This window comes from Salmonella sp. NW38 (genome assembly GCF_051807745.1).
In the GTDB taxonomy this organism is placed as follows: Bacteria; Pseudomonadota; Gammaproteobacteria; order Enterobacterales; family Enterobacteriaceae; genus Salmonella; species Salmonella enterica.
Map to the genome: position 1 here is coordinate 114,007 of NZ_JAMMTO010000002.1, position 115,343 is coordinate 229,349.

Here is a 115,343-nt window from a genome sequence, read left to right on the forward strand (position 1 = left end):
AAGGCCAAACCAAATGAGTACTTTATTATTTGTGGTTCGCCCGATTATATAAGTGCCATTGGGCCAGATGTGACCTCTGGTTTATCTTATCTGCATTCAGCAGAAAAACAGGTTTTGATAATATCTTCCTCTCGAGTTAAGTCGCCATTAAATCGTTATTTACTGGAAAGTAACAAGCGAATTGCTGAATGGCTAAATTGCAACATGCTGATGCTGAATATAAAAATCGCGCAGTATGTAATAGAGCAGTTTACTCGAGAAGAATATGAAAATTTGGGATTATTAGCCGATAGGTTGAATAAACAGTTTTCTACGTTGCCAGCGGCCTGCAAGAAACAAGGCGTGCGCAGGACTCCGGAAGAGGTCGAAGCCTGGGTATTACAACATCTCAAAGAGGTGCCTGATACCAGTGCATCACGTGCTCTGCGTGTCTTTCGTGATAGCGGCAACAGTTTTGAAGAGAAGCGATTTCGTGCCTTGTTCCACACTGTGCAGTTGCGCAATCAGTAATGTCCCAACAATGATAATGTGGTAAGATCCCGCGTTTTTTGAGACCAGACAGAGGCGTCACAGGAGAACAGGGTTGTCGAAGCTAAAATACTTTTTTCCCGATAGTCAGGATTTTATCGATCCCAGTTTCGACTTCGTTCGCGAAACGCGCAACGAGCATCGCGTTCGTCAGCGTGACGACCACTATCCACATGAGGTCTTCCCACATCCTTACGATGGTATGCTGGTATCAAAAGCAGTGGTTGACGGTCTGGGCGGTGGGGAAAGTAAATACACCCGAGCACAGCGTTTACGCTACTTCCGTAATGGAATGAAACATTTCTTTCGTCTGCCTGATAATATGCAGACGATGGGTGACTGTGGCGCGTTTACTTATGTAAATCAGGATGTCCCGCCGTATCGCGTTGAAGAAGTTATTGAGTTCTATGAAACATCCCGTTTCAACTATGGGGTTTCGCTCGACCATATTATTTTTGGCTACGAAAAACCGGGGGAATCGTTCTCTGGCGAGGTGCTGGCAGAGTGTCGCCGTCGTCAGGATATTACCCTAACTCTTGCGCAGGATTTTTTAGTGAAATCGCAAAAGAGTTGTTTCACGCCGTTTGGCGTAGCACATGGTTGGAACAAGAAGTCTTACCGACAGTCAGTAGAAGCACTGTTGGCGATGGGATATAAGAATATCACCATGGGGGGTATGGTACCGTTGAAAACGGCGCAGATCCTTGAAACTCTGGAAGAGATTAAACCGCTTCTCAAAAGCGACACCCAAGTTCATCTGCTCGGTATTGCACGTCCGGAGAGCTTTGCGGATTTTATTCGTCTTGGCGTTACCAGTATTGACTCTACCACACCGCTTCAGCAGGCGTTTAAAGATCGCAAAAACAATTACCACACGCCAGAAGGTCGCGCCTATACAGCTGTGCGCGTGCCACAGTTCGATGCTAACCCAAGCCTCAGCCGTAAGATAAAATCTGGAGTGATCGACCAGGATGTGGCTCGTCATCTTGAGAAAGATGCTATGCATGCGCTGTTTGAGTACGATAACAACGCTTTATCTCTGGAGAAAACACTGGAAGCCGTGTTGGCCTATGAGCGTCTGCACTCAGGAGAGAAAGAGGCAGAGAAAATCCGAGCCGATTACGAACGTACTTTGGGCGATCGGCCCTGGCGGAAGTGCGAGTGCAATATCTGCAGATCCATTGGTATTAACGTGATTATTTTCCGTGGCGCCGAGCGCAATCGCCGCCGTGGTTTCCACAATATTCAGGTACTGTACAATCGCTTGCAGTACACATTGTCATTACGCTCAGAGGATAAATCATGAGTGAGTTCCGTGTCCCCGCTTTGCGTATCCGGCAGGGTGAGAAGAGACAACTTTTTAGTCTGGCTATTGAAGGCAAACAAATTAATAAAATTGCCGCCATTTCACGTATTCGACGTGGAGATGAAAACCTGGTTGGGTATCAGCGTCCGGAAGTACGTAGCCATATTAAGGAAATCCAGCGCTACATTGAAAGCTCCAATCCAATGATTCCCAATCCAGTCATTATTGCTTTTGACCAGCGTGTTCGTTTTGAACCGTTGATGGAAAACAGTGATATGGGGCATCTCGTTATTCCGTATTCTGAAGACGCTAACTTCGAGAAACCGGGGTTTATTGTTGATGGTCAGCAACGTACCGCTGCGTTACGAGAAGCGGACATCAACTCTTTTATGATGCCGGTCTCTGCGTTTATCGCTAATGATGCAGAAGAGCAACGCGAACAGTTTATGCTGGTGAATTCCACCAAACCGCTGCCAAAAACGCTATTGTACGAACTGGCCCCGCATACGCATGGCCGCTTGCCTTCCGATCTGCAACTGCGAAAATTCCCTTCACTTCTGACACAACGTCTTAACTTTGGTGAGGGGCCATTGGCTGGGCGTATTAAAACGGCGACCAATCCGGATGGGGTGATTGCTGATAACTCGATGATAAAAATGATCGACTCGAGCTTACGTGAGGGGGCGTTGTATCGCTTCCGCGATCCGGCGACTGGTTTGGGCGACGAAGCGAAGATGGTGAAGTTGCTGAATAACTTCTGGTCAGCTGTGGAAACAGTGTTCACTGATGACTGGGATAAGAAGCCTCGCAACTCCCGATTGTTACATGGTGTTGGAATTCTTGCTCTCGGTAGTCTTATGGATGAAATTGACCAGGTGCATCAGGATTACAAAGGTGAGCCTGGCTGGACCGAGATCCCTTCCTATACCCGTTTTGTCGAAGAGTTACATCGTATCAAACCGCTTTGCGCATGGAGCAGTGGTGTGTGGAATTTAGGCACAGATATTGATGGTCAGCCTATCGTCCGTAAGTGGAATGAAGTTCAGAATTTATCGAAAGATATATCGTTGGTTACAGATTATTTGGTAACCAATTATATTAAAACAGCTAATGCTGATATTTAATTATTAAGTTAAATCTAAAGCCTCATATTGTTAAGTAGAGGCTTTATTTTTTTAATGAAATTATTTCATGATGGTACTAAGAGATAGGTAATTAAGGTTTGTTTGATTTGCTTTAATTTGATGGTATTAACAGATTGATTTAAATCTCTAAGTTATGTGATCAAGATCACCTACCAATTTACGTAGTGGCCCGACCTCTCCCTCCTGCAGATTTGCTTCATTGGTCTATACGCCGTATATTCATTCTAGATTGATTCATTTTTTGCGAATTACTTTCACTTCCTGATAGTTTAAAAATCATAATGACTACACATACTGGCGCGTTTTCCGAAGGTGACCTAGTAACATCGTCATTATTTGACGGTATTGCTAAAATTGTGAGCATTCTCTCTACTGAGCGTGCGGAGATAGCTTGGTTCTACTCTCCTTTAGAGGTGGAGGTTAACCGTCAGGAGGTGGACATTCACACACTGGCGGTTGCTCCTCTATATGAGGAGAGCACCATTTACTTCCGCTCACCAGATAGCGGTATCTGGTGCAGGGGCCGATATGGCGGGCCACGACCGGACAATAAGCATTTGCTGATTATCCGTTCGGGCGACCACGCGGTCGTTGATTTGGCGGAGATGTACTACCCCAACTATGGGCAAGGGCAGGCAATGAACCCCGCTCATTTTCTGGCGGCACGCTCAAATGATGCCCCCTATTTCTACCCCCTGCGGGAAAAATTTGTCAGTGCGTGGATCAAACAGCGTGCTGCCTGTCGGTCAATGTCGTCGTTAATCAGCAGTCGTGTAGAGATTGAACCTCATCAAATAGCGGTTGTTCGCCGCATTCTTCAGGACCAGAACCCTAAATATCTGCTGGCAGACGAAGTCGGATTGGGCAAAACCATCGAAGCGGGACTGGTCATCCGCGAGCATATTCTGGAATGTAAACGTGAAGCCCGCGTACTAGTGGTGGTGCCGCAGGTATTGCAAGGACAATGGACGCAGGAACTGGTCGATCGCTTTGCTCTACAGGAAGTAATGAGCGGAGGGCGAAACAACCAGATCCGCATGTGCTCTCCGGAAGAACTTTGCCAGCCAGAACTGATCGGCTGGAAGCCCACAATGATGGTAATCGACGAGGCCCATCAATTAGCCCGACAGGCATGGGTCAATGATGAAGACGAACAGGCACAGTATGCCGCAATGACTGCGTTGTGCCATCAGGCCCGCATTGTGTTGCTCCTATCTGGCACGCCGATGCACGGTAACGAACGTCACTTCCTGGCAATGCTGCACTGCATAAATCCACAGGCGTGGCAACTTAATGCTGTGGGAATCGAAAAATTTATGCGCCGCGTGGCAGAGCGCGAGCGTCTGGGGGGAATTTACAGTTCCTTGACCCCTGAAACGCCAAATGGGGTACTGGAAGAGGTTATCGAAGAGTTACGTCAGCTTTTTGCTGATGATGAGCAACTGCAGGCGCGGATTGATGTGCTGAGTCCTCTGGTCGACTTTTTTGCTCCTGATGAAAGCGAAGAGCGAACAGCGGCCATTCTGGTATTACGCCAGTGGATCGGCGAGCGCTACCGTCTTTTTCATCGCTTGCTACGTAACCGGCGTGAAGATCCCGCGTTGGAATATCTCTTTCCTGGGCTGGCCGGCCTGGAAAAATGTGTCTGGCCCGTCGCCTCGACCGAGCTCACGCTGGATGAAACCTTTGATGCCTGGCGTGCCGCAGCCTTACGCAATCCCGTGCAACACCAACATCTAGATGCCACGACGCTTGATAAATGGGTAGATGCGCTATTTCTCAACCCGCTGGTGATGTCCCGCCTGGCTAAAAATGCACTGGCAAACGGGACTGCCAGCGAAGAAGAGTCCAATTTTCTTGAGCAGATTATTGAAACGTCCCAGCAAGAGCAGAAAGCCAAAGATGCGGTGCTAATGAAGGCGCTGACCGGTTGGTTTGAAAAATGTCCTGATGGCAAAGCGGTCATCTTTTGCGGTGAAAGCTCTGAAGCCGCCTTCCTATCTACCAAACTGCAAATTCAGGCCCCCTGGGCGGTGGTTCGTCATTCGCCGGACTTGCGTAAGCAGAGCGAACTTCCGGATGACAGTTGGCAGGTACTGATCTGTGACAGGCGCGGTGAAGACGGACTGAATCTGCACGGAAAAAATCGTCTTGCGGTCCATTATAGTCTGAGCCGCGACTTTAACCGTTTTGAACAGCGATTGGGGCGCTTTAACCGCTATTCTGGAAATCTACGCGGCGTTAAGCCTGTGAAAAGCCTGATTTTACTGCCGGAGCGTGATGGGCTACGTGCTGACTGGGTGAAACTACTGGACGAAGGCACGGGATTGTTTCATCGAAGCGTCGCCAGCCTGCAATTTGTTCTGTCTGAACAATTAGAGATGGTATGGCGTGATTACGTCGGGCAGGGGCTTACCGTCTTCCATGAGGCGCAACAGCGCCTTTCGGGAGAAAACGGCTTCATCGCCCAGGAACGTAAGCGCGTTCTGGCTCAGGAAAACTTGTTATCCATGGAGCAGGAGGTCATCGCTGCACGCGAGTTTTCTGAGCAACTGGCCGAATCTGAAGATGAGGCTGAAGCGCAGGCAAAAGATATGCTGACCTGGATGCGCAAGGCATTAGGGTTTAAGCGAGAGCAATATTCTGAAGGAGGATTTCGTCTGCGCTTCGAGCGTGGCGAATATCAACGGCAAACGCTGGTGGACGTAGGAACGTTTATTGATAACTGCCTGCTTGGTCTGGATTTTTCAGAAGGATACCCCCCTTCCACAGCGTTGATGAGCTTGTCTCGAACGAAAGCCGGTAACCACAAACACGTTTACCCCTTGCGCTATGGACAGCCTTTTGCCGAAACCGTATGGCAACTGATGCAGAGCGATCCGCGAGGAGCAAGTATGGCGCTGCTTCGGGTTCTCTCCCCAGCGGTTGCGCTGAAGCAACCGCGCACCTGGTTCCATTTCCAGTGGCTGAGTGAAGCGCAGGTTGAAGGTGAAAACCAGCTAGCCGCGCAGCGTCGTGGTGATGAGTGCTTCAGCCCGGAGGTTCATAATTTCTGGCTGGATGACGGTGGAAAAGAGGCGGATCCGCAGGTCGTTGTTTCCCTGCTGGATAAACCTTACGATGAAGATGGTAATAGCTTGTTCCAGGATATTAATCTTCGGGAAGAGGCCTGGATGCGAATGCCAGATTGGTTTGAGCCGCATAACTGGAAAGAGACCGTACTTGCTGCCGCGGAGCAGGCCCGGAGAAACGTGGATGCTCACTATGGCGATCGTCCCGTCCGCCATCAATTGCTTGCAATGAAGGCGATTATTCTGTGTACCCGCGACATGCTGTAATCGGAAGCAACCATGGAAAATCAATGGCAACAACTTCGCGCGGTTCTGAATGGAGAACATAGCGAACGCGATGGGCTGAGTGGTCAGTTTTTTAACCGCCTGCTTTACTGTCTGGATGATGTACAGGCGGGAGAATGCGACCGCCTGCACGCATTTTATGATGCACTGCAATGCGCACGGGCATTTGGGCTGATGCCGTTAAGGCTGCCGTACCGACACCTTACCGAAGGCGTAATGCTCCAGCATTTTGGTTTGAGACGGGATCGTGACTACCCAGGTGAACTGTTTCTGACGTGCGAAGCGGAAGAGATTGATCCCTCCCTCTTACCGGTCTGGAAAGGCGAGCAGCGCCGTTTTCTGGAAACCCCACCGCTGGATGTCCTTTTGCCCTCTGTACTCAACGATCCGCGTTATACGCACTACACATCTGCAGGGCAACAGCAGGCGGTACGCACGGTGTTGACCAGCGACAGAGATAAAACGCTGCTGGTGAATCTGCCCACCGGAGCCGGCAAAACCTTTGTGATTCACTCCCAGATGCTGACTTCACCGCGCAGGCTCCTGACGCTGGTGATTGTGCCAACCGTAGCGCTGGCAATTGAACAGGCTCTGCGGGCGCAAGAGGTGATGCAACAGGCCGGGCAGGATCACGGTGGCAGCTACGTCTGGCATAGCGGCCAGTCGATTGAAGAACGGAATATGATGAAGTTGCGGCTGGCATCCGGCGAGCAGCGAGCGTTATTTTGCTCTCCGGAAGCAGCGACAGGCGGGCTCTTGTTACAGCTGTTCTCGCTTGCGGAGCGCGGACTACTGGGCGCCGTGATAGTAGATGAAGCTCACCTTATCGATCAATGGGGGGCGGAATTCCGTCCCGAGTTTCAGCTACTGGCACCCCTGGTGCGAACGTTGAAGGCTACCTCTTCAGACGGTGTCAAAGTCGTTCTGCTTTCTGCCACGTTTAGTCAAAGCACCCTGAATACGCTCAAAGCGCTCTTTGCCGGTAAACGACAGGCATCAGTGATTGAAGTGAACGGCAGTTTTCTGCGTCCGGAACCCGTGTGGTATGTCAGCGAAGCTGTCAGCCACGAGGATTACCTTACGCAGGTGGAAAACGCCATTGCTCGCTTGCCGGCGCCAATGATCCTCTACACTACCGAAGTGGAACAGGCCAAATTCTGGTACCAGTATCTACGTGAGCGTGGTTATCGGCGATGTGGATTATTCCATGGTGCAACGCCAATGCAGGAACGTGAAGGTCTTATCCACGCTTGGCGTAACGATGGGCTGGATATCATGGTGGCGACGTCGGCATTTGGCGTGGGGATGGATAAAAATAATGTCCGTTCCGTTCTGCATGTCGCAGTGCCTGAAAATTTTGATCGTCTTTACCAGGAGAGCGGTCGTGGCGGTCGTGATGGTAAAGCATCGGTCGCTCATATTATTTTCCATCACAAACAACTACAGATCGCACGCAACATTAACCGAACCAAACTGATCGGGGCCAGCAAAGGATATTTGCGCTGGGCCAAGATGCACCAGTTGCGCGAGCAGCATCAACCGGGTCAGTTCACCGTCCCGCTATGCGCGAAGCATGCCGACATTCGCATGGATTCGCAGAGCAATCTGGACTGGAATCTGCGTACCTTACTGTTAATGCAGCGCGCCGGTTTTATTGATATCACCTATCCACCGCCGGATCTTAGCGCAATCGCCCCGGACGAGCGTGATGAGTCCAGGGTCCATGCGTGGTTTGACCATTATTTCAACCATATTCAGATTTCTGTTCTCCGTGACGGCCATATGGATGAAGCGCAGTGGCAGAAGGAGATTCAGGCCCACCGTTCGCATGAACTGGCGATGCGAAAACAGGGATTTAGCGCGTTAGAAGGGTGGCTCAATGACCCCACAATATCGTTGTGCCAGACGTTAGCGCAATTTTATACCCTCGATGGCTTTGTGCCGGAAATATCCTGTGGCGGGTGTCCGGCCTGTCGGAGTAAAGGGTATCCTCCCTTTACTCCGACGCTCGGTCGTATAGCACACGTGACGGGCGAGACGATGCGGAACGTCATGGGAAATGAGCAACGCGTTTATTATTCTACTACGCTGACGAACCGATTACTGCTGCGTCAGTGGAGTGACTGGATTGCCCGACTGCTGGCCAATCGCCAGATTCAGGCTATCCGCGCCAGCCAGAGCGTGCTCGCCCGGCTTGGTGAGGTTCTGCCCGCAGGTTTGCCTTTCTGGTGTTCACTTGCCGTTGATGAAGAAAACACCTGCTGGGATGAACTGGTACTAGTGTTGCCCGGCGAAACGATGCCTGAACTGGATATCTTCGCCAGCATCAATCGCATTATTGTTGCACCGGAACGTTTACAAGAACCGGGCTACCGCGGGCGTCGCTGGTGGGATGTTGATACCGGTGCCGTGGCATTAGAACAATTTCAGAGGAATATCAGCTAGTGGCAATTACCAACAACGCTGCCGCAGGAAGCCAGATCCGTCTGCTCTGCATGATCGATCGGGTGCTGAATCGGCGACTCGGAGAGGCCATCCCGATGGCAGATTTGATTGAATTACTGCGCCCGGAGATGCTGCCCGTCAGCGATGGGGCGAGAAAACGCCTGCCTGCCGAAGTCTCTTTCTGGGCAAAAGAAGGGTTATGGAAAAATGAGAGCGCTGGCCTCAGTCAACAGTCGCCACTTTCCAGCGAACGTAATCTGCCCGCACGGGTTTTGCGTACGCTAATTGACAGTGAGAAAACGACGCCGCTGCTGACCGGAACGCGCGGCCAGCCCTTGCTGATGTGCGTTACCTCCATGCTGGCGCAGGACAAATATACGATCCGCGGAAGCACGCCGCTGACAAAAGAGGCGGTGCCGTTGGCCGTTGGCCCGATGATTAACAATAAATTAGCCGGTGAGGGGCGACGTAACCTCAACGTCTCTAACGAAGCAGAGCCATTCCTCGATTACTCATATTTCCTCGGTTTTACAGAACCTTATCTGGATGGCTGGGTGATGGACCCGACCCGCGCCATTGAAGGGGTTTTGGATAACCTGTCGCTTACCGCCGCGATGCCAATTCAGACATTCCTCAGCCAACTGGCAGAGCTTCTGCCAATGCTGGATGGAGGGGCCTACCGCCAGCAGGTTGAACCGATGATCTCCGCTGACAACTGGCAACCGCTGGAGAAACATATGATCAGCGCCGCGTTGAGCCAGGCGCTGCTCCGGCTTGAACTGACAATGCAGTTGGTTTTCACCACTCGTTCCGATGACCTTGACGCCATGGTCCTGCAAGCTCCGGATGGCAGTCTACGCCGTATCAGTACCGTGAGCCCAGGGGGGGCAAGAAAATGAGAATGATCGATTACTGGCCTTCCCTGCAAAATATCAATGAATGTATTCGCACCGAGGCGGAAGAGCTGGCGGAGTACACCTTACTGGCAGTGCATCAACCGGTGAATTTGCTGCGTCTCGATAAAGACGGCAACAACCTCGGACATGCGAAAGAAGAAGATTTGCTCAAGCACTTTCTGGAAACGCCGCGCCCAATTCCGATTGTGGGCAAAGCCGGAGTGGGTAAATCACACATCATCCGCTGGCTGGATGCGAAACTTCGACTGCGTAAGGAGTACAAAGACAAGAAGTGGCATATTGTCCGTATTCCAAAAAGTGCCAGCTTGCGTGAGGTTCTCACCTCTATGCTGGCGGGCTTGGAGGGCGAGATCTTTGACGAAGCGCGGGAAGACATCAATAAGGTGTCGGAAAAACGTACGCCTCGCGAGATCGCTGAATGGCTGCTGATGCTGATGGGGCAAGAGCTGCGTAACCTGCATGAACGTAACAAGCAGGATATGGAAGCGCTGAAAAAACAGATGGCGGGTAGTACGCCTGAGCAGTTAATAGCTATCAAACCACAGGCGACCCGGCTACAGAAAATCCACGTCCACGCTGAAGATAATGCATTGCCAACGCTGATTAACGATGCTTACTTCAAGCAGTTTTTGCTGAAAGAAGAGCATTGTCTCTATCGCCTTGCCAACCGTCTGACCAACGGTGCAACCAGCAGCGATCTTGACGAGGGGGAACAGCAACTCCAGGCCAAAGATCTTGATTTCAGCTTTAATATTAACGATCTCAGTCTGCCTGCGCGTCAGTATATTCAGAAAAGCCGCCTGAATACGCATGAGGACGGGCGCAAAGATGCTTCGGAGATTCTCAACCTGGTGCTGGTTAAAGCGACGCAGGCGCTGTTTAACCAGCTCTTCAACTTCCGTGGCCGCAGTTTCTCTGACCTGTTTACCCAGATCCGTCAGGCGCTACATGAAAAGCAGATGACGCTGATGGTGCTGGTAGAGGATATGTCGCTCATCACCGCGATCGAGGATGTACTGATCGACAGCCTTGAAAGGGAAGGGATCCGCGACGGGAAAGAAGTGCTATGCCCGGTGTGTTCAGCTATTGCTGTTACTGACGGTTATCAGGGGTATGCCCGCCGTCGTCAGGGGATGCTGGATCGCGCGAAGGGTGAATGGGTGATCGAAGAGGTAGGGAGCGGGCGCGAAGAGACGCGACTGCGTATTGTCGATTTTTGTGGTCGATACATCAACGCGGCCCGCTTTGGGGGGGAAGCCTTACGCCAGCGTTGGGAGCAATCTGCTGATAAATCACACTGGCCACCTGACTGGGAAGCCAGCGCAAACGGCGACGAAATGGCTGAAGTGTTTGGTCGCAGCGAGCAAGGCTTTTCGCTGTTTCCCTTCAACACAAATGCTATCCATGCGTTGGCAGAGACATTCTGCCGTGACGATCGCAACGAATTAAAATTCAACCCACGTCAGATCATCAACCAGATTCTGTTGCGTGTACTGCAGCACTGTCGCCGTGATGCCGATGAGGGACGTTTTCCGCCGCCGCATCTTGGCGATGTTGCGGCGCCAGCAGGGCTTCGAAGCTGGCTGTTCCGTCAGGGCTTCGCCGACACCGAGCGTGCTGAATCCGTGGTCGCGCTGTGGGGTTATCCCGCCGATTCCGATGGCACTCTGGCAAGCACTCTGCCGCCTGATGTTGCCCGCAGTTTCGGTCTGGACGATCTGGCGCAGGTGTTGGAAAACACAAAAAGTGCTCCGGTCCATATGCAGCCGGTGGTGCCTACGCGGGTGACCAAAGTTGAGCCGCAGGTTAAAAAAACTGTTAAGCCAGAACCCACAACAGTTAAACCGAAAGTGATAGAAGATAAAGATACTTTGGCTATCCGAGCGCTGGATGCGGCGGTGGGTGACTGGATGCTGAAAGGTGCGACGCTTGAGATCGATCCCGCGCGTTATATCAAAAGCTCCCTGGCCTTCTTCTTTGATAAGCGCGTCGTGGCGGAATGGGCTGGCAGTACCTATCGGCCAACACTTTGGTTAGGTAAATCCAACTTTGTCGCCGTTGAGTTACCTAACGCACAGGGCAACCGTGGCGTGCATGTGGTGAAATTTATTCCTCAGGCCGAATACGATAAGCGCTCGGTGCAACTAACGGATGCCGCGATGGCGTTAGCACGGTTTGGCTACTACAGAGAAAACTCCTTATCTAAAACCGAGGACTGGAGCTACGCAGATGGCAAAACGGATTACCTGATTATTCAGAGCTTCTGCGATCGCTGGGTTAACTATGCGCTGACGGAACTCGTTAAGCATAAGCGCAACGATCTGCCGCTGCTGCTCAGCGAGCAGATTGCGCTGGCCGACGCGCTGGGCGCCATTAAAACGGCGGATGGTTCGAAAGAGGTGCTTGCTCGACTGCTGCAAAACAGCAAAACGCTTTCTGTGCAGTTTCGTTCCGGGATCACGAAGGCAATCACTGAACTGCGGGCAGAGGCATTAGCGAAGTGGGATGATGCCCAAGACGCATGGCTCAGCCTTGTGGCGCTAAACGATCATGCGCTGGAAGGCGATCTCCTGCTAAGTGCGATACAAAAGGCATTGAAGAAACGCTCAAAAAATACACATGCCGCCGTGGTGAAAAAGTCGCTCAGTGAAATCCGCCCCATACTGGATACCGCTGCTCTGTTTGCCGATTGTGAAAATGCGGATGATTTTTCCGAACTCGTCACCGGTTTGGCTACGTTAGTTAAATCTCTTGGGGACAGCGGCGATTATCCTGCGGATATATCCCCGGACAGCAGCACGCTGACGGATTCACTGAATGCGCTAACGGAGGGGGGGATCTGGATGACGATCCTCAAATTGCGAGGCATTAATCAATCTGAAGATCCGCTGCGTCAATGGCAACTACTTTGCGAACTGGACGGTGTTTTAATTAACCGGCTCATGATGACAATGCAAAGCTGGCAGCAGGTACACAAACGTGTACTGGCGAATATTACCGCCTACAACCATTCACACGGTGGGCATCAGATCAGCGAATTTCGCACGCAGATTGAAAGCACGTTGCAGGAACTTCATCAGGTCCTCGACGCCATGCAGTCCGTTGCAGGGGAACAGTATGACAACGCTTAAGACCCAATTTACGCAACTGCGGGAGCAGTATCAGATAAAACAGCAGGTTCAGTCGCTGGAAGAGGTCTACGATCGGTACCGCACCATACGTGACGGCTTGCTGGATGTTGCCGAACCGCTGCAAAAAGCCCAAAAGAAATTTGAGGTGATCGGCATGCTACCGGAACCACATTCCACTATCGATTTTTCGCAAGAGGCGGCGCTTTTCGGCGGTGCCAAAACGCAGTTGGATGCGTTGACGGCACGCTTCAAAGAAAGTGGCGATAAAACCGAGCAGAGCGTTTTTTGGGAAACGGTGCGGGTTCTGAAGAGTGTACAGGAAAGTGTTGATGATAAGGTGGATGCAACCTGGAAAGCGTTTGTTGCCGATCTTGAAGCACGCGCAATGCTGGATTCCGTCTTTCTGGAACAACAGCGCACGCTGGGGAACGTGTTGGTGTATGACGATTATCGCAAAGCGCGCGATAACTTTAATCGGCAGAAGTTAAGCGGACCAGACAGCCTGTCGGTGGTAAAAAACCTGCAGAAGTATAGTGATGAGATGGTCGCGCTTAAACGTTCAATGGACCCGGATGCACCAGACGATGTTCTGCGCTTTTTTGAGGCGTTGGACAGACATAATCATGCCTCGCTTACGCTGCTGACGCCGTGCGTGATTGCCTGGCTGGAAGAAAAAGGTATGCTGCCAGCGTTTAACGTGACACGTAAGAGAATGATTTAATGAAGGGAATCGAGCTTTCGCTTTTGCAACGCGTGCTGGATGCGCTGGAAGAACAAGAAAATGCGCTCCTGGTATGGGGCGACACGGGCGGTTTTTTTAATCTGGATGAGCTGTTAAGCACTATCGGACGGGTGTTACCTGAAGAAGATGCTGAAAAGGTTCTGGATGAGATGCTAGACGCCGCCATGTTGATTCAGGTGCCGCACATCAGTGGCACGCCTGTCTGGCGAACCCGAATGGGGGAAACGGTCCATCTCATGCGCAACCTACGCCAGTGGATGCATGAGCAAAAGCTGGAACAGAGCAAAACGCTGGTATCGGACTATCGCTTTATTCGTCGACCGCGCAGCTATCCCGATCGCGTTTACGAACCGGCAACGCTGATTACCGGCTGGAAAAAACAGCTGAACTTAAGCGATCGCTCCTGTGACATTATGCGCCAGGCCCTGGCGTCAGATAAGCCCTTCTTGCTGGCGGGTTTTCAGGTTCGCGCGACCGAACGCATTATGCAGTGCTGGCTGGAACATCAGGTGAAAAGCAATACGGCCAGCGGGACAATCGTCTGTGCTGGCACCGGTAGCGGTAAAACGTTGTCGTTTTACCTGCCTGCGCTAACCCGCCTTGCCGAAGAGATTTGTAACAACCCTGAGCGCAAGGTGCGCATTCTCGCCATCTACCCGCGAAAAGAACTGCTCAAGGATCAGTTTGCCGAAACGTTTTCACAGTGCCGCAAGCTTGACGAATTTATGCTGATGGCCGCCGGACGCAAGATTCGTATCGGTGCCTTTTTTGGCGATACACCGGTGAAGGCGGAATGGTCGAAGAAAGACGTTAAGGGGAAGATTGGTCTACCGTTCGGCCTAATGAAATGCCAGCAGCCCCACCCGCAGTATCCTAAGCAGACTTGCGGAGGGGCGCTCATTTGGCGTCGTGAAGACATCTTTGACGAGCGTGAGGTGCTTACCTGTACGCAATGCCAGCATCAGCTGGATCAGAGTGAAATCATGATCACCCGTAATGCGCAGCAACATCGCGGCGACGCCCCGGACATTCTGTTTACTACGACGGAAATGCTGAACCTCCAGATGAACTCCACTTGGAGCAACCATCTGTTTGGTGTCGGTGAAGGCTATGGGCCAACGTTGGTTCTGCTCGACGAGGTCCATACATACAGCGGAACCACCGGCGCACAAACCGCGCTGCTGCTGCGGCGTTGGATGCAGCGTACCGATTGTTTGCCGCATTTTGTTGGACTATCGGCAACGCTTGCTGACGCGCAGCACTTCTTTGCCAGGCTGGTGGGTGCTCCTGAAGAGGAGGTAGCCCTGATCCAGCCCTACGCGGAAGAGATGATCGAAGAGGGGGCTGAATACCTGCTGGCACTGCGAGGCGATCCTGTCTCTGAAACGGCATTACTCTCCACCACCATCCAGGCTAGTATGCTAATGGCGCGCATGCTGGATAGCAAAGCGAACAAGTCACAAGGTACCTGGGGGAAGAAAACGTTCATCTTCACTGATACCCTCGACGGTAACAACCGATTGTACCACGACCTAAGCGATGCCGAAGGCTGGGAGACGGGGCCAGGACAGTCGCGCATTGATCATTCACCGTTGGCCGTGTTACGTAGTCCTTTTGATAAAATGGCATCTGAGCGGTCGAAAACTGAACTGGGGCAGAACTGGAAGGCGGCTATGGATATTGGCCACGACCTCGCGGAAAACAAAGTCATTTCCCGAACGTCGAGTCAGGATGCCGGTGTTGATGCATCAGCAGATGTCGTGGTCGCCACTTCTTCTCTCGAGGTGGGATATAACGATCCGTTGGTTGGTGCCGTTCTTCAGCATAAGGCGCCGAACGATGTCGCCTCCTATTTGCAGCGTAAAGGACGTGCCGGTCGTCCAAGAGGCATGCGCCCCTGGATGCTGGTGGTGCTCTCCGAGTTTGGCCGCGATCGTGTCGAGTTCCAGCGTTATGAAGGGCTGATGAGCCCGGAGATCAAACGTCAGGGCCTGCCGTTGGGTAACCAGCACGTGCAGAAAATGCAGGCCGCAATGGCGGCCCTCGACTGGATCAGCAAAGTTGGTAAATTCAAAGATCTGTGGGGCATGCTGAAAAAAGCTGAGCATAATCAGCTGAAATATGATCGAATGTATGCCCCGCTTATCCGACTGATTGAAGAGGTACTGAGCGGTGGAAGACGGCTAAACGAGTTGACGCGCTACCTTCAGGACGCTCTGCAATTATCTGACGGTGCGGTGCAAAATATCCTTTGGAGCTCGCCGCGCTCAATTATGTTTGAGTTTCTCCCCTCCCTACTGCGTAACCTCAGAACGCGCTGGTCGGTTAACGGCGTGGAGTGGGCCGGTCTGCGACCGAGTCAACCGAATGACGAGAGCGAACAACATCGGAGCAATTCACCCGCTCCGGAATATATCCCGCAAAATCTGTTCAGCGAGTTGAATTTGCCGGAACTGGACATTCGCCTGAAGCGTGGACGTGATGACGAAGAACAGTGGGAAACCCTCTCGTTCTGGCAGGGGATGCGTGAGTTTGCGCCAGGGCGTCTGTCTAAACGCTACGCCATTAAATCGAACAAAAGTACGGATTGGCTGGTTCCACAAACCTACGAGCCGGTGGCAGGAGAAGGGCGGCAATATGTTGATTTCCAGATAAGCGATGCGTTCGGCGATAGCTGGCAAAAAGAGTGTGAAGTCGAGTATCAGGGAAAAACGATCAAGGTTGTTAAACCGTCAAAGGTCATGACCACCCGGGCTGATATTCGTCGTATAAATGATAAAAGTAATGCGCAACTGCAGTGGGTACTCCACGTCATTAACCCTGCGGTTGCGACGCCCGACGAGGTGCCAAAGGGACCCTGGAAGCAAACTCTGCACGATATCACGTTTTACAACCACCAGCATATGACGCCGCTGGAACTGGTTCGCTTTTCTACCGGATCGCAGGCGTCGCTCCGGTTCAAAAATAAGGAACGGGCTCACGTTGATTTCACTTGGATGAATGGAGAGGAACAGGTTGGCGTAGGAAGTCGTCAATGGGTGGATGCAATGCGTTTGCGTTTTAACCTCTCGTGTGATGACGTGATGGGCCTGCTGCATCAGGCAGAAATCCAGCGAGGCATGCGCCCCGTTTATTTTCAACATCTTGTAAGGCAGTCATCTGAATTTGAATTTGATAGCTTTAACGCGGACTGGGCTATTGAATGTTTTATGGCTCAGCTTGCGGAGACGTTGGCAAGCGGCGCTCACACCTCGGTTGAGTCGGCGCTGCGAGAAATGGCTTCCGAAAAAGGGATGAAAAGGCTGGCTGATATCCCGGCCAGCCTGTTCCAGCCGGATACCGAAAATGAGGCTGGCACTGACCAAGCGCTACAGATCGGCCTCCATAAACTCCTTGAAAGACCGGATATACAGCAACTGCTGTTGAACTGCGCACAGGCACTCTGGAAACCCTTGGCTGAGATCGGCGGCTTTGTCGAATGGGCGCGGCAGGTATTAGCGGACACCTTGGCTGCGGGTGTGCAGCAAACGCTGAGTACGCTACTTCCGGATGTTGATGAGCGGGCGGTCGTGACAGACTCCTGCTGGATGAGCGATCTCCGCACGGGAGCAGAATGGCTGGAAATCTGGCTCTGCGAGATGGAGTCAGGCGGAAGCGGGATTTTGATCCGTTTACAGAAGAAGTGGGCTGAAGACCCTGTATCCTTCCTCAATGTGCTTGTGCGAAATCTTTCAGCCAGCGACTACGAGCAGATCGATTACGATCTGCGCACCGTGTTGCAGATGCTGCAAACAGATTACGCGCTTCGTATGGCGATCTCTGCCGTTCGTGAAGCCAGTAACATGGACGCCCGGCGGGAGGCGAACAAGAATCTTCATTTGCTGCTTTCACAGCGCGGTTTGCGCCTTTCCCACAGCTTTACAACGGTGCTGTACTCGCGGATCCTGCGGGCGGGTAGCGGCGATGACACAGACGCCCAGCTTTATCAGCTACTGTCGGACTGGTCGTCTCTTGAAACAAGAATGGGTATTGAGTTCAGTATGAATACCATGGCGCACGCACTGGCGGTGAATGCGCTTGGCGTCAAAACCGATGCATCCTTAGTGTTTAACGCGCAGTGCCGGAACCAAAACCTGCTCTGGCCGCGTGGTTACACGGTCCGGCAGGCAGAACTCGGTTTTTACAATATATTTTGCTCGCGTAAAATTACGACTGAGCGCCTGCTTGCCGGCGCGCTATTTAGTGAGCAGATCGAAAAGATCTCCCTTGATGAGGCTGACTGGCTTGGGCAACTGCATATGGCGTTGTGTAAAGCCGGTCGAGCTGAGCTACAACTCACGCGCGCGCAGCGAAATCAATTACATCAGGTCATTAACACCGTGCAAATTGAACCCGTCGATCATTTAGGACTGCTGCTATATCCACGTCTTGGTGAAGTTCGTCGCGAACAGGATGTACTCATTTTACGTATTGAGCTGCCGGAGGCGATGCAATGATCGGACGTGCAAAACAGCGCCAGATTTTTTTACACGGTGCCTCAGGGCAACGGCAATTGCGGGAAGTACTCAGCGCCCAACTTATCGCACTGATTATGCAGCCAGAGCCAATCTGGCTAGTGTCGCCGTGGGTGAGTAACTTCTCACTGTTGGACAATCGTTCAGGCAACTGGGACAGCATTGATCCCGCGTGGGGAGGCAGGGAGGTAGATTTTATTGAGCTGTTGGCCTGTGCGGTGAATAACGGTGCGCCGCTTTCGCTGGTGACCCGCGACGAACCGATGAACCGTATTTTTGTAAAAGCGCTGGAAAAACGTCTGAGCAACTTTGCAAACTTTCGTCTGGAATGGCGTAATCATCTGCATATAAAAGGTTTTCTGACGCAAAATGTGTTCCTCAAGGGCTCAATGAATTTTACCCGCAGCGGCGTTAATCGAAATGAAGAGTTTGTCGAACTGAACTGCGATTCGCATATGATCGGTGAAGCGATAACCGAATTTGAACGTCAGTATCTTTTTATTGGATCACAGGAAGCGTTCTGATGTGTGCAGACTGGCTGAAAAATTATTACGCTAAAGATAAATATCTGGATTATGACAAGGCGATGGTGGGGGGATACGGCATCCCACAAATGAACACGCTGATTCAACAGGCCGCAGCGTTACGGATGCCCTGCATCGTTCCTTCAACGCGAAAGAGAAAAACGGTGTTTTATGCCCTGGCAGAGAATGCAAAAAGCCTTGAAGAATTACGACGTATTCTAACCGCGGCGCTGGGTTCCGCTGACACTACTCCCGACATTAAATCGATCTTTCAATCTGACGATGACGGGGAACAGTTGCTGCTGGAGAAATCCCCGGACGGAATACTGGCCTTCGATTTCTTACCGGTGCCGTACGGCTCACCTCAGCAGGTAAAAGAGTGGCAGATAGCGCGAATGAAGCGGGTATACGCCATGCTGCAATTGGTGATGGATCTTTATCGTCAGCGACCCATTTTACATTCGCTAGTAAGCCGGCAAACCGGACGGATTCTCAGGGATTTCTACACGGCATGCCACGCGCGCGACGGCAAGATTGCAGAACAGTATCTGGAAGAGTTACGCGGTAATCAGGCACTGTCTTCTCTTAATCTCCTGTTTCTTGAACTACAGGGGATGGCGGCTTCGGCAAGATGGGGCGAGATTCTCAACCATCCTCGGCTGGAAGTATTGTTGCGCGGTCGTGTGCCGGAGCGTATCCAGCGCCTGTTGTTGCGATCCTCTGGCCATTTAATGCTTAACGCCATCCGCGATGCGCATTTCCCACTGGACAGGCGTGATGACGCCAGGCGACTGGTACTGGGCTTATTGCCACTGTACAAGCATAAGCCCCGCTTTGCTCATCAGGCGAGTTTCCGGCCTGACTGGCAATTGTGGACCATGGGGGCCGCGCTGCTGGGGATCGACGAATGGCAAACGGCGACGCCTCTGTTAGAAACTGACTGGATACAGCAGGTCGAGGGGTGGGCGACAGGTGCAAGTTCGCTGCCAGCATCGGTAGAAGCGGAAGAACAGGTGCTGATCCAGGCTCCTGTTATCATGCTGATAAACCTTGAAAATGCTACCGATTTATTACTCGAAGCCCTACTGGCGGACGCTGAGCGCGAAAGTGAGATATACGCGCAACTGGCGGCGATGCCTGAAGCAACACGACAGGCATTGGAAAAAATACCCAAACTATGGGAGACGTGGCAGGCGCTGAAAAATCGCTGCGAACCGCAGGACTATGGCTGGAGTCGTTGGCTTGAAGATTTACAACAGGCTACGGAATCTGAACGGTTTGAATCACTGCGCCAGCAGGCGACTGTTCACTACATGGACTGGACACCATCAACCTTCAGCGAAACGCAGTGGCAGGCGCTGCTAGAGCAGCAGTCCAACGCCCAGTTGAGTAAAGTTTTACGAGACGTACTGCCAACCTTTCTGAACTGGCTGGAAGAATATGACGTTCAGGTATCTGCCTCCTTGTGGCCGGACTGGCTTATGCTGCTGGCTGTTGAGGATATTCGCTCAGAAGAAGATGTGCGTCTCGGTGGGATGATTCTGGATAAATTCCTTTCTGGTACCTTCACCCGCGAGGAATATGCGTCCGCAATTGAATCGGTAGCAATGCTGTGCTCTGAAAACCTGTCGGTAAGAACCTTAGACTACTCGCTTGATATTGCTGAACTTCTTTATGATAAAATCTCCGCTGACGACGCCGCCAGATTAGGTTTCTGGGTCACGTTGCAGGAGTTGCTCAAGCAGCGCTGGGAGCGTCTGGATGTCAGTATGCAACTTTCCGCGCGCATGGTGGAAAGACTCTATCTCGGTGAACATGCCGGACACGTTTTCCCGAAAGAGGACAATACGCCGGGCGTAACGTCTTCGCTTCATCGCGATCTCGACGGTAAAACGTTGGCAATTTACAGCCTGATGGAAGGTGCGGCGAGACGCGGAAAAGAGGCTCTACTTAAGTTATATCCTGGGTTGAATGTGGAACTCAATCACGATCACGTAGCTACTCCGGCGCTGATAAATCTGGCGGAAAAAGCTGACTACTTTATCTTTGCCAGCGGTAGCTCAAAGCATCAGGCGTTCTATACCGTGACTGATTATCGCAAAGAGATAATCTATCCCTCCGGTAAAGGGGCATCGAGTATGATCGCAGCCTTCGTCAGTGCGCTGGATTGAGTAAAAAAGGAATAGCTTCTGCTATTCCTTTTTGTTTATTCACCACGGTAGATGCAGCCTGCAGAGCATGTCTCTTTCACGATGACTGCGCTCAGGATCGGGAGTTGTGGTTTAACCTGATTCCAGATCCATTGAGCCAGAACTTCGCTTGTTGGGTTCTCAAGGCCAGGAATATCATTGAGATAATAGTGGTCCAGCCTATCCAGCGTAGGTTTGAAGATCGCTTTTAATTCTGCGAAATCGATAATCCACCCCGCGTGCTTATCCATCTCTCCGGTGATCTCAAGGCGAACAACGAACGAGTGCCCGTGTAAACGTCCGCACTTATGCCCATCAGGTACATTGGGTAGTCGGTGTGCGGCTTCAAATGTGAAATCTTTATACAAAGTCGTTTTCATGAGTACCTCAATTTTTGTTATAATGTAACAAATCAAATCTGAAATAGGAAGTACGTAACTTGAGTATGTTAAATAAAAATCTGGATAGTTTGGCCAAGGCGCATTAACTCATTCATTCGTAAAACAAGTAAGATTGATTGGTTAGTTAGATGTATTGTCCTTACCGGCACCTTTCTTACGACGTATCCCGTAACTACGTGGCCCCGCAGGAATGTGACTATACCCACTACGCATTCAGCATTGCGCCAGAAGATTTTGAGCCGTTCTCGTATAAGCTGAAACAGGCGGGAGTGACGGTCTGGAAAGACAATAAAAGCGAAGGGCAATCCCTCTATTTTCTTGACCCGGATGGTCACAAGCTGGAGTTGCATGTGGGAGATTTAGCATCTCGACTGGCGCAATGCCGGGAGAAGCCTTACTCTGGAATGCGTTTCGGTCCTGGAAAATAATCACGCAACTTTGTGATCTTCCACCCAGTATTCAATTTTACGTCCCATTTTGGGGGCAAATTCCAAAAATAAAATCTAACAACCCATTTATTTTCAATCGATTAAAAGAAAAGGCGAGTCCGGCCTTCGCTCCAGGATCATATAAATGAACCTCAACTGAGATCTTTTTTATGTCTAAAATCCAGAAGTTACCTACCTTTCTCGGTTGAGCGCTGTGCTTTTTCCGTTGTTATCAGAATGCTAACTGTCAGTACAGAGCCGACAGACAAAAAGTATGTCTGCAATAATGTCTTGAATGTACATATAGTTGCGAGCATCATCGCAACTATGTGCTCATGAATTCTTCAATGTAATGACCTCTGACAAAACCCTAAAGCAAGCGATATCAAATATTACTATTTGGCGCAAAGGCGAGCAGCGAGCGCCGCATAAGCCGTTATTGCTGTTATATGTTCTCTCGCACTATCGGCAGGGGCACGATCGCCTGTTTGATTATGGTTCTGAAATTCATGAGCAATTGCTGGATTTGCTGGAGCGCTATGGGCCACAGCGCCGTGAACAGCGCCCGGATATGCCGTTCTGGCGTCTGAAGGGCGATGGTTTCTGGGAATTGCAAAACGCGGAATTCTGCTCAACCAGCGGTAGCCGCCAGCCGCCCAAGCGCGAACTCATTGAATATAATGTTGCTGGTGGGTTTGATGCCGTCAATTTCGCGCTGGTAACAAAAAAACGTAAGCTAATCGACACGCTGGCGCAGCAGATCCTTGAGGCGCATTTTCCGACCAGTATTCAGGAAGACATCGCTGACGAGATGGGTTTTGATATTCGCACCTCTCTCCGTCAACGCGATCCGAAGTTCCGCCAGGCGGTGCTACGAGCTTACAATTATCAGTGTGCGGTCTGCGGCTTCAATATGCGCCACGACAACGCCCCTATAGCCCTTGAAGCAGCCCATATCAGATGGAAGCAGCATCATGGTCCTTGTGAAGTACCTAATGGCCTGGCGTTGTGCGCAATCCATCATAAAGCGTTCGATCGTGGTTCGATTGGTCTGGATGAAAATATGCGCGTGGTGGTTTCCGACGCGGTGAATGGTGGCGGAGTGGTACAGCGGCTGTTCTGGGATTTTGCGGGGAAAGAGATCGCGTTGCCGCAGATGAAAGAAAATTATCCGGGTGAACGGTTTGTGGAATGGCACAAGAGGGAGGTGTTCAGAGGAGGACATTGATCTGGGGGAGTATTTTGAGTGTGGTATACGTTATCTGCTAAAAACAGAATCACATCAAAGGCATCAAAGTAATCGGCCACGGTTCTCGCACTATGGTCTGTAGCGCGCTGGTGGAGTCACACCTGTGGTCAAGCGACGCGGTAGAGCGCCAGCGGAATTTATAAGGGCGGTGCCTTAAAGAGCACAGGGAGATTGTAAGCAACCCGATATTGCTGGCTTTTGCTTAGCTTGCTGACGGGATTCGTCGGATGAAACATGAAAATTACCTCATGTTTTATATAAGGATTCGACACTATATCAAAACCGGTAACTCTCAATCTTTCAAGGCTATGTGTCAGATCAAGTGGCAACTAATAAACATAAATTTAAAAATCTATATATCTGGCCAGATAGACTTTTTTATAACAGCTTTATAAATTAAACAAATCTGCCATAGAGACAGATTTGTTTAATTTATAATTAGAGATTTGCAACGTTATGATATACTTTTTGCACATCATCATCATCTTCAAGGGCATCAACAAGTCCTTCAAAGATTTCTAAATCTTCTGGTGAAAGTTCAACTTCTGATTGAGCAATCATTTCTAATTCTGTTGTTGAAAATTCAGTAATTCCAGCTGCTTTTAGCGCTGCAATTCCTTTGTGCAGGTCTGTAGCTTCAGTATAAATAACGATGCTTCCTTCTTCTTCGGTTACATCACGAACATCAACTTCAGCATCAAGCAAAATTTCAAAAATATGGTCAGGGTCTGTTCCTTTAAATACAATCACTCCAGTATTGTCAAACATATAGCTGACAGCACCTGCCGCTCCGATATTCCCGCCTTTTTTATTAAAAATTGTGCGGATATTAGCAATCGTACGGTTAACATTAGACGTCAACGTTTCAGCGATAACCATTGAACCATTGGGTCCAAAGCCTTCATAACGCCCTTGCACGAACGTTTCATCTCCGCCACCTTTGGCTTTATCAATGGCTTTATCAATAACATGTTTTGGAACCTGTGCTTGTTTCGCACGTTCAATAACGAATTTTAAAGCTGAGTTTGATTCCGGGTCTGGTTCACCTTGTTTAGCCGCAGCATAGATTTCTACACCAAATTTTGCATATACTTTGGACGTTGCACCGTCTTTAGCCGTTTTTTTAGCAACAATATTTGCCCATTTACGTCCCACTGGAAACATCTCCTCAAAAAATTATTTACATTAATGGCAGGTTAATAACCTGCATGTTTTTCTACCGCATTATATCATAATATATAAATTCTCGTCTATGAGAAATAAAAACATCCGGCTTTTACGGGGGATTACTTTGATTTTAACAATAGCTAATATGGTGGATAAGTCATTTTCTAATTTTCTTCCAGTTCTTTTTTTATTCTTAATAATTGAATTGCAGCAATAACGTCTTATTGATGGTGGTTTCGCTCATCAGGTGAGGTGGAACGCTTGCACGTCTTGCGACATATTGTGGCAGAAACTTAATGGCGAAATTAAGAGCCTATCCCATTAGGGCTATTTTACTTGCCATTTTGGACCTGGGCAGTGCTCAAAATCCTCACGTACTACGTGTACGCTCCGGTTTTTGCGTGCTGTCCGTGTCCAAACTGGCTGCGCCAATAACGCCTGGTGGGATAGTCTCTAAGACGATATATTCCCGCCTTGAGCCGCGTTAATTTGTTGCATACTTTTAAATGGAGGTATACCTCTTGTAGGCTATACCTCCTGCTTCACGTTATCGCGCGATTAACGCAAATACGCCCCAGCCAAAGTATTCTCGCGTCCAGGTGACGTGACGTTTGGGGGCTGCCGTCAGTTCTGTTCGAACCTCTTGCGCAAACTCATCGTCAGGGTTTTCCTCCAGCCAGCGGCGCATGGTCATCCACTTCGCGGCTTCATATCTGTCCCAGCCTTGCTGGTCCGCCAGCACCATTTCCACTACGTCATAGCCGAGTTGGTCGAAAAAGGCGACCAGCTCGGGCAGGGGACGAAAACCGGCGACGGATGAGACGCCACAGGCGTGGGCGATCTCTTCCGTTGCGGGGATCCGACGCCAGTACGGTTCACCGATGAGAATGATCCCGCCAGGTTTGAGGCTTTTGGCCAGCAGATCTATTGTCCCCGCGACACCGCCCGCAATCCAGGTGGCGCCTACGCAGGCCGCCACGTCATATTTTTCCTCGTCGATATAACCGGCCGCGTCGTTATGAATAAAATGTACGTATTCACTGACGCCGAGCTCTTCTGCACGTTGTTTTGCCTGTGTGGTGAAGAGCGGGCTTATGTCAATGCCAGTACCTGTAACACCGTAATCGCGAGCCCAGGTGCAGAGCATCTCACCCGAACCGCTACCGAGATCGAGAATCCGCGTGCCTGGCTTCATGCGTAACGCATGGCCCAGTGTGGCGTACTTTTCCGCTGTAAACGGATTATGGATACGGTGTTCGCTTTCGCTAATGGTAAAAATACGTGGGATATCCATTGGGTTATTCCTTTTACGGAGGGCAATACCCTCAGAAGTGGATGCTTTTTCAGCCAGCAGCGCAAACAGCTTGCCTGCAAAAGTTTCGCCGACCGGCCAGGTGTGACTGTCCGGGCGCTGCAACACAGTGAAGCCAGCATCACCAAGCAGGCTGATATATTCATCATCGCGCCAGGCCTTCATTTGACTGCCGAAACGGGTGGTACAGCCGTTTTCCGCTATTGCCCAGAACTGCGTTGAGCTGGTTTGGGTCTCTTCATCCCAGGCATTTTCCGTTAACAGCAGATGAGGCACGGCAAGAAACAGGCCGTGCGGACAACGCTGCCAGCCTGGCTGCGCCATGCCCTGGCGTTTAACTTCATCGAAGGTATGCACTTCAACAAGCAGTTTGCCGTCCGGTTTCAACCACTGCGCGCAATGACTGATGAGGCTTTGCGCATCCGCAGCGCTAAAGACATTCAGTTCCCCAAACGTCATCATAATGAAATCAAAAGGTTCCGTGGGGTGGTATGTACGAATATCTTGCTGAATGTAGTCAATATTCAGGTTTGCGGCTTGCGCCTGCTGGCGAGCCCATGTGATGGATGCCGGAGAGAAATCTACGCCTGTGCAGTGAAACCCACGCTCCGCTAACAGGCGGGTATAAAAACCGGGTCCACAGCCGAGATCCAGAATGCGGGCGCCAGCGGGTAACTGACGGGTAATCCATGTCACCTGTTGCTCAATCACGGTTAGCCGGCGGCTGGCCCAGTCGTGGTCCTGCGACAGATGATTTTCCAGCATGCGTTGGCTGAAGGCTGGCTCGTCCCAGGGGATTTTGCCTTCATCGGGTAATAGCCGAATGCGATGCGTTGCAAAAATAACGGCGCTGATATCCATCATCATCTCCTTAGCGATTGTCAGGCTGGGCGCGAACGTTGTTCAGCCCGGTTGTATTAATGCGGTAGGGTTGACCGTTAACGGATTTGATCAGCTTTTTGGTTTTGAGTTTTTTGAATACAGCGAGCGTGCAATCGGCAAGCAACAGCCCTTCGCGGCTATAGCACTCAACGGCGGTGACGCGGCCTGACGCATCGCGGATGTGCGTAATGCGTCCGCCTTTGGCGAGAACGTGTAAGGTGCGTTGTTCCTGACGGGATAAATTCATACTGAAGAACCTGTTTAATCATCATAGGCAAAACGTGCAAACACACTGCGGTGTCCGCATTCGATTTCGGCGCATTGATAATCAGTCCGGCCTGAAAAGGTCGGGGAACTGATTATCGGATGATGACATTCTCCAGCATCAAAGCCTCGGGTTGAGTTGAAAGGTATTTACGTCGTGAATGATAACACCTGTTTTCTGTAAGTGAATAACCGGGAGTGAAAAGTGTGATCTCAAAGGGAGGATCATGCGTTTAGTAAGTCAGTTGAATAGATACCGCCGCTACCATAATGAATATTGATTAAACTCATATACCCGATAATGGCCGCTTTGATAGTCTCGACGTATCTTTTTAGCCATTGACAGGGTTGTTGCGTTGGAAATCTTTTTTTAACCCACTGAAAAATATCACTTAAATATTTTTCATGCATAAACATTTATGGTCCGCTGAGTTCGGATCCGGTTTTGTATGGGTTAAAAAAGGTACGTTATGAAAGTCATATGGACTGTCACTCCTGTGGGGTATCAGCGCATAGCGAAACGTTGCCCTTCATGCAGCGTAAAACGGGACTTCACGCCTTCTGGGGCATTTCGGGTTAATTCGCAAAAGAAGGTACTCGATGTCTGGAGTATTTATAAATGCACACACTGCGATTACACCTGGAATATCTCCTTGTTCTCACGCCTGCCAGTCAGCAAAATTAACCGCGATCTTTATTGTCGACTGATGGCGAATGATGCCGCCACGGTGCAATATTTTGCTTATGACAACGCGATCCTGAAGCGAAACAATGCTGAATTATCGGGGCAGCCTGATTTTCACATTCAGGAACGGTGGCTGGTCAGTATCGCCTCCCACAAGCAGGTCAGTGTTAGCGTCAGGATTTCCCGTTCTTTTCAGGTCAGCCTGCTGTCGATTTTGAAGAAGCAACTCCTGTTAAGCGCAGCCGAAATCAAGAGACGGATTGAAACAGGGCAAATAAGTGGCGTCACGATGAAAATGCTTAAATCGCGAAAACTGAAGAATGCGAAATATGACTTGCAGCTCTCTGTTGAAACACTGTATGACCGGCGAAGGATTGTTCTGACCCGTCGATAAAAACAATAAGCTCACCTTACGTTTAAGTGTGCTGGTATGGCAGTGACGTAACGGAATGAAAGCAGGGCTAAGGGACAGGTGAGCTTTAGTTGAATAACCCTTGTCTGTGGCATTCAGTGAAGACTGAATGCCATGGATAATCCAGATTTTCGCACCAGTGATGATCAGCAGAATGACAAAGGGCGATGGGTTATAATTAACTGTAGAGTAAATAAATATTCACGCAACACCATTAAAAAATAAGAAAAAATGACTCACTGTTGAGCTGATATTAATACCTGAATCACTGACATTAGAGTAATGTGAAGCTATCCATAGCGTAATCTGTTCTGTTGCGGTTAAAGGGGGAGGAATGCACACCTTTAGACCATACTCACTAAGGCATAGCGATCTGTTATATGAAGATATTCCGTTAGAAATACGCGAGCAAATAATATTATTGATTATCAATACGCTAGGAAATTGCTCCTCTTTTTATGATATGACATTATACTGCTATCATAATAGTCATTCTGATGAAGTTTATCGAAGAATATGTAAAACGTTGCGCAAAGAGTATGGCTTATTCACCTTATATGCGCATTCAACGTCATATCTGGATGAAATGAGTAATCTGTTATTAAAAACAGATGATAAAAGAAAGCATATTGATACCATTGAACTTGCTTTTAACTATATAGATACCTACCTTCGGACCTATGAAGTTACGCTTGGGTTAGAACCGGATAAGGCGATTAGTGAATTAAATAATCTATTTCATGAGCATGGTTTAAAATATCGATATGAAAATGGTAGAATTGTAAGGTTGCGCAGAATAAAACGGCTTAAAAACATATGTTATTATTTGTACTCCCCTGGAGAGTATGGCTTTGTCGAATATGATCTTATGGAAGCGTATAATCGCCTGATGCTTAATGATTTTGCCTGTGTCGTAAAGGAATGTCATGCAGCCTTCAGAAGCGTTCTTCTCAGAATTCATGAGAGAAAAGGTATCGTGTATCATGAACAAGATAGTTTAAATACACTAATGGCTAATCTTATGGCGCGAGGCGTTATATCTGCTGAATATACACATAAATTTCATTTTTTAAGTGACGTGCTGGAGTCAGAAATATTTCTGCCGATGGCGCCAGAAAAATCGCATCATCACTACGCAATGATGCTCCGTATCTCTGAAGAGTTGGCCTGTAGTATTTATTATCTTACTGAGCGGAGTATATTTTTTCTTACCCAGCGGGCTGAAGAAGATGGTGCCGCGCCATAATAATGATCGCGCTGTCGCTCAGTCAGACTGCATCATCGTTATTTAAATTTGTTCAGACGTCGGAATTTTTTGTTCTGCCGTCTGTTTTTTTAGTGATGAGCTGTTCAGTGCAATAATAAGGGGTACAGTACGATGACTGATTTTTAAACTGCATATCATCTGTGTCGCATTTACTCATAGGTATTGGGTCAGGGAGAGAGAAGAATGAGTACTATTTTAAAGCCTTTTTTATTGGCGGTAACCCTGATGTTAATCTTAATAAGGCCTGGCTTTGCAACAGAGGATGGAGCGATAACCATGGTTAAAACCTACAGCGCTTATGACTATTTGCAGACTCGAGCGCGGTTGATGCACGCTGTCGCCGATCACGGTCTGGTGTTATTTGGGGAATTTGACCATGCCAGAGCGGCACAGAATGTTAACCTGAAAATGCCGCCGACAACGGTTCTGGTCTTTGGCAATCCTAAAGGCGGAACGCCTCTCATGCTGGCGCATCCCGAACTGGCACTGGATTTACCGTTTCGGGTGCTCATTAGCCAGCAAGCCGATGGGCGAACGTTGGTCAGTTATCATCCCGCTGAAACGCTGCAACGTTATGGTCTTGATGCCGCAGCCATACAGACTTTGAAAAAACTGGAACAGCTCGTTGAAAAAAGTCTCCACTAAAGCTGAAAATCGGGCGATGTGTTTGCACAGGTGATGTCGCGAATAAATGCGCTCACATCGTCCATTACCTGATGAGATAAGGCGGCATCGAAGGTGGCGCTATCAGCATCACAGAACCCGTGCCGCGCATCGTACATTTTACACTGCACCCGGGGGCGCTTTTCCAGCGCCTGTCGCATGGCTAGGGGATCAAACGCCGGCTCATAACGCGCGATAATAACCAGTGCCGGACAGAGAGGCACAAGATGAAGGTACTGGCGTATACGGGAACCGTAATAGCAAATGACGCCATCGCATAACCCACTGGCTGCACTTAGCCATGCGAGCGTTGCGCCGACGCTATATCCTACGACGATTAACGTCTCATACTGCGTTCTGAGATCGTGGAGTAACGTGGTAACGACGGCGGGATCAAAGCCGACATTTGCTGAAAAGTGACGGTAAGCCTCCTCCTGCTGTTCATAGCGAAAGGGGGTATGGTGAGGAAACAACGCGGGAATATAGATGTCGAATCCGCGCGTCATCCATTCATGGCCTGCGCGTTGGATATGAGCGTTAATACCATAAATTTCATGCAGAATAATCGCTGCCCGGCGATGGCGGCTCGACAGACTGGAGGCGTTGCTTCCCCCGGATACGCCTGGGGCGAAAAACACGGTGTCTTTTATCATAACGCGTTCTTGATACAAAGAGAGCGGCTGGATTTTCGCCGATCACGCTATGTCAGAGGCATTGTTCCTGTCAATGTACAGACACATTTTATGGTCTGATTTTTGGTTGATAAATTTTATATTGGTAAACCAATATGCTGTTCATATTCAGGCATCAGGGCTAAAGGTGGAACATCAGTCGTGTATTGTCTATTGCCTTTCCTTTCATCTGGCCTCACTAGAGAAACGGGGCGCATTATTATTTTGTTGGTTGACCAGTTTCGCGTTTTTGGTGTGCTACGCGTGCTATCCCTCTTTACAAATGCTATAGTCTGATACCGGGAAATCGCATCGGACGGGCACGACCAATATGAAATCAAACACTTCTCAGCAAAGACCTTACCAGGAAGTGGGCGCAATGATACGGGATCTGATTGTTCAGACGCCGTACCGCCCCGGGGAGCGCTTGCCGCCGGAAAGAGAGATCGCTGAGAGGCTCAATGTGACGCGTACCGTCGTGCGTGAAGCGCTGATCATGCTGGAAATTAAAGGTCTGGTTGAAGTCCGCCGCGGCGCCGGGATCTACGTGCTCGACAGCGCGGATAATAACGAGATGGAAGGCGCTGACGTCAATCACTGTAATGATGCCGGGCCGTTTGAACTGTTACAGGCGCGTCAGTTGCTGGAAAGCAATATCGCTGAATTTGCCGCTCTGCAGGCCACCCGCGAAGACATCATTAAAATGCGCCAGGCGTTACAACTGGAAGAGCGAGAGCTCGCCTCCAGCGCGCCGGGCGGCTCAGAAAGCGGCGATATGCAGTTTCATCTGGCCATTGCCGAAGCGACCCATAACAGTATGTTGGTAGAGCTCTTCCGCCAGTCCTGGCAATGGCGTGAAAATAATCCGATGTGGCTCCAGCTTCATAGCCATCTGGGCGATACGCTTTACCGTAAGGAGTGGCTGGTTGATCATAAACAGATCCTCGCGGCGTTAATTAAGAAAGACGCCCGCGCAGCGAAGCTGGCGATGTGGCAGCACCTGGAAAACGTGAAGCAGCGTCTGCTGGAGTTTTCCAATGTTGATGACATCTACTTTGATGGCTATCTGTTTGAGTCATGGCCGCTGGACAACGTTGATGCCTGATTATACCTGGAATAGCGTGGGCAGACCCAGTCCACGTTTTACTTCCTGTAGCGTCTTTTGAGTGACCTCATGCGCCCGCTCGCTACCTTTTTTCAGCAATTCCATTAGCATTCCCTTATCTGCAATAAAGGTTGCCCGTCGTTCGCGTATTGGCGCGATCAGTTCTTGCAGGCAGGTCTCCAGCTCATTTTTACAGACACGATCGCCTAATCCGCCTTGTTGATAATGTACTTTCATCGCCGCGACTTTGGCTTTATCCGGATGGAACGCATCCAGCCACGTAAAGACGACGTTACCTTCTATTTTTCCCGGATCGCTAATTTTTAAATGATTGGAATCGGTGTACATCGCGCTGACCGCACGGTGGATGGTCTCTTCGCTGGCGGAAAGAAGCAGGGTATTGCCGAGCGATTTCGACATCTTGGCGCTGCCGTCAATGCCGGGCAGACGGCCCGTATCGCTCAGGAGCGCCTGACAGGGTCGCAATACCGGCGAGGAGAAAAGACTATTCATCTTATGAACGATCTCATTCGTTTGCTCAATCATGGGCAATTGGTCGTCGCCAACCGGTACCATTTCGGCCTTAAAGGCGGTGATATCTGCCGCCTGGCTAATGGGATACGCCATGAACCCGACCGGCAGGGAACGGGTAAAGCCTTTTTGGGCAATCTCATTTTTTACCGTAGGATTACGCTCCACTCGGGCGACGGTAACGATATTCATATACAGCACCGTTAATTCGGCGAGGGCAGGTAATGCGGATTGCAGGCAGATCGTCGTTAGCGCGGGATCGATGCCGACGGCCAGATAGTCAGCTAACACTTGCGGAATATTATCGCGGATTTTTTGCGGATTACTGCCGTTATCGGTGAGTCCCTGCAGGTCGGCAATCAGGACATACTGTTGGTGATCCTGCTGTAGCGCGACGCGCTGGCGCAGTGAACCGACATAATGGCCGAGGTGCAACGAGCCGGTGGGGCGATCGCCAGTCAGAATGATGGGAAGGGTGTTCATTAAGGACTCCTTTATGCTTACTGTAAAGCCGAAAGACGTCCCGAAACACAGTAGCCGCCTTTCGGCGGCTACTTAAAGAGGGATAGTGATCCGTGCCGCCTTCAGGAAGGCAGCCACCAGCGGAGATGGCGTTGCGTAGCGTTGGATCGTTTCGTGTTCATGTGATCTAACGTATCACGACTAAACGTAAGGGTAAAGCGGCTGGCGTGTCGTCCGGGCATAAAGTCATATCGCCTGAACAGAGAACATGTTACTGACTTTGAAACGCGATTTTATAATTTGCTGTCCAAAAATACGTGGCGCTGAAAGGCGCATTTTTGATGCAAATCATTTATTACTGTGATAACACTGCGCGCGATAAAAACATTAAATATATTCACATAGTAAATATGTTCTATTGGAATGGTTGTTTTCTATATGACAAAAGTCTAAAAAACCCATTGATGTGAAAAGGAATAAGAATTGTCTATATTCCGATTCTGTGTAATTAAGTAATTTCTCGGATAAAAATAAGAAATGATATTGATATTTCTTTTTTGATATGGTTCTTATAGCGGCTATGGTTATTCAGGAAACGATGCTTGAATGCCAGGCGTAATAGATTTCAGGTCAGTAGCGCTATTGTAAAATGGATTGTTGATGGCAGAAGGTATTTAGCAAGAATCCAGTTATAGCAGATTGTCGGTATTTAATCTGGTATACAGAGACACCAACGAAATGGCTGGAAAATGGAACGTTCTTTCATTGTTGGCGTTCCGTCCTTGTCAGCCTGCTTTGCCGCATGATAATCACGGAGGGGGGATGGACGCCATCTATTTAAAACTGGACGGTATTGAAGGCGAAAGCCGGATCAAAGGTTTTGAAAACCAAATAAAACTTATTGCTTACAACCACAACCCGACGAAACGGGAGTCCGGCGAAGCGAGAGGGACATATATTGGAGGATTGACGCTGACAAAGCCTGTCGATCTTGCTACGCCTGGCCTCTATGAGCACTATTGTAACGGGAAAACGGTGAAAGAAGGCGTGCTGACATTATGCCGTCGTGATAAGGGCGCAATGCTGCCATTTATTATTTATACGCTCACCAATGTGCGGATTTCACGCATGAGCAATCATGGCGACGCCGAAGGCAGCGCCACGGAGACCGTGGATTTGGTTTATAGCCATATTCGCTGGGATATTCCCGCATTAGCGTCGAAAAGCAAAACACGGCGGCCCCTTCACCGACAGGCGCTGTGGCGATGAGGATAAAACAAGCGTGCGGACTCGCAGTGGGCAATGCGGTGTAGCGAAATGGCATTTAGCGGCTTGCGAAGGTCGATGAACGCTCATGTAACCAATCGATTGCCAGAAAAGGCGATAACGCGTGGCCCTTACACCCGTTATGATTTTTACGCATAGCCGCTAATAAAACGGCATTTTTTATATACACATCAAGTTGATAGTGTGTTTCTGACCTTGACGTAAATAAGCGGGAAAAGCGATGAAACACACCATTGGGATACTGGGGGGGATGGGACCTGCGGCAACGGCGGATATGTTGGAAAAATTTGTTGAATTACGACATGCCAGTTGTGATCAACAACACATCCCGCTCATTGTCAGCTCTATTCCTGATATTCCCGATCGTACAGCATGTCTGTTATCCGGCGGGCCTTCGCCATTCCGTTATCTGGAGCGTTATCTGCATATGCTGGAAGACGCCGGGGCGGAGTGTATCGTTATCCCATGCAACACTGCGCATTATTGGTTTGATGATTTACAGAACGTCGCGAAAGCGCGAATGATCAGCATTCTGGACGCTACCCTGGGGGATATTCCGCCATCGGCGCGGCACGTTGGTCTGCTGGCGACCAATGCGACGCTGGCGACCGGGTTATATCAAAAGAAAGCTCTGGCGCGGGGGCTGACGTTAATTCAGCCAGAAGACGCGGGGCAGGCGTTGGTAATGCAGGCTATTTATACGCTTAAACGTGGCGATAAAACTGCGGCGCAAGCGCTGCTGCTACCGCAAATCGATAGCCTTATTGCCCGTGGCGCGCAGGCAATTATTATGGGGTGTACCGAAATTCCGCTTATTGTGGCCGGACATGAACGCGCGATAGCGTGCCCGATGATTGATTCCACAGCGTCGCTGGTGCGCGCGGCGATTCGTTGGTATGAGTCCTGGCCGGACACCCGCGCCTCTTTGACCGGGGAACAACGCCTTACCGCCTGATGTGTTTACAGCGCGGCCTGAAGCCCACGCAGGTCGCGCCAAAATGTTTCGGCTACCTGACTCATGCGGGTATTCATGCGATAAGCATAAGCCTGGATCGGGATAACCAGTTCGTCGGCATCAAGCACGATCAGGCGCCCGTCGGTAATCTCCTGACGGATAGCATATTCGGGCAACCAGGCGATTCCGCAGCCGTCCATCGCAACCTGTTTTAACAATTCACTCATCGAAGAGACGAAAAATGTACTGAAACTCAGTTCAGCATGGCGAGTCAACGTACGATTTATCAGCCGGCCCATATAGGAGTTCTGACTGTAATTAAGCAGGGGAAAGTGCGGCTGCTCAAGCGTATAGCGCGGCTCGCCCCGGCCATTGTTGGCGCAAACCGGAAACAGTCTCGACTCAAACAGGCGGATGTTATCAAACGGCGCTTGTTGCAGGTTTTCATCGTGATAAGAAAAGATAAAATCGCTTTGTCCCTCACGTAACATATCCACCGCCTGGTCGACATCTATCGCCTCAACGGCGTAGGTAAACTGCGTCGGCATCTGCTTAACGATGGTCGGCAACAGGCCGAGGGAGAGCGAGTGGGCGGCGGCAATCTTGATTTTACGCAGCGTATAATCGCTGCCGCCGCGCAGTTCGGTCAGATTACTTTCCAGCTGCTGTAACAGGTGGCGAACCTGGGAGTGAAAGATTTTACCCTGTTCGGAAAGCTGTAGCGGCGAGACCTGTCGATTAAACAGTTCAACGCCCACGGCATGTTCCAGGGCGCGAATCCGCCGGCTAAAAGCGGGTTGCGATACGTTGCGGATAATGGCGGCCTGAGAGAAATTGCGGCACTTTTCCAGCGTCAGAAAATCATATAGCCATTTTGTCTCAATATTGTGCAAACCTGCTCCAGTTACATCCATTTACCGTTATCCTGTCAGCCGCCCGAAAGGGCATTCTACGTCCATTCGGGCGGCTGACAACCGCTTATCCCGTCCTCTTTCAGAATGCCGTGATGGGGCAGCCTGAAACTAGCGGGAATTACGCCGGTTCAAAGGTACCTTTTACGCAGGCTTTCCCCTCATTGACCATGCGTTTGCCGCGCGCATACACCTGCTCAATGCGTAAATCTGCGCTAAAGACAAGCAGATCCGCATCGTTACCGGGACGGATTTCGCCTTTGCTGTCCAGACTGAGGAAGGCGGCTACGCTGGTCGTCAGCGGGCGCAGAGCATCGGTCAGGCTGAATCCGTAGTGGTTAACCAGCGTCTGCAACGTCTCCAGCAAACTTTCGAAGCCCGCGACGCCGATACCCGTCAGATTTCCGGCAGCGTCAAATAGCGGCTGGCTGCCGTTACCGTCTGAACTGAGCGTCACCCGGGAAAGCGGGACGCCGGCTTTTACCGCTCTGGCAATGCCCTCCGCCGGCGCGACGGGATCCGGGATACTGGTGGTAATGTCGATTACGCCGCCTTTAAGCGCAAACGCCAGCGCCTGCTCGAAAAGAGATTCGCTACGGTTGACGTGGGTAGGCAGCAGTTTACCGATCGGCACGTCGCTGTTTTCCAGGATGTCATACAGCGGCTGTAACCCTTTTTTGCTGCTGCCCATATGAAAAACGCTGACACCGGGTTTACCGCCCAGCAGGCCGCCAACGCGTGATTCGGCGGCCATGCTGGCGAGTTGATTCCCGCCGGGCGCGGCGGAACGGTGGTCGGAGACTGCGCATTTCACGCCAATGACGCGATCGATCAGCGCGACGTCTTTTTCTACCGAGCCAGTAATGGTCGGCGACGGAACGTGATAAGCGCCCGTGAGCATCCAGGCGGTGATCCCCTCCTCATTTAGCGCTCGCGTTTTGGCTAACAGCGACGCGGGATGACGGCTGACGGAGTCGGTGCCAAGCAGGCCGACGACCGTTGTTATCCCGGCTTCCGTCAGGCGGCTCAGGGAGACTTCCGGCGTCCGCGTCGTCGGCCCCGCTTCGCCGCCGCCGCCGATCAGATGAACGTGTTGGTCGATAAAGCCCGGGCACAGCATACGACCGCTAAGATTAATCACCGCACAGTCCGGTACGATATCGCCGGGGATGTCAGCGCCGACGGCAATAATTTTGCCATTCGCGAGTAGAACATCACAGATGCCCCGGTCTTCTGGCGCAAACAGGTGCGCACCCTGTAACAAGGTAAACTCCGCGGCGGATAAATCAGGCATGATAACTCCTTATTAAACAATAAGCTGCATGACCCAGATCGACAGCAGCGCATTGATGGCGCAGACTGCGATAATATGCGGGTAATATTTGGCGTTGACTTCGGCAGTACCGAGACAGCGGCCGACATTCTGTACCGGGTTTCCCATCAGGTAAATGGCTGGCAGTAGTACGGTAACATCGTGGCCGCTTAGCGCGCCGGCGGTAGCCAGACTGGCCGCCACGCCAACGGCGCCGCCCATACTCATCAGCGAAGCCAGAAGTACCGTAGCCGCTTCGCCGGGAAGCCCCCACAACGCCATCACGGGCTGGCAGATATGGCCTACCCAGTCGAGCAGACCGGTAATTTTCAGCGCCTGAATAATGACAAATGCCATGACCACATTGGGTAACAGGTTGGTCGTGGCGATGGTAAAACCGCGGCGTGCGCCATCGATAAACATATCCATGACATTCTTACGTACCTGAGTCGTCATGATTGGGCTCCTTGCGCAGGGTGACGGCGTTCTTCGATGTTAATCCAGATGCGCAAAAGGTTTGCGCCGATAAATTTGAATAGCAGAATGACCACCAGCGGAATGATGACTGACGTTCCCAGAAAGGCGAATACCGCAACGCCGGAGGAAAAATAGTTGGTGATAATAGCGCTGCCGCTGGTCTGCCAGGCGGCAAAAATCACTTTATCGCGTTCTGTGATTTCGCCTTCCTGCGCCAGCTCTTTGGTCATACCCGCCGCGGCGTCGGTATTTTGCAGGTTGGCGATCAGCGCCAGTGAGCAAATGCCGGGAATGCCAAGCAATGGTTTCAGGATGGGTGTCATCAATTGCTGCGCCGCCCGCAGACCGCCCAGTCCATCCGTAATCGCGATGATACCCAGAGAAAGGATAACCGACGGTGCCAGCTCCAGCGCAAAAAGGAAGCCATCTTTCGCGCCCGTTCCGCCCGCGCCGCGAAAGGTCTGCGTACCGGTCACATGACCGAATGACCCGTTGAGTACGGTAAAATCAAAAACGCGCCACCAGCCTTCGCTTCCGGAAAATACGCCGGAAAAGAAAATAATGGTGAGAAAAAACGCCAGGTATCCCTTTATCCCGACCTTTTCTGTATCAAGCGGCATGGCCGCCCCGTCCACTTGTTGCGCCATAGCGATCCCCGAATTTTTTTGATGATGTGTTGGTTGTAGCCACAGGCCAAAAAGCCCGAAACAGAAAGACCTTATCAGCCATAAGGGTAAGGACAAAATGCAAGTATGTATCGTGCTATGCGTTTCTTGCATGGCAGCGCGAAAAATCACCATCCTCGCTACTGCCGGAGGCGCGGGGAACCGTGGACGGTATAACGCGAGGTAAAAAAAGCAAAGAAACAGGTGTTGACGCAGGCCGGAGCCGGGAGCAGGAAAAAGAGGAAATAAATTTGACGTTAGTCAATTTCACGCCACTTAATTATCGTTGTTAAAAAATAGGATTTTTTAACCTAAATTTTACTTTTTACTGTAATTTTTCACGCCTTAAGAGGAATTGTCACGGTCAGGTCAGTAGCCGCTGATGGGTCAGTTTGCGCCCTAAGAATCCTACGGGCAGGTAATAAAAAACGAATCATCTAATTAATTTCATGATGTGATTTATTTATAATTGTGATGATTTGAAAGGGCGCGATAATCATCATAATGGGATATATAGCCAAAATAATTCGAGTTGCTTAAAGGCGGCAAGGGAGTGAGTCCCCAGGAGCATAGATAACTATGTGACTGGGGTGAGCAACGGCCCGTCAGGGCGAGGCCCATGGATGGGCCGGGTAATCCGTAGCCAGCACAGAAGCCACTTGAAGTATGAAGGGTATATAAAATAATAGGCAGATTGATAGCACTAATAACCATAGAATAAGTATAGTTTTTAGTGGCATCTTTACCCTGAAATAACGTGTTGAGGATGTGCTATTAAAAACAGATCCGCATTGTGCCGCGAATAGCGTTAAAGATACAACCCGGTGCGGAGAGCGCGAGTTTACTCTACCGCTTATTCACGTATCACAAACCGTTTTTGTTTTATCTGCTGCGCGGCGCTGATCAGCGCGGCAAAAAAGAGCGCCGCGGCGCCGCAAAGCGTGGCGTTGATAATTGCCGACGCGCCATTGCCTGACAGACTGGCGGCGAGCGGACCGAGAATTTGCCCAATACCATACGTTAGCGTCACCAGGCCTAGCAAATTAATATTACCCGGCGCGCTGAGCTGTCGGGCAAGCGGCATCACCAGCGAGGTTGTGCCCATAAACGTGGCGCCAAAACCAATACTGCTCAGTATTAACAGCAACAACGAGTCGCTGGCGAGAGACAGCAGCACGCAGGCGCTCTGGATCAACAGGTTCGCGGTCAGGCATGGCAGGACGCCCCAATGTTTTGCCGCCCACAGCCAGCCGAAGCAGCCGGGAATGATCGCCAGGCCGACCAACGACCAAAGGTGCGCCGTGAGTAGCGGAGAGCCCGCGCTTTTCGCCATCAGCGGCAAATAGGTAGCGACAATGATGTAGCCGAATCCGGCGAAACCGTACAACAGCGCCAGTTGCCACCAGGGCATAGGCTGATTTTCGATTCTTACTAAGGGCGCAGGCGGCAGCGCATGAGCGCGGGGGGGAATCAACATTGCCACGATTAATAGCAATATACCGGCGAGCGCTCCGGCCCCCAGCCATAGCGAATGGGCCGAAAGCGCATAATGTAAACCGCCAATGACATATTCGTTGCCCAGTGCAATCCCGGCCCCGACGCCGGAAAAGAGCGCGGCGATCACAAACGGATGGCGGGTATGATGCAACACAATCATTGATCCAAAAATCATCATTCCCGCGCTCGCGACACCTGCCAGGAAGCGCACCAACATGACGACCGCGGGCTGAGTAAATATCGCCATAGACAGAATAAGAATACCGGTGGCGACCGCCGAAGCCAGCAGCATGGGGCGTAGACGAGAGGGGAGATGAAAAAGGCCAAAGGAAAACAGTAAGCTTCCCGCCAGGTACCCTGCATAATTGGCGCTGGCAATCCAGGAGAGCTGATTAAACGTTAGCTGCTTTTCCGCCAGCATTACCGGCAGCATGGGCGTATACAGAAAGCGGCCAACTCCCATCCCCAGCGTCAATACCATCATACCGAAAAGCGCCGTAAAAATGGGATGGCGAGGTGAAGCGCTCTGAGCATGAACCATGGTTTTTCTCTTTGCTAAAGTAAGGCAGGAATGCCGGATTGTTGTTGTAAATGATAATAAAAAGTAAAATTAATGTTTCAAATTTGCAAGAAAAGAAAGTGAAGCGCAGGTGAATAACGGATTGAGAAGAGGGGCATCGGTGGGAAATGGCATTAAATTAATGCCTCCCGCGTGCGGGGTTTGGCAGTTAATCTGAACGAGAACGGCGTTAAATACTGAGCAGTGCCGGTATTTGCGACAGTAAATATAACACCAGACCGATAGCGCCGCCGACCAGCGTGCCGTTCACGCGGATAAACTGCAAATCTTTACCGATATTAAGCTCAATCTGCTGCGACATATCGCGCGCATCCCAGCCTTTTACGGTATCGCTGATGTGGCGCGTCAGGAAGGCGGCGAATTCCGGCGCGACCCGGTGCGCGGCCTGTTCCAGATGACCGTTAAGCGAGGCGCGTAATGCGTCGTCGGCGATCAGCGTCTCGCCAAACCATTGTCCGGCATGAGCGATGCGCTGCTTTACCTTCGAGTCTTCGGCGTTGATATCTGTTTTTAACCACTGACGTAGATCCGCCCAGATCTCGCCGAGATAACGGTTAAACGCCTCATCTTCCTTCAGGTAACTTTTAATGTTTTCTGCCCGGGCAGCCATTTCCGGATCATGTTTAAGTTTATCGATCAGCTTATACGTCGCGCGATCGAAGGCATGACGAATCTGATGCGCGCGATCGTGACTGATATCATCCAGCAGAGAATTTACCGCGTCGGAGACCAGTTCAGCGCTGTGTTCTCCCAGCCATTCGGTCGGCAGAATCTTCGCTTTTAACGGATGCTCGGTCTCCAGCCAGCGTATGATCTGTCTGGCGATAAATGTTCGGGAGCTGTCACGCTGTAACAGGGCGATAAGCTGGGCGATCAGCGTATCGAGTAACACCTGGTGACGATCGTTTTTGGTCATGCTTTCCAGCATCAGGGCGCTGGTGCCGGAAAGATCCACTTTATCAATCGCCTTATGTACCGCTCGCTTGAGCAGCCGCTGAATACGGGCGTCATCGGTCAGTTCCAGAAAGCCGCTCATAATTTGCAGCAGATGCTGCCCGACCCGGCTGGCGTTGTCCGGCTGGCTGAACCAGTTTCCGATAAGCAGCGCGGGTTCATGGCGGCGGATTAGCGCGATCAGCGACTGCGTATCAAGGAACTTCTCCTGCACAAATTGCCCAAGATTTTCGCCGATTCGATCTTTATTACGGGGAATAATCGCCGTATGTCGTGAAATAAACGGAATGGGAATACGGCGAAACAGCGCCACCACGGCAAACCAGTCCGCCAGCGCGCCAACCATCGCCGCTTCGGCAATAGCTTTTATGCCCAGCACCCAAAAACTGGGCGGCAGGAAAAGCGTGGTCACAAACGTCGCGGCGGCTATCAGCAACAGTGAGAGCGCCAGGCGTTTGGCGCGTTTGAGTTCGGCGATTTTATTCATAGGGTTAAGGATAGAGCCAGACGGCAGGAACGTGCAAAAAACATCAGATTATCCTGTGCCGGATAAGCCTCTATCCGGCAGAGTAGTTACTTCTCAGCGGCCAGTTCTGCCGCCTCATGCTGGCGCACGCGCTGTAATAATGTCGCCAGGGTGAAGACCACAATCACCCCGGCCACCGCTGCCAGCAGGTGAAACGGCAGTCTCCCGCCGTGAAACCACAGCCAGCGGCCAACTTCGACCGACACCGCCATCACCGTCAGAATCACCATGTTCAGCGAGGCCGAAACCGTCCCTTTTGGCAAGTTGTTGGAGAAAAGCGTGAAGCGAAACAGCGTCGGGAAAATCATTCCAATGCCGAACGCGTACAGGCTGGTGCCCAGCACAGACCAAAGCCAGACGTGCGGCAGAAGAAGATTACCGAGGAGTAATGTCGCCAGCCCGCTTAACTGGATTGGTACGGCGCGCCAGATAAAACGCGGTCGGGTTGGATCTTTTACCAGGCGCACAACGATCATATTGGCCACGATCACCGCGCCGAATACGGGCACCTGCGCCCAGGCGAATTGCGAAGTACTCATCCTGCCGGCATCGATCAGGATCACCGGTGACACCGCCACCCAGCTCATCATCGGGATGTAGCTCAACGACAGCGTCGCCGCCCCGGTGAGAAAAATCGGGTTGCGAAACACATTACGAAAATCGCGCAGTACGCTCACCGCACTGAACGGCACCGCGCCGCGTTGCACCGTTTCTGGCATCGCCAGCAGCAGGCCGTACAACGCCAACAGTCCCATCACCGCAATAATACCGAACAGCACCTTCCAGTGAACGAAGTGCATCAACGCGGCGCCGGAGAGCGGGCCGATAACCGGAGCGACCAGCACAATGGAGGTAATAATCGCCATCAGCTTAATGGCTTTGGTTTGACCGAAAGCCTCCTGTACCGTGACGTAGCCGACCGTTGCGATAAAGCAAATGCTGGTGCCCTGCACAAAACGGGCAACCAGAAACTGCGTCATTGAGGTCGTCAACAGCGTTGCCGCGCAGGCGAGAGTAAAAATTAATGCCCCTGCGATCAGCACTGGCCGGCGGCCAATCCTGTCGGATAGCGGCCCCAAAAGCCATTGCAACGCCATTCCGCCCGCCAGATAGAGACTGACCGAGGCCGGCGCAAGACTGACGTCAGCATTAAAATCGCGCACGACGTTAATGATGCCAGGCTGAATCAGATCCGTCGTCAGATAGGCGGCAAAATCGTACAAAATCAGCGCCATCGGGAAAAATAACGTTGTGGCGCGTTGGGAGAAAAACTGAATAATCCGTTGCATAAAAAATGCGCTCCATGTCGGAGAACCCCATGATGGGACAGCGAAACTCAATACCGTCATCGTGACGTCAGGCAGGCGATGGAAACAGCGGCTGCGGATGTACTGAATTTCATGTAATCAAAAACGCTGCCGGTGAAAACACAGACAGGAAGAAACGCGTTCTGAATCTCGTCAGAACGTGTGGCGATTACAGATAACAATCAGCACATCACACCTCGGGAAATTTACGTTGCACGGAAAATATACACATTAAGTGTAATTAAATTTTGATGTTAATCAAAAGAGTTTGTCTGGTTAATAAAGATAAAGGCAGGGCGCGCAGACTGGCGTTTTGCGTGTTCAGTTCCGAAAATGCATGTGCATTACAGATAACAGGATTTATCTTCCGTCGCGCCTCGCAATGCTGAAAAGGTACGGATGAGAAAGGAATTTTCAGGAGGTAGAGTCGCAGCATCCTGGTTTGGGGTGACGGAGCGCCATGAAAAAATCGACGACCTCAACACCGCATGATGCGGTGTTTAAAACCTTTTTGCGCCACCCGGAAACCGCCCGCGATTTTATGGAGATTCATCTGCCGGTGTCGTTACGCCAGCTTTGCGACCTGCGGACGCTAAAGCTGGAACCCGGCAGTTTTATTGAAAAAAATCTGCGAGCCTATTATTCCGATGTGCTTTGGTCGCTGAAAACGCGCGAGGGCGACGGTTATATCTACGTCGTGATTGAACATCAGAGCACGCCGGATGCGCATATGGCGTTCCGGCTGATGCGGTATGCGATGGCGGCGATGCAGCAGCATCTGGATGCGGGGCATAAACATCTTCCGCTGGTGGTGCCGATGTTGTTTTATCACGGTGTTGATAGCCCGTATCCTTTTTCGCTGTGCTGGCTGGATGAGTTTGCGAACCCGGAAGTGGCAAGAAGACTCTATGCCGCCGCCTTTCCGCTGGTTGATATAACGGTGGTATCGGATGATGACATTATGCAGCACCGCCGCATTGCGCTGCTGGAGCTCATCCAAAAACATATCCGCCAGCGCGACCTGCTGGGACTGGTTGAACGGATTGCTTCGCTGTTAGTTACTGGTTGCGCTAATGACAGGCAGCTTAAAGCGCTGTTTAATTATCTTATGATTCAGCACGGACATACGCCTCGTTTCACCACGTTTATTCGTGATGTGGTAGGGCATGTCCCGCACACTAAGGAGAGACTGATGACGCTGATAGAGAGGATCCGCGCAGCGGATCGCAGAAAAGGGGAACGGCAAGGAAGACAAGTCGGTCTGGAGGAAGGATTAGAAAAAGGGCTGGAAAAAGGTCAGCACGTTGCCGCATTGCGTATCGCCAGACAGATGCTGGCGGACGGACTTGACCGCGAGACTGTCCAGCGGTTCACCGGCCTTACGGCTGAAGAGCTTCAGGATGTTAGCCACTAACGCGGTTCCAGTCTGAATGTTGCAGGCCCGGTGATCGCCGGGCAACGCTCTCTGTAATTATCGCTGATAACCGCACGAATATACCGAACTTTACCGATAGCGCCAGCCATCTCTACTACCCTTATTGTTCTGAGCGGCATTTACGGCTGCCTTAATGACGATAACAAGGAGACATGTGATATGGCTTACCAGACAGTGAATCCTGCCAATAATCAGCTCATTAAAGAGTATCCCCCGGACACGGACGCGGATATTGAAGCCGCGCTGCAAAAAGCTGACGCGCTCTATCACTCCGACTGGTCCAAAGGAGAGATTGACCAACGTCTGCCGGTACTGCATAAACTGGCTGACTTGATCGACAGCCGTGTTGAAGAACTGGCAAAAATCGCCAGCCAGGAGATGGGTAAGCTCATCGAGCAGAGCCGTGGCGAAGTCAAACTGTGCGCGCAGATCGCTCGCTATTATGCGGATAACGCGAAGCAGTTTCTTGCCCCGGTGCCTTATAAAACCGAGTTTGGCGACGCGTGGGTAGAACATCATCCGATTGGCGTCATCATGGCCGTTGAGCCGTGGAACTTCCCGTACTATCAGTTGATGCGTGTGCTGGCGCCGAACCTGGCCGCAGGTAACCCGGTGCTGGCGAAACATGCCAGCATCGTACCACACTGCGCCGAGACATTTGCCCATCTGGTGCGTGAAGCCGGCGCGCCGGACGGCGCATGGACCAACCTGTTTATTTCCTCCGATCAGGTGGCGAATATCATCGCCGACCCGCGCGTGCAGGGCGCGGCGCTGACCGGATCTGAAAAAGCGGGGAGCGCCGTGGCGGTACAGGCGGCGAAGCACATTAAAAAATCGACGCTGGAACTGGGCGGGAACGATGTGTTCGTCGTGCTGGACGATGCCGATCTTGAGAAAGCGGTGAAAATTGGCGTGCAGGCACGGCTCACTAATGCGGGGCAGGTATGTACGGCGGCGAAGCGCTTTATCCTGCATGAGAAAATCGCCGATCAATTCCTCAGCCAGTTCACCGAGGCGTTCAGGAAGGTGAAGGTGGGGGATCAGATGGACGCTTCTACCGAACTGGGGCCGCTGTCGTCGAAAGATGCGCTGGAAACATTGACCAGACAGGTCGAGGAAGCGGTGAAAAATGGCGCGACGCTGCACGTTGGCGGCAAGCCGCTGGAAAGCAAAGGCAACTTCTTTGAGCCGACCATTCTGACCCACATTACGCGTGACAACCCGGCGTACTTTGAAGAGTTCTTCGGCCCGGTGGCGCAGATGTATGTGGTGAAAGACGATGACGAGGCGGTAAAACTAGCCAACGATTCCCACTACGGCCTGGGCGGCGCGGTGTTTAGTCAGGATATTGAGCGTGCTAAACGCATGGCCTCCCGGATTGAAATCGGGATGGTTTATATCAACTGGCTGACCGATACCGCAGCGGAGCTGCCGTTCGGCGGCGTTAAGCGTTCGGGCTTCGGACGCGAGCTATCGGATCTGGGGATTAAGGAGTTTGTGAACCAGAAGCTGGTAGTGGTGCGCCGCTAATCCCTGTTGCCCCTCTGAAAACGGGAGGGGCCTGGCTTTTTTGCAGCGAAGGACGCGGATCTTAAATCAGAACGAAATAAGCGAACAAAACACCTTCAATCGCCCTCCTTATTTATCCACGTTGCACTAACCGTGCTTTTTATCCCGATATTGTTTGTACAGACATTCATGATGCCCGCATTTTCTGTTCTATGCGGAGGCCGGTATGGAATTTTACGAGAACCGCCCCAGACAACCATTCATTGGCTTTGTGCAGCTCAGACGGGCGCTAAAAAGGTGGTGGCTGCGTAAGCGGGCCTGTCAGGCGCTGCGACGAATGAGTGACGAGCAGTTAAAGGATATTGGGTTGGAAAGGAAGGATGTGGAATAACAGATAAGAGCCAGTAAAACTGGAAAGGCTGGATAATCTTATCTTAACCTCTCCAGTAGGCGGGTATCCTGGAACGCTAATTTTCTTGCCAGGCTTTCTCGATCAGCAGCTTGGCTTTATCCAGATCATGTTCGTTACGCACAATCAATTCGACGTCGCCGGTTCCCCAGTGGCCAATGTTTGTGACGTCCCGGCTAAATCCTTCTTCAAGCTGGATATGCTGTGGATTGATTTTCAGCCACAGGCGTAGGTGTGGGTCGGTCACGGGATAAACGGCTACGCACAGAAAGTTGCGAATGAGGCGGAAGGCGTCATAGAGCTTAAGCTCTTTAAACTGAACCTCATCACTGAGTGACAGCACATAACTTTTTAGCTGTTCATATAATGAAAGCAGCGCGGGTGAGGCCGAAGAGAGCTGTTCGCGCTGCGTGCGGGTATGGCGCTTACCGTTACCGCTGCTGACGGAACCGTTCGCGATGATGTACTGAGGGCTATTTTCGACCACGGCGTTAACCAGTTCCAGCATTAACAGGTCGTCGGCAAAAAGCTTGTAGCGAATCAGGTTGATATTGCGGTTGATTTGCTGAACGGCATGTTCGTCGTATTTATTAAAATCGGCGGCAATACAGATTAACCGTGTGCCGGACCAGTCAATGGCTTTGGCCGCGGTTTTACTTATTTTCTCCATCACCAGCAACTGAAATTCCGCTTTATGATCGAGCAGCCAGTCGAGATAAAACAGCCCCTGGTTAATGACGTTTTCATTGCTGTGGCGCTTATATTCAATAATCACCGGGCAGTTATTTTCATCGAGGCCGAGGGAATCAATTCGCCCACGATGGGTTTTACCCGTGTGGTATTCGGTCTCAAGAAAGCGGACGCCAAGGAACGTTTCCATATGGGATTCGATCAGCATTTGCAGATCTTTTTCAATGGCTGCGGCTTTGCCCGGCAGTTCTTGTACTTTCCCGCCACCGAGGCGGAAAAGCTGGATATCGCTCATGGATCCCTCCTGAATTTCATATTACCGGGTATGATACTGCACAGAGTAGAATCAGAAAGCATAAAATTGAGTCTGAGGATATGTTATTTGTGGTAATTTATTAATTTGAAAAGAGAAAATGGCAGGAGCGCCAGAATGAGTACGTTTGACACGACGAAAATTGCTTTAAAAGATATCCTGGGGCAGATTACTGATGGACGGGTACAGTTGCCTGATTTCCAGAGAGGGTGGGTATGGGATGATGAGCATGTCCGGTCTTTGCTGGTCAGTATTGCCCGTTCTTTTCCCGTTGGTGCGGTTATGCTGCTGGAGACTGGGGGAGAAGTTCGCTTCCAGGTGCGTCCAGTTGAAAATGTAGAATTGCAGAAAACCGAGCCTGAGATGTTGATTCTGGATGGCCAGCAACGTTTAACGTCCTTGACTCAAGTCCTGATGCTGGATACGCCCGTTAAGACTTTTAACGAGAAAGGAAAGCAGATAGACCGTTTTTATTATATTGATATTGAGGCCGCTCTGGACAATAGGCTTGATGAAGCTTTTATTTCTGTTGAAAAGTCTAAAAAAGTAACGATGAATTTTGGTCGTGATATAAAAAATTTTACTAACTCATTTGGGGAAACGGTTGAAATGGATTTTTCTACCGTGCAAAAAGAGTGCGAAGCATTATTTTTCCCTTGTAACCAAATTATCAACTCTGATGCCTGGGAAAGTCATTTATATAAGTGTTCACAAGAAAAGTTTTTCACTTATATGCAGTTCCGTGAAAAAATTCTGAATGCCTTTAGGAACTATTTGCTGCCTGTTATTAAATTGGGTAAATCAACTAGCAAAGAGGCCGTTTGCCTGGTGTTTGAAAAGGTTAATACCGGTGGTGTTCCACTATCCGTATTTGAACTGGTGACCGCCAGTTTTGCGGCTGATGGGTTTAATCTTCGGGATGACTGGTTTGGCAGTAATTTGCGTCAAAAATTTGGCCGCCGAAATGTACTGAATAAAGAAGCTATCCTACAGGGCGTAGAGCCGACTGACTTTTTACAGGCTATCAGCATATTGAATACGCTAAAAAAACGGCGTGCCGATCTGGCCGAAGGGAAGACAGGGAAATCAGTTACTGCAGTAAGTGCTAAACGAGTTTCAGTATTAGCCCTTTCTCTTGAAGATTATCATTGCTGGGCCGACGATGTGGAAAAAGGCTTCTTACTTGCCGCTAAATTTCTCCATCATGAATGTTTTATGCACTCATGGGATCTTCCTTATCGTACGCAGCTTGTGCCGCTGGCGGCAGTATTATCGAAATTACAAGGCAATTGGCTGGAGCCCAAAATTTATGACAAACTGGCGCGCTGGTTCTGGTGCGGTGTCCTGGGGGAACTGTACGGCGGCGCGGTAGAAACACGTATCGCAAACGATGTGGAAGAGTTACTAAACTGGATTGAGGGGGAAGGTGAAGAGCCCCGGACGATTTATGAAGCCTCATTCCAGCCAGGGCGTTTATTGACGTTACGTTCCCGATTGAGCGCCGCGTATAAAGCGTTAAGCGTGTTGATCCTACGCAATGGTGCTCAAGACTTTTTCTGGAAGTCGACGATCCAAAAGTTAGATTATGGTGAGATTGCACTCGATATTCACCATATTTTCCCAAAGATATGGTGCGAGAATAATAATATTAGTCCAGCAGTGTATAACTCTATCATTAATAAAACATCAATCTCCTATAAGGCCAACCGAATGATTGGTGGGAGATCTCCGGCTGAGTATCTGTCGCAGATCCAGACGCATCCGCAGGTCGGTCTGGAGGATGCCGAGATGGATGCGATCCTACGCAGCCACTTTATTGAGCCTTCGCTGTTACGGCAGGATAGTTTCGAGGCATTTTTTGCCGATCGAAAAAAACAATTGCTGAAATTGATCGAAGCGGCAATGGGGAAAAATATTAGTCAGGATGATGTTGCTGAATTAGAGACAGCAACAGACGAGATTGATGTCTGATACTGCAACCCAGGTACGAATTAAATCGCACCTGGGTTTCCTGCCTATTGAGAAGAAATCACGCGGATAAACGTTTGAACTTGCTTTTGTTTACGTACTGACAGCTTGCTTACTTGCCGTAAAGACTCAACCAGCTCAGGCTCTGGTGGTTTCACGGTCAGTACAATGCAGCCTTCCATCACCTTAATATCCATTTTGCTGCCGGTGGTAAAACCAGCGGCTTCCAGCCACTGGCCTTTTAGGGTAATGGCGGGGATACGGGTGTATTCCGGGTAGCGGCTCGCATAACTGACGGTGGCGGCGCGGTTATTTGTCGGGGAGACTTCTGGATCGGTGAATTCTGCAATAGAATGCGGGGTAGTCATGATGGCTATTCTCCTAAAATAGTGATTGTGATTAGCGAGGCGCTCGTGTTGCAGCACGGGCGTCTTGCGTTAAATACCTGTATATATCATCAGGGAATAGAAGGAAAGTCCAGCTGAAAATGAATGAAAATAATGGGGTGGATGCGAGGATGGATTATTTTTGGTGATGGGAATAAAGCGGCTATTTAGCCGCTTTATTGGTTTATGAAGGGCGGGTTAATTGATGGCTGCGTCGGTGAGGGCGTCGGCAAGGTGGAGCTGGGTTTGTTGGGCGGATTGAGTTTGTAATTTCAAATTATCGCATATATGAAATAGCTCAGTTATTTTTTTATGAATTCTAAATTGTTCTTGTAATGGTGGACATGCAAAAGCATAAAGCATCACACTATTAGCAGATAGATTAGGCTGCGCTGAACCATTATCAAAACGAAAAATTTGCGAGCGTCCAAATGGACTGATTAAATAATTATATATATATTCTCCCATTTCTCTAATAAACGGTCTAATGATCATTAGAGAAGATGCGATAGCACCAGATTCATATGGTTTTACGAATGCTGTTTTACCGAATGTAGCACCGCGTAAACAATAAACTAAATCTCCGCTTTGAATTTTACCACTTCTTAACTCATTAAATTTTTTCTCAGTAATGAAATTCATATCTGTTATTGATAGAGTTCCATTTTTCTCTATGTGACCTGTATTTATCCAAGGGATTCCGTGAACAACGTATTCATTTTTATTAGGATAGTTACTTCCCCGATCTCCGTTAATAAACTCAGAAATTAAACCAAATTTACACCATTCCCAACCCTCCGGCACTTCAAACGGTTTTTCCTTATCGCTAATAGGTGGTAACGGTTTTTGCTTTTTAATTTTCCCGTCTTTCACCAGTTGTGCTTTTTCCTGCGCAATACGTTTGAGTAGCTCAGAGGCCGGTTCGTCGTTCGGATCCTGCGGCACCAGTTTGCCCATCACCGCCAGTTGCAGAATGGTCTGTTTTAAGGCGTCAATGCTGGCTTCGGTGGTAAACAGCGTGTCGAAATGTTCGCTGATACGCGCCCAGTTTTCGGCCAGTGCATCGGCGTTCTGGCTGTCGGTTAGCGTGGTTAGCAGGGTTTCAACCAGCTGTTGATGGGCGTCCAGACTGGTCAGGGAGTGCTGTTCCAGTTGATCGCATAGGGACATAAGTTTTTTTACAGTACTTAAGATCCTATTCTGTTCTGCGAATGGTGGAATCATGAATGGGTGTGATATAAAATCATCAAATAACAGGCTTTCAACAGTAGTTCCTGTTTTGGTTAAATTCTCAACTATATATCGTTCAAACCCATTCATCATCAGTCGTATATAGTATGAAATTTCACTGAGAAATGGCGATAATACTTTTAAATCTTGATTAACTGTACATTCAATCGATGTTATAGCAACTGGAAATATTCTTCTTAGAATTCCACTCCTCGCGACAAATAGTATACTTCCTGGAGATACTTTGGTTAAACCATCTTCAATGGCTAAAGGAGTCACCTTATCTTCAGAGTCGACTATTAGATTCGTTTTCATATCTTTTGGGGTTACCCATGGAATAGTTCCTCCCCAATATTCATCTTTCATTTTACTTGGAGTTTTACCACCAAAAAAATGGCCTAAATGTGAAAAAGTTACCCACTCCCACCCTACCGGCAGCTCAAACGGTTTCTCCTCCTCGCTAATCTCCGGCAGCGGCTTCTGCTTCTTAATTTTCCCCTGCTTCACCAGCTCGGTTTTTTCCGCCGCAATGCGCTTCAGCAGCTCCGACGCCGGTTCGTCGTTCGGATCCTGCGGCACCAGCTTGCCGCGCACCGCCAGCTCCAGAATCAGCTCGCGCAGCTTCTTAATGCCGTACAGGTCAATCTTACCCGAGCTGCCGCGCCCGGCGCTGGAGCGGGGTTGCAGCGCCGTGGTCCAGGTGTCGATATGGTCGACAATCAGTTTTTCCACCGCCATCAGTTGGCCTCCTTACCGGAGAGCGCTGTGCCGAGAATATCGCGCAGCTGGTGGCGCAGGGTCTGGATCTCATGCTGCTGCTTCGCGTACTGCGCCAGCAGTTCATCCGGATCGTGGCTGACGGTTTCCGCCTGGTGCGGGTTCTTGATATCGAGGTTAAAGTTGCGGGCAATCACCTCGTCGATGCTGACCTTCCACGCCTGCTCGTTCTCGACGCGGCTGGCGAAGCTGTCGGCCTCGTTGCCCCACCAGTCGATCTCGGCCTGGAACTCTTCAAACTTCATCGGTTTGGTTTTGCTGTAGTTCTTCACGCCCGCCGGGTACGGGTGCTCGTAGAACCAGATGTCTTTGGTCGGCTGGCCTTTGGTAAAGAACAGCAGGTTGGTTTTGATCCCGGTGTACGGGTTAAACACACCGTTCGGCAGACGCACGATGGTGTGCAGGTTGCACTCCTCGGTGAGCAGCTTTTTGATCTTGGTTTTCACGCCTTCACCAAACAGCGTACCGTCCGGCAGCACCACCGCCGCGCGGCCGTTTTTCGCCAGCACTTCAACGATCAGTTGCAGGAACAGATCCGCCGTTTCGCGGGTCTGCATTTCTGCCGGGAAGTTCTTCTCGATACCGTCTTCTTCGGTGCCGCCGAACGGCGGGTTGGTGACGATCACATCCAGCTGTTCATCCCACGATGACAGCGGTTTGTTGAGGGTGTTGTCGTGACGAATTTGCACCGGCACTTCGATGCCGTGCAGCAACATATTGGTGGTCGCCAGCAGGTGCGGAAGCTGTTTTTTCTCCACGCCGTGGATCTGCTGTTGCAGCGTCTGGTGATCGGCCACGCTCTGCACGTAGTTGTTTTTTACGTGATCGAACGCGCAGGCGAGGAAGCCGCCGGTGCCGCAGGCCGGGTCCATAATCGACTCGCCGAGCTTCGGATCGACACGATCGACCATAAAGCGGGTGACGGCGCGCGGGGTATAAAACTCACCGGCATTGCCCGCCGATTGCAGATCTTTGAGGATCTGTTCGTAAATGTCGCCGAACAGGTGGCGCTCGCTGGCGCTGGTGAAGTCGATTTCGTTGAGCTTGTTGATCACCTGACGCAGCAGGGTGCCGTTTTTCATGTAGTTATAGGCATCGCTGAACGCCTGTCTGACCACAAAGCCGCGCGGGTTTTTATCGATGGGGGCGGTGAGGTTTTTCAGCGCCGGGAACAGGTCGTCGTTGACGAATTCCAGCAGGGAATCGCCGGTAATGCCCTCGGCGTTTGCCGCCCAGGTGCGCCACAGGTAGCGCTGCGGGATCGGGTACTGATAGTTATCCTGCTCCAGTTCCAGCGCCTCTTCCTGGGCGTCAAAGATTTTCAGAAACAGCAGCCAGGAGAGCTGGCCGAGACGCTGCGCATCGCCGTCCACGCCAGCGTCTTTGCGCATAATGTCTTGTAAGGATTTGATAACTGAGCTGATTGACATGATGTGTTCCATGTTTCATTAACAATAAGGCCTTCTGCTACGCGGTGGCAGCAGAAGGCGCAAAAGGGGAGTGGTTACGCGGAGCGGGGCGGTAAGTGGTAGATTTCGCTCTCCAGCTCGCTGATGGCCTGATTATACCCGTTACGGTCGCCGAATCCGCTTTTAATGATCTCCGGCAGTGTACCCATGCTGTCGAACGGCTTGAGCTTCAGCACCTGAATACTCTCGATTTCCTGCACGCCTGCGTCGGCGTATTTATCCAGCAGCGTATTCAGCACCGCCTGCGCGGCGTCGGAGTATTTGGTGAAGTAGTTGCGCTTGCGCACGTTCTCTGCTCGCTCTTTGCGGGTTAACGGCGGCTGACCATACACCACGTGGCAGAGCATGTCGAACGGGTCGAGCTCTTTACCGACCTCTTCCGCCAGCACTTCCCAGATAATCCCCTGCTGCTCCAGCTCCTTGATGATGGCCTGTTTGCGCTCGGCGTCCTGCCATTTGCGGGTGAAATCATCCAGCGAGGCGTACTCTCTGAGCAACGTTTTGCGGGTGTAGTCTTTGAAGGATTCGGTGACCAGCTTGCCGTCGGCATCATAATACTGCACACGTTGGGCAATCACGCCCACGGCGACACCGTTAACGTGAAACTTGCGCACTTTGTTCTCGTCATCTTCCGGCAGCGGGCCGACATCGTCTGAACCGGTGACGGTATACGGCGCGGGATCTTCATTGGCACCGGTGATGTCATCTTCAGTCTCTTCTTCGTGCTCGTCGAACTGCTCTTCAAAGTCGGAGTCCGGGTCGGCGATATCTTCCGGCGTGGTGTCCATCACCTTTTCCGGGATGCCGTCAAAACGTTCGTCGGCGAACAGTTCGGTAGCCTTTTTGAAATCGAGGATGGTGAACCACAGCTTGCCGTAGCGTTCATCGATGCGGGTGCCGCGACCGATGATCTGCTTGAATTTGGTCATCGACTGAATGTTTTGGTCCAGCACCACCAGTTTGCAGGTCTTTGCGTCGACGCCGGTGGTCATCAGTTCGGAAGTGGTGGCGATAACCGGATAAGTCTTTTTGGGGTTAATAAAGTTATCCAGTTGGGCTTTGCCAATGTCGTCATCGCCGGTGATTTTCATCACGTACTTGTCGTTCTTTTTGACCTGTTCCGGGTTGAGATTGACCAGCGCGCGGCGCATCCGCTCTGCGTGATCGATGTCGTTACAGAAGATGATGGTTTTATCCATCGGATTGGTACGTTTGAGGTAATCGGTAATGGTTTTCGCCACCAGTTCGGTACGCTCATCAATCACCATCGTGCGGTCAAAATCTTTCTGGTTGTAGATACGGTCGTCGATCAGCTCGCCGTTTTTATCCATCTGGCCTTTGGTGGGACGCCAGCCCTGGAGATCGACGTCGATATCGACGCGCACCACTTTATAAGGGGCAAGGAAGCCGTCTTCGATACCCTCTTTGAGCGAGTAGGTATATACCGGATCGCCGAAGTAATCGGTGCTGGAGACTTCATGGGTCTCTTTCGGCGTGGCGGTTAAGCCAATTTGCGTGGCGGCGCTGAAATAGTCGAGAATTTCGCGCCACGCGCTGTCTTCCGAGGCGCTACCGCGATGGCATTCGTCGATGACAATCAGGTCAAAGAAATCCTGGGCCACCTGTTTAAAGGCTTTTTGATCTTCTTCCGGGCCGGTGATGGCCTGGTACAGCGCGAGATGGATTTCAAATGCCGGATCGATGGTGCGCCCGGTGACCTTGGTCATCGCCGTGCCAAACGGCTGGAAGTCGTTGTTTTTGGTCTGATCGACCAGAATGTTGCGATCGGCAAGGAACAGGATCCGCTTTTTACTTTTCGCTTTCCATAAACGCCAGATTATCTGGAAGGCGGTGTAGGTTTTCCCCGTTCCGGTCGCCATCACCAGCAGAACGCGGTCTTGCCCGGCTGAGACGGCTTCAATGGTTTTGTTGATGGCCTGTAGCTGATAGTAGCGCGGCGATTTGCCGGTGTTATCGTCGTAGTAGTCCTGAGTAATCACCGGGAGCTGGGCTTGCGTGTAACCCTTCCAGACGCAGTATTTTTGCCATAATTCGTCAGGCGTTGGGAATTCGTCGAGGGTAATTTCTCGCTCAATCGCGCCGGTTGCCGTTTTATCATGGAAGATAAAGCCATCGCCATTGGTAGCGAAGACGAAAGGAACGTCCAGCAGGTGCGCATAACCCAGCGCCTGCTGCATCCCTTTGCCGATTTCATACTTATTGGCTTTGGCCTCAATCACCGCCAGCGGCATGTTTAATTTATGATAGAGCACGATATCGGCGGATTTCACCGTTCTGCGCGCCGCCACTTTACCGCGCACGATGACCTTACCGTCCCGGAGTTTGACCTCCTGCCGGATTTGCGTTGTGTTGTTCCAGCCAGCTTTCAGGATGGCGGGCATAACGCGTTTGGTGATGATGTCTGCTTCCGTCAGGGTACTCAGGTTCAGGTCAGCCATTGGGGATTCTCATCTAATAGCGATGCGCAAATTCTACACACAAAATCAGATGAAATCATTACACTCTGTGTGCATTATTGGTGTTAAGTCTCTGTTTTAGATGAATTCGTGAATTCTGTACCCAACATATAAGGTTTTAATATGGAAGTTATTAAGATTTGGAGATCCTTTCTTAAACATTTTAAACAGAAAAAATTAGATTCTGCGGTGATTGTCTATGGCGTGAACGCAATCTATTTAATCCCCTATAAATTTCCTTTAAAAAGTTACCTGGTTGCATTTCTCTTTGTATCTATTCTAATATTCTCTTGCACTCAAGAAAATCGAATTAGGGAATATATCAGTTTCTTTGTACGCACAGACAATGATCATTTATTGACTCGGTTTGCTGGTATTCTATCGCTAACTGCATGGTCAATTTTTTTGCTTTTGTTGTTGTCTGCTAATGTGTTTGTCAACACCATAACGTATTGGTTAGCTATTTTATTTTCAGTCTCTATCCTCATTAGTAGCATTTTGACTATTTTAGATTTTGCCAGAAATAATACAGCAAAAACCTTTAAGGTAATCGGCTTGGCGGTTACCGCATTTTCAGGTGTTTTTGTTTTTACTAGTAGTTACTCTGCCAGCATTTTCTGGCAAATCAGTAATCTGGAGCTATCCTCTTCTCCATGGTTAGAATATTGTTGGAAAGCCACCGCATTTCTTATGTTTTTCCTGTGGTTATCACAACCTATTTGCTATGGGCTATTTCTGCGTTACGGTGATAAAGCAAAAGGGTATCGAATCTTTACATTAACAGGTGCTTTTATTATGTCTATGTTTTTGTTTCTGCTTGTTCCTATGTTGATTGGTGATGTCGCTTATTTTGTGCTAAAAAAGACCATCAACCATGAATGGCGCAATGAAGCAAAGTGCGGTGAATTGGAAGTGAAGAATAAAAACGAAAAATATTTTGGTTTTAATACTGATAAATATACTGTGTTTTATTCGGATAAAAATGATAAGTGGGGTTTCTATGAGATCACCTGCAAAAAAGGGAGCGACAGGAGAGATACTTATAGTGTGGAGCATTTGCCGGAGTATAATATCCCCTCGTGGTTAAGGTAGTTTGTATTTATCATTATGTAGTGGTGCGCTGGTGGAGGATATAATATGGTAACGGTGAATAGAGAGTGCCATATCTGCTCTGAAGGCCATCATTCTGTGATGGCCTTGATGCGGGTTACTTCCTTAACCCCGCAAACGCCGCTCTAATCTCGTCTTCCGGCAACTGGATCCCGATAAATACCAGCGTGCTGTGCGGCGTTTCGTCGCCCCACGGTCTGTCCCAGTCGGCGCTGTAGAGACGCTGCACGCCCTGGAACAGCAGACGGTTGGGTTCGCCGTCGATCCACAGCATCCCTTTGTAACGCAGCAGTTTATCCGCTGATTCCAGCAGCAGGTTTTCCATCACCCGCGAAACCTCGCTGATATCCACCGGGTAATCCAGCTCCACCACAATTGACGACACATCGTTCTGTTTATCGGCAATAAAGTGGAAACGCGGTTGGCTTGCCAGCACGTTCTCTTCCAGCATAAAGCCGCTGGTATTAAACAACTGACTCAGGTCAATATCGCCGTGTACCACGGTGTAAACCGGGGCGCGAGCGTTGATACGCGCCAGCCGCTCGCGCAGCTTCTCGCTGTCGCCTGCCACGTCGGTTTTGGTCAGCAGGATACGGTCGGCGTAGCCTATCTGCGACTGGGCGATGGTGAACTGGTTCATCTGCTCGTTAGCGTGCACCGCGTCGACCAGCGCAATCACGCCGTCTAACAGGTAGCGTTCGCATAATACGTCATGGGAGAAAAAGGTCTGAATAATCGGGCCGGGGTCAGCCATGCCGGTGCATTCAATCACCAGGCGGTCGAAAGCAATATCGCCGCGGTCGCGGCTGTCGAGCAGGTCTAATAGCGCATCTTCCAGCTCGTTGGAGCGGGTACAGCAGATGCAGCCGTTGGTCAGGGTTTTGATCTGTGTGGCGCGATCGCCAATCAGTTGATCGTCAACGGAGACTTCGCCAAATTCGTTTTCGATAACGGCGATTTTAAAACCATGTTGTTCGTTGAGGATATGGCGTAGTAGGGTGGTTTTGCCGGCACCAAGAAAACCGGTAAGTAGGGTAACTGCAATCGGGGTCATAGTCTCTCCATTAACAACAGCGCATACCGCCTTTGCCATCGCCGCCGTAACGTGCTTGCTGACGTTCGCGGAAGAACTCTTCATAGGTCATGTACGGCTTGTCGGGATGGTTGGTTTTCATGTGCTCGACATAGTTGTCGTAGTCCGGAATACCAATCAACATTTTTGCCGCCTGGCCGAGATATTTTTTTGCCTGACCTAAAGTATCAAACATTCTGCCGTCCTGTTAATGAATAAAGCCGGATGGCGGCTTGCGCCTTATCCGGCCTACACTAGCCGGGATCGCTGCGCGCTACCCGGCATCAGTTTTAGTGGTGTGAAGAGATCTTCACGCCGCCTTCCGGCACGGGCACATACGGGGTTTCTTTGTCGGTACGTTTATCGCTGTTGCGTACCTTCATCCAGGTGGTGAAACCGTAGAAGATAATACTGTACACCACCACCAGGAACAGAATACTCAAACCAGCGTTAGTGTAGTTGTTCACCACGATATGGTTCATGTTGGCAATCTGCTGCGCGGTCAGGTTGGTGCCGTTGGCAATCTTCTCTTTATACAGGTTTGCCATGTAGAAGAAACCTTCCATCTGTGGGTTGGCGCTGAACAGTTTCAGGCCCAGCGCCCAGGTGGTGCAGATCAGCAGCCATACCGCCGGGATCACCGTCACCCAGATGTACTTGGTGCGCTGCATTTTGATCAGTACCACGGTGCTCAACACTAGCGCCACGGCGGCCAGCATCTGGTTAGAGATACCGAACAGCGGCCACAGGCTCTTCACGCCGCCCAGCGGGTCGACCACGCCCTGATACAGCAGATAGCCCCACAAACCGACGCAGCCTGCGGTACCGATGATACCCGCGACCAGAGAATCGGTTTTTTTCAGGAACGGGACGAAGTTACCCAGCAAATCCTGCAACATAAAGCGGCCGGAACGAGTACCCGCATCCAGTGCGGTCAGGATAAACAGCGCTTCGAACAGAATACCGAAGTGATACCAGAAGCCCATATCCGCCATCGGCAGGACTTTGTGGAACACATGCGCGATACCTACTGCCAGCGTTGGCGCGCCGCCTGCGCGGTTCAATACTGACGGTTCACCGATATCTTTCGCAGTTTGCAGGATTTGTTCCGGGGAAATCACAAAGCCCCAGGAGCTGACGGTCGCCGCTGCATGTGCGGTAACGTCTTTCAACTGCGCCATAATCAGCGGCGCGTTCTCGCCGCCCATCTCGTGCAGGTTTGGCATGGTAATGCCCAGACCTGCCGGCGGGGTGTTCATCGCGAAGTAGAGACCCGGTTCAATGATCGAGGCCGCCACCAGCGCCATCACCGCAACAAAGGACTCCATCAGCATCGCGCCGTAGCCGATAAAACGCGCATCGGTCTCACAGGCCAGCAGTTTCGGCGTGGTACCGGAAGAGATGAGCGCGTGGAAGCCAGAGACGGCGCCACAGGCGATGGTGATGAACAGGAACGGGAACAGAGCGCCTTTCCACAGCGGGCCGGTACCGTCGACGTACTGCGTCAACGCCGGCATTTTCAGTTCCGGGTTGAGGATTACAATCCCCAGCGCCAGACCGACGATCACGCCGATTTTCAGGAAGGTAGCGAGATAGTCGCGCGGGGCGAGGATCAGCCATACCGGCAGCAGCGCGGAAACAAAGGCGTAGCCGATCAGCGCGAAGGTAATGGTGGTGTCTTTAAAGGTCAGCGCCGGGCCCCAGTACGGGTCGTGGGCAATCACGCCGCCGAAGTAAATAGACGCCACCAGCAGCACGATACCAATAACGGAGACTTCGCCTACGCGTCCCGGACGCAGGAAGCGCATGTAGATGCCCATAAACAGCGCAATCGGCACCGTTGAGCAGACGGTGAAGACGCCCCACGGGCTTTCGGCCAGCGCTTTAACCACGATTAATGCCAGCACCGCGAGGATGATGATCATAATTAAGAAGCAGCCGAACAGCGCGATGGTGCCTGGAACGGTACCCATCTCTTCTTTGATCATCTCGCCAAGAGAGGCGCCGTTACGGCGGGAAGAGATGAACAGCACCATAAAGTCCTGCACTGCGCCCGCGAGCACCACGCCCGCCAGCAGCCACAGTGTCCCCGGCAGATAGCCCATCTGCGCGGCCAATACCGGCCCGACCAGCGGACCTGCGCCGGCGATGGCGGCGAAGTGGTGACCAAACAGCACGTAGCGGTTAGTCGGCACGTAGTTCAGGCCGTCGTTATTGATGACCGCCGGCGTCGCGCGCGTCGGGTCGAGCTTCATGACCTTCTGGGCGATATACAGGCTGTAGTAGCGGTAAGCCACCAGATAGACGGAAACGGAAGCGACCACGATCCACAGGGCGCTCACGTGTTCACCCCGACGTAGGGCAACGACCGAGAGGCAGAAAGCACCGATGATTCCGAGAATCACCCAGGGTATGTGCTTGAATATCTTTTTCGTATCCATAGTAAAACCTGGTTGTAAGTTTAATTATCAGCCGAAGCTGGGTGGACATTGAGTTCGTGTTTGAGGAGGTAGATTGACTGCTATGCTGAGAGGATCTTGCCAGATCATCGCGCGCGTAAAGTTAGGTAAATCAGTGAGTGGTTGTATGGCGGTTTAAGCGGTCGGACGTACCGGTAAGCGGTTTCGCGGAGGAGGGCGTGGGCTATTTTATGTGATTGAGATCACGATATAAAATGGGACGATCCTTGTTGCGCGGGGCGTCATAACGACTTAACTGAGCTAATCGTGATATTAATGGCGCGCATCCCATAAAGTTTTCCCTTTCTAGGCCGAAAATTCTGTATCTGTCTAGCGGAAAGAGAAAACATGTTAAAACGAATTAAAATTGTTACCAGCTTACTGCTGGTATTGGCGCTATTTGGCCTTTTACAACTGACATCCGGCGGGCTGTTCTTCAACTCACTGAAGAATGACAAAGAAAACTTCACCGTATTGCAAACCATTCGTCAGCAGCAGTCTGCCCTGAATTCAACCTGGGTGGAGCTGTTGCAAACGCGTAATACCCTGAATCGCGCGGGTATCCGCTGGATGATGGACCAGAGCAATATTGGCAGCGGCGCAACTGTCGCTGAACTGATGCAGGGGGCGACCAATGCGCTGAAGCTGACCGAAAAAAACTGGGCGCAGTATGAGTCATTACCGCGCGATTCACGTCAGAGTGAGGCGGCTTTCCTTGAGATCAAACGAACCTATGATATCTACCACGGCGCATTGGCGGAGCTTATTCAGCTTCTTGGCGCGGGTAAGATTAACGAGTTTTTTGATCAACCGACTCAAAGCTATCAGGACGCTTTTGAGAAGCAGTACATGGCCTATATGCAGCAAAACGATCGTCTGTACGATATTGCTGTTGAGGATAACAACAGTTCCTACAACCAGGCGATGTGGGTACTGGTCAGTGTGCTGATTGCCGTTCTGGTGGTCATTATCGCCGTCTGGTTCGGCATCAAACTGTCGCTTATCGCCCCGATGAATCGTCTGATTGAAAGCATTCGTCATATCGCCAGCGGCGATCTGGTGAAGCGTATCGACGTGGAAGGCTCCAACGAAATGGGGCAGTTGGCTGAAAACCTGCGTCATATGCAAAGTGAACTGATGCGTACTGTTGGCGATGTACGTAACGGCGCGAATGCGATCTATAGCGGCGCCAGCGAGATTGCGATGGGCAACAACGATCTCTCTTCCCGTACTGAGCAGCAGGCAGCGTCTCTGGAAGAGACCGCCGCCAGTATGGAACAACTGACCGCCACCGTGAAACAGAACGCCGAAAACGCCCGTCAGGCCAGTCACCTGGCATTGAGCGCCTCTGAAACAGCGCAAAAAGGCGGCAAAGTGGTGGATAACGTCGTACAAACAATGCGCGATATCGCCTCCAGTTCGCAGAAAATCGCCGATATTATCAGCGTAATCGACGGTATTGCTTTCCAGACCAATATCCTGGCGCTGAATGCGGCGGTAGAAGCGGCGCGCGCAGGCGAGCAGGGACGCGGGTTCGCGGTGGTGGCCGGTGAAGTCCGTAATCTGGCCCAGCGTAGCGCGCAGGCGGCACGGGAGATCAAGAGTCTGATTGAGGATTCCGTGAGCCGTGTTGATGTGGGTTCGACGCTGGTCGAAAGCGCCGGTGAAACCATGGATGAGATCGTCAATGCAGTGACCCGCGTGACCGATATCATGGGCGAGATTGCCTCGGCGTCCGACGAGCAAAGCCGTGGTATCGACCAGGTGGGCCTGGCGGTAGCGGAGATGGATCGCGTAACGCAGCAGAACGCCTCGCTGGTGGAAGAATCCGCCGCCGCGGCTGCGGCGCTGGAAGAGCAAGCCAGCCGTCTGACCCAGGCCGTCGCGGTGTTCCGTATTCAACAGCAACAGCAGCGTGCGCGTGAAGTGGCAGCGGTAAAAACCCCGGCAGCCGTGTCGTCACCAAAGGCCGCTGTGGCCGATGGCAGCGATAATTGGGAAACGTTTTAAGGGCGTATGGTGAACAGTCGGCCTACAGATGACCGTAGGCCGAATGAGATGCTCACACTTTTGCCTGATGGCGCTTCGCTTATCAGGCCTGGCAGTCCGCGCAGGCCGATTTTAAACCAGCATCAGGCGCATGGCGCAGCGTGATTTATACGCCAGGCCGTGCGCCGCTTCCTCCTCTCTTTTCTGATATCGCGCGCTAATCCAACGTTGAGTGAAGGTGTGCGGTGATCCACAAAAAATGAATAAAGCAAGAGATTGCACGACAGGAGAGCCTTGTTTCGCGGCATCATAATTGCTGATGTGATAATCGTGAGAGGATACGATGCGCAAAGATGCCCTGCTTGCTTTCCTGATGAACCAAACGGATTTTTTTGATCCGGAAAATGTCAGTGAGGTGTTTACCGCGCGCTATCTGGCGCAGCGTTTTAATATGCAGCGCAATACCGCCAGCCATTATCTGAACCAACTGGTGGCGCAGGGCGTGCTCTGCAAAATCAATACCCGTCCCGTCTATTTCCTGCATAAGCAGGCATTTAGCCAACAGTTTTTTACCCTTTCGCGTAATGAATACGCCAGCGTCGCGGAGCTGTTAGCGCACGGGGAACAGGAGTGCGCGCCGGACGATCACTTTTCCCTGTTGATTGGCCATAACGAAAGCCTGAAGCGCCCGATTGAGCAACTGAAAACCGCGCTTTTTTATCCCGACGGCGGACTGCCGCTACTGATGACCGGCGAAAGCGGCACCGGGAAAAGTTATCTGGCGCAGCTCATGCACGAATATGCCATCGCCCAGGCGCTTCTGTCGCCGGATGCGCCATTTATCAGTTTTAATTGCGCCCAGTATGCGAGCAATCCCGAACTGCTGGCGGCGAATCTTTTTGGCTATGTGAAGGGCGCGTTTACCGGCGCGCAGAGCGACAGACCGGGCGCGTTCGAGGCGGCTGACGGCGGCATGTTATTTCTGGATGAAGTCCACCGGCTGAGCGCCGAAGGGCAGGAGAAGCTCTTTACCTGGCTCGATCGTGGTGAAATTTATCGGGTAGGCGACACCGCGCAGGGGCATCCGGTTTCGGTACGTTTGGTATTTGCGACGACCGAAGAGATACACAGTACCTTTCTGACGACATTTTTGCGGCGCATCCCGATTCAGGTCAACCTGCCGGATCTCCAGCACCGCAGCCGCCAGGAAAAAGAGGCGCTGATCTTACTGTTTTTCTGGACGGAGGCGAAAAAACTCTCGGCCACGCTTATCCTCAAACCGCGTTTGTTGCAGATCCTCAATCAGTATGTTTATCGCGGCAACGTCGGCGAACTGAAAAATGTGGTGAAGTATGCGGTGGCGACGGCATGGGCGAAAAAGCCTGGGCAGGAAACCGTTACCGTGTCGCTGCACGATCTGCCGGATGCCATGCTGTCGGCATTGCCGTCACTAAATGAATCGCTGGCGGACGACACGCCGGTGAGCATCACGCCCGACACGAACCTGACCTGGCTGCTGCGCGCCCGCGACGAGATGCAGGGCATGATCCATGATACGCAGTGTCATGTGCTGGCGCTGTACGAGCTGGTACGTAGCGGGAAAGAGGGGTGGGAGACGGTACAAAAAAGAATGGGCGATGAAATTGAAGCTCTCTTCGATCGTCTGATTTTTACCGGCGACGATAATGTGCACTCCCAGCGGTTGCTGTTAATTACAAGCCAGGTGCGGGAAGAGTTTTATCGTCTGGAGAAGCGTTTCAATATGCAGCTTAACGGCAACTGTATTTACGCGCTTAGCCACTATTTAATCCATCGTACCGCACTGGCGCCTTCTCGTCTCAACAGCGAGCAGATCCGCCAACTGGACGCCTTCCTCGCCCAGAAATATCCGCTGCTGTACAGCTTCTGTTTACAAATTCTGGAGACGCTGGGCCAGAAGCTGGATCTGGAGCCGAGACGCATTGATATGCTGCTGCTGGCGCTTTGGCTGCATAAACAGGGGGCTAACAACCAAAAACAGGTGACGCATGCGGTGATTCTGGCGCACGGCTATGCCACCGCCAGCAGTATCGCCAACGTCGCCAACCGGTTACTGAAAAATACGATTTTTGAATCGTTCGATATGCCGTTGGACGTCACGCCGGAGGCGATAGCGCAGCAGGTGATGCGCTATCTGGAAGGGCACCCGCTCGCCTCTGGCCTGATGATTCTGGTGGATATGGGATCGCTCAAGGCCATTCATCGTCATTTTGATCGCGCGCTTTCCACGCCGGTGACGATTATCAACAACGTCTCGACCAGCATGGCCCTGTATGTCGGGGAGCGTATTTTACAGGGGCATTTTATTGAAGAGATCGCCCGCGATATCGCCCGGGATGTGCCGGTCGAGTATCAGCTCTACTGGCCGAAAAGCAACAAACCGCGCGCCATACTGACCACCTGCGCGACCGGTATCGGTGTGGCGACGAATCTTTGCGCATTACTGAGCGCCAGTATTCCGCAGGCGCTGGAGATTGACGTCGTCGCCTGCGATTATGCGATGCTGGCGAGCAATAAAACCCAGGAGCCGGTATTTATGCGCTACGACGTACTGGCGATAGTCGGCACTCTGGACCCGCACATCGCCAGCGTGCCGTGGATTTCGCTCGACTCGCTGATCTCCGGCGAGGGGAATCACTATCTGATGCGGCTGTTTGGTTCGCTGACCACGCCGGAGCAGGTGGCGGAGATCAATAACCTGCTGCTGAAAAACTTCTCGCTCCGACGAGTGATCGAATCCGTCACCATCCTCGACACCAGTAAAGTCATCAACCACGTTGAGCAGTTTCTGCTGCGCTATGAGCATCTGGCGGGCGTTACCGTCTCGAATGAAAGAAAGGTGGCGCTCTATGTGCATATTAGTTGCCTGATTGAGCGTCTGATCCGCCATGCGGGCATTACTGCTTATAGTGGACAACAGTGTCCGGAACAGGAACTGAATCGGCTACGGGAAGCGTTTAGTGTCATTGAGAGTAACTACAGTGTCAAAATCCCCACCGCCGAGCTTGGCTATATCCATAATATCCTGACCTTCGAAACAGAACTTATCGAGCAAGATCAACAGTTTTAACGATTCCTCTCTGTTAACCCGCATCTTTTTTCGGCGCGCCACTTTTTCTGGCACGCCGCTTGCTCTCTTTTATCACAGTGGAATGTGTTTTAGAGGTCAGGATGAAGAGACATTATATTTTCGCCAGCCACGGCACGCTGGCCAGCGGGGTTTTAAACTCCGTGGAGCTGATTTTAGGCAAACGGTCAAATGTCTGGACGCTGTGCGCTTACGTTGAAGAGAGCGTGGATTTAAGCCAGCAGGTAGATACGCTAATTGCCCGGATCCCGCCGGAAGATGAAATTATTGCGCTGACCGATATTTTTGCCGGCAGCGTGAATAATGAATTTGTCCGTTATTTATCACGGGAAAATTTTCATCTGCTGGCAGGGATTAACCTGCCGCTGGTTATCGATCTCTTTATGTCGGAAAACGATGGCAATACCACGCATACCATAATGACGGCGTTAGCGGATTCAAAAGAAAATATTCAGTACTGCAATCAAACTATCACCAGCGCCATGCAAAGCGATAAAGATTTTTAAGGGGAGGAAGCGTCATGATTGTTTTTTTACGGGTGGATCATCGTTTATTACATGGACAGGTCGCCTTTTCCTGGACGCAGTACGTTGGCGCCGACTGTATTTTAATTGCCAACGACAGCGTACCTAATGATGACCTGCGTAAAACCACCATTAAAATGGCGAAGCCGCCCGCGGTGAAGCTGGTTATTAAAAATATTGCCGATTCAATTGAAGCGATAAAAAGCGGCGTTACCGATAAATATAAACTTTTTATTGTTGTTGAATCCGTGGCGGATGCGTACCGGCTGGCGCGCGAATTACCCGACATTAAAAGTATTAATTTAGGCGGCACGAAGGTGCGTGAAGGGAGTCAGAATATTGCTAAAGCCATCAATCTGTTAGCGGATGAAATGACTCAACTTCGGGAGCTGGCGGCTGGCGGAGTAGAGATAGAAATTCGGCTGGTGCCTAACGATCGTAAACAACTTTTTGCCTGAGCGGATACCCTCCTGAGGACATATTATGGTAGAGGCGCTTTTACTTGGACTGGTGGCGTTTATCGCCCAGTCTGAATATGCATTAGGGACGTCGCTGATTTCCAGACCTATCGTGACCGGACTGTTAACCGGACTGGTGCTGGGCGACATGGAAACCGGAATTGTGATGGGCGCGACGCTGGAGTTGGCGTTTATCGGTTCCTTTTCGGTGGGTGCGTCGCTGCCGCCGGATGTGGTCACTGGCGGTATTTTAGGTGTGGCCTTTGCGATTAATTCCGGCGCCGGGGCGGAAACCGCGCTGTTATTAGGTTTGCCTATCGCGACACTGGCGTTAATTGTGAAAAATATCTATAACGGAATGTTTATTCCGTTGCTCTGTCATAAAGCCGATGCTTACGCTGAGGTAGGGGATACCCGGGGCATTGAGCGTATGCATTTAATCTCCGGCATTGGGCTGTCGCTGACGTTGGGGATTATCGTCACGGTCTCTTATTTAGCGGGCGTGAATATGGTTAAAGGTTTTCTGGATGCCATTCCAGAGTTTATTAAACATGGATTAAGCGTTGCCACCGGTATTATTCCCGCGCTGGGTTTTGCCATGCTGGCGCGCTTATTAATTAATAAAAAGGTCGCCCCCTATTTTTTCCTCGGTTTTGTTTTAATGGCGTATTTAAAAATTCCGGTGACGGGTATTGCGATTCTCGGCGCGATCGTCGCCGTCGTGATGGTCAATATGCCGAAATTTGCGGCCTCGCAACCGGCACCTGCGCAAGGAGCGTCTCATGACGATGAAGATGATTTCTGATAAAGACCGCCAGCAGGCGGAAACCACTGGTCTGGTCACCGCGCGTGATTTACGCCGCGTCTTCTGGCGGTCATTCCAGATGGAGTTTTCCTGGAACTATGAACGACAAATGAACCTGGCGTTCGTCTATACGCTCATTCCGGTATTAAAGAAACTGTATAGCCGAAAAGAAGATCTTGCCGAAGCGCTAAAACGCCATCTGGCTTTCTTTAATACCACGCCGCACATTGTGACGTTGATCCTCGGTATTACCGTGGCGATGGAGGAGAAAAATAGCCAGCAAAAAGAGATGGACGCCAGTTCTATCGATAACGTCAAAGCGTCGTTAATGGGGCCGCTGGCGGGTATTGGCGACTCTTTTTTCTGGGGAACATTGCGTCTTATCGCCACTGGCATCGGTACCAGTCTGGCGCTGAAAGGCAATATTCTGGGGCCGATTTTATTTCTGCTGGTGTTTAACGTACCGCATATTCTGGCCCGATGGTTCTTTACCCGCTGGGGCTATGTGCTGGGAACCGGCGTACTGCAACGTATTCAGCAAAGCGGAATGATGGAAAGCCTAACCTATGGCGCCTCGATTATCGGTCTGATGGTGGTTGGCGCGATGACGGCCTCCATGATTGATATCACCATTCCCATTACGTTTGGTACGGGAGAGGCGAAAACCCATGTTCAGGACATTATTAACGACATCATGCCTTGTCTGCTGCCGTTAATTAGCTTCGCCATTGTGTACTGGCTGTTAGGGAAAAAAGTGAAACCGTTAACCATCATTGGCGGTATTGCGCTGGTGGGAATTTTCGGTTCTTGGATAGGGTTATTTTAAGAGGGATACACAATGTCACCAACCATGCTGACCTATATTAACGAAGAGTCTGACGTCCTGGCGAATATTATTCTCCGCCATCGCCAGTCGCTGGAAGAAGTATCGCGGTTCGCCAGCCAAAAAACGTTACGACGAATCCTGATATTAGCCACCGGATCGTCATTGAATGCCGCCTTTTGCGCCCGTTATTTCTTTGAGCGCTGCGGTATCTCTATCGATATTAAAGAGCCGTACACCTTTAGCCAGTATGAGAATAGCGATCCGCAAGCCGATATGGTTATTGCTATTTCCCAGAGCGGGAAAAGCGCTTCTACCCTGGAGGCGATGCGTAAAGTTCAGGCGCAGGGACGTCCGGTATTCGCTCTGACCGCCGATCCGCAAAGCCCTTTTGGCAAGGCCAGCGATTATCCACTGGATATTCTGACCGGGATTGAGTCCGTCGGCTTTGTTACCCGTGGATTTAGCGCGACGGTACTGAATCTGTTGCTTATCGCGTTGTTAATTGCCCGTCAGCAGCAGCGACTGACGGAATCGCAGGTCGAGGAGTATGTGGCGCAGCTTCAACGCATCGCGGCAACCCTGCCGTTGGTTATCGTGCGTACGGAAGCGTTTATTCACCAGCACCAGTCCGTTTTACGAAACGGGACGCGTTTTGTGGCGATAGGCTACGGCGCGCTGGTTGGGGTGGCAAAAGAGTTGGAAACTAAATTTACCGAGACGGTGCGTGTTCCCTCAAGCGGGTTTGAGCTGGAAGCCTATATGCACGGCCCGTATCTGGAAGCCAATGCGGAACATGTGATGTTCTTCTTTGAGGACCGGCCCGACGCGCGCTCCAGGGTGCTACGGGAGTATATGACGCCTGCGGTCGCCAAAACCTTTACTCTCACGCTGGCGAAGGCGGCGCAGGATGACCAGACGCTTGCGCTGGATGTAGCGGTTGATCACCATTTCTCGCCATTGCTGTTGATTGTGCCGGTACAACTCATGGCGTTTCATATCGCCTCACTGAAAGGCATCGACCTTTCGGTACGCATTTTTGACGATTTCGATCGCGTTTTAAAAAGTAAAATCTGAACAATCAGGAGAAAAATATGTTGGGTTTTAATCAGGACGAGTACCTGACGAGTGCTCGTGAGATCATCGCTGCGCGCCAGAAGGCAGAACAGGTTGCTGACGAGATTTATCAGGACAGGTTCAGTTCTTTATTTTTCGCCTCTGTTGGCGGTTCACTGGCGCCAATGATGGCAATTAATGAATTTGCCAAAGAATTAACAACGTTGCCGGTTTATGTTGAGCAGGCGGCAGAATTAATTCATAAAGGAAATAAGCGGCTGAATAAAGACTCTGTGGTTGTTACGCTGTCTAAATCCGGTGATACCAAAGAATCGGTGGCGATCGCCGAGTGGTGTAAAGTGCAGGGAATACGCGTAGTCGCCATTACCAAAAATGCGGACTCTCCGCTGGCGCAGGCGGCGACATGGCATATTCCGATGCGTCACAAAAATGGCGTGGAATATGAATATATGCTGCTGTACTGGCTGTTTTTCCGCGTGCTGTCGCGCAATAACGAATTCGCCAGTTACGATCGCTTCGCCAGCCAACTGGAAATTCTGCCGGCGAATCTGCTGAAAGCGAAACAAAAATTTGATCCGCAGGCTGATGCTATCGCCAGCCGTTATCATAACAGCGATTATATGATGTGGGTCGGCGGCGCGGAGATGTGGGGCGAGGTCTATCTGTTCTCCATGTGTATCCTGGAAGAGATGCAGTGGAAGCGCACGCGCCCCGTCAGCTCTGCGGAATTTTTCCACGGCGCTCTGGAGCTGCTGGAAAAAGAGGTGCCGCTCATTCTGGTGAAAGGGGAAGGGAAATGCCGCGCGCTGGATGAACGCGTTGAGCGCTTCGCCAGTCAGATTACCGATAACCTGGTGGTGATTGATCCGAAAGCGTATGCGCTGGACGGTATTGATGATGAGTTCCGCTGGATCATGGCGCCGTGTGTTGTTTCGACATTGTTAGTTGACCGACTGGCGGCGCACTTTGAGAAATATACCGGCCACAGTCTGGATATTCGTCGTTACTACCGTCAGTTCGATTATTAACAGAAAGGGGCGTGTAGCATATACAGTGCCTGATGGCGCTTCGCTTATCAGGCCTGTGCGCCAGTTTATTGATAAAGATGATGTGTAGGCCGGGTAAGGCGCAGCCGCCACCCGGCATATATGACATTCTCTTTTAACCCTCAACATTCACCACTTTGATCTCCACCATGCCAATCCCCAATTTGCGCGGCGAATGGCCCAAAATATTACCTTCGTTGGTGGAGACGGGAGCGGGCGGCGCAATGACTAAGGTATTCGCGTCCGTCGGGTTGTTGAAATGCAGCGTGATAGTGGACACATCGTGACCCAGCACCAGCGTCTGTTCTTCGTTGCCGACGCGTACCGGGATCGGGCGCTCTGCGTTATCGCCGAAGGCTTTGGCGGTAATAATCAGATCGAATTTCTTCGGCAGCGGTTTTTTATATTCAATCTTCACCTCATCGCCCAACTGCGCATTTGACCAGCGGCCCCAGGACTCCGGCCGGGAAATGCCGCTAAACTGCTTCACCTCCTCCGGCGCGCCCGCGACATTAAAGATAAAGCTATCGGCTTTATAACGAATATCGTTATCGACAATCTTTAAGGTATCGACGTTGCCTTTGTAGCGTTCCATATCGATCATCGTGTCTTTAAACGCCGTCTTACCCTGCCACTGCGCTTTATCGACATGCTGTACGGTTTGCTGCCCGCCAAGCTGCCCCTGCGAGACGCACCAGTCGGTGGAGAGCGCCAGCGCCGGCGCCCATAGCTGCGCCATTTTGTAGCAGCGATCGATCCAAACGAAATTATCGCGCGGGGCGAAGTCGGCCAACTGGAACCGTAGCGGAGCGGAGTATTCACTTTCCGGTAACGGCTCGACGCGCTTATCCGATACGCGCAGTAGTAACGGCAGGCGGAAGTGGCTCCCGGAAAACGCGATCATGTTTTTGTCCCGATCGATAGTGAACGCTTTTATCTCTTTTGGAAAATTCCACAGGCGAATAATATCCGGCTTCATCGCCAGCACTTTCTCTTTTACATTCAGGAACACTTCCGACAGCGACTGCCCGGAAAGGCTGCTACGTCCCAGACCGATAAAATTATCGCCGCCGAGAATATCCAGCACCGTTGCGCCGTTGTCCATTGTGTTGCGTTTGACCGCCAGCGTCTCCTGCTGCGGTTTATCGCCGCGCAGAATGAAAAACAGATTGTTGCGATCTTGCTTATTCAGGTACTTCCAGGCCGTATTATTCATCGCCAGATGGTCGGAAGAGACGACGATAACGGTATCTTTAAACCACGGTGACGCTTTGATTTTGTTGATAAACTCGGCGATGTTTTCCTGGCTGCAACTTACGGCGCTAAAGGACTGGTTGGGTTTGCCGTCGTAATCGTAGCGTTTACGGTTGCAGGTGCGTGAGATAAACCCGTCCGGGTGGTGAGTATCTACGGTCAGCGTAAACAGCGAAAACCGCTGGCCTGAGCGGGAAAGCGCTTCAAATTTCTTCCATGCCTCATCAAGCACCGTATCGTCGTAGAAGCCCCAGTCGTTACGATAAGACGGGTCCGCCACCACCGTTTTTAGCTCTTCAGCGCCATACAGATGATCAAATCCGTGTGATTTCAGGAATACGTCTTTCCCGGCAAAACGCAGGTTAGCGCCCTGCACGAAATAGTTCTGGTAGCCGGAGTTTTTCAGAATATCGCCGAGGCAGATATTCTGCGGAAAGAAGCTGGACACCGACGCTGAGGCATTGCCCTCAAACGGCGCAAACAGCGGAATACCACACTGGGAAGCCACCATCCCGGCGATGGTGTAATCCGTTCCCGGCAGTTGCATGGTATGGCTGAAATCCAGCCCCTCATTTTTCAGCGCGCCCAACTCTGGCGTGAGATTGGGGAACGCGTCATTATCAAAATAGGTCCGTTCCAGGCTCTCGCCGTAGATATAGACCAGATTGAGCTTCGGATTAGGAATGGTTTTTGCTGGTTCTTTATAATAAACGGCAAAATCCGGATCGCCATCGCGCATTTGTGATTTTACCAGTTCGGTAATCTGGCGAAACGCCGGGCTGGCGTCGACCGAACCCAACGCCAGCAGTAACGCCAGCAGGCTGTAACCGACATGATGAGGATGGTGACGGCGGCGGCGTAGTACCCATCCCAGCGCGCCGAATACCGCCACTAACGCCAGGGCAATGCCGATTCCCGGCAGAATATATTTGCCGACTCCCGCTCCCGTCAGACTATTCGTGAGCGTATAAAGCACTGCGTCGTTGATCCCGTCGCCGGTAAAATAGTCGCTGGCATACAGGGTAATATTCAGAATGACAAAAAGTCCCAGCACCGTGAGAGTGGCGGCAAACCACCAGGTGTTACGGCCCGCCTTCCAGGCATATATCAGCACAGAGGCGAGAAACAGAGCGACAGAGAGCAACTCGGACAACTGACGATCCTCAATAAACCAGGCTTATCGCTGGCAGGAAAAAATTTCTAACAATGTAATAGCGATGTCACATTGCTGCAATTCTAATGACTTTACACGGCGCTATTATTTAGAATGAGTTTAGAAAGTTGTTTTTTTGATCGTCATCACTTCCTGACATAGCGGTTAATAACAGGAAAAGACGAAAGGAAAAGTCGGGTTAATGCCGTGCTGGCGGGTAAAGGGCCAAAACACGGCTTTTATCAGGACGTCCCAGCGTGGCGCACGGTCAGAAAAACGCAGTCAGGAAAGGAAATTCAGCCCTTGCTGCAACACCAGATCGCAAGCTTTGGTTTTCACCTTTTCCGCCAGCGGCGTACTGCCGATATTATTGAGGTTCAACTGCTGGCCGTCCTTCGTCTTGAGCAACCCTTGCAGGCCGTTCAGGTAGTTAGTGTCCTGCTCCTGCTGTGTAGTATCCAACCCCAACTTGTTCAGAATCTGATTTTTAACGTTTTCCACGTTGGTAGCGGACGCCAGCTTCTGTTTGGCGCAGTACTGCAAAATTCCGGCGGCATTATTCATATTATCAGCGCTGAGCGACTGGGCGCCGTTGCTGAGCAGACCGGTTAGCGCCGAAAGCGACATCCCGCCCTGCTGTGCGTTCGCGCCCTGAGCGCTTAACTGACTGGCGGCGCTGGAAAGCGAATCCTGCCAGGAGGCGGCGATACCGCTGGTGGAAATCAGTACGCAGGCGACCGCCGCGCAGCACAGAACATGTTTCGCTGTATTCATGGTAATCACCTGTGTTATGCCAGCCAGGCGTTGTATCGCCCTGGCGCACGTTGCAATTTAATACTCTTTACCCGTCACCCGGCTGCGGTAACTGTCCCAGGTAAAATTAACCCATAAACTGTTGCCGAGACGCATACGGTCCATGACGCGTTCGCCAAGCATTTTCGTCATCTCTTCCATATTGCTGTTCGTCAACATGCCGGTGGGACGTTTTGACGAGGAACGACGATCGACAATTTGATTGATGATCACTTTTTCATAACGGGATTCGGTCTGCACGCCGATCTCGTCGATCACCAGCAGATCAACGTTACTCAGATCGTTAAGCAACTGCTCTTCGCTGGTTTCCCGATTGCTGAACGTGTCTTTCATCGCTGACATAATATCCGCTACGGTGATAATCAGTACCGACTTTCCGCGCAGCAGCAGCTCATTACAAATAGCCGCGGCGAGATGATTTTTACCGGTTCCCGGCTTGCCGGAAAAGACAAAGCTGGCGATATTGCCGTCAAATTCATCAACGTACTGTCGGGCTTTACTTAACGCGTTCATTTGTCCGTCGCACTCAACCCGATAGTTATCAAACGAGCAGTTCTGATGCAGCGGTCGAATGCCGGAACGGTTAAAGGTGCGCTGCATTTTCATTGCCCGGTTTTCCCGCGCCAGCGCCGCCGCCCGGATCTCGCCTTGCTCTTTCTGCCACGCCAGCAGTTCTTCGCCCGTTTTAAACGCCGGCGTAATATGCGCAGGCATCATTTTTTGTAGACGCTGCATCAGGTCGCCAACATTTTTCATCGTTACCCCCTAAAACCTGGTGGAATATGATTGTCAGGTTCGCTGACGCTATTGATGTCGCGCTGCGGCATTCCGCCATTGCTGGAACGGCTGATTTGCACGCTGCGCGCCAGCTTTTGCTGCCACTGGATATGGTGAAAAACCTTACCTTCCGCCTGCCAGTAGGCGATAAACGCCGCCAGCTCTTCTGCGGTAACCGGCTCCCGAAGCGCCACGCCCCAAAGGGCAGCCTGACGCTGAAAATCCGCATCCGGTTGCCAGGCGGGATACATGGCGAATTTTCCGCAGGGAATCGCAACGGGGGCGGCTTCGGGTTCTTCGTAAAATTGCGCGTCTAACGCCACATCGCTTCCCGGACGTGATAACTTTTCTTCAAGCGCCAGCAGTTCAGCCATGCGTGCAGGCGTCACGGCATAAAAGGCAGGCGCATTATTAGCGAATACCGCCACTGCGCCGCCCGTTGACTTCGCCAGCACAGCATGATGATCGTGTAAAAGGACGTCAATACCGATGACGTCCGACGTTAAAATTCTGGAAGACATAATGTTTCTCAATATGGAACAACAACCGAGAAGGGCGACTGTTTTTATAGTACCACACAGACCCGTAAGAACAGCAGGAGGCGTTCCACCGATCACACGCGGGGGCGTTTGCGGTACAGCCATAATCCCGGTACAGAGAGGCCAATTGAGAGCGCGCCAACAATGGAAGAGGCTTTCAGAAAATTGGTTAGCAGCGTAATCATCATTGGTTCGCTATAGCCCAGATGGCTAATTTTTACTGCGGAAATCATCGCGGTATAGGCGGAAATCCCCGGAAACATCGGGATCACGGCCGCGACGGTAAACACTTTAGGGTGAGCGAGATACCAGCGTGACCACTGAATACCAATACTGCCGACCAGCAGCGAAGCCATAAACGTCGACCATTCGATATTAAAGCCAGCGCTCATCATCAGCATACGCGAGCCATGACCCAGCGCCCCCAGTAGCGCGCACCACGGAAGTGCCCGGTGGGGAACATTAAAGACCATCGCAAACCCGACGGCGGGGATCGCAGACAAGATCATGTCCTGCATTAGCGCCAGTAAAAAGTCGATTATACCCATCCTCGTAGCCCCCATACTGTCATTGACATCACTACGCCCACACAGGTGGCCAGTGTCAACAGGCTGGCGATAGCCCAGCGCGCCAGCCCGGTATTAATATGTCCTTTAAACATATCTGCGACGGAATTAATCAGCGGAAAGCCCGGCACCAGTAGCAGTACGCTCGCCGCCATGGCGATAGTGGGCGTTTGGCTAAAGGCGGGGAGGGTGAGCATCAGCCCGGAAATCGTGGTAGCGACAAAGGCGGTAATGCAAAAATTGATCTGCGGATGTAAATGCCGCTGCGCCAGCATCTGGCGAATATACATGGCTATCATACTGGCGAAAAAGGTGATAACCGCGCCATCCCAGCCGCCATTATTCAACTTACAAAAGCAGGAGCAGGAAAGACCGACCATAAACGCCACCAGCCAGCGCGGATAACGCAGCGGGCGGAGCTGGCTAAAACGTTTTTCCACGCCTTTGCAATCCAGCAGACGATGTTCCGCGAGGATAACGATATGCTGAACCTCCGTGACGACGTGCATATTAATGCCGCGATCCTGGTTTTTACGTGTCGATGTCAGACATTGTCCGTCTTTAATGGTCGTCAGTACAATGGCGTTAGAGGAGATCGCGCTTTCGACGCTATCCATACCGAGCGCCAAACCGAGGCGGGTGGAAAGCTCATCAACCAGTGCGCTTTCCGCCCCGTGCTGCAATAAAAACAGCCCGCATTGAATACATAACCGTGTTACTGCTCGTTGAATTGATTGCTCTTCTTGCATGACTCGTCCTGTCCGAAAAGACATTTTATGCGCCGCCACTATGACAGAGGCTTCCTTTTTAACACGAAGCGCAGGCATGATGGCGTTGGTTAAGATCAATTTCTTGTTGATAAAAACGTCAACCGCCAGGCGCAACGCATAAGTTTCCTGAGACGTGCGCTTCGTCACAGGCAGGATATCCTTATGGGCGACGGTTCTCGTATGTCCGTTTCCAGAATAGAGACATTATGCCAGCCTGGCCGTTCATTTTTGAATCAATGATGTGGTGAATTTTATCAACGACATGCATTAATCGTTTTACAACAATGGCGTGAGCAGCAGGTGTAAAAATAGGCGTGACTTAGTGTAATTTGCAGATATTACATGGATTTTATGGGTGACAGTCAGTATTGTTGGGCTTTTATTTCAGGATTCAGCAATATGAATGAAGGACGAACTCATATTTTAAATTTATTAATATGATGAGTTTCGTTAGAATTACTAATGTGCAAATTTAGTTAATTTAATTGTCTTGCTTCTGGTTTTATGAGTAACTATGCGATAGTGATTTCATGTTTTTGTGCTATGTGGATTGTAGCGCAATCAATGTTATATTTTTAAAAATAAAACAAGGATAATTAATCCACTCGGCTTATATTTCTTTGCGCTCATTGTTAATAGTATTTTTATTAATGGGACAATGAAAAGGGGCGGCGTGGGTGCGGAGGAATTATGCTGCCAGGATGCTGCAAAAATGGACTTATTATCAGTAAAACCCCCCTTATACAGGAAGGCCTTAAAGGGGCTATAACAGGTAATTTCCCCGATTATAAACTGGCGTATTGCCGTACGATAGAAGAGCTAACGCTGCTACAACTACGTCGAAGTAATTTAGTTATTGCTGATTTAGCAGTTAACAATGCCTCTCCCCGTGCTATCTGCGAATATTTTTATAGCTTACTCTCGCAATATCGCGACATACATTGGGTATTTCTGGTTCCTAAATCCAGCTATCCACATGCGGTTGATCTCCTGATGGGCCCCGTCAGCACCTTGCTTTCAGACGAAGAGCCAATCGAGAATCTTATTAGCGTTATCCATGCGGGAAACGCTCGTTCAGAAAGAATAAGCAAAACGTTATTATCGCCTCAGGTACCGTCTGAAATTCAGCAGTCCCACGACAGGCCGATTGTCCTTACGCTGTCTGAACGAAAAGTATTACGCCTTTTAGGAAAAGGGTGGGGCATTAACCAAATTGCGGCATTACTTAAAAAAAGTAATAAAACAATTAGCGCCCAAAAAAATAGCGCCATGCGACGCTTATCAATACACAGTAATGCAGAGATGTATGCATGGATAAACAGTTCTCAGGGAGCCAGAGAATTGAACCTACCTTCGGTATATGGAGAAACCATGGAATGGAAAACAGAATCAGCAAGAGAAATGTTGCGCTCGTAGAAAAATGCGTGATGAGCACCATTGGTATTAAAGGGCTATTTGATGCAATGCCGGATTGCCGACATACGCTTCATATTTTTTCAAAACCATCCGCGTTTTATAAGGCTGCGCTAAAGACGCCGTTTTCTGCCGTTATTTTTTCTCTTTCTGCGTTAAGAACTGAACGCCGGACAGGATTATCCAGCCTGACGGAACTGGCGATAAATTATCCCCATATGCGGCGTCTGGTGATTGCAGATGATGATGCTGAAGCCCGCTTAATCAGCGCGCTATCCCCGCTGCCGCTGGATGGGGTCATCAGCAAAGCGTCGCCGTTGGATGTTTTACAGGATGCCTTATTTACATCGCTTAATAGCGCCCGGCGGACAACGGAGCGTACAGATAATCTTTGGGAGCTTCACCAGAATTGTATGCTTAGTCCAACCGAGCGGGAGATTCTGCGTTTTATGTCGAACGGCTACTCAATGCCGCAAATTGCCGTCCAGTTAGAACGTAACATTAAGACTATCCGGGCGCATAAGTTTAATGTGATGTCCAAGCTGGGCGTGAGTTCTGATGCCGGGTTACTCGATGCAGCGGATATTCTGTTATATCTGCGCGCCGGAGATGCTACCGCGCTCCAGCATCGGGTATAGCCCGTGCCGGATGCGCCGTGCTTGTTCGGGGAGTCCGGGTGTCAGGCACGTTATTGGCACACGTCAACCCAGGTCGCCGATGTCAGTTCAGCCATTCTTTCCGGCGTGATGCGTACCGCGCTGTGCGTGGCGCCTGCGGCAGGCAATACTTCGTTATACCCCTTCAGAGAGATGTCGCAATAAACGGGCAGCGGGTGCTCCAGCCCAAAGGGACATACGCCGCCGACAGGATGTCCGGTTGCATTGACCACTTCATCGCTGCTCAACATACGGGCTTTTGCGCCGAAAGTGCTTTTAAGCTTCTTATTATCCAGGCGGGCATCGCCTTTAGCGACCACCAGGATAATAGTGTCTTTTACTTTAAGCGAGAGCGTTTTAGCTATCTGCCCAGGCTCTACGTTGTGCGCTTTGGCTGCCAGTTCGACAGTCGCTGTACTTTGATTTAATTCGATAATTTCAATATCGGGAGCATGATCGGCCAGAAATTGCCGTACAGATTGCAGACTCATTCTTCTCTCCTGAGACCTTACCAATAGCCACGGTAGACCCAAAAATGGCAAAACGTAATTTGGCATACGGAGAGCGCCGCTGTAAATATAATAATGTGACAGGCCAGCAGCAGTAAGCCGTGACGATAACTGAAGGCAACGTAACGCAGTTTACTTTAGCGTGCAGTCGCCGCACTGCTGTACGTCAGGTAAGCGGTAACGTTGGCAGCAGGTTCTGCGTACCAGAAGACCGTCGCGCATTACGACGGTCCGCCACAGCGGGTTATCCTGACCGTCGGATAGCTGCTTTTCAAAAAAACAGCGCTGGCGTAGCGTTGCCAGCAGGGCTTCGCCAAGCAGCGGTTTCATCTCAGTCAGATACCAGTTGATTAAATAACCGGTATTGCTCCAGATAAGTTTCGCGTTGATGTCGCCAGTCGCCTCCAGCGCCTGAATGACCGGCTGTAGTGCGGAGACTACCAGCGTTTCCATTCGTTCTTCCGGGGAACGCCCCGTTGTCAGGTTATCCTGATGCACATCAAGCCAGAAACATGCGGCGCGCCCGGTTTCATGAAATTCAACGTGAATATGTTCTGCCGAGACATTGATAGCGCGCGCTTGCGTCAGTAATGCCAGCATCAGCGGCGGCGTCATCAGCCCGATATACCATTGCGCCCACAGGGAGAGTAACGGCTTATTTTCACGTGGCAGGCCTGGCGTGTGGCGATAGATGTGATCGGAATAGGCGGCCAGCAATGAACGAAACGTCGCGGGGCGCGTCCACTGGGCAAGAGTCATCGCCGTTGGCGGCGGCGTTTCATCCAGCCGAATGAAGTCCAACAGGTACTCACGGGTAGAGGCGATCGTCTCGCGTACTGCGTCCGCCAGCGAGGCGTCTTCCGGCTGGGGAGCAGCTCGCCAGATAATATCGTCAGCAATCGGTGCGGAACGGTAGGCCATAGCGCAGTTTAATGATGTTAATCTAAATGATAATGATTGCTAATCCTATCGATAGCGATAAACGATGGCAAGCGGTTTATGGTTAACGCTGTTGGCGTAGCACGATTACGCCAGCAGGATTCATAGGGCGCGCATGTCGTCGCTGACCAGAATGTGGTTACGTCCAAGATGCTTGGCTTCGTAGAGCGCTTTATCCGCTTTTTCGATAGCGTCTCCGATATTGCGATCCGTCAGGGGCGCAATGCCGATACTGACAGTGACATTGGTGGCGACGCTTTCGTTAAACATATGCGGGATTTTAAGATCGTATACTTCCTGTCGGATACGTTCTGCGGTAGCGCGGGCTTGCTGTGGTTCGGCGGTGGTCAGCAACACCAGAAATTCTTCCCCGCCAAAACGGCAGACGACATCGCGCGATCGCACGGCGTCCCGAATTGCCGCTGAGACGCGGATTAACGCCTGATCGCCCATCATATGACCGTAGTGATCGTTGTACGCTTTGAAATGATCGATATCCAATAGCAGGACGTAGTGTTCATGGCTGCCCGGCGCCTGTAACGTATCCAGCCGATTTTGCAGGCCACGGCGGTTATATAAGCCGGTTAATGGATCAAGCATACTCAGGCCATTGAGGGTTTCCCGCTCGGCCAGCAGCTTAAACATGAGCTGCTGGGCAAAGTTATCGTAGCGTTTCTGGATAACATGTTGAATAGCGATTCCCACCATTGGCAGGGCCAGCAAATAGAGAATTCGCAAACCTTGTTCATTACCATTCAGCCACAGGCAGACCGCGACTGGCGGTAGCGAATAGAGCGTAAACGCGACGATATTCGCGGCAAAGGCTATCGAGCCGATAAACAGAACGCTAAGCAGGGAAATCAGTAAAAAAGAGAAATCATAATGGCCTAATGCCGGATACTTTAGCGCAATATGCGCCGCCCATATTCCCCCAAAGAGTAGGGAGATAAAGGGGAGATTAATTCTTTTTTGTCCATATTTCCCATGCCATATCAACAGTAATACGCTCAGGACCATTATCCCAATCATTGGCGTGCAAAATACATTGATTTGATAAAGGGGGAAAACGAGAGTAAATAGCGCCGACACGGCGTTGAGAAACAAGAAAAGACGTAAAGAAAACTGATACTTCTTAATACGAAGCGACCGCCAGGATGGTGTTGTCATGGGTAATTGTCGTTATTTATCGGTGATATACACGGAATCGGGCGCCAACATGAAAATAACGTATGAGAAAAGGTCGCCTAAAGCGAGGTGTTGTTGTTTTTACGTTAACAGTCGGACAATTTATCACCTTACTGAATACGTGTCATCAACCGTTAAGTAAAACTCATCTCTTTAGCTTCCTCCCTGGCTGACAAATGAGAAAATATATCATATGATATTGGTTATCATTATCAATTCCAGAGGTGAAACCATGTTGCAGCGAACGTTAGGCAGCGGATGGGGCGTATTATTGCCTGGAGTGATTATCGTTGGACTGGCGTTTATCGGCCTGTCAGCTTATGCGCTGAAGCTGTTGATTGTATCAGGATTGCTACTGTCTGCGCTGATGTTGTATCACAAACAATTACGGCATTTTGTACTGCTGCCATCGTGTATGGCGCTTATTGGCGGCATGATGTTGGCAATGATGAACTGGAATCAGGGATGAAAATGAAGAGACAAAGGAAGGATAAGATAATTGGTGCGAGGGGGGGGACTTGAACCCCCACGTCCGTAAGGACACTAACACCTGAAGCTAGCGCGTCTACCAATTCCGCCACCTTCGCACAGTTATCTTACTTTTTGATATCGCCTCGTTGGTGCGAGGGGGGGGACTTGAACCCCCACGTCCGTAAGAACACTAACACCTGAAGCTAGCGCGTCTACCAATTCCGCCACCTTCGCCCAGTGCGAGCAATATCAACGTGGTTTTGGTGCGAGGGGGGGGACTTGAACCCCCACGTCCGTAAGGACACTAACACCTGAAGCTAGCGCGTCTACCAATTCCGCCACCTTCGCATACCATCGATTCTTGAAAAGAATCACTACCACGGAGGCGCATTCTAGTGGTTTTCAGCTATTCGTCAATAGTTAATTGCATGGGACAGATTGATTGCTGCAAAAATGGGCGCGAGACGTAGGTTGGATAAGACGCCTGGCGCCGCCATCCGGCACATGCAACCAGATGGCGCTGCGCTTATCAGGCCAACTATTTCTTCGCCTGACGGGTCATCACGGTACGATAAACCTTAAAGCGCCCGGTTTGCGCGATGACTTCATGGAAGCCAAAAGTCTCATCCAGAATCTTAGGATAGGGCAGAAAGGCGTTCGCCACGATGCGTAACTCTCCGCCGCTGTTCAGATGGCGCACTGCGCCGCGAATGAGCGTTTGCGCCGCATCGAGGCTGGTTTGCATTCCGTCGTGGAACGGCGGGTTGGAGATGATCATGTCAAAACGTCCTTTGACTTCCGAAAAGACGTTGCTGGCGAATACCTCGCCTTCAAGGCCATTAGCGGCAAGCGTGGCGCGGCTGGCTTCCACCGCCGGAGCGCTGACGTCACACAGCGTCAGGCGCACTTTCGGAGAATGGCTGGCCAGCGCGGCGGAAAGCACGCCAGCGCCGCAGCCGACATCCAGCACTTTACCTTTGGTGTGCGGCGTCAGCGTAGATAGCAGCAGTTGGCTACCAACATCCAGTTCGTCGCGGCTGAATACGCCCGGCAACGTTTTGATGGTCAGCCCGTCGATGTTGTACTCGGCCCACCAGGATTCAAGACTAAACTGCGGCTGCTTTTCCAGACGACCATGGTAAAGGCCGCAACGTCGCGCGCTATCTACTTTGTTCAGCGGAGCATAGTCCGCCAGCATCGGTTCGGCGCTACGCACGCCGCTGCGGTTTTCCCCCACGACGAAAACATCGACGCCCGACGGCATCAGCGACAAAATATTCATCAACTGGAACTGCGCTTCGGGTTTATTTTTCGGCCAGTAGTAGATCAGCGTATCGCAGTCAGCGACATCGCTGGCTTGCGCGACCAGGCTAAAACGGACGTTATCGCCCATCTGGCGGCTGAACGCCTGCCAGTGGTGAAACTGTTGCGTATACGCGCGGCTGGCGGCGCATTCAAAGCGCGCGGGCAGGTCATCCTGCAAATCTCCGGCAAAAAGAATACGGCTTTGTTCGAAATCATCACTGTGGCGCAGCAAGACTTCACTTGCCGGGGTAAAAGCAGACATGGAATGCTCCTTAATTCAGACTGGCGGCGATTATAGTAGTTTGATGGCGGAGATTCGACAGATTTGCTATATTTGCGCCCCTGATTACAGGAGCGTTTCGCTATGACATCCCGACGAGACTGGCAGTTACAGCAACTGGGTATTACGCAGTGGGCGCTGCGACGTCCTGGCGCGCTACAAGGCGAGATTGCGATTTCCCTTCCCGCGCACGTTCGTCTGATCGTGGTTGCAGAGGAATTACCCGCGCTGAACGAGCCGCTAATGCGCGATATTTTACGCGCGTTGACCGTGAGTCCCGATCAGGTTTTATCCCTGGCGCCTGAGCGCGTCGCCATGCTGCCGCAGGGCAGCCGTTGTAATAGCTGGCGGTTAGGAACTGACGCGCCGCTCCAACTCGAAGGCGCTCAGGTCACGACGCCGGCGTTTAATGAACTCCGGGCAAACCCGGCGGCACGCGCCGCACTATGGCAACAAATCTGCGAACATGAACACGATTTCTATCCTCAGCACGACCGATCTCCCCGCAGCCTGGCAGATTGAGCAACGCGCTCATGCGTTTCCGTGGAGCGAAAAAACGTTTTTCGGCAACCAGGGCGAACGGTATCTCAACCTTAAGCTGACCGCTGATGACAGAATGGCCGCGTTTGCTATTACACAGGTGGTGCTGGACGAAGCGACGCTGTTCAATATTGCCGTCGATCCGGATTTTCAGCGTCGGGGGCTGGGGCGTATGCTGCTTGAGCATCTGATTGATGAACTGGAAAAACGTGGGGTTGTAACGCTATGGCTGGAGGTACGCGCCTCTAACGCTGCCGCCATCGCGCTGTATGAAAGTCTGGGGTTTAACGAGGCGACGATTCGCCGCAATTACTATCCCACGGCACAAGGGCATGAGGACGCCATCATCATGGCGTTACCGATAAGCATGTAATAAAAGAGGCAAGGTGTAATGATGAAGTGGGACTGGATTTTCTTTGATGCCGATGAAACGCTGTTTACGTTTGATTCTTTCACCGGCTTACAGCGGATGTTCCTTGACTATAGCGTCACCTTTACCGCTGAGGATTTCCAGGATTACCAGGCCGTGAATAAGCCGCTATGGGTGGATTATCAGAACGGCGCGATTACTTCATTACAATTGCAGCACGCGCGCTTTCAAAGTTGGGCTGAACGGCTAAACGTTGCGCCGGGGCTGCTGAATGACGCTTTTATTAGTGCGATGGCGGAGATCTGTTCTCCTTTGCCGGGCGCCGTTTCGCTACTTAATGTGATTCGCGGGCAGGCTAAAATCGGTATTATTACTAACGGTTTTACCGCGCTACAACAAACTCGTCTGGAGCGCACCGGGCTGCGCGAGTATTTCGATCTGCTGGTGATTTCCGAGCAGGTTGGCGTCGCGAAGCCCGATCCGAAAATCTTTAACTACGCCCTGGAGCAGGCGGGGAATCCTGACCGCTCGCGCGTATTAATGGTTGGCGATACCGCGGAGTCCGATATTCTTGGCGGCATTAACGCCGGGCTGTCGACCTGCTGGCTTAACGCGCATCATCGCGAGCAGCCCGCGGGTATTCATCCAACCTGGACTGTGGCGTCATTAAGCGAACTGGAGCAGCTCCTGTGTAAACACTGATTGCCTCCCCCTGGTTGATGGGTAAAATAGCCGCATTTTTCGTATTCAACATGCGTGGTCAAACGCCGCGCTTACTCAAGAAGATTTGACTATGACGTTGTCTCCTTATTTGCAAGAGGTGGCCAAACGCCGCACTTTTGCCATTATTTCTCACCCGGACGCCGGTAAAACCACCATTACCGAAAAAGTGTTGCTGTTCGGACAGGCGATTCAGACCGCCGGTACGGTAAAAGGCCGTGGCTCCAGCCAACATGCAAAATCTGACTGGATGGAGATGGAAAAACAGCGTGGTATCTCTATCACCACCTCGGTGATGCAGTTCCCGTATCACGACTGTCTGGTGAACCTGCTGGACACCCCGGGGCACGAAGACTTCTCCGAAGATACCTACCGTACCCTGACGGCGGTGGACTGCTGTCTGATGGTGATCGACGCCGCAAAAGGCGTTGAGGACAGGACTCGTAAGCTGATGGAAGTTACCCGTCTGCGTGATACGCCAATCCTGACCTTTATGAACAAACTCGACCGTGATATCCGCGACCCGATGGAGCTGCTGGATGAAGTCGAGAATGAGCTGAAAATCGGCTGCGCGCCGATCACCTGGCCGATTGGCTGCGGCAAGCTGTTTAAGGGCGTTTATCACCTTTATAAAGATGAAACTTATCTGTATCAGACCGGTAAGGGCCACACCATTCAGGAAGTGCGCATCGTTAAAGGGCTGAATAACCCGGATCTGGACGCCGCCGTCGGTGAAGACCTGGCGCAGCAACTGCGCGACGAGCTGGAACTGGTGCAGGGCGCGTCTAACGAGTTTGATGAAGAGTTGTTCCTGGCAGGGGAAATTACCCCGGTATTTTTCGGTACCGCGCTGGGTAACTTTGGCGTTGACCATATGCTGGATGGTTTAGTGGCGTGGGCACCCGCGCCGATGCCGCGTCAAACCGATACCCGCACAGTGGAAGCCTCGGAAGAGAAATTCACCGGTTTTGTCTTTAAAATTCAGGCCAATATGGATCCGAAACACCGCGACCGCGTGGCGTTTATGCGCGTGGTTTCCGGTAAGTATGAGAAGGGCATGAAGCTACGCCAGGTCCGTACCGGCAAAGATGTGGTGATTTCCGACGCGTTAACATTTATGGCGGGCGATCGTTCGCACGTTGAAGAAGCGTACCCGGGCGATATTTTGGGTCTGCATAACCACGGCACCATTCAGATCGGCGATACCTTCACTCAGGGCGAGATGATGAAGTTTACCGGTATCCCGAACTTTGCGCCGGAACTGTTCCGTCGTATTCGCCTGAAAGATCCGCTCAAGCAGAAGCAGCTACTGAAAGGGCTGGTGCAGCTTTCTGAAGAGGGGGCGGTTCAGGTATTCCGTCCCATCTCCAACAACGATCTGATTGTCGGCGCCGTGGGCGTTTTGCAGTTTGACGTTGTTGTCGCGCGTCTGAAAAGCGAATACAACGTTGAGGCGATTTATGAATCCGTCAACGTGGCGACGGCGCGCTGGGTGGAAAGCGCCGATGCGAAGAAATTCGAAGAGTTTAAGCGTAAGAATGAAACGCAGCTGGCGCTGGATGGCGGCGACAACCTCACCTATATCGCCCCCACGATGGTTAACCTGAACCTGACCCAGGAACGTTACCCTGACGTTCAGTTCCGTAAAACGCGCGAACACTGATCCCTTTCCGGGCGCGGCATCCGCCGCGCCTTCGTACTTTCCCTGCCTTTTTAACCGCTTACGGAATGTTCTTAAATCCCGCGTTTTTTCTCCGATCTGCCTGTTTTTTATACGCACCGACAAGCGATTTTAAAATTGTGATCTATATTTAACAAAGTGATGACATAAATGTCGGCTTTAATGCCTGTTCAATGCGTGAATATGAGAGCTTAAAGCTGAGATTTGTTTCAGTCACGATATTAATAACTGAAACGGAAGGGTGGCAGGCGACGCGTCGTTACAAATTCACGAATGTGATGCCAGTCATTGACTTCAGAAACCGGTGAGTTTCACCGCATTCAGCAATGCAACCTCGTGTTGCCTGAGCTCAAATTACGAGCAAACTATACAGGACAAAATCGATGACTATGACAAGACTGAAGATTTCTAAAACTCTGCTGGCCGTAATGTTGACCTCTGCCGTTGCGACAGGTTCTGCCTTTGCAGAAAACGCAACAACGGACAAGGCGCAAAGCGGAACCGAAACCGCAGGGCAAAAAGTCGATAGCTCTATGAATAAAGTCGGTAACTTCATGGATGACAGCGCCATCACTGCGAAAGTAAAAGCTGCGCTGGTAGACCATGACAATATTAAAAGCACCGATATTTCTGTCGAAACCAATCAGAAAGTCGTCACCCTGAGCGGCTTTGTAGAAAGTCAGGCGCAGGCTGAAGCCGCCGTGAAAGTGGCGAAAGGCGTAGAAGGCGTGACCTCCGTTAGCGACAAACTTCACGTTCGCGACAATAAAGAAGGTTCCGTGAAAGGTTATGCCGGTGATACGGCCACGACCAGTGAAGTCAAAGCCAAGTTGCTGGCGGACGATCTCGTCCCTTCCCGTAAAGTAAAAGTGGAAACGACCGATGGCGTTGTACAGCTCTCCGGTACTGTTGAAACTCAGGAACAAAGCGACCGCGCTGAAAGCATCGCGAAAGCCGTTGATGGCGTAAAAAGTGTTAAAAACGATCTGAAAGTTCAGTAATTCGTCGTAATTCGTCCTCCCGACGTTTGTCGGGAGGCGTAATGTGCACCACACTAAAAATATCGCGAATGAGTAGCCTGAGCGCTCATATTTAGCGGTCGACATTAACTATGGTAAAGGAGAGGCTTATGTTTCGTTGGGGCATTATATTTCTGGTTATCGCGTTAATTGCCGCCGCATTGGGTTTTGGTGGACTGGCTGGTACGGCTGCCGGCGCGGCGAAAATCGTCTTCGTCGTCGGGATCGTGCTCTTCCTGGTCAGCCTGTTCATGGGCCGTAAACGACCCTAGCAGGCAGCTGTAAAGATATATTGCTATCAAGCCAGTCCAGCGGACTGGCTTTTACGGTTTTAGCCGTTAACGTTTTGCGTTACCTTGTCAGCCTGGAAAAAAATGAAAAACAGGAAGGCAGAGGTGGGCCAGCGAATACCAGTTACGCTCGGCAATATTGCGCCGTTATCATTAACACCGTTCCGGCCAGGCCGTATGGCGCTGGTCTGCGAGGGTGGCGGGCAGCGGGGCATCTTTACCGCAGGCGTGCTGGATGAGTTTATGCGCGCGCAGTTTAATCCTTTCCATCTCTACTTCGGCACATCAGCCGGTGCGCAAAATCTCTCGGCGTATCTCTGCAACCAGCCCGGCTACGGGCGTAAAGTCATTATGCGCTATACCACCAGGCGCGAATTTTTTGATCCGCTGCGATTTGTACGCGGAGGAAACCTTATTGACCTCGACTGGCTGGTGGAATCCACCGCCGCCCGAATGCCGCTGCAGATGGATACCGCAGCGCGCCTGTTCGACAGCGGAAAATCCTTTTATATGTGCGCCTGCCGGGGGGATGATTACACGCCGGGCTATTTTTCGCCGACAAAACAAAACTGGCTTGATATCATTCGCGCCTCCAGCGCCATACCGGGTTTCTACCGTACCGGCGTTACGTTAGAGGGCATCAACTATCTGGACGGTGGCATTAGCGACGCCATTCCGGTTCAGGAGGCGGCAAAGCGGGGGGCGAAAACCATTGTGGTGATCCGCACCGTACCCTCGCAAATGTATTACACGCCGCAGTGGTTTAAGCGTATGGAGCGCTGGCTGGGGGAGAGCAGTCTACAGCCGTTGGTCAACCTGGTGCAGCATCATGAAACGTCCTACAGCGCGATCCAACAATTTATTGAAAAGCCGCCGGGTAAGCTGCGGATCATTGAAATTTATCCGCCGAAACCGCTGCACAGCATGGCGCTGGGCAGCCGTATCCCGGCGCTGCGTGAGGATTACAAAACCGGGCAATTATGCGGGCGTTATTTCCTTGCCACCGTTGGTAAATTGCTCGCCGCAACGCCGCCTCTCTTGCGCCATACGTCGCGGATTGCCGTGCCGGAAACGGTGGTCGTGCCTCCGGCGCCGGTGGCCAATGATACGCATGTGGCGGAGGTCATTAGCGCGCCGCAGGCAAACGACACCACATTTACCGACGAGGATCTGGCGTGAGCTGGCGCTTTATTGATACACACTGCCATTTTGATTTCCCGCCCTTTACGGGCGATGAGCGCGCCAGTATTCAGCGTGCCTGTGAGGCGGGAGTTGAAAAAATCATCGTGCCGGCGACCGAGGCGGCGCACTTTCCCCGCGTGCTGGCGCTGGCGGCGCGTTTCCCGTCGCTTTATGCTGCGCTGGGATTGCACCCCATTGTGATTGAGCGTCATGCCGATGACGATCCTGATAAGCTGCAACAAGCGCTGGCGCAACAACAGAACGTCGTGGCGGTAGGCGAGATCGGTCTCGATCTTTATCGCGACGATCCGCAGTTCACCAGGCAAGAGCGATTTTTAGACGCGCAGCTGCAACTGGCAAAACGCTACGATCTGCCGGTGATCCTGCACTCGCGGCGCACGCATGACAAACTGGCGATGCACTTAAAGCGCCAGGATCTGCCGCGAACCGGTGTGGTGCATGGTTTTGCCGGCAGTCTGCAACAGGCCGAACGCTTTGTGCGACTGGGCTATAAAATCGGCGTCGGCGGCACCATCACCTACCCGCGCGCCAGTAAAACCCGTGATGTTATGGCGCGGTTGCCGCTGGACGCGCTGTTGCTGGAGACCGATGCGCCGGATATGCCGCTAAAGGGGTTTCAGGGGCAGCCGAATCGCCCGGAGCAGGCGGCGCGAGTATTTGATGCGCTCTGCGAATTACGTCCGGAGCCCGCAGAGGTGATAGCCGATACGCTGTATCGCAATACCATTACCTTGTTTCGGCTCTGAGGGCATCGCAGCCGCTGTCCGGCAGGTGACGCTTACAAATATAGCGCCGGCAAAATCAGTTTCGCCACCCCACGCGCGCGCAATCCGTCAGCCAGCTGTTCCACCTCTTGCGGCGTCGCGCCTGGCCAGGCTTTCGCTTCGCCATAGACGCCATGCGCATGAAAGGCATTCAAACGCACCGGAACCTCGCCCAGCGAAGTAATAAACGCCGCCAGTGAATCGATATGCGCCGCATAGTCCACCTGACCCGGGATAACCAGCAACCGCAGCTCCGCCAGTTTTCCCCGCGCAGCAAGAAAGCGGATACTGCGCTTAATATGCGTGTTATCACGTCCGGTCAGACGGTGATGACACTCGCTCTTCCAGGCTTTCAGATCGAGCATTACGCCGTCGCAAACCGGCAGTAGTTTTTGCCAGCCGGTCTCGCTTAACTGACCATTACTGTCCACCAGACAGGTCAGCCGTTGTAACTGCGGATCGGCTTTGATCGCCGTAAATAGCGCCACAATAAACGGTAATTGCGTGGTCGCCTCTCCGCCGCTGACGGTAATACCTTCAATAAACAGCGATGCTTTACGAATATGACGCAGCACATCGTCAACGCTCATGGTTTGCGCCATTGGCGTTGCCCGCTGTGGGCACATTTTCAGGCAGGTATCGCACTGCTCGCAGACGTCCGACCGCCATACCACTTTCCCGCCATCAACGCTGAGGGCGTGATGCGGACACTGCGATACGCATTCCCCGCAGTCGTTACAGCGTCCCATCGTCCACGGGTTATGGCAATTCTTACAGCGCAAATTGCAGCCCTGTAAGAATAATGCCAGGCGGCTGCCTGGCCCATCGACGCAGGAAAACGCAATGATCTTACTGACTAAAGCGCATCTGTTGTTCATGGCTGACTACGCGTGGCTGTCGTTCCAGGATGCGGGTATTACGTGCGGCTTCTTCTCCCAGCCAGGTGGTATTCGTGCGCGAGCCTTCGGCGCGAAATTTCGCCAGATCCGACAGGCGCACCATATAACCGGTGACGCGCACCAGATCGTTGCCGCTGACATTGGCGGTAAATTCCCGCATCCCGGCTTTGAACGCGCCAAGACAAAGCTGAACCAGCGCCTGCGGATTACGCTTGATGGTTTCGTCCAGCGTCAGAATGTCGCTGATCCCGGCATGATAAAAGGCATGGTGCGGTGCGACGGTTTGCAAATGGGTGATAGGGTCCGGTTCATCGCCATACGGCAGACGCGCGCCCGGCGTAGTGCCGATATCGGAACTTATGCCAGACTGGGCATGGAGCAGCGCCCGTTGCTTCCAGCCATACTTCACTGGCGTATTTTCGACGAAATCCGCCAGTTGGGCGCTGATACGGTAGCCCAGCTCGTTCGCCGTTTCATTCTTGCCGTAACGGGCGGTCAGGCCCGCGTTTTCGCACAGCAGGTTCACGGCTTCCGCCAGCCCGTACATACCGAACATCGGCGCAAAACGTTCGGGATCGATCAAACCTTCCTGTACAAGAAAGCTATTCTCAAAGAAATGTGACTTTTCATAGAGGAATTCACATCGTGAATTAATGATGGCGATCTGCTGTCGGCAGTAGTGCGGTAGCGTGCGTGAAAAGAAGTCATCGACAGACGTACTGCGTTCTGCCACGGCTTTCAGGTTGAGACGTACCAGCGTACTGCCGCCGCCGCCAAGCGGTAGCGAGTTATAACAACTGACGATGCCATAATGGCCTTTTGTGAAAATTTTATCATTTACAGGGCCGTTGGAAATGTGTGGCTTACTGCATTCGCAAATGTTTTTGGCGACCTCCAGCAGCAGATCGTCCGGCGTAATTTCCGCATCGTAGATAAACGTCAGGTTAGGCGCCACCTGATTTAGCTCGGCATCAGCGCGCAAAATCGCTCGTGTGACAGGCGTATCGGCAGGGCCAATATTGGCATGCATAAAGGCGTCTGGCAGCGTTCTGTCGAGATAACGCCAGAAACGTTTTATTCGAATATCGATCGCATCTTGTGTTAGAATTCTAACATACGGTTGCAGCAACGCATCAAGCTGGCCGAGATAAACCGGCATGGACGTCACGGAAGGTACGTGATGATACAGAATGGTGAGTAGGGATAACGCATCATCCAGATCTTTCGCGCCTTCCAGTTCCAGCCACTGTGAACCGTTAGCCAGAAATCGGGCGTAATCGGGCAACACGTAGCGCGGTTTGAAGGGGGCGTGCCCCTCAAACATATCGCAAATGACGCCTTCATCCAGCGCCTGGCGGGCATCTTCCGGCAGGGTGGGATAAGGCAGGGCGTTTTCAGCTTCCAGCGCCAGAAAATGGCGTTTTTGTTCAGGCGTGAGCACCGGGCTGGTCACAATTTGCTGGCAACGCTGCTGGAGCGCAGTTTCGCATGAGGCAGGCATCTTCGTTTCCTCTTTATGCCGGGACGATGCGCTATTGTAGAAAATGGCGGCAAACCGACTTTGATCCTGATGCGCTTATCGCTCGAAGAACAGACGGTGACGGCGGGATAATTTGATTCAGATCTCATTACAGTAATGCAAATTTGTACGTAGTTTTCATTAACTGTGATGTATATCGAAGTGTAATCGCGAGTGAATGTTAGAATATTAACAGACTCGCAAGGTGAAATTTTATACGGCAATGCCGTTGGAGAATGTCATGACTGATTTAAAAGCAAGCAGCCTGCGTGCGCTCAAACTGATGGATCTGACCACTCTGAACGATGACGACACCAATGAAAAAGTGATCGCGTTGTGTCATCAGGCAAAAACCCCGGTCGGGAATACGGCGGCGATTTGTATTTACCCGCGTTTTATCCCGATTGCGCGTAAGACTCTGAAAGAACAAGGTACGCCGGACATCCGCATTGCAACGGTGACTAACTTCCCGCATGGCAATGATGACATCGATATTGCGCTGGCGGAAACCCGTGCGGCGATCGCCTACGGCGCTGACGAAGTGGACGTGGTATTCCCGTACCGTGCGTTGATCGCCGGTAACGAGCAGGTGGGTTTTGACCTGGTAAAAGCCTGTAAAGACGCTTGTGCCGCAGCGAACGTATTGCTGAAAGTGATCATCGAAACCGGCGAGCTGAAAGAAGAGGCGCTGATTCGTAAAGCCTCTGAAATCTCCATTAAAGCCGGTGCGGATTTCATCAAAACCTCTACCGGTAAAGTGCCGGTAAACGCTACGCCGGAAAGCGCGCGCATCATGATGGAAGTGATCCGCGACATGGGCGTTTCCAAAACCGTTGGCTTCAAACCGGCGGGCGGCGTACGTACGGCGGAAGACGCGCAGAAATTCCTCGCGATTGCAGACGAACTGTTTGGCGCTGACTGGGCAGATTCTCGTCACTACCGCTTTGGCGCATCCAGCCTGCTGGCAAGCCTGCTGAAAGCGCTGGGTCACGGCGACGGTAAGAGCGCCAGCAGCTACTAAGCTCTGATTTGCCGGATGGCGCTGCGCTTATCCGGCCTACAAATCCAGGCCTGTAGGCCGGATAAGGCGTTAACCGCCATCCGGCGATGTAAGCCTTCTACTCTTTTCCCTCAGGAGGGTACCGTGTTTCTCGCACAAGAAATTATTCGTAAAAAGCGTGATGGTCATGCGTTGAGTGACGAAGAAATTCGTTTCTTTATCAATGGTATTCGTGACAATACTATCTCTGAAGGGCAGATTGCCGCCCTGGCGATGACCATCTTCTTCCACGATATGACCATGCCGGAGCGTGTTTCGCTGACCATGGCGATGCGGGATTCCGGTACTGTCCTTGACTGGAAAAGCCTGAATCTCAATGGCCCGATTGTCGATAAGCATTCGACCGGCGGCGTAGGGGACGTGACGTCTCTGATGCTGGGGCCAATGGTAGCGGCCTGCGGCGGTTATGTACCGATGATCTCCGGTCGCGGCCTCGGACATACCGGCGGTACGCTCGATAAACTGGAAGCGATCCCGGGCTTCGACATCTTCCCGGACGACAACCGTTTCCGCGAAATTATTCAAGACGTGGGTGTGGCGATTATTGGGCAAACCAGCTCGCTTGCACCGGCGGACAAACGTTTTTACGCCACCCGCGATATTACCGCGACGGTGGACTCTATTCCGCTGATCACTGGTTCCATCCTCGCCAAGAAACTGGCCGAAGGGCTGGATGCGCTGGTAATGGACGTCAAAGTCGGCAGCGGCGCGTTTATGCCAACCTATGAACTTTCTGAAGCCCTTGCTGAAGCGATTGTCGGCGTGGCAAACGGCGCGGGAGTTCGCACTACGGCGTTGTTAACCGATATGAATCAGGTGCTGGCTTCAAGCGCCGGTAACGCGGTGGAAGTGCGTGAAGCCGTGCAGTTCCTGACCGGTGAATACCGCAATCCGCGCTTGTTTGACGTCACTATGGCGCTATGTGTGGAGATGCTGATCTCCGGCCAGCTGGCGAAAGACGACGCCGAAGCGCGTGCCAAACTGCAGGCGGTGCTGGATAACGGTAAAGCGGCAGAAGTCTTTGGTCGTATGGTGGCCGCGCAGAAAGGGCCGAGCGATTTCGTTGAGAACTACGATAAATACCTGCCGACCGCCATGTTGAGCAAAGCGGTATATGCTGATACCGAAGGGTTTATCAGCGCAATGGATACGCGTGCGCTGGGGATGGCGGTCGTCTCGATGGGCGGCGGCCGTCGTCAGGCGTCTGACACCATTGATTACAGCGTTGGCTTTACCGACATGGCCCGTCTGGGCGACAGCATCGACGGGCAGCGCCCGCTGGCGGTGATTCATGCCAAAGACGAAACCAGTTGGCAGGAAGCGGCGAAGGCCGTCAAAGCGGCAATTATCCTTGACGATAAAGCGCCAGCAAGCACACCTTCGGTCTATCGTCGAATTACTGAATAGTTGTATACTGATCTGATCAATTATTTTTGAAGCACTAAGTACGGAGAAGATATGAAACGTGCATTTATTATGGTGCTGGACTCATTCGGCATCGGCGCTACTGAAGACGCGGATCGTTTTGGCGACGTAGGTTCCGACACTCTGGGCCACATCGCAGAAGCTTGCGCCAAAGGCGAAGCTGACAATGGCCGTAAGGGCCCGTTGAATCTGCCTAACCTGACTCGTCTGGGGCTGGTGAAAGCGCATGAAGGCTCTACCGGTAAAATTGCCGCTGGCATGGACGGCAACGCGGACGTTATTGGCGCATACGCATGGGCGCACGAACTGTCCTCCGGCAAAGATACGCCGTCCGGCCACTGGGAAATCGCTGGCGTGCCGGTGCTATTCGACTGGGGTTACTTCAGCGACCACGAAAACAGCTTCCCGCAGGAACTGCTGGATAAGCTGGTAAAACGCGCCAACCTGCCGGGCTATCTCGGTAACTGCCACTCTTCCGGTACCGTTATTCTGGACCAGCTCGGCGAAGAGCACATGAAAACCGGCAAGCCGATTTTCTACACCTCCGCTGACTCCGTGTTCCAGATTGCCTGCCACGAAGAGACCTTTGGCCTGGATAAACTCAACGAGCTGTGCGAAATCGCCCGTGAAGAGCTGACCGAAGGCGGCTACAACATTGGCCGCGTGATCGCGCGTCCGTTTATCGGCGACAAGGCCGGTAACTTCCAGCGTACCGGCAACCGTCACGACCTGGCCGTAGAACCGCCAGCGCCGACCGTGCTGCAGAAACTGGTCGATGAAAAACAGGGCCACGTGGTGTCCGTCGGTAAGATTGCCGACATCTACGCCAACTGCGGCATCACTAAGAAAGTGAAAGCGACCGGTCTGGACGCGCTGTTCGACGCGACCCTCAAAGAGATGAAAGAAGCGGGCGATAAAACCATCGTCTTCACCAACTTTGTTGACTTCGACTCTTCCTGGGGCCACCGTCGCGACATCGCGGGCTACGCCGCAGGTCTGGAACTGTTTGACCGCCGTCTGCCGGAGTTGATGGAGCTGGTGGGGGAAGATGACATTCTGATCCTGACCGCTGACCACGGCTGTGACCCGAGCTGGACCGGTACTGACCATACCCGTGAGCACATTCCGGTGCTGATCTACGGTCCAAAAGTCAAACCGGGCTCTTTAGGTCACCGTGAAACCTTCGCGGATATCGGCCAGACGCTGGCGACCTACTTTGGTACATCGCCGATGGACTACGGTAAAAACATGCTGTGATACCCGTTGTCTTTCGCGCTGTAGATGCGTTGACTTCATTCGCTCACCCCGGTCACATAGTTTATCTATGCTCCCGGGGATTCACGAATTCGTCGCCTTCCTACAACGCGAAATCCTTAGGGTATTTCACTGTTTTTACAGACGTTTTGTAGGCCTGATAAGGCGTAGCCGCCATCAGGCAATAACAACAAATTTAAAGGGAACTGAAGATGGCAACTCCACATATTAATGCAGAAATGGGTGATTTCGCTGACGTCGTATTGATGCCGGGCGACCCGCTGCGCGCGAAGCACATTGCTGAGACTTTCCTCGAAGATGTTCGCGAAGTGAACAACGTTCGCGGCATGTTAGGTTTCACCGGGACTTACAAAGGCCGTAAGATCTCCGTGATGGGCCACGGTATGGGTATCCCGTCCTGCTCCATCTACACCAAAGAGCTGATCACCGATTTCGGCGTGAAGAAAATCATTCGCGTCGGCTCCTGCGGCGCTGTGCGCATGGACGTCAAACTGCGCGACGTGGTGATCGGTATGGGTGCCTGCACCGACTCCAAAGTGAACCGTATCCGTTTTAAAGATCATGACTTCGCGGCTATCGCTGACTTCGACATGGTACGTAACGCGGTTGACGCGGCAAAAGCGCTGGGCGTAGACGCGCGCGTAGGCAACCTGTTCTCCGCTGACCTGTTCTACTCTCCGGACGGCGAAATGTTCGACGTGATGGAAAAATACGGCGTACTGGGCGTAGAGATGGAAGCGGCGGGCATCTACGGCGTTGCGGCTGAGTTTGGCGCGAAAGCACTGACCATCTGCACCGTGTCCGACCACATCCGTACCCACGAGCAGACCACGGCCGCTGAACGTCAGACGACCTTCAACGACATGATCAAAATCGCACTGGAATCCGTACTGCTGGGCGATAAAGAGTAAGATTGTGAAGGGGGCCAGAGCAGGCCCCCTTCATCGTTTATTTCGTCAGCACTTCCCACTGTAAATTGCTTTCTAGCATGACCGTATCGGTAGAATGTGTAAATTGATTATCGTTCAAGACAGGTGTTAATGTCAGCGTGACGTTCATCATTTTCCCACTGACCTGCTGGTTATTATCCATCGCGATAATACCGTTGTTATTATGTAGCAACAGACTATCCAGGGCACTGTCATTGGGAGCAAAGCTCACTCTATCAAGGGTGCTGGCAATAGGATAACTTTTACCATCTACTATCATCTGACTAACACGTACGACGAGACCACCGTTATTTCCAAAATAAAATCGTCCCTTTTCCCCCGCAGAGGCCTGCACAAAAAGAGCAATATTCTGGCTTTTTGGGCAACTCACACTAACGTGAATCTCCTGTGAAGACATTTGATTCCAGCCTTGCTGAGAATTGACGATATCATCTTGCTTAAGCCAGCCAAAGCTGACGTTTGGCGAAGAGAACGTTATTTGGCAGTCATCGTCGGCACGGGCTGATGGAGGGAGTAGTGCGGTGAAGATACAACATATAGCAATCCTCAACCATTTGCTGTTGGATTTCATTGACAGACTCCCTTTGCCGTTTCATAAAATGCCTCTTTATCCTGGATTTTCTGCAGCGTGTAGTTGATGCGACACAGACGATTCATATTATCATCAGCGGCATATAACGCAGGATTATCCGCAACATCGGTGATAAATACGCGTCCGCTGTCGACAGCGCTGACCAAATAGTTATTTTTTTCATCTACAATGCTGGTGCCTTTAGGTAGCCATGAGCCGTCCGGACGCTTTACTGCCAGCATCACACGGCGTGTATTCAGCACGTTGAAATCCAGTACCCGAAAAGCGCTGTGCGCGACGGTAATATTCTTAATACCGTTTGCCAGTTCCATACTCTTTGGTAGCGTATTCGCATTAACCTCTACGCGGGATTTCCGCCATTCAGTTAGCCCCGGAATGACGGCCTGCCCCCAGCGGTCAGTCCAGATTCGCCCCTGTGGCGTGGCGATTTCAATGCCGCTTTCTGGTTCACTCAGGCGTGCGATAGCAAAGGTATTTTTGATGGTGTAAGGCGAGAACGTTATGCCATGTTCGTGTGCAGCGATGCCCCCGCTGAAGGTTGCGTTATAGTTGCGGTAATTATCGCCATCAGTGCCGCCGCCCACGCTGAGTTGAGTGTAATGGAGATTGCTATTGAGATTACCGTTGAAGCTATTTTGCTGGTTTTTTGCATCACGATCCGCAGAAATATAGTAATGGGTATCTTTACTCAGCGAACCATTATTTTGTAGCCCGTAGGTTGTTTTATCACCTTGATTACGCATATAAGCGCCGACGCGCTGCTCACCTAGTGGAATGCTGATGTTGATGTAAAACATATCATCATCATTACTGCCGTTATGATTCTCATCATCCTGATTAACAGCGTGCTGCCAGTTAGCGGTAATTGAGGCATATTTAAATGTTTTGCCCCAGGAAGCCATTATACTGCTAGAGTCGTTGTCATTATCCGTAGCCTGATAAGTGTAATAACCCAGAGAGAAGGTACCTAACAGATTATGGTTCCAGGCGATATTAGCACTGGAGCTGCTTTGGTATTCGTAAGCATCTTTATTGAGCGCATCCGTTAACTCTCGATATCCGTCGCTGTAGCGGGCGGTACTGACGTCAAGGCTAATTTCCCCGGGCAGCGCCATGCTGGCGCGTAGTTCACTTTTCGCACCCTGCAGAGATTCGCCAAAGGACGCTTTACTGCCCAGCATTGAGCCGGAAAACGTCCATTTGTTGGTTGGAAGCCATTGCAGCATACCTCCTGCCGCTTGATAGTCTTGTGCCAGTACGCCAGACGCCTGCGCCAGCCAGTTTTCACTCAGTTTCCAACCATCGCTGATGTTATAGATCCAGGGGAGAGAATAGTCGCTGGTGGTATCACGTACGCGCCCTATGGACATTGTCAAGCCTGCGGGCGTGAGTTCGCGTAAATTAAAGGATACTGCCGGCACCGTGAAGGTTGTCGTTGAGCCATCGGTTTCAACGACGCTGACGTTAAGGTCGGTATTGCTGCGTATGATGGGGACATTTTCAAGGGTAAATGCCCCAGCGTTCACTGGTGCGGTATAAATAATCTGTCCGGACTGACGAACTTCAACGCGAGCCTGGTGGGTTCGGGCAATACCGTTAATGGTTACGCCTTGTGTATCCTGTGCCAGCCCTTGTTCAGGGATAAGCTGTACGCCGTTGATCGGCGCGCCACTGAATAGACTGGAGTTGACGTTGATCTGCCCAACTTGCGCACGCATTTTTTGTGCCTGAAATACGTGCTCCGCATAGGTATATAGACTATCGGTACGGTATTCTCCATCATTATTCGTCAGCATGTAGCGGCTGCGCAGCGTCCATTCCGCGAAGTTTAAGCCAGCTTCAAGGTTTGCCTGAGCATAGTTTCGGCTATCGCTACCGGATGACTCGCTGCGACTGGCGTACAGGTTATAGTTAAATAACCCGGCGGTGCCGCCTTTAATCACGTTGTTTAGCGAGAGTAAGTTATTATCCAGAGCCTGCGCCGGAACAAAAAGCTCCAGCGATTCACTGTTTGGCAGTGGGGTAATAATCGCTGAGGGATAATCTTCTTGTAGGCTATGGCATGTTTCTTTGGCGCTGATATTAAGCGGTACGAGCCCGCTGGCGCTGAGGAAATCGTCATCCACGCAAAGCTGGCCTTCTGTGTCGAAACGCGCGACCAACGACCCTCTATTTACGCCATTGATCTTTACCATGACGGTGTGGCTGCCTGGTAGAAAACGCGGCGCACGGGAAAAATATTGTGCCACGTTGGGGCTAATGCCTCTGGAGGTGAGAATACCCATGTCAAAATTCAGCTCCTCCGCCAGAGCCGAAAACGTCGTGGTCGCCAGTGAGCAATAAAGCGCAGTTTTGATGTATAGCGGCAGTTTTGAATACTTCACGTGCTAGCTCTCATCACGGCACCAGCGGTGAGGTAAAGCTGGGGACTTCAATGCCGTAACGGCTGGCAGGGTAAAAACGTACGGATGTATCAGCAGCAAGGGGCGTTTTTATACTGACGTTCAATGTTTCGCCGGGCAGAATATAGGTTTTTTTAATCGTGCCTTCGCCACCGGAAGGTAAGAAGGTAATATTTTGGGCTAAACGTACAACGTAGGGAGACGGATTTTTGACGTTGATTGTTTGTCCGTTTCTGGACCAGGTTAATAATTTCCAGGCATCAGTAACGACCGGTAGATTTTTAGGACGAATTAATACCGGCAAATCCTGGCGTAGATTAAAACCTATTTTCATTCCCTTATTGGTAGATTTCGGAGGAATACCTTCAAACGTGACGCGCTTATAGTGCTCGACGGTGAGCGGTTCCGTGCTTTCCATAATAAAGCGTAGTTGCTGCTGCTGGCCTGCTTCAACGCGAACAACCGGTTGAGTGACATCCAGCTTCACACCATTGTCGTCAGGTAAATCAACGACGGTGGTATATAACAAAGCCGGATTGCTGTCGGTGTTTTTAACATTCATTACGCCGCTGTGTGTGGATTCTTCAATCACCAGTAGCGTAGTTTCCGGTACCATGCCGGCAGCGTTAGCCTGTGAAAAGAGTGCTGAAAAAACAAAGGGGACGCTGAGTAATAATAATGGAAGTTTAGTCACTGCTGGCATCAGAATTAGTCCTTTAATTTTAATCTGTCTCCCCATAATAAGGGAGACAGATCAATAACCTTTTTATACGGTCTGGATCAGAGATATTTAAGCGTGATGGTTGCCTGACCATCCAGAACAGTATCATCAGTAATGGCCAGCGTTGCAGTATCCTGAATGGCCAGTGAGGTTTTCAGCGGGAAAATGGCAAGAGTATACGGAACCGGTTCGGTGGTGCCTTTTGTAGCAACGGTAAACATTTCCATATTGCCGTTTTTGATAATCCCGGTGGTGGACTTCTGCCAGACTGGGCTATCAACGGTTCCTGAGATAGCGTCAGATTTTACACCATCAGCGGTAACGTTCGCGGTATCGGTATAAATAGAGAACGCGCCGATTTTTACACCTTCGGTTGTTTTGCCAACGCCGTAGGACATTGTGGTATCAGATACTATACCATTAGTCATATTGCCATTGGCTATGGAGATAACGGATGCGCCTGGGTGGGTGTCCGCACGGTCATCGGTAATAGTCCAGGCTGCTTTGGTTGCAGATGGACAAGAGATACTCAGAGAGACATCTTTAGTGCCCAGTTGGTTTACATCGGTTGCGGAAAGTGTGGCGAGGCGGATAGTACCGTAATCAACCACGCCGCCGTCGCTGAGTTCTGGGGTACAACCGCCAACAATCAGTTGACCGGTGACTTTTAATACGGCGGTGGTGTCAGCATTCACGCTGGTTGTAGCAAAGGCTGCTGCAATTGCAGTAATAAGCAAAATTTTTTTCATTATAGTTCCATTAAAGAGGTGTTGAATATTCCATGTGAATGCTGGAGTTACAGATATACGAGTGTAAAGGTCGCCTGACCATCAAGCGTGGTGTTATCGGTAATAGCCAGTGTGTCCGTTCCCTGTATAGCGGCAGCTACGCGTATAGGAAATGTTGCAATGGTAAAAGCGGCGGGGCCATTTTCATCGCCGACACTATATGTAGTGATATTTGGAAATGTATTTGTAAGCGCAACGAATTCGTTTCCTGTGATAGCCCACAAATCTGGATTATTACTACTTGACGCTACCATTTTCGTCTGAATTCCATCGGCGGTCGCATTATTCAAGTCCATAGAGAGGCCGAATGAACCAATGTTGATACCACCTGCTGTTTTACCCAGACCTAGCTGATAGTTTGGTATTCTATTGTTCTGATGTCTAAATGTTGCGTCATCGATAGTCAATGATGTTACCGAATCGGCATGATTATCGGTAGCGGTCCAGCCAACTTTTGCCGGTGCAAGACACTGAATCGTGAGTGTTATATCTTTGTATCCCAGTTGATTCGTCTCAGTTGGCAGCAGATCGCTAACGGCCTTAGTACCGAAATCTACAACCCCACCATCACTTAACTCTGGTATACATGCGCCGTTGGTTAAAACGCCAGTCAGTTTTAATACAGCAGTGGATTCAACCGCTTGCGCTGAAGTTGATAATCCTATTACGACAGAGGTCGCTATTAATAATTTTTTCATCAGTAATCCCTAACGATTAAGTATATTTCCAAAGAACATGTAATGCGCGCCGGGATTCTATGAAGAGAATGATAGGTTGTAAATTTAATAAAATTAAATCTTGCTTAAGAAAAACTTTAATCATCATTGGTGATGATAAAAGGTTTATAATTCGCTGGGTTTATGAAGTGCGGGGGAATAATATTAATTTTAAAGATTATAGTAGTTGGCGAGTGTGTTTTAACTATTTGTGCTATTCGCTCATTTTTCAGAATATGTTGTTATGTTTAAATAATATCAGAGACACATTCATCTCTCTGATATTATTCATTTAGCGCACTGCTCCGGCAATCCACGCCGATAATTCCCGCAGTTCTTTTTCCTGCTCCGGGAAATCAACCAGTAACGCTTCGCACGCCTGTTGCAGCATATCCGCGCGGTACAAACACCCTTGCAGTCGCCCCGCCAGCGCTTCCAGCGGTGCCGGGTTCAGGCTATCGGTAAACACCTGCGCACGGGTGATATGACCTTTCTCGACGTCAAAATGCAGCTCGACGCCGCCCCAGGTGAAGCGTTCGTCCAGCAGATGGCTGAACGCCGGTGCCTGGCCGAAATTCCACTCCCAACTGCTCTGGCGCGCAAAGGTTTCGGCAAAATTCGGCAGATCCGGCGTTTTATCCGGTGAGATCACTTCCGCGTCGACGCGTTCGCCGTAATGGGCGAAAAAGGCTTCAGTGACCGCCTGGCAGACCTGTTCATGGGTGATACTCGGTATTAGCTCGGTAAGATTGGTCACGCGGGAGCGAACGGAGGTAATCCCTTTCGCCGCAAGTTTCTTTTTATCGGGATTCAGATAGTTCGCCAGACGGCTGAGGTCGGCGTTCAACAGCAGCGTACCGTGATGGAAACCGCGATCTTTGGTTTCGCGATAGGCTGAACCGGAGACTTTGCGATCGCCGTCCGGCGTTTTTACGACCAGATCGTTGCGTCCCGAAGCATCGGCCATGACCCCCAGCGAATTCAGCGCCGCGAGCACAATATGGGTGGAGATGGTTTTATCGTATTCCGGTTTACCGGCCATAAAGGTAAAGCAGGTATTACCGAGGTCATGGAATACCGCGCCGCCGCCGCTGCTACGGCGGGCCAGACGGACGTTATCTTCTTCCATACGCCGCGTATTACACTCTTTCCACGGGTTTTGCGCGCGTCCAATCACCACCGTATCCGCGTTGCGCCACAGGAACAGCACGCGCTGGGTGGCGGGCATCTGGCGGAAAATGCACTCCTCGACCGCCAGGTTAAACCAGGGATCGTAAGAGTCAGAAATAAGCAGGCGTAATGTAGTCATGGTGGTTTTCCTTACCTTTATTAAGCCGTCATTTTACTCTTTTTCCTCACGCTCTTCCTCTTCCGGAACAGGCTTGCTGGCCGTTAGCAGGAAGGGCGACTGCTGCCAGCGGGTGCGTTTACCTTGTAGCAAGGTGCGCGTCAGCACCACGCCTATCGCCAGCGAGAGTAGCAGCATCAGGCGTAGAATGTTGGTGGTGTTATCGACCTGCTTTGCTTCGGTGGCCAGCGTGTGGGTATCCAGCGTCAGACGCAGGTAACCCAAGGGGCCGTTTTTCCCCTGGATAGGCTCGACAATTTGTTGGTTAAAATAGCTGCCCGCTTTTTTGCCATCCAGCGCCAGCCTGTCGCGCACATTGACGCTTTCGCCAGCGCGAGTAATAAGATCGCCCTGTTCATCATAGACGCCGGCATCCAGAATACGGCTCTCTTGCGTGAGCTGACGCAGCACGGCGTTGATGCGATTTTCATCCGGTGTTTCGCTGCGCATCAGCGGGGCGATGTTGAGCGTCACCTGGCGCGCCAGCGTGCGGGCCAGCTCTTCCAGCTGCGGATTGCGCTGTCGCTGGTGGTTTTGACTAAACCAGGACGCGCCCTGCATGAGCGCGACGAGCAGTGTGAGACAGAACAATACAATGACTGCACGATGCAGCCGAAATTTCAGTTTTGCGCGAGCCATATTCCACCTGCTGAAAATTTGAGGCTTAATGTTGCCAGAAGCGATGGTTACAAGGTAGCCTCATGCGTTATTTTCCGCGGGGCGGTTACCGGCCTGAACGATTTACAGGAGCTTTAATGCCTAACATTACCTGGTGCGATCTGCCTGAAGATGTCTCTTTATGGCCTGGTTTGCCTCTTTCTTTAAGCGGCGACGAGGTGATGCCTCTGGATTACCATGCAGGCCGCAGCGGTTGGCTGCTGTATGGGCGCGGGCTGGATAAGCAGCGTTTAACTCTATATCAGACCAAACTGGGCGCCGCAATGGTGATTGTCGCCGCCTGGTGCGTGGAGGATTATCAGGTCATTCGTCTGGCGGGGTCGCTGACGCCGCGTGCGACGCGGCTGGCGCATGAGGCGCAGCTGGATGTCGCGCCGCTGGGTAAAATTCCGCATCTGCGCACGCCGGGGCTGCTGGTGATGGATATGGATTCCACGGCGATCCAGATTGAGTGTATCGATGAAATCGCGAAGCTGGCCGGTACCGGTGAGAAGGTGGCTGAAGTGACGGAGCGCGCGATGCGCGGCGAGCTTGATTTTACCGCCAGCCTGCGTAGCCGCGTGGCGACGCTGAAAGGCGCGGATGCCGATATTTTGCGCCAGGTGCGCGGGAATCTGCCGCTAATGCCAGGATTAACGCAGTTGGTGCTAAAACTGGAAGCGCTTGGCTGGAAAATCGCTATCGCCTCCGGCGGCTTCACTTTCTTCGCCGACTATCTGCGTGACCAGCTACGTCTGACGGCGGCGGTCGCCAATGAGCTGGAGATCATGGACGGTAAATTTACCGGTCACGTTATCGGCGATATTGTGGATGCTGAGTATAAAGCCAATACCTTGCTTCGTCTGGCGCAAGAGCATGATATCCCGCTGGCGCAGACGGTGGCGATTGGCGATGGTGCTAACGATCTGCCAATGATCAAAGCGGCAGGGTTAGGTATTGCCTTCCATGCCAAGCCAAAAGTAAACGAAAAGACGGAGATTACGATCCGCCACGCTGACCTGATGGGCGTGTTTTGCATTCTCTCCGGCAGCATGAACCAGAAATGATTAACCTGCCCAATGGCAAGGCGACCGTAGGCCGGATAAGCGCCAGCGCCATCCGGCAACAGCGTTAACGAAAGAGGTAAAACGTGGCAAAAGCTCCAAAACGCGCCTTTGTTTGTAATGAATGCGGGGCCGATTACCCGCGCTGGCAGGGGCAATGCAGCGCCTGCCATGCCTGGAACACCATTACCGAGGTGCGCCTTGCCGCGTCGCCGACGGTGGCGCGTAACGAACGTCTGAGCGGATACGCCGGCAGTGCGGGCGTATCAAAAGTGCAGAAACTGTCTGACATCAGTCTTGAGGAACTGCCGCGCTTTTCTACCGGTTTTAAAGAGTTTGACCGCGTGCTGGGCGGCGGGGTGGTACCCGGCAGCGCCATTTTGATTGGCGGTAATCCCGGCGCGGGCAAATCAACGTTGCTGCTGCAAACGCTGTGCAAGCTCGCCGAGCAGATGAAAACACTGTACGTCACCGGCGAAGAGTCGCTACAGCAGGTGGCGATGCGCGCGCACCGTCTCGGCCTGCCGACCGCTAATCTGAATATGCTCTCCGAAACCAGCATCGAGCAGATCTGCCTGATTGCCGAAGAAGAACAGCCGAAGCTAATGGTGATCGACTCTATACAGGTGATGCATATGGCGGACATCCAGTCGTCGCCGGGCAGCGTCGCCCAGGTGCGCGAAACGGCAGCCTACCTGACGCGCTTCGCCAAAACGCGCGGCGTGGCGATCGTGATGGTCGGCCACGTCACCAAAGACGGGTCGCTGGCGGGGCCGAAAGTGCTGGAACACTGTATCGATTGCTCAGTATTGCTCGACGGCGACGCCGATTCTCGTTTTCGCACGCTGCGCAGCCACAAAAACCGCTTTGGCGCAGTCAATGAGCTGGGCGTCTTCGCCATGACCGAACAGGGGTTGCGCGAAGTGAGCAATCCGTCCGCCATCTTTTTAAGCCGCGGCGATGAGGTCACTTCCGGCAGTTCAGTGATGGTCGTCTGGGAAGGCACGCGACCGTTGCTGGTGGAGATTCAGGCGCTGGTCGATCACTCGATGATGGCGAACCCCAGACGCGTGGCGGTCGGTCTGGAACAAAACCGTCTGGCAATCCTGCTGGCGGTGCTGCACCGACACGGCGGTCTGCAAATGTCGGATCAGGACGTCTTCGTCAACGTGGTCGGCGGCGTGAAAGTCACCGAAACCAGCGCGGATCTGGCTTTACTGCTGGCGATGGTCTCCAGCCTGCGTGACAGGCCGTTGCCGCAGGATCTGGTGGTGTTTGGCGAAGTGGGGCTGGCAGGCGAGATTCGTCCGGTGCCGAGCGGGCAGGAGCGTATTTCCGAGGCGGCGAAACACGGTTTTCGTCGGGCGATTGTGCCTGCCGCCAACGTACCGAAAAAGCCGCCGGAAGGAATGCAGGTGTTCGGTGTTAAAAAGCTCGCAGATGCGTTAAGCGTGTTTGACGACTTATAATTCGCTGTATGCAGCGATGTTGTATAATTTGCCGGATGGCGATGCAATGCGTCTTATCCGGCCTACGGATTGATACGGATTGATGTTGTAGGCCTGATAAGCGAAGCGCCATCAGGCAGTGTTATGCGATTTTTCCAGCAGGAGGCTCTTGTGTCATCGTTCGACTATCTCAAAACCGCGATTAAGCAGCAAGGTTGCACTCTGCAACAGGTGGCTGACGCCAGCGGTATGACCAAGGGGTATCTGAGTCAGTTACTTAACGCCAAAATCAAAAGCCCCAGCGCGCAAAAACTGGAGGCGCTACACCGTTTTCTCGGGCTGGAGTTTCCCCGCCGACAGAAAAACATTGGCGTGGTGTTCGGTAAATTTTATCCATTGCATACCGGACACATCTACTTGATCCAGCGCGCCTGTAGCCAGGTGGATGAGCTGCACATCATTATGGGATATGACGATACGCGCGACCGCGGGCTGTTTGAGGATAGCGCCATGTCGCAGCAGCCCACCGTGTCGGATCGCCTGCGCTGGTTATTGCAAACCTTCAAATACCAAAAAAATATTCGCATCCACGCCTTTAATGAAGAGGGGATGGAGCCTTATCCGCATGGCTGGGACGTCTGGAGCAACGGCATTAAAGCGTTTATGGCAGAGAAGGGAATACAGCCGAGCTGGATCTACACTTCCGAAGAGGCTGATGCGCCGCAGTATCTTGAGCATTTAGGGATTGAGACGGTGCTGGTCGATCCTGAACGCACGTTTATGAATATCAGCGGGGCGCAAATCCGCGAAAATCCGTTTCGTTACTGGGAATATATTCCTACCGAAGTGAAGCCGTTTTTCGTGCGTACCGTCGCTATACTGGGCGGGGAATCAAGCGGCAAGTCTACGCTGGTCAATAAGCTCGCCAATATTTTTAATACCACCAGCGCCTGGGAATATGGCCGCGACTATGTCTTTTCGCATCTGGGCGGCGATGAGATGGCGTTACAGTATTCCGATTACGATAAAATCGCGCTGGGTCATGCACAATATATTGATTTTGCAGTGAAATATGCGAATAAAGTGGCGTTTATCGATACCGATTTCGTCACCACCCAGGCATTTTGCAAAAAATACGAAGGGCGCGAGCATCCCTTTGTCCAGGCGCTGATCGACGAGTATCGCTTCGACCTGGTGATTTTGCTGGAGAATAATACGCCGTGGGTAGCTGACGGACTGCGAAGTCTGGGCAGTTCAGTGGATCGCAAAGCGTTCCAGAACCTGCTGGTCGAGATGCTGAAAGAGAACAACATTGAGTTCGTTCACGTTAAAGAGGCTGATTACGATGGCCGCTTTTTGCGCTGTGTGGAACTGGTGAAAGAGATGATGGGCGAGCAGGGATAAGAACCAATGCCTGATGCGACGCTTACCGCGTCTTATCAGGCCTACAGTTTCACAACGTACTGGAATCGCTGGGTTTGTAGGCCGGGTAAGCGCAAGCGCCACCCGGCATTCAGACATTTATTTGGCAATACGCTTGTACTTGATACGCTTCGGCTCCAGCGCCTCGGCGCCCAGCGTGCGTTTCTTGTACTCTTCGTATTCGGTAAAGTTACCTTCGAAGAATTCCACCTTACCTTCATCCTGATAATCCAGAATGTGGGTGGCGATACGGTCAAGGAACCAACGGTCGTGCGAGATAACCATCGCGCAGCCAGGGAACTCCAGCAGGGCGTTTTCCAGCGCGCGCAGGGTTTCGATATCCAGGTCGTTCGTCGGTTCGTCGAGCAGCAGGACGTTGCCGCCCACCTGCAGCAGCTTCGCCAGGTGCAAACGACCGCGCTCACCGCCGGACAGTTCGCCAACGCGTTTGCCCTGATCGACGCCTTTGAAGTTGAAGCGGCCTACATAGGCGCGGCTTGGCATTTCAGTGTTGCCGATCTTCATGATATCCAGCCCGCCGGACACTTCTTCCCAGACGGTTTTGCTGTTGTCCATCGCGTCGCGGAACTGATCGACCGAGGCCAGCTTGACGGTTTCACCCAGCGTAATGGTGCCGCTATCAGGCTGCTCCTGACCGGACATCATGCGGAACAGGGTCGATTTACCCGCGCCGTTTGGCCCGATGATCCCGACGATAGCGCCTTTCGGCACCGAGAAGCTCAGGTCATCGATCAGTACGCGGTCGCCGTAGGATTTACGCAGGTTGCTGACTTCAATGACTTTGTCGCCCAGACGCGGTCCTGGTGGAATAAACAGTTCGTTGGTTTCGTTACGTTTCTGATACTCAACGCTGTTCAGTTCTTCAAAGCGAGCCAGACGCGCCTTACCTTTCGACTGACGGCCTTTCGCGCCCTGACGCACCCACTCCAGCTCTTTCTCAATGGATTTACGGCGCGCCGCTTCGGCAGACGCTTCCTGCGCCAGACGCTGATCTTTCTGCTCCAGCCAGGAGGAGTAGTTGCCTTCCCACGGAATACCTTCGCCGCGGTCAAGTTCCAGAATCCAACCGGCGACGTTATCGAGGAAGTAACGGTCGTGGGTAATCGCCACGACGGTGCCTTCGAAGTCGTGCAGGAAACGTTCCAGCCACGCAACAGATTCGGCATCCAGGTGGTTGGTGGGTTCGTCGAGCAGCAGCATATCCGGCTTTTCCAGCAACAGACGGCACAGCGCCACGCGACGGCGCTCGCCGCCGGACAGTTTTTCGACTTTGGCATCCCAGTCCGGCAGACGCAGAGCGTCAGCTGCGCGCTCAAGCTGCACGTTCAGGTTATGACCGTCGTGCGCCTGGATAATCTCTTCAAGCCGGCCCTGCTCTGCGGCCAGCTTGTCGAAGTCGGCATCCGGATCGGCATACAGCGCGTACACTTCATCCAGACGTTTGAGGGCGTTAACCACTTCCGAAACGGCCTCTTCAATCGACTCGCGTACCGTGTGTTCCGGGTTTAGCTGAGGTTCCTGCGGCAGGTAGCCAATCTTAATGCCGGGCTGCGGGCGCGCTTCGCCCTCGATATCTTTATCGAGACCCGCCATGATGCGCAGCAGGGTAGACTTACCGGCGCCGTTAAGGCCCAGCACGCCGATTTTGGCGCCAGGGAAGAAGCTCAGCGAGATGTTTTTCAGAATATGACGTTTCGGCGGAACCACTTTGCCGACACGATGCATGGTATAAACGAATTGAGCCACGTTGGACTTCGCCTCTATGTTTATCGTGATGGTGAATAGATTTCAAAGGCGAAGTGTAGCCTTTTTCCCTGCCTAAGCCCAGCCAGCAGATCGCACTCGCAATAAAAGTAAAAAAGTGTCCGTAACGTGGCGCAAATGGCTATGACTGGTTAGCATAAATTCATTACGCGGCATGATGCTGCATTGGATAACAATTGAGGAAGTGCTTGTGGATAGAGCCAAACCATTTGTCTGGCGTCTCGTCGCCGCCAGCGTATGCCTGCTGACCTTTTGTCACCTCGCGCGGGCCGACTCACTGGAAGAGCAGCGTAACCGCTATGCGCAGATTAAGCAGGCCTGGGACAACCGCCAGATGGATGTGGTAGAGCAGATGATGCCGGGTTTGAAAGATTATCCGCTCTACCCGTATCTGGAATACCGTAAGATCACCGACGATTTGATGAACCAACCGGCGATTGCCGTCACGCAGTTTGTGCGCGCCAATCCAACGCTTCCGCCTGCGCGTACGCTGCAATCGCGCTTCGTCAATGAGCTGGCGCGTCGTGAAGACTGGCGCGGCTTGCTGGCGTTTAGCCCGGAGAAACCCGGCACCACGGAAGCGCAATGTAACTATTACTACGCGAAATGGAGTACCGGGCAAACGGAAGCGGCCTGGCAGGGCGCGAAAGACCTTTGGCTGACCGGCAAAAGCCAGCCGAATGCCTGCGATAAACTGTTCAGCGTCTGGCGGGCCTCCGGCAAGCAAGACCCGTTGGCGTACCTGGAACGTATTCGGCTGGCGATGAAAGCCGGGAATACGGGGCTGGTTACGGTACTGGCCGGACAGATGCCGGCGGAATATCAAACGATCGCCTCAGCGATCATTACCCTGGCTAATGACCCTAATAACGTGTTGACCTTCGCACGCACCACTGGCGCCACCGATTTTACCCGCCAGATGGCGGAAGTCGCGTTTGCCAGCGTCGCCCGCCAGGACGCGGAAAATGCGCGTCTGATGATCCCCTCGCTGGTACAGGCGCAGAAACTTAATGAGGAACAAACGCAGGCGCTGCGCGATATCGTTGCCTGGCGACTGATGGGCAACGATGTGACCGATGCGCAGGCGAAATGGCGCGATGACGCGATTATGCGCTCGCAATCGACGTCGCTTATCGAGCGGCGCGTGCGTATGGCGCTGGGGATGGGCGATCGTCGCGGTCTCAATACCTGGCTTGCCCGCCTGCCGATGGAGGCGAAAGAGAAAGACGAGTGGCGTTACTGGCAGGCGGATTTATTGCTGGAGCGCGGTCGTGACGCCGAAGCGAAAGAGATCCTTCATGCTTTAATGCAGAAGCGCGGTTTTTATCCGATGGTCGCGGCGCAGCGTTTAGGCGAAGAGTACACGCTTAAAATCGATAAAGCGCCCGCCAACGTAAACAGCGCGTTGACGCAGGGGCCGGAGATGGCGCGTGTACGGGAGCTGATGTACTGGAACCTGGATAACACGGCGCGCAGCGAATGGGCGAATCTGGTAAAAAGCCGTAGTAAATCTGAACAGGCGCAGCTGGCGCGCTATGCGTTTAACCAGCACTGGTGGGATCTGAGCGTACAGGCGACGATCGCCGGAAAACTGTGGGATCATCTGGAGGAGCGTTTCCCGCTGGCGTATAACGATCTTTTTACCCGCTATACCCGCGGAAAAGATATCTCACAAAGCTATGCCATGGCGATTGCCCGCCAGGAGAGCGCCTGGAACCCGAAAGTAAAATCGCCGGTAGGGGCCAGCGGCTTAATGCAGATTATGCCGGGAACGGCCACCCATACGGTGAAAATGTTTTCGATTCCGGACTACCGCGGCCCCGGCCAACTGCTGGAGCCGGAGACCAACATCAACATTGGCACCAGCTATTTGCAGTATGTCTATCAGCAGTTTGGTAATAACCGTATTTTCGCCTCGGCGGCGTATAACGCCGGGCCGGGGCGCGTGCGCACCTGGCTGGGCAATAGCGCCGGGCGTATCGATGCCGTAGCGTTTGTCGAAAGCATTCCCTTTTCGGAAACGCGCGGCTACGTGAAAAACGTTCTGGCCTATGACGCTTACTATCGCCACTTTATGGGGCAGAAAGAGGCCTTAATGAGCGACTCTGAGTGGCAGCGGCGGTATTAATGCAGACGGGTTATGTTATCATTTGTACTCGTGTAACAGTACAAACGGCGGTATAACATGACCCAGCATTCCCCTTATTCATCGGCTATCGCCGAACAACGTAATCAGGAGTGGCTTCGTTTTGTGGAGTTACTCCGTCAGGCATATGCAGAGGATCTGCATCTGCCTTTATTACAACTGATGCTTACGCCGGACGAGCGTGAAGCGCTGGGAACGCGCGTGCGCATTATTGAGGAGTTGCTGCGTGGCGAAATGAGCCAGCGCGAGTTGAAAACCGAGCTGGGGGCGGGCATCGCCACCATCACGCGCGGGTCAAACAGCCTGAAATCCGCGCCGGTTGAACTGCGTCATTGGCTTGAGAATGTACTGCTGAAAAACGCCTGATTTGCTCGTAGGCCGGATAAGGCGAAGCGGCCATCCGGCAACATCGCCGCGAAATGCCTGATGGCGCTGTGCTTATCAGGCCTACAACATAGCGCAAATAATTATCGATACACCGCGTTATGAAACGGGCTTAACGCCAGGATCACCGCCTGGTAGTAAACGCTGGAGCGCGTTAATTTTCCGGCGGTAAATACGCCAATGGCGCCCTCTTTGCGACCAATCTCGTCAATACCTGTGTACTGCGACATCACTGGGCCAAGCGCTTCCCCCTGGCGGACTCTGTCGAGAATGACGGCGGGCAACGGCAGCGTGGCCGATCGCGCTTCACCGCGCTGAACGCCGTTATCAATCACCACCCAACTGAAGGTGGCGTCATCGTCAATTCCGGCTTCAATGGCTACCCAGAAATCAGCTTGTGGATGCAGGCGTCGCGCATTATCCACGCGATTTCGTGCGCCAGCACGCGTTTCCTCGCTTCCGAAGGGCTGCTCCGGTACGCCGCTCTCGACGGCGACGGGCGTAATATGGCACGATCCTTCGCCGAAAATCTCTTCAAATGCCTGTAGAATTGCCTGAATTTTGGCAGGATTGGTGGTCGCAGAGATAACCTGGTGCATAATTAAGCTCAGTTTTAAAAATTTATCGCAGTATAACGGAAAAAAAACATGTTACAGGTATACCTTGTTCGCCACGGTGAAACGCAGTGGAACGCCGAGCGACGTATTCAGGGCCAATCGGACAGTCCCCTGACAGCAAAAGGCGAGCAGCAGGCCATGCAGGTAGGAGAACGCGCCCGCAGCCTCGGCATCACCCATATCATCAGCAGCGATTTAGGCCGCACAAAACGCACGGCGGAGATTATCGCCCAGGCGTGCGGGTGTGATATCACCTTTGACTCCCGCCTGCGCGAGCTGGATATGGGCGTGCTGGAAAAGCGCCAGATCGATTCGCTGACGGAAGAAGAAGAGGGCTGGCGTCGTCAGTTAGTCAACGGCACGCAGGATGGCCGCATTCCCGGCGGGGAATCGATGCAGGAGTTGAGCGATCGCGTTCATGCCGCGCTGGCGTCCTGTCTGGAGCTACCGCAGGGCAGCCGACCTTTATTGGTCAGTCACGGTATCGCGTTGGGCTGTCTGGTCAGTACTATACTGGGACTACCCGCCTGGGCGGAACGCCGGTTACGTTTGCGCAACTGCTCTATTTCCCGCATCGATTACCAGGAAAGTCAGTGGCTGGCGTCTGGGTGGGTGGTAGAAACCGCAGGGGACGTTTCGCATCTGGACGCCCCTGCATTGGATGAGCTACAGCGTTAACGGCGAATCGGGATCAGAAATTCGCAGCGCAGGTTGATAGGGCGATCGCCGGTTTTGGTATCTTCTGACGGGTAGTATCGCTCTATATCCTGCCCTTTACGACGGGTCAGATTCAGCATTGGCATACAGGTGCCGTAAACGGTCAGGATAAAATCCTGCACGCCGGTTCCTAACCCTTCATAGGTGAACATGACGTATTCACCGCCCTGCAACAGCACAGGATGCGCCGACTGAACATAGCCATCGGCCTGCTCTTGCGGCAGTGCGGTGGTATAGAATACTTCCTGCTCATCGTCTTTCTCCATGCTGGGGCGCGTTTCATTAAGCCCATAAAGCACTGGCGGAATAGTTGGCGAATGACCGAGGAAATCATGCCAGAATTGTACGCGCATTTCGTGGCGGAAGTCGGAAATCTGTTCCAGCGAGCAGGAATAGCTCTGCGTGACGCCAAGGAGCGGCGTATCTTCCAGCGTAACGAACTGATGTTCCGGCACGGTAAACTCGCCCAGCCGTAATGGCGGGCGAATGCCAAAGGCGCTCCATTCCGAGGAGCGACGATACAGAGCTGGCGTCTGGGAAAACTGTTTCTTAAAGGCGCGCGTAAAGGTTTGCTGAGAATCGAAGCGGTACTGAAGAGCAATATCCAGAATTGGACGCGCGGTCAAACGCAGCGCCACTGCTGATTTCGATAAACGACGGGCGCGGATGTAAGCGCCAATGGCGTGGCCCGTCACGTCCTTAAACATTCTCTGCAGGTGCCACTTGGAATAGCCTGCTTTTGCCGCCACATTGTCAAGTGACAGCGGCTGATCCAGATGACCTTCCAGCCAGATTAACAGGTCGCGAATTATGCCAGCCTGATCCATAAAATATCCCCATCCTTTCAACAACGAGCACCCGATATCAGGTAAGAGGATAATAGCATTTTTTGTTCTTTTAGCATTCAGTGTTTTTTTTGAGCTTAAATGCTTTTTTTAGGCAACGTGACAAGTAATTATTCTAATCCTGTGATCTATAACCATTTTATTTTAGAATGTCTAATAATTACGCAATGTAACTTTTATGAATGGTAACAATATGAAATACAAGAGCTTAGTACTTTTCTCAATTTTGTTGCTGCTGGGGCAGAGCGCCCGCGCGGAACAAATTGGTTCAGTCGATACGGTATTTAAAATGTTCGGTCCTGACCATAAAATCGTGGTAGAAGCTTTTGACGATCCTGATGTCAAAAACGTGACGTGCTATGTTAGCCGGGCGAAAACGGGTGGCATAAAAGGCGGATTGGGGCTGGCGGAAGATACGTCTGACGCCGCCATCTCTTGCCAGCAGGTCGGGCCTATTGAACTGAGCGACAAAATTAAGAGCGGCAAGGCGCAGGGAGAGGTGGTTTTCAAAAAACGCACCTCATTGATATTTAAGTCATTGCAGGTCGTGCGTTTCTATGATGAGAAACGCAACACGCTGGCGTATCTGGCCTATTCCGACAAAGTGGTCGACGGGTCGCCGAAGAACGCCATCAGCGCGGTGCCGGTCATGCCGTGGCGACAATAACAGGGAAAGAGTATGCAGCAACCGCAGGTCTGGTTAGTCGAGGATGAACAGGGAATCGCCGATACGCTCATCTACACCCTGCAACTGGAAGGGTTTACCGTTGAGCTATTCGCTCGCGGGCTGCCCGCGCTGGAAAAAGCGCGTCAGCAACGGCCGGATGCGGTGATTCTCGATGTGGGACTACCGGATATCAGCGGCTTTGAGCTGTGTCGGCAGTTGCTGGAACGCCATCCTGCGCTGCCGATTCTTTTCCTGACTGCCCGTAGCGATGAAGTGGATCGATTGCTTGGTCTGGAGATCGGTGCAGATGATTATGTCGCCAAGCCGTTCTCGCCGCGCGAAGTGAGCGCCCGCGTGCGCACGCTGCTGCGCCGGGTGAAAAAGTTTGCTGCGCCGTCGCCGGTGGTGCGTACCGGACATTTTGAACTCAATGAACCGGCGGCGCAGATCGCCTGGTTTGGTACGCCTCTCTCGCTGACGCGTTATGAGTTTCTGCTCCTTAAAACCCTGCTGCTGTCGCCGGAGCGCGTGTACTCGCGCCAGCAATTGATGGATATTGTCTGGTCTGATGCCCAGGAGACCTTCGATCGGACGGTCGATACACACATCAAAACCCTGCGCGCTAAACTACGCGCGATCAACCCGGATCTCTCGCCAATTAACACGCATCGTGGAATGGGATACAGCCTGAGGAGCGTCTGATGCGCATCGGAATGCGTTTGCTACTGGGCTACTTTCTTATTGTTGCCGTCGCCGCCG

General features: G+C 51.7%; 100 protein-coding genes, 3 tRNA genes and 2 pseudogenes (2 of these 105 only partly in view). 56 read left to right on the top strand and 49 right to left on the bottom strand.

Features of this window, described 5'->3' with window-relative positions; all coding sequences use genetic code 11:
- From NA624_RS04400 to dpdD, 11 genes are all read left to right on the top strand, one after another.
- Window positions 1-510, top strand: partial view of a DUF5069 domain-containing protein gene (locus NA624_RS04400; protein WP_223196638.1) — the 3' portion only. 447 nt of this gene lie to the left of the window's left edge; 510 of the gene's 957 nt are visible here — the last part of the coding sequence; its start codon lies off the left edge, out of view; it ends in the stop codon at window positions 508-510.
- Window positions 511-583: 73 nt separating this feature from the next.
- The gene (dpdA, locus tag NA624_RS04405) at window positions 584-1,834 is read left to right on the top strand and encodes a tRNA-guanine transglycosylase DpdA (protein ID WP_001542917.1); all 1,251 of its coding nucleotides are present in this window, start codon (window positions 584-586) and stop codon (window positions 1,832-1,834) included.
- Window positions 1,831-2,958 (top strand): DGQHR domain-containing protein DpdB, encoded by a 1,128-nt coding sequence (gene dbpB, locus NA624_RS04410; RefSeq protein WP_001288809.1) that lies wholly within the window; start codon window positions 1,831-1,833, stop codon window positions 2,956-2,958. Before dpdA ends, dbpB begins: the two co-directional genes overlap by 4 nt.
- 302 nt (window positions 2,959-3,260) lie before the next feature.
- On the top strand, window positions 3,261-6,317 hold the full coding sequence (gene dpdE / locus NA624_RS04415) for a protein DpdE (RefSeq protein ID WP_227003010.1): 3,057 nt from the start codon (window positions 3,261-3,263) through the stop codon (window positions 6,315-6,317).
- A 12-nt stretch (window positions 6,318-6,329) separates the two neighbouring features.
- Window positions 6,330-8,780, top strand: a complete 2,451-nt coding sequence (dpdF, locus tag NA624_RS04420; RefSeq protein WP_000431482.1) for a protein DpdF — start codon at window positions 6,330-6,332, stop codon at window positions 8,778-8,780.
- On the top strand, window positions 8,780-9,679 hold the full coding sequence (gene dpdG / locus NA624_RS04425; protein WP_001018785.1) for a protein DpdG: 900 nt from the start codon (window positions 8,780-8,782) through the stop codon (window positions 9,677-9,679). The genes dpdF and dpdG overlap by 1 nt, the downstream gene beginning before the upstream one ends.
- Window positions 9,680-9,681: 2 nt before the next feature.
- The gene (gene dpdH, locus NA624_RS04430) at window positions 9,682-12,828 is read left to right on the top strand and encodes a protein DpdH (RefSeq protein WP_000568475.1); all 3,147 of its coding nucleotides are present in this window, start codon (window positions 9,682-9,684) and stop codon (window positions 12,826-12,828) included.
- A complete protein-coding gene (gene dpdI / locus NA624_RS04435) occupies window positions 12,815-13,549 on the top strand; it encodes a protein DpdI (RefSeq protein ID WP_000209421.1) in 735 nt (244 codons plus the stop codon). The genes dpdH and dpdI overlap by 14 nt, the downstream gene beginning before the upstream one ends.
- Complete coding sequence (gene dpdJ / locus NA624_RS04440) at window positions 13,549-18,066, top strand: protein DpdJ (protein ID WP_000675922.1); 4,518 nt, start codon at window positions 13,549-13,551, stop codon at window positions 18,064-18,066. Before dpdI ends, dpdJ begins: the two co-directional genes overlap by 1 nt.
- Window positions 18,063-18,608 carry a phospholipase D-like domain-containing protein DpdK gene (gene dpdK / locus NA624_RS04445; RefSeq protein WP_000580209.1) on the top strand — a complete coding sequence of 182 codons (546 nt, stop codon included), beginning with the start codon at window positions 18,063-18,065 and terminating at the stop codon, window positions 18,606-18,608. Before dpdJ ends, dpdK begins: the two co-directional genes overlap by 4 nt.
- Window positions 18,608-20,779 carry a protein DpdD gene (gene dpdD / locus NA624_RS04450; RefSeq protein WP_000332372.1) on the top strand — a complete coding sequence of 724 codons (2,172 nt, stop codon included), beginning with the start codon at window positions 18,608-18,610 and terminating at the stop codon, window positions 20,777-20,779. Before dpdK ends, dpdD begins: the two co-directional genes overlap by 1 nt.
- Before the next feature lie 35 nt (window positions 20,780-20,814).
- On the opposite strand, the gene queD is transcribed toward dpdD, so the two are convergent.
- The gene (gene queD, locus NA624_RS04455; protein WP_000859000.1) at window positions 20,815-21,177 is read right to left on the bottom strand and encodes a 6-carboxytetrahydropterin synthase QueD; all 363 of its coding nucleotides are present in this window, start codon (window positions 21,175-21,177) and stop codon (window positions 20,815-20,817) included.
- Between the two features lie 170 nt (window positions 21,178-21,347).
- Between queD and NA624_RS04460 the strand changes: the two are divergent.
- Both NA624_RS04460 and NA624_RS04465 read left to right on the top strand, forming a co-directional pair.
- Window positions 21,348-21,626 (top strand): annotated as a pseudogene (locus NA624_RS04460) (VOC family protein); the annotation flags it as partial.
- A 352-nt stretch (window positions 21,627-21,978) separates the two neighbouring features.
- Window positions 21,979-22,854, top strand: coding sequence for a phosphorothioated DNA-binding restriction endonuclease (locus tag NA624_RS04465; protein WP_000199880.1), 876 nt, complete (start codon window positions 21,979-21,981; stop codon window positions 22,852-22,854).
- A gap of 459 nt (window positions 22,855-23,313) precedes the next feature.
- Here NA624_RS04465 and NA624_RS04470 read toward each other — a convergent pair whose 3' ends face one another.
- The 3 genes from NA624_RS04470 to NA624_RS04480 form a co-directional block, all read right to left on the bottom strand.
- Window positions 23,314-24,030, bottom strand: coding sequence for a YebC/PmpR family DNA-binding transcriptional regulator (locus NA624_RS04470; protein ID WP_000532940.1), 717 nt, complete (start codon window positions 24,028-24,030; stop codon window positions 23,314-23,316).
- Window positions 24,031-24,589: 559 nt separating this feature from the next.
- Window positions 24,590-26,221 (bottom strand): class I SAM-dependent methyltransferase, encoded by a 1,632-nt coding sequence (locus tag NA624_RS04475; RefSeq protein ID WP_077905462.1) that lies wholly within the window; start codon window positions 26,219-26,221, stop codon window positions 24,590-24,592.
- 4 nt (window positions 26,222-26,225) lie between these two features.
- Window positions 26,226-26,483, bottom strand: a complete 258-nt coding sequence (locus tag NA624_RS04480; RefSeq protein ID WP_001054380.1) for a YjhX family toxin — start codon at window positions 26,481-26,483, stop codon at window positions 26,226-26,228.
- 487 nt (window positions 26,484-26,970) lie between these two features.
- Here NA624_RS04480 and NA624_RS04485 point away from each other — a divergent pair, with 487 nt between their 5' ends.
- From NA624_RS04485 to NA624_RS04495, 3 genes are all read left to right on the top strand, one after another.
- Complete coding sequence (locus NA624_RS04485; RefSeq protein WP_000864858.1) at window positions 26,971-27,579, top strand: DUF1062 domain-containing protein; 609 nt, start codon at window positions 26,971-26,973, stop codon at window positions 27,577-27,579.
- 352 nt (window positions 27,580-27,931) lie between these two features.
- Complete coding sequence (locus NA624_RS04490; protein ID WP_000556784.1) at window positions 27,932-28,843, top strand: STM4504/CBY_0614 family protein; 912 nt, start codon at window positions 27,932-27,934, stop codon at window positions 28,841-28,843.
- 204 nt (window positions 28,844-29,047) lie between these two features.
- Window positions 29,048-29,509, top strand: a complete 462-nt coding sequence (locus tag NA624_RS04495; RefSeq protein ID WP_001642121.1) for a DUF302 domain-containing protein — start codon at window positions 29,048-29,050, stop codon at window positions 29,507-29,509.
- Here the strand turns inward: NA624_RS04495 and NA624_RS04500 are convergent.
- Window positions 29,506-30,180, bottom strand: coding sequence for a dienelactone hydrolase family protein (locus tag NA624_RS04500; protein WP_000588690.1), 675 nt, complete (start codon window positions 30,178-30,180; stop codon window positions 29,506-29,508). The two genes, NA624_RS04495 and NA624_RS04500, sit on opposite strands and share 4 nt — an antisense overlap.
- 349 nt (window positions 30,181-30,529) lie before the next feature.
- On the opposite strand from NA624_RS04500, the gene uxuR reads away from it, so the two are divergent.
- Window positions 30,530-31,303 carry a Uxu operon transcriptional regulator gene (uxuR, locus tag NA624_RS04505; RefSeq protein ID WP_000841654.1) on the top strand — a complete coding sequence of 258 codons (774 nt, stop codon included), beginning with the start codon at window positions 30,530-30,532 and terminating at the stop codon, window positions 31,301-31,303.
- Here uxuR and trpS read toward each other — a convergent pair whose 3' ends face one another.
- On the bottom strand, window positions 31,304-32,317 hold the full coding sequence (trpS, locus tag NA624_RS04510) for a tryptophan--tRNA ligase (RefSeq protein WP_001094616.1): 1,014 nt from the start codon (window positions 32,315-32,317) through the stop codon (window positions 31,304-31,306). It abuts the gene before it with no gap.
- 717 nt (window positions 32,318-33,034) lie between these two features.
- Between trpS and NA624_RS04515 the strand changes: the two genes are divergently transcribed.
- Together NA624_RS04515 and NA624_RS04520 are read left to right on the top strand one after the other, a co-directional pair.
- Window positions 33,035-33,565 carry an Hcp family type VI secretion system effector gene (locus NA624_RS04515; protein ID WP_000907671.1) on the top strand — a complete coding sequence of 177 codons (531 nt, stop codon included), beginning with the start codon at window positions 33,035-33,037 and terminating at the stop codon, window positions 33,563-33,565.
- Window positions 33,566-33,803: 238 nt separating this feature from the next.
- Window positions 33,804-34,538, top strand: a complete 735-nt coding sequence (locus NA624_RS04520) for an aspartate/glutamate racemase family protein (RefSeq protein ID WP_000683243.1) — start codon at window positions 33,804-33,806, stop codon at window positions 34,536-34,538.
- Window positions 34,539-34,543: 5 nt separating this feature from the next.
- On the opposite strand, the gene hypT is transcribed toward NA624_RS04520, so the two are convergent.
- From hypT to mdtM, 7 genes are all read right to left on the bottom strand, one after another.
- Window positions 34,544-35,452 (bottom strand): hypochlorite stress DNA-binding transcriptional regulator HypT, encoded by a 909-nt coding sequence (hypT, locus tag NA624_RS04525; RefSeq protein ID WP_000383509.1) that lies wholly within the window; start codon window positions 35,450-35,452, stop codon window positions 34,544-34,546.
- Window positions 35,453-35,570: 118 nt separating this feature from the next.
- Window positions 35,571-36,743 (bottom strand): beta-aspartyl-peptidase, encoded by a 1,173-nt coding sequence (gene iadA / locus NA624_RS04530; RefSeq protein ID WP_001113052.1) that lies wholly within the window; start codon window positions 36,741-36,743, stop codon window positions 35,571-35,573.
- 12 nt (window positions 36,744-36,755) lie between these two features.
- Complete coding sequence (locus tag NA624_RS04535) at window positions 36,756-37,217, bottom strand: YjiG family protein (protein WP_000211979.1); 462 nt, start codon at window positions 37,215-37,217, stop codon at window positions 36,756-36,758.
- A complete protein-coding gene (locus NA624_RS04540; protein ID WP_000068750.1) occupies window positions 37,214-37,885 on the bottom strand; it encodes a nucleoside recognition domain-containing protein in 672 nt (223 codons plus the stop codon). Before NA624_RS04540 ends, NA624_RS04535 begins: the two co-directional genes overlap by 4 nt.
- Window positions 37,886-38,756: 871 nt before the next feature.
- Window positions 38,757-39,941, bottom strand: a complete 1,185-nt coding sequence (locus NA624_RS04545; protein WP_439040250.1) for an MFS transporter — start codon at window positions 39,939-39,941, stop codon at window positions 38,757-38,759.
- 208 nt (window positions 39,942-40,149) lie between these two features.
- Entirely contained in the window at window positions 40,150-41,421 is a 1,272-nt protein-coding gene (locus NA624_RS04550) for a DUF445 domain-containing protein (RefSeq protein ID WP_001033023.1), read from the bottom strand.
- An 86-nt stretch (window positions 41,422-41,507) separates the two neighbouring features.
- Entirely contained in the window at window positions 41,508-42,749 is a 1,242-nt protein-coding gene (mdtM, locus tag NA624_RS04555; protein WP_001188922.1) for a multidrug efflux MFS transporter MdtM, read from the bottom strand.
- A gap of 478 nt (window positions 42,750-43,227) precedes the next feature.
- Between mdtM and NA624_RS04560 the strand changes: the two genes are divergently transcribed.
- Window positions 43,228-44,181, top strand: a complete 954-nt coding sequence (locus NA624_RS04560; protein ID WP_000749994.1) for an Rpn family recombination-promoting nuclease/putative transposase — start codon at window positions 43,228-43,230, stop codon at window positions 44,179-44,181.
- Here NA624_RS04560 and NA624_RS04565 read toward each other — a convergent pair.
- Window positions 44,178-44,321 carry a hypothetical protein gene (locus NA624_RS04565; protein ID WP_153247006.1) on the bottom strand — a complete coding sequence of 48 codons (144 nt, stop codon included), beginning with the start codon at window positions 44,319-44,321 and terminating at the stop codon, window positions 44,178-44,180. The two genes, NA624_RS04560 and NA624_RS04565, sit on opposite strands and share 4 nt — an antisense overlap.
- A gap of 40 nt (window positions 44,322-44,361) precedes the next feature.
- Between NA624_RS04565 and NA624_RS04570 the strand changes: the two genes are divergently transcribed.
- The gene (locus tag NA624_RS04570) at window positions 44,362-45,732 is read left to right on the top strand and encodes an NAD-dependent succinate-semialdehyde dehydrogenase (protein ID WP_000331407.1); all 1,371 of its coding nucleotides are present in this window, start codon (window positions 44,362-44,364) and stop codon (window positions 45,730-45,732) included.
- A 95-nt stretch (window positions 45,733-45,827) separates the two neighbouring features.
- Here the strand turns inward: NA624_RS04570 and NA624_RS04575 are convergent, their stop codons facing one another.
- The gene (locus tag NA624_RS04575) at window positions 45,828-45,971 is read right to left on the bottom strand and encodes a hypothetical protein (protein ID WP_001541460.1); all 144 of its coding nucleotides are present in this window, start codon (window positions 45,969-45,971) and stop codon (window positions 45,828-45,830) included.
- Between NA624_RS04575 and yjiS the strand changes: the two genes are divergently transcribed.
- Window positions 45,938-46,102: a DUF1127 domain-containing protein YjiS gene (gene yjiS / locus NA624_RS04580; RefSeq protein ID WP_000397915.1), complete on the top strand. Its 165-nt coding sequence runs from the start codon at window positions 45,938-45,940 to the stop codon at window positions 46,100-46,102. The two genes, NA624_RS04575 and yjiS, sit on opposite strands and share 34 nt — an antisense overlap.
- Window positions 46,103-46,178: 76 nt before the next feature.
- Here the strand turns inward: yjiS and NA624_RS04585 are convergent, their stop codons facing one another.
- Window positions 46,179-47,105, bottom strand: a complete 927-nt coding sequence (locus tag NA624_RS04585) for a DUF5655 domain-containing protein (protein WP_001280244.1) — start codon at window positions 47,103-47,105, stop codon at window positions 46,179-46,181.
- Window positions 47,106-47,240: 135 nt separating this feature from the next.
- Between NA624_RS04585 and NA624_RS04590 the strand changes: the two genes are divergently transcribed.
- Window positions 47,241-49,094, top strand: coding sequence for a GmrSD restriction endonuclease domain-containing protein (locus NA624_RS04590; protein WP_000102837.1), 1,854 nt, complete (start codon window positions 47,241-47,243; stop codon window positions 49,092-49,094).
- Between the two features lie 44 nt (window positions 49,095-49,138).
- Here NA624_RS04590 and symE read toward each other — a convergent pair whose 3' ends face one another.
- The 4 genes from symE to hsdR form a co-directional block, all read right to left on the bottom strand.
- Window positions 49,139-49,459, bottom strand: a complete 321-nt coding sequence (gene symE / locus NA624_RS04595; RefSeq protein ID WP_001542921.1) for an endoribonuclease SymE — start codon at window positions 49,457-49,459, stop codon at window positions 49,139-49,141.
- A gap of 216 nt (window positions 49,460-49,675) precedes the next feature.
- Entirely contained in the window at window positions 49,676-51,445 is a 1,770-nt protein-coding gene (locus NA624_RS04600) for a restriction endonuclease subunit S (protein WP_000257588.1), read from the bottom strand.
- Complete coding sequence (locus NA624_RS04605; protein ID WP_000028404.1) at window positions 51,445-52,914, bottom strand: type I restriction-modification system subunit M; 1,470 nt, start codon at window positions 52,912-52,914, stop codon at window positions 51,445-51,447. The genes NA624_RS04600 and NA624_RS04605 overlap by 1 nt, the downstream gene beginning before the upstream one ends.
- 74 nt (window positions 52,915-52,988) lie before the next feature.
- Window positions 52,989-55,412: an EcoAI/FtnUII family type I restriction enzme subunit R gene (gene hsdR / locus NA624_RS04610; protein ID WP_000774455.1), complete on the bottom strand. Its 2,424-nt coding sequence runs from the start codon at window positions 55,410-55,412 to the stop codon at window positions 52,989-52,991.
- Window positions 55,413-55,553: 141 nt separating this feature from the next.
- On the opposite strand from hsdR, the gene NA624_RS04615 reads away from it, so the two are divergent.
- Window positions 55,554-56,522, top strand: a complete 969-nt coding sequence (locus tag NA624_RS04615; protein ID WP_000452026.1) for a hypothetical protein — start codon at window positions 55,554-55,556, stop codon at window positions 56,520-56,522.
- Between the two features lie 115 nt (window positions 56,523-56,637).
- Here the strand turns inward: NA624_RS04615 and yjiA are convergent, their stop codons facing one another.
- The 3 genes from yjiA to btsT all read right to left on the bottom strand — a co-directional run bounded on the left by yjiA (window position 56,638) and on the right by btsT (window position 60,053).
- A complete protein-coding gene (gene yjiA, locus NA624_RS04620) occupies window positions 56,638-57,594 on the bottom strand; it encodes a GTPase (protein WP_000187838.1) in 957 nt (318 codons plus the stop codon).
- A gap of 10 nt (window positions 57,595-57,604) precedes the next feature.
- Window positions 57,605-57,808: a YbdD/YjiX family protein gene (locus tag NA624_RS04625; protein ID WP_000460616.1), complete on the bottom strand. Its 204-nt coding sequence runs from the start codon at window positions 57,806-57,808 to the stop codon at window positions 57,605-57,607.
- 94 nt (window positions 57,809-57,902) lie between these two features.
- Window positions 57,903-60,053: a pyruvate/proton symporter BtsT gene (gene btsT / locus NA624_RS04630; RefSeq protein ID WP_000379928.1), complete on the bottom strand. Its 2,151-nt coding sequence runs from the start codon at window positions 60,051-60,053 to the stop codon at window positions 57,903-57,905.
- 366 nt (window positions 60,054-60,419) lie between these two features.
- On the opposite strand from btsT, the gene tsr reads away from it, so the two are divergent.
- Window positions 60,420-62,081, top strand: a complete 1,662-nt coding sequence (gene tsr, locus NA624_RS04635) for a methyl-accepting chemotaxis protein (protein ID WP_000919524.1) — start codon at window positions 60,420-60,422, stop codon at window positions 62,079-62,081.
- 111 nt (window positions 62,082-62,192) lie between these two features.
- On the opposite strand, the pseudogene NA624_RS04640 reads toward tsr, so the two are convergent.
- Window positions 62,193-62,267 (bottom strand): annotated as a pseudogene (locus tag NA624_RS04640) (GNAT family N-acetyltransferase); the annotation flags it as partial.
- 136 nt (window positions 62,268-62,403) lie between these two features.
- Here NA624_RS04640 and NA624_RS04645 point away from each other — a divergent pair.
- The 7 genes from NA624_RS04645 to NA624_RS04675 all read left to right on the top strand — a co-directional run bounded on the left by NA624_RS04645 (window position 62,404) and on the right by NA624_RS04675 (window position 69,902).
- A complete protein-coding gene (locus NA624_RS04645) occupies window positions 62,404-65,169 on the top strand; it encodes a sigma 54-interacting transcriptional regulator (RefSeq protein WP_001224220.1) in 2,766 nt (921 codons plus the stop codon).
- 101 nt (window positions 65,170-65,270) lie between these two features.
- Window positions 65,271-65,693 carry a PTS sugar transporter subunit IIA gene (locus NA624_RS04650; protein ID WP_000820693.1) on the top strand — a complete coding sequence of 141 codons (423 nt, stop codon included), beginning with the start codon at window positions 65,271-65,273 and terminating at the stop codon, window positions 65,691-65,693.
- A gap of 14 nt (window positions 65,694-65,707) precedes the next feature.
- Window positions 65,708-66,169, top strand: coding sequence for a PTS sugar transporter subunit IIB (locus NA624_RS04655; protein ID WP_000634729.1), 462 nt, complete (start codon window positions 65,708-65,710; stop codon window positions 66,167-66,169).
- 25 nt (window positions 66,170-66,194) lie between these two features.
- Window positions 66,195-66,974: a PTS mannose/fructose/sorbose/N-acetylgalactosamine transporter subunit IIC gene (locus NA624_RS04660; RefSeq protein WP_000228866.1), complete on the top strand. Its 780-nt coding sequence runs from the start codon at window positions 66,195-66,197 to the stop codon at window positions 66,972-66,974.
- Window positions 66,952-67,800: a PTS system mannose/fructose/sorbose family transporter subunit IID gene (locus NA624_RS04665; RefSeq protein WP_000178065.1), complete on the top strand. Its 849-nt coding sequence runs from the start codon at window positions 66,952-66,954 to the stop codon at window positions 67,798-67,800. Before NA624_RS04660 ends, NA624_RS04665 begins: the two co-directional genes overlap by 23 nt.
- A 12-nt stretch (window positions 67,801-67,812) precedes the next feature.
- The gene (locus NA624_RS04670) at window positions 67,813-68,874 is read left to right on the top strand and encodes an SIS domain-containing protein (RefSeq protein ID WP_000075418.1); all 1,062 of its coding nucleotides are present in this window, start codon (window positions 67,813-67,815) and stop codon (window positions 68,872-68,874) included.
- Between the two features lie 17 nt (window positions 68,875-68,891).
- Window positions 68,892-69,902 (top strand): SIS domain-containing protein, encoded by a 1,011-nt coding sequence (locus NA624_RS04675; protein WP_000900319.1) that lies wholly within the window; start codon window positions 68,892-68,894, stop codon window positions 69,900-69,902.
- A gap of 133 nt (window positions 69,903-70,035) precedes the next feature.
- Here NA624_RS04675 and opgB read toward each other — a convergent pair whose 3' ends face one another.
- The 6 genes from opgB to NA624_RS04705 all read right to left on the bottom strand — a co-directional run bounded on the left by opgB (window position 70,036) and on the right by NA624_RS04705 (window position 75,771).
- On the bottom strand, window positions 70,036-72,327 hold the full coding sequence (gene opgB, locus NA624_RS04680) for a phosphatidylglycerol--membrane-oligosaccharide glycerophosphotransferase (protein ID WP_001292720.1): 2,292 nt from the start codon (window positions 72,325-72,327) through the stop codon (window positions 70,036-70,038).
- A 282-nt stretch (window positions 72,328-72,609) separates the two neighbouring features.
- Window positions 72,610-73,101: a DUF2501 domain-containing protein gene (locus tag NA624_RS04685; protein ID WP_001090316.1), complete on the bottom strand. Its 492-nt coding sequence runs from the start codon at window positions 73,099-73,101 to the stop codon at window positions 72,610-72,612.
- A gap of 57 nt (window positions 73,102-73,158) precedes the next feature.
- The gene (dnaC, locus tag NA624_RS04690; protein WP_000799924.1) at window positions 73,159-73,896 is read right to left on the bottom strand and encodes a DNA replication protein DnaC; all 738 of its coding nucleotides are present in this window, start codon (window positions 73,894-73,896) and stop codon (window positions 73,159-73,161) included.
- 2 nt (window positions 73,897-73,898) lie between these two features.
- The gene (dnaT, locus tag NA624_RS04695; protein WP_000098578.1) at window positions 73,899-74,438 is read right to left on the bottom strand and encodes a primosomal protein DnaT; all 540 of its coding nucleotides are present in this window, start codon (window positions 74,436-74,438) and stop codon (window positions 73,899-73,901) included.
- A 92-nt stretch (window positions 74,439-74,530) separates the two neighbouring features.
- Entirely contained in the window at window positions 74,531-75,004 is a 474-nt protein-coding gene (locus tag NA624_RS04700) for a threonine/serine exporter (protein WP_000511329.1), read from the bottom strand.
- Window positions 74,995-75,771: a threonine/serine ThrE exporter family protein gene (locus tag NA624_RS04705; protein WP_001665630.1), complete on the bottom strand. Its 777-nt coding sequence runs from the start codon at window positions 75,769-75,771 to the stop codon at window positions 74,995-74,997. Before NA624_RS04705 ends, NA624_RS04700 begins: the two co-directional genes overlap by 10 nt.
- Window positions 75,772-76,482: 711 nt before the next feature.
- On the opposite strand from NA624_RS04705, the gene NA624_RS04710 reads away from it, so the two are divergent.
- Entirely contained in the window at window positions 76,483-77,208 is a 726-nt protein-coding gene (locus NA624_RS04710; protein WP_000936659.1) for a response regulator transcription factor, read from the top strand.
- Window positions 77,169-77,843, top strand: coding sequence for a DNA-binding transcriptional activator BglJ (gene bglJ / locus NA624_RS04715; protein ID WP_000431546.1), 675 nt, complete (start codon window positions 77,169-77,171; stop codon window positions 77,841-77,843). Before NA624_RS04710 ends, bglJ begins: the two co-directional genes overlap by 40 nt.
- A 50-nt stretch (window positions 77,844-77,893) precedes the next feature.
- Here the strand turns inward: bglJ and NA624_RS04720 are convergent, their stop codons facing one another.
- From NA624_RS04720 to NA624_RS04730, 3 genes are all read right to left on the bottom strand, one after another.
- Window positions 77,894-78,352, bottom strand: a complete 459-nt coding sequence (locus tag NA624_RS04720; protein WP_000058271.1) for a YbaK/EbsC family protein — start codon at window positions 78,350-78,352, stop codon at window positions 77,894-77,896.
- A 150-nt stretch (window positions 78,353-78,502) separates the two neighbouring features.
- Entirely contained in the window at window positions 78,503-79,291 is a 789-nt protein-coding gene (fhuF, locus tag NA624_RS04725) for a siderophore-iron reductase FhuF (RefSeq protein WP_000331537.1), read from the bottom strand.
- 120 nt (window positions 79,292-79,411) lie between these two features.
- Window positions 79,412-80,476 (bottom strand): GGDEF domain-containing protein, encoded by a 1,065-nt coding sequence (locus tag NA624_RS04730; protein ID WP_000211204.1) that lies wholly within the window; start codon window positions 80,474-80,476, stop codon window positions 79,412-79,414.
- 250 nt (window positions 80,477-80,726) lie between these two features.
- On the opposite strand from NA624_RS04730, the gene NA624_RS04735 reads away from it, so the two are divergent.
- Entirely contained in the window at window positions 80,727-80,963 is a 237-nt protein-coding gene (locus NA624_RS04735) for a DUF1435 domain-containing protein (RefSeq protein WP_000941879.1), read from the top strand.
- 31 nt (window positions 80,964-80,994) lie between these two features.
- On the opposite strand, the gene NA624_RS04740 is transcribed toward NA624_RS04735, so the two are convergent.
- The 4 genes from NA624_RS04740 to rsmC form a co-directional block, all read right to left on the bottom strand.
- A tRNA-Leu gene (locus NA624_RS04740) sits at window positions 80,995-81,081 on the bottom strand.
- A gap of 31 nt (window positions 81,082-81,112) precedes the next feature.
- Window positions 81,113-81,199 (bottom strand) — tRNA-Leu (locus NA624_RS04745).
- 27 nt (window positions 81,200-81,226) lie between these two features.
- A tRNA-Leu gene (locus NA624_RS04750) sits at window positions 81,227-81,313 on the bottom strand.
- A 190-nt stretch (window positions 81,314-81,503) separates the two neighbouring features.
- On the bottom strand, window positions 81,504-82,532 hold the full coding sequence (gene rsmC / locus NA624_RS04755) for a 16S rRNA (guanine(1207)-N(2))-methyltransferase RsmC (RefSeq protein WP_001272284.1): 1,029 nt from the start codon (window positions 82,530-82,532) through the stop codon (window positions 81,504-81,506).
- A gap of 102 nt (window positions 82,533-82,634) precedes the next feature.
- On the opposite strand from rsmC, the gene NA624_RS04760 reads away from it, so the two are divergent.
- From NA624_RS04760 to NA624_RS04795, 8 genes are all read left to right on the top strand, one after another.
- Window positions 82,635-83,072 (top strand): DNA polymerase III subunit psi, encoded by a 438-nt coding sequence (locus NA624_RS04760; protein WP_000204003.1) that lies wholly within the window; start codon window positions 82,635-82,637, stop codon window positions 83,070-83,072.
- Window positions 83,017-83,463, top strand: a complete 447-nt coding sequence (gene rimI / locus NA624_RS04765; protein ID WP_001092435.1) for a ribosomal protein S18-alanine N-acetyltransferase — start codon at window positions 83,017-83,019, stop codon at window positions 83,461-83,463. The genes NA624_RS04760 and rimI overlap by 56 nt, the downstream gene beginning before the upstream one ends.
- A gap of 21 nt (window positions 83,464-83,484) precedes the next feature.
- On the top strand, window positions 83,485-84,162 hold the full coding sequence (gene yjjG, locus NA624_RS04770) for a pyrimidine 5'-nucleotidase (RefSeq protein ID WP_000870687.1): 678 nt from the start codon (window positions 83,485-83,487) through the stop codon (window positions 84,160-84,162).
- Between the two features lie 91 nt (window positions 84,163-84,253).
- Window positions 84,254-85,843, top strand: coding sequence for a peptide chain release factor 3 (gene prfC / locus NA624_RS04775; protein WP_000175965.1), 1,590 nt, complete (start codon window positions 84,254-84,256; stop codon window positions 85,841-85,843).
- A 401-nt stretch (window positions 85,844-86,244) separates the two neighbouring features.
- The gene (gene osmY / locus NA624_RS04780) at window positions 86,245-86,862 is read left to right on the top strand and encodes a molecular chaperone OsmY (protein ID WP_000178963.1); all 618 of its coding nucleotides are present in this window, start codon (window positions 86,245-86,247) and stop codon (window positions 86,860-86,862) included.
- Between the two features lie 128 nt (window positions 86,863-86,990).
- Complete coding sequence (locus NA624_RS04785; RefSeq protein ID WP_000490276.1) at window positions 86,991-87,152, top strand: DUF1328 domain-containing protein; 162 nt, start codon at window positions 86,991-86,993, stop codon at window positions 87,150-87,152.
- Between the two features lie 123 nt (window positions 87,153-87,275).
- Window positions 87,276-88,349, top strand: a complete 1,074-nt coding sequence (locus NA624_RS04790; protein ID WP_000531540.1) for a patatin-like phospholipase family protein — start codon at window positions 87,276-87,278, stop codon at window positions 88,347-88,349.
- Window positions 88,346-89,119: a metal-dependent hydrolase gene (locus tag NA624_RS04795; RefSeq protein WP_000119014.1), complete on the top strand. Its 774-nt coding sequence runs from the start codon at window positions 88,346-88,348 to the stop codon at window positions 89,117-89,119. Before NA624_RS04790 ends, NA624_RS04795 begins: the two co-directional genes overlap by 4 nt.
- A gap of 32 nt (window positions 89,120-89,151) precedes the next feature.
- On the opposite strand, the gene NA624_RS04800 is transcribed toward NA624_RS04795, so the two are convergent.
- Both NA624_RS04800 and NA624_RS04805 read right to left on the bottom strand, forming a co-directional pair.
- Window positions 89,152-90,015: a YjjW family glycine radical enzyme activase gene (locus NA624_RS04800; RefSeq protein WP_001064951.1), complete on the bottom strand. Its 864-nt coding sequence runs from the start codon at window positions 90,013-90,015 to the stop codon at window positions 89,152-89,154.
- Window positions 89,987-91,537, bottom strand: coding sequence for a YjjI family glycine radical enzyme (locus NA624_RS04805; RefSeq protein WP_001111695.1), 1,551 nt, complete (start codon window positions 91,535-91,537; stop codon window positions 89,987-89,989). The genes NA624_RS04800 and NA624_RS04805 overlap by 29 nt, the downstream gene beginning before the upstream one ends.
- Before the next feature lie 259 nt (window positions 91,538-91,796).
- Between NA624_RS04805 and deoC the strand changes: the two genes are divergently transcribed.
- From deoC to deoD, 4 genes are all read left to right on the top strand, one after another.
- Window positions 91,797-92,576, top strand: a complete 780-nt coding sequence (gene deoC / locus NA624_RS04810) for a deoxyribose-phosphate aldolase (protein WP_001519713.1) — start codon at window positions 91,797-91,799, stop codon at window positions 92,574-92,576.
- A 123-nt stretch (window positions 92,577-92,699) separates the two neighbouring features.
- Window positions 92,700-94,022, top strand: a complete 1,323-nt coding sequence (gene deoA, locus NA624_RS04815) for a thymidine phosphorylase (RefSeq protein WP_000477840.1) — start codon at window positions 92,700-92,702, stop codon at window positions 94,020-94,022.
- 51 nt (window positions 94,023-94,073) lie between these two features.
- Window positions 94,074-95,297, top strand: a complete 1,224-nt coding sequence (gene deoB / locus NA624_RS04820) for a phosphopentomutase (RefSeq protein WP_000816452.1) — start codon at window positions 94,074-94,076, stop codon at window positions 95,295-95,297.
- Window positions 95,298-95,506: 209 nt separating this feature from the next.
- Complete coding sequence (gene deoD / locus NA624_RS04825; protein WP_000224864.1) at window positions 95,507-96,226, top strand: purine-nucleoside phosphorylase; 720 nt, start codon at window positions 95,507-95,509, stop codon at window positions 96,224-96,226.
- 37 nt (window positions 96,227-96,263) lie between these two features.
- On the opposite strand, the gene NA624_RS04830 is transcribed toward deoD, so the two are convergent.
- The 7 genes from NA624_RS04830 to NA624_RS04860 form a co-directional block, all read right to left on the bottom strand.
- On the bottom strand, window positions 96,264-96,836 hold the full coding sequence (locus NA624_RS04830) for a membrane protein (protein WP_000841610.1): 573 nt from the start codon (window positions 96,834-96,836) through the stop codon (window positions 96,264-96,266).
- Window positions 96,833-99,241: a fimbrial biogenesis outer membrane usher protein gene (locus tag NA624_RS04835; protein WP_000877658.1), complete on the bottom strand. Its 2,409-nt coding sequence runs from the start codon at window positions 99,239-99,241 to the stop codon at window positions 96,833-96,835. Before NA624_RS04835 ends, NA624_RS04830 begins: the two co-directional genes overlap by 4 nt.
- A 13-nt stretch (window positions 99,242-99,254) precedes the next feature.
- Window positions 99,255-99,962: a fimbrial biogenesis chaperone StjC gene (gene stjC / locus NA624_RS04840; protein ID WP_001112028.1), complete on the bottom strand. Its 708-nt coding sequence runs from the start codon at window positions 99,960-99,962 to the stop codon at window positions 99,255-99,257.
- Between the two features lie 77 nt (window positions 99,963-100,039).
- The gene (locus NA624_RS04845; RefSeq protein ID WP_000722272.1) at window positions 100,040-100,729 is read right to left on the bottom strand and encodes a DUF1120 domain-containing protein; all 690 of its coding nucleotides are present in this window, start codon (window positions 100,727-100,729) and stop codon (window positions 100,040-100,042) included.
- A gap of 47 nt (window positions 100,730-100,776) precedes the next feature.
- Entirely contained in the window at window positions 100,777-101,466 is a 690-nt protein-coding gene (locus tag NA624_RS04850) for a DUF1120 domain-containing protein (RefSeq protein WP_000734712.1), read from the bottom strand.
- A gap of 310 nt (window positions 101,467-101,776) precedes the next feature.
- The gene (lplA, locus tag NA624_RS04855) at window positions 101,777-102,793 is read right to left on the bottom strand and encodes a lipoate--protein ligase LplA (protein ID WP_000209776.1); all 1,017 of its coding nucleotides are present in this window, start codon (window positions 102,791-102,793) and stop codon (window positions 101,777-101,779) included.
- Between the two features lie 33 nt (window positions 102,794-102,826).
- Entirely contained in the window at window positions 102,827-103,471 is a 645-nt protein-coding gene (locus tag NA624_RS04860) for a YtjB family periplasmic protein (protein WP_000090067.1), read from the bottom strand.
- Window positions 103,472-103,587: 116 nt separating this feature from the next.
- On the opposite strand from NA624_RS04860, the gene serB reads away from it, so the two are divergent.
- The 3 genes from serB to nadR all read left to right on the top strand — a co-directional run bounded on the left by serB (window position 103,588) and on the right by nadR (window position 107,405).
- On the top strand, window positions 103,588-104,556 hold the full coding sequence (gene serB, locus NA624_RS04865) for a phosphoserine phosphatase (protein ID WP_001132941.1): 969 nt from the start codon (window positions 103,588-103,590) through the stop codon (window positions 104,554-104,556).
- Between the two features lie 83 nt (window positions 104,557-104,639).
- Window positions 104,640-106,022, top strand: coding sequence for a DNA repair protein RadA (radA, locus tag NA624_RS04870; protein ID WP_001029710.1), 1,383 nt, complete (start codon window positions 104,640-104,642; stop codon window positions 106,020-106,022).
- 150 nt (window positions 106,023-106,172) lie between these two features.
- A complete protein-coding gene (gene nadR / locus NA624_RS04875; protein WP_000093829.1) occupies window positions 106,173-107,405 on the top strand; it encodes a multifunctional transcriptional regulator/nicotinamide-nucleotide adenylyltransferase/ribosylnicotinamide kinase NadR in 1,233 nt (410 codons plus the stop codon).
- Window positions 107,406-107,522: 117 nt separating this feature from the next.
- Here the strand turns inward: nadR and ettA are convergent, their stop codons facing one another.
- Entirely contained in the window at window positions 107,523-109,190 is a 1,668-nt protein-coding gene (gene ettA / locus NA624_RS04880; protein WP_000046770.1) for an energy-dependent translational throttle protein EttA, read from the bottom strand.
- 175 nt (window positions 109,191-109,365) lie between these two features.
- Here ettA and sltY point away from each other — a divergent pair, with 175 nt between their 5' ends.
- Entirely contained in the window at window positions 109,366-111,336 is a 1,971-nt protein-coding gene (gene sltY, locus NA624_RS04885; protein ID WP_155580949.1) for a murein transglycosylase, read from the top strand.
- Between the two features lie 57 nt (window positions 111,337-111,393).
- Window positions 111,394-111,720: a trp operon repressor gene (trpR, locus tag NA624_RS04890; RefSeq protein ID WP_000192003.1), complete on the top strand. Its 327-nt coding sequence runs from the start codon at window positions 111,394-111,396 to the stop codon at window positions 111,718-111,720.
- 101 nt (window positions 111,721-111,821) lie between these two features.
- Here the strand turns inward: trpR and yjjX are convergent, their stop codons facing one another.
- Window positions 111,822-112,337, bottom strand: a complete 516-nt coding sequence (gene yjjX / locus NA624_RS04895) for an inosine/xanthosine triphosphatase (RefSeq protein WP_000554311.1) — start codon at window positions 112,335-112,337, stop codon at window positions 111,822-111,824.
- A gap of 48 nt (window positions 112,338-112,385) precedes the next feature.
- On the opposite strand from yjjX, the gene gpmB reads away from it, so the two are divergent.
- Window positions 112,386-113,033 carry a 2,3-diphosphoglycerate-dependent phosphoglycerate mutase GpmB gene (gene gpmB, locus NA624_RS04900; protein WP_000942363.1) on the top strand — a complete coding sequence of 216 codons (648 nt, stop codon included), beginning with the start codon at window positions 112,386-112,388 and terminating at the stop codon, window positions 113,031-113,033.
- Here the strand turns inward: gpmB and robA are convergent.
- A complete protein-coding gene (robA, locus tag NA624_RS04905) occupies window positions 113,030-113,899 on the bottom strand; it encodes an MDR efflux pump AcrAB transcriptional activator RobA (protein ID WP_000371685.1) in 870 nt (289 codons plus the stop codon). The genes gpmB and robA overlap by 4 nt on opposite strands.
- 211 nt (window positions 113,900-114,110) lie before the next feature.
- On the opposite strand from robA, the gene creA reads away from it, so the two are divergent.
- The 3 genes in view from creA to creC are tightly spaced (at most 12 nt apart) and all read left to right on the top strand, a layout consistent with a single transcriptional unit that may run on beyond the window.
- Entirely contained in the window at window positions 114,111-114,584 is a 474-nt protein-coding gene (creA, locus tag NA624_RS04910; protein WP_000875812.1) for a protein CreA, read from the top strand.
- A gap of 12 nt (window positions 114,585-114,596) precedes the next feature.
- A complete protein-coding gene (gene creB / locus NA624_RS04915) occupies window positions 114,597-115,286 on the top strand; it encodes a two-component system response regulator CreB (protein ID WP_001187046.1) in 690 nt (229 codons plus the stop codon).
- Window positions 115,286-115,343: the start of a two-component system sensor histidine kinase CreC gene (gene creC, locus NA624_RS04920; protein ID WP_001219511.1), read on the top strand. Its footprint extends 1,367 nt past the window's final position; the window shows 58 of its 1,425 coding nt (coding positions 1-58); its start codon is at window positions 115,286-115,288; its stop codon lies off the right edge, out of view. Before creB ends, creC begins: the two co-directional genes overlap by 1 nt.

What these genes read in the sequence shown, in the direction of transcription:
- NA624_RS04590 (WP_000102837.1), top strand. Translation starts at nt 47,241, where the DNA reads ATGAGTACGTTTGACACGACGAAAATTGCTTTAAAAGATATCCTGGGG.
- lplA (WP_000209776.1), bottom strand. Translation starts at nt 102,793, where the DNA reads ATGACTACATTACGCCTGCTTATTTCTGACTCTTACGATCCCTGGTTT.
- bglJ (WP_000431546.1), top strand. Translation starts at nt 77,169, where the DNA reads ATGGAAAACAGAATCAGCAAGAGAAATGTTGCGCTCGTAGAAAAATGC.
- prfC (WP_000175965.1), top strand. Translation starts at nt 84,254, where the DNA reads ATGACGTTGTCTCCTTATTTGCAAGAGGTGGCCAAACGCCGCACTTTT.
- NA624_RS04490 (WP_000556784.1), top strand. Translation starts at nt 27,932, where the DNA reads ATGCACACCTTTAGACCATACTCACTAAGGCATAGCGATCTGTTATAT.
- NA624_RS04645 (WP_001224220.1), top strand. Translation starts at nt 62,404, where the DNA reads ATGCGCAAAGATGCCCTGCTTGCTTTCCTGATGAACCAAACGGATTTT.
- NA624_RS04760 (WP_000204003.1), top strand. Translation starts at nt 82,635, where the DNA reads ATGACATCCCGACGAGACTGGCAGTTACAGCAACTGGGTATTACGCAG.
- NA624_RS04860 (WP_000090067.1), bottom strand. Translation starts at nt 103,471, where the DNA reads ATGGCTCGCGCAAAACTGAAATTTCGGCTGCATCGTGCAGTCATTGTA.
- NA624_RS04560 (WP_000749994.1), top strand. Translation starts at nt 43,228, where the DNA reads ATGAAAAAATCGACGACCTCAACACCGCATGATGCGGTGTTTAAAACC.
- osmY (WP_000178963.1), top strand. Translation starts at nt 86,245, where the DNA reads ATGACTATGACAAGACTGAAGATTTCTAAAACTCTGCTGGCCGTAATG.
- NA624_RS04655 (WP_000634729.1), top strand. Translation starts at nt 65,708, where the DNA reads ATGATTGTTTTTTTACGGGTGGATCATCGTTTATTACATGGACAGGTC.
- NA624_RS04550 (WP_001033023.1), bottom strand. Translation starts at nt 41,421, where the DNA reads ATGAATAAAATCGCCGAACTCAAACGCGCCAAACGCCTGGCGCTCTCA.
- yjjG (WP_000870687.1), top strand. Translation starts at nt 83,485, where the DNA reads ATGAAGTGGGACTGGATTTTCTTTGATGCCGATGAAACGCTGTTTACG.
- stjC (WP_001112028.1), bottom strand. Translation starts at nt 99,962, where the DNA reads ATGCCAGCAGTGACTAAACTTCCATTATTATTACTCAGCGTCCCCTTT.
- deoB (WP_000816452.1), top strand. Translation starts at nt 94,074, where the DNA reads ATGAAACGTGCATTTATTATGGTGCTGGACTCATTCGGCATCGGCGCT.
- rimI (WP_001092435.1), top strand. Translation starts at nt 83,017, where the DNA reads ATGAACACGATTTCTATCCTCAGCACGACCGATCTCCCCGCAGCCTGG.
- hypT (WP_000383509.1), bottom strand. Translation starts at nt 35,452, where the DNA reads ATGGATGTAACTGGAGCAGGTTTGCACAATATTGAGACAAAATGGCTA.
- dpdI (WP_000209421.1), top strand. Translation starts at nt 12,815, where the DNA reads ATGACAACGCTTAAGACCCAATTTACGCAACTGCGGGAGCAGTATCAG.
- NA624_RS04565 (WP_153247006.1), bottom strand. Translation starts at nt 44,321, where the DNA reads ATGCCGCTCAGAACAATAAGGGTAGTAGAGATGGCTGGCGCTATCGGT.
- uxuR (WP_000841654.1), top strand. Translation starts at nt 30,530, where the DNA reads ATGAAATCAAACACTTCTCAGCAAAGACCTTACCAGGAAGTGGGCGCA.
- NA624_RS04615 (WP_000452026.1), top strand. Translation starts at nt 55,554, where the DNA reads ATGGAAGTTATTAAGATTTGGAGATCCTTTCTTAAACATTTTAAACAG.
- NA624_RS04535 (WP_000211979.1), bottom strand. Translation starts at nt 37,217, where the DNA reads ATGACGACTCAGGTACGTAAGAATGTCATGGATATGTTTATCGATGGC.
- fhuF (WP_000331537.1), bottom strand. Translation starts at nt 79,291, where the DNA reads ATGGCCTACCGTTCCGCACCGATTGCTGACGATATTATCTGGCGAGCT.
- NA624_RS04710 (WP_000936659.1), top strand. Translation starts at nt 76,483, where the DNA reads ATGCTGCCAGGATGCTGCAAAAATGGACTTATTATCAGTAAAACCCCC.
- queD (WP_000859000.1), bottom strand. Translation starts at nt 21,177, where the DNA reads ATGAAAACGACTTTGTATAAAGATTTCACATTTGAAGCCGCACACCGA.
- dpdH (WP_000568475.1), top strand. Translation starts at nt 9,682, where the DNA reads ATGATCGATTACTGGCCTTCCCTGCAAAATATCAATGAATGTATTCGC.
- NA624_RS04575 (WP_001541460.1), bottom strand. Translation starts at nt 45,971, where the DNA reads ATGGTTGTCTGGGGCGGTTCTCGTAAAATTCCATACCGGCCTCCGCAT.
- NA624_RS04600 (WP_000257588.1), bottom strand. Translation starts at nt 51,445, where the DNA reads ATGGCGGTGGAAAAACTGATTGTCGACCATATCGACACCTGGACCACG.
- deoD (WP_000224864.1), top strand. Translation starts at nt 95,507, where the DNA reads ATGGCAACTCCACATATTAATGCAGAAATGGGTGATTTCGCTGACGTC.
- NA624_RS04685 (WP_001090316.1), bottom strand. Translation starts at nt 73,101, where the DNA reads ATGAATACAGCGAAACATGTTCTGTGCTGCGCGGCGGTCGCCTGCGTA.
- dpdE (WP_227003010.1), top strand. Translation starts at nt 3,261, where the DNA reads ATGACTACACATACTGGCGCGTTTTCCGAAGGTGACCTAGTAACATCG.
- hsdR (WP_000774455.1), bottom strand. Translation starts at nt 55,412, where the DNA reads ATGGCTGACCTGAACCTGAGTACCCTGACGGAAGCAGACATCATCACC.
- NA624_RS04670 (WP_000075418.1), top strand. Translation starts at nt 67,813, where the DNA reads ATGTCACCAACCATGCTGACCTATATTAACGAAGAGTCTGACGTCCTG.
- NA624_RS04540 (WP_000068750.1), bottom strand. Translation starts at nt 37,885, where the DNA reads ATGGCGCAACAAGTGGACGGGGCGGCCATGCCGCTTGATACAGAAAAG.
- dpdD (WP_000332372.1), top strand. Translation starts at nt 18,608, where the DNA reads ATGTGTGCAGACTGGCTGAAAAATTATTACGCTAAAGATAAATATCTG.
- dpdF (WP_000431482.1), top strand. Translation starts at nt 6,330, where the DNA reads ATGGAAAATCAATGGCAACAACTTCGCGCGGTTCTGAATGGAGAACAT.
- dpdK (WP_000580209.1), top strand. Translation starts at nt 18,063, where the DNA reads ATGATCGGACGTGCAAAACAGCGCCAGATTTTTTTACACGGTGCCTCA.
- NA624_RS04675 (WP_000900319.1), top strand. Translation starts at nt 68,892, where the DNA reads ATGTTGGGTTTTAATCAGGACGAGTACCTGACGAGTGCTCGTGAGATC.
- NA624_RS04805 (WP_001111695.1), bottom strand. Translation starts at nt 91,537, where the DNA reads ATGCCTGCCTCATGCGAAACTGCGCTCCAGCAGCGTTGCCAGCAAATT.
- dnaC (WP_000799924.1), bottom strand. Translation starts at nt 73,896, where the DNA reads ATGAAAAATGTTGGCGACCTGATGCAGCGTCTACAAAAAATGATGCCT.
- NA624_RS04705 (WP_001665630.1), bottom strand. Translation starts at nt 75,771, where the DNA reads ATGCAAGAAGAGCAATCAATTCAACGAGCAGTAACACGGTTATGTATT.
- yjiS (WP_000397915.1), top strand. Translation starts at nt 45,938, where the DNA reads ATGGAATTTTACGAGAACCGCCCCAGACAACCATTCATTGGCTTTGTG.
- NA624_RS04625 (WP_000460616.1), bottom strand. Translation starts at nt 57,808, where the DNA reads ATGTTTGATACTTTAGGTCAGGCAAAAAAATATCTCGGCCAGGCGGCA.
- rsmC (WP_001272284.1), bottom strand. Translation starts at nt 82,532, where the DNA reads ATGTCTGCTTTTACCCCGGCAAGTGAAGTCTTGCTGCGCCACAGTGAT.
- NA624_RS04605 (WP_000028404.1), bottom strand. Translation starts at nt 52,914, where the DNA reads ATGTCAATCAGCTCAGTTATCAAATCCTTACAAGACATTATGCGCAAA.
- creA (WP_000875812.1), top strand. Translation starts at nt 114,111, where the DNA reads ATGAAATACAAGAGCTTAGTACTTTTCTCAATTTTGTTGCTGCTGGGG.
- NA624_RS04720 (WP_000058271.1), bottom strand. Translation starts at nt 78,352, where the DNA reads ATGAGTCTGCAATCTGTACGGCAATTTCTGGCCGATCATGCTCCCGAT.
- NA624_RS04730 (WP_000211204.1), bottom strand. Translation starts at nt 80,476, where the DNA reads ATGACAACACCATCCTGGCGGTCGCTTCGTATTAAGAAGTATCAGTTT.
- gpmB (WP_000942363.1), top strand. Translation starts at nt 112,386, where the DNA reads ATGTTACAGGTATACCTTGTTCGCCACGGTGAAACGCAGTGGAACGCC.
- NA624_RS04515 (WP_000907671.1), top strand. Translation starts at nt 33,035, where the DNA reads ATGGCTGGAAAATGGAACGTTCTTTCATTGTTGGCGTTCCGTCCTTGT.
- robA (WP_000371685.1), bottom strand. Translation starts at nt 113,899, where the DNA reads ATGGATCAGGCTGGCATAATTCGCGACCTGTTAATCTGGCTGGAAGGT.
- dpdJ (WP_000675922.1), top strand. Translation starts at nt 13,549, where the DNA reads ATGAAGGGAATCGAGCTTTCGCTTTTGCAACGCGTGCTGGATGCGCTG.
- sltY (WP_155580949.1), top strand. Translation starts at nt 109,366, where the DNA reads ATGCTGCATTGGATAACAATTGAGGAAGTGCTTGTGGATAGAGCCAAA.
- NA624_RS04735 (WP_000941879.1), top strand. Translation starts at nt 80,727, where the DNA reads ATGTTGCAGCGAACGTTAGGCAGCGGATGGGGCGTATTATTGCCTGGA.
- tsr (WP_000919524.1), top strand. Translation starts at nt 60,420, where the DNA reads ATGTTAAAACGAATTAAAATTGTTACCAGCTTACTGCTGGTATTGGCG.
- trpS (WP_001094616.1), bottom strand. Translation starts at nt 32,317, where the DNA reads ATGAACACCCTTCCCATCATTCTGACTGGCGATCGCCCCACCGGCTCG.
- NA624_RS04700 (WP_000511329.1), bottom strand. Translation starts at nt 75,004, where the DNA reads ATGGGTATAATCGACTTTTTACTGGCGCTAATGCAGGACATGATCTTG.
- yjiA (WP_000187838.1), bottom strand. Translation starts at nt 57,594, where the DNA reads ATGACCCCGATTGCAGTTACCCTACTTACCGGTTTTCTTGGTGCCGGC.
- NA624_RS04500 (WP_000588690.1), bottom strand. Translation starts at nt 30,180, where the DNA reads ATGATAAAAGACACCGTGTTTTTCGCCCCAGGCGTATCCGGGGGAAGC.
- NA624_RS04845 (WP_000722272.1), bottom strand. Translation starts at nt 100,729, where the DNA reads ATGAAAAAAATTTTGCTTATTACTGCAATTGCAGCAGCCTTTGCTACA.
- iadA (WP_001113052.1), bottom strand. Translation starts at nt 36,743, where the DNA reads ATGCCTGATTTATCCGCCGCGGAGTTTACCTTGTTACAGGGTGCGCAC.
- NA624_RS04850 (WP_000734712.1), bottom strand. Translation starts at nt 101,466, where the DNA reads ATGAAAAAATTATTAATAGCGACCTCTGTCGTAATAGGATTATCAACT.
- NA624_RS04465 (WP_000199880.1), top strand. Translation starts at nt 21,979, where the DNA reads ATGACCTCTGACAAAACCCTAAAGCAAGCGATATCAAATATTACTATT.
- NA624_RS04545 (WP_439040250.1), bottom strand. Translation starts at nt 39,941, where the DNA reads ATGGTTCATGCTCAGAGCGCTTCACCTCGCCATCCCATTTTTACGGCG.
- NA624_RS04785 (WP_000490276.1), top strand. Translation starts at nt 86,991, where the DNA reads ATGTTTCGTTGGGGCATTATATTTCTGGTTATCGCGTTAATTGCCGCC.
- NA624_RS04665 (WP_000178065.1), top strand. Translation starts at nt 66,952, where the DNA reads ATGACGATGAAGATGATTTCTGATAAAGACCGCCAGCAGGCGGAAACC.
- NA624_RS04660 (WP_000228866.1), top strand. Translation starts at nt 66,195, where the DNA reads ATGGTAGAGGCGCTTTTACTTGGACTGGTGGCGTTTATCGCCCAGTCT.
- deoC (WP_001519713.1), top strand. Translation starts at nt 91,797, where the DNA reads ATGACTGATTTAAAAGCAAGCAGCCTGCGTGCGCTCAAACTGATGGAT.
- NA624_RS04800 (WP_001064951.1), bottom strand. Translation starts at nt 90,015, where the DNA reads ATGAACAACAGATGCGCTTTAGTCAGTAAGATCATTGCGTTTTCCTGC.
- creB (WP_001187046.1), top strand. Translation starts at nt 114,597, where the DNA reads ATGCAGCAACCGCAGGTCTGGTTAGTCGAGGATGAACAGGGAATCGCC.
- NA624_RS04585 (WP_001280244.1), bottom strand. Translation starts at nt 47,105, where the DNA reads ATGAGCGATATCCAGCTTTTCCGCCTCGGTGGCGGGAAAGTACAAGAA.
- NA624_RS04480 (WP_001054380.1), bottom strand. Translation starts at nt 26,483, where the DNA reads ATGAATTTATCCCGTCAGGAACAACGCACCTTACACGTTCTCGCCAAA.
- NA624_RS04830 (WP_000841610.1), bottom strand. Translation starts at nt 96,836, where the DNA reads ATGAAATCCAACAGCAAATGGTTGAGGATTGCTATATGTTGTATCTTC.
- dnaT (WP_000098578.1), bottom strand. Translation starts at nt 74,438, where the DNA reads ATGTCTTCCAGAATTTTAACGTCGGACGTCATCGGTATTGACGTCCTT.
- yjjX (WP_000554311.1), bottom strand. Translation starts at nt 112,337, where the DNA reads ATGCACCAGGTTATCTCTGCGACCACCAATCCTGCCAAAATTCAGGCA.
- NA624_RS04495 (WP_001642121.1), top strand. Translation starts at nt 29,048, where the DNA reads ATGAGTACTATTTTAAAGCCTTTTTTATTGGCGGTAACCCTGATGTTA.
- btsT (WP_000379928.1), bottom strand. Translation starts at nt 60,053, where the DNA reads ATGGATACGAAAAAGATATTCAAGCACATACCCTGGGTGATTCTCGGA.
- trpR (WP_000192003.1), top strand. Translation starts at nt 111,394, where the DNA reads ATGACCCAGCATTCCCCTTATTCATCGGCTATCGCCGAACAACGTAAT.
- NA624_RS04650 (WP_000820693.1), top strand. Translation starts at nt 65,271, where the DNA reads ATGAAGAGACATTATATTTTCGCCAGCCACGGCACGCTGGCCAGCGGG.
- NA624_RS04485 (WP_000864858.1), top strand. Translation starts at nt 26,971, where the DNA reads ATGAAAGTCATATGGACTGTCACTCCTGTGGGGTATCAGCGCATAGCG.
- dbpB (WP_001288809.1), top strand. Translation starts at nt 1,831, where the DNA reads ATGAGTGAGTTCCGTGTCCCCGCTTTGCGTATCCGGCAGGGTGAGAAG.
- NA624_RS04475 (WP_077905462.1), bottom strand. Translation starts at nt 26,221, where the DNA reads ATGATGATGGATATCAGCGCCGTTATTTTTGCAACGCATCGCATTCGG.
- serB (WP_001132941.1), top strand. Translation starts at nt 103,588, where the DNA reads ATGCCTAACATTACCTGGTGCGATCTGCCTGAAGATGTCTCTTTATGG.
- NA624_RS04570 (WP_000331407.1), top strand. Translation starts at nt 44,362, where the DNA reads ATGGCTTACCAGACAGTGAATCCTGCCAATAATCAGCTCATTAAAGAG.
- NA624_RS04520 (WP_000683243.1), top strand. Translation starts at nt 33,804, where the DNA reads ATGAAACACACCATTGGGATACTGGGGGGGATGGGACCTGCGGCAACG.
- mdtM (WP_001188922.1), bottom strand. Translation starts at nt 42,749, where the DNA reads ATGCAACGGATTATTCAGTTTTTCTCCCAACGCGCCACAACGTTATTT.
- symE (WP_001542921.1), bottom strand. Translation starts at nt 49,459, where the DNA reads ATGACTACCCCGCATTCTATTGCAGAATTCACCGATCCAGAAGTCTCC.